General features: G+C 69.6%; 107 protein-coding genes and 1 riboswitch (1 of these 108 running past the window's edge). Of the genes, 42 read left to right on the forward strand and 65 right to left on the reverse strand.

What is annotated here, in order from left to right; translation table 11 throughout:
- Nucleotides 1–587 precede the first annotated feature (587 nt).
- The 3 genes from G9U51_RS12070 (at nt 588) to G9U51_RS12080 (ending at nt 4,252) form a co-directional block, all read left to right on the forward strand.
- Nucleotides 588–1,457: an AAA family ATPase gene (locus tag G9U51_RS12070; protein ID WP_171715611.1), complete on the forward strand. Its 870-nt coding sequence runs from the start codon at nt 588–590 to the stop codon at nt 1,455–1,457.
- Nucleotides 1,458–1,463: 6 nt separating this feature from the next.
- A complete protein-coding gene (locus G9U51_RS12075; RefSeq protein ID WP_166197192.1) occupies nt 1,464–2,879 on the forward strand; it encodes a VWA domain-containing protein in 1,416 nt (471 codons plus the stop codon).
- 80 nt (nt 2,880–2,959) lie between these two features.
- Nucleotides 2,960–4,252, forward strand: a complete 1,293-nt coding sequence (locus G9U51_RS12080) for a hypothetical protein (protein WP_166197193.1) — start codon at nt 2,960–2,962, stop codon at nt 4,250–4,252.
- A 1-nt stretch (nt 4,253) separates the two neighbouring features.
- Here the strand turns inward: G9U51_RS12080 and G9U51_RS12085 are convergent, their stop codons facing one another.
- The 3 genes from G9U51_RS12085 to G9U51_RS12095 all read right to left on the reverse strand — a co-directional run bounded on the left by G9U51_RS12085 (nt 4,254) and on the right by G9U51_RS12095 (nt 7,157).
- Complete coding sequence (locus tag G9U51_RS12085; protein ID WP_166197194.1) at nt 4,254–5,384, reverse strand: serine/threonine-protein kinase; 1,131 nt, start codon at nt 5,382–5,384, stop codon at nt 4,254–4,256.
- Nucleotides 5,385–5,461: 77 nt separating this feature from the next.
- Nucleotides 5,462–6,133: a hypothetical protein gene (locus tag G9U51_RS12090; RefSeq protein WP_166197195.1), complete on the reverse strand. Its 672-nt coding sequence runs from the start codon at nt 6,131–6,133 to the stop codon at nt 5,462–5,464.
- Nucleotides 6,134–6,293: 160 nt separating this feature from the next.
- The gene (locus G9U51_RS12095; protein WP_166197196.1) at nt 6,294–7,157 is read right to left on the reverse strand and encodes an aldo/keto reductase; all 864 of its coding nucleotides are present in this window, start codon (nt 7,155–7,157) and stop codon (nt 6,294–6,296) included.
- Between the two features lie 85 nt (nt 7,158–7,242).
- Here G9U51_RS12095 and G9U51_RS12100 point away from each other — a divergent pair, with 85 nt between their 5' ends.
- Nucleotides 7,243–9,012, forward strand: coding sequence for an acetyl/propionyl/methylcrotonyl-CoA carboxylase subunit alpha (locus tag G9U51_RS12100; RefSeq protein WP_166197197.1), 1,770 nt, complete (start codon nt 7,243–7,245; stop codon nt 9,010–9,012).
- A 36-nt stretch (nt 9,013–9,048) separates the two neighbouring features.
- On the opposite strand, the gene G9U51_RS12105 is transcribed toward G9U51_RS12100, so the two are convergent.
- Entirely contained in the window at nt 9,049–9,642 is a 594-nt protein-coding gene (locus G9U51_RS12105) for a TetR/AcrR family transcriptional regulator (protein WP_166197198.1), read from the reverse strand.
- Nucleotides 9,643–9,738: 96 nt separating this feature from the next.
- On the opposite strand from G9U51_RS12105, the gene G9U51_RS12110 reads away from it, so the two are divergent.
- Complete coding sequence (locus G9U51_RS12110) at nt 9,739–9,966, forward strand: hypothetical protein (protein ID WP_166197199.1); 228 nt, start codon at nt 9,739–9,741, stop codon at nt 9,964–9,966.
- Between the two features lie 78 nt (nt 9,967–10,044).
- On the opposite strand, the gene G9U51_RS12115 is transcribed toward G9U51_RS12110, so the two are convergent.
- Both G9U51_RS12115 and G9U51_RS12120 read right to left on the reverse strand, forming a co-directional pair.
- Nucleotides 10,045–10,233: a hypothetical protein gene (locus tag G9U51_RS12115; RefSeq protein WP_166197200.1), complete on the reverse strand. Its 189-nt coding sequence runs from the start codon at nt 10,231–10,233 to the stop codon at nt 10,045–10,047.
- Nucleotides 10,234–10,345: 112 nt separating this feature from the next.
- Entirely contained in the window at nt 10,346–11,755 is a 1,410-nt protein-coding gene (locus tag G9U51_RS12120; protein ID WP_166197201.1) for an NAD(P)H-quinone dehydrogenase, read from the reverse strand.
- Between the two features lie 32 nt (nt 11,756–11,787).
- On the opposite strand from G9U51_RS12120, the gene G9U51_RS12125 reads away from it, so the two are divergent.
- Both G9U51_RS12125 and G9U51_RS12130 read left to right on the forward strand, forming a co-directional pair.
- Entirely contained in the window at nt 11,788–12,609 is an 822-nt protein-coding gene (locus tag G9U51_RS12125) for a purine-nucleoside phosphorylase (protein WP_166197202.1), read from the forward strand.
- 2 nt (nt 12,610–12,611) lie between these two features.
- Nucleotides 12,612–14,228 carry a phospho-sugar mutase gene (locus G9U51_RS12130; protein ID WP_328823457.1) on the forward strand — a complete coding sequence of 539 codons (1,617 nt, stop codon included), beginning with the start codon at nt 12,612–12,614 and terminating at the stop codon, nt 14,226–14,228.
- A 99-nt stretch (nt 14,229–14,327) separates the two neighbouring features.
- Here G9U51_RS12130 and G9U51_RS17470 read toward each other — a convergent pair whose 3' ends face one another.
- The gene (locus tag G9U51_RS17470; protein WP_166197204.1) at nt 14,328–14,975 is read right to left on the reverse strand and encodes a PH domain-containing protein; all 648 of its coding nucleotides are present in this window, start codon (nt 14,973–14,975) and stop codon (nt 14,328–14,330) included.
- 18 nt (nt 14,976–14,993) lie between these two features.
- Here G9U51_RS17470 and deoC point away from each other — a divergent pair, with 18 nt between their 5' ends.
- The 9 genes from deoC to G9U51_RS12180 are packed head-to-tail and all read left to right on the forward strand — an operon-like array spanning nt 14,994 to nt 24,136.
- Nucleotides 14,994–15,992 (forward strand): deoxyribose-phosphate aldolase, encoded by a 999-nt coding sequence (deoC, locus tag G9U51_RS12140; RefSeq protein WP_328823458.1) that lies wholly within the window; start codon nt 14,994–14,996, stop codon nt 15,990–15,992.
- A gap of 8 nt (nt 15,993–16,000) precedes the next feature.
- The gene (locus tag G9U51_RS12145) at nt 16,001–17,452 is read left to right on the forward strand and encodes an aldehyde dehydrogenase family protein (RefSeq protein WP_166197205.1); all 1,452 of its coding nucleotides are present in this window, start codon (nt 16,001–16,003) and stop codon (nt 17,450–17,452) included.
- Entirely contained in the window at nt 17,452–18,324 is an 873-nt protein-coding gene (locus G9U51_RS12150; RefSeq protein ID WP_166197206.1) for an aldehyde dehydrogenase family protein, read from the forward strand. The genes G9U51_RS12145 and G9U51_RS12150 overlap by 1 nt, the downstream gene beginning before the upstream one ends.
- A complete protein-coding gene (locus tag G9U51_RS12155; protein ID WP_166197207.1) occupies nt 18,321–18,920 on the forward strand; it encodes a uridine kinase family protein in 600 nt (199 codons plus the stop codon). The genes G9U51_RS12150 and G9U51_RS12155 overlap by 4 nt, the downstream gene beginning before the upstream one ends.
- Nucleotides 18,917–20,110: a glycerophosphoryl diester phosphodiesterase membrane domain-containing protein gene (locus G9U51_RS12160; RefSeq protein WP_166197208.1), complete on the forward strand. Its 1,194-nt coding sequence runs from the start codon at nt 18,917–18,919 to the stop codon at nt 20,108–20,110. Before G9U51_RS12155 ends, G9U51_RS12160 begins: the two co-directional genes overlap by 4 nt.
- Nucleotides 20,110–20,745: a DUF4129 domain-containing protein gene (locus G9U51_RS12165; protein ID WP_166197209.1), complete on the forward strand. Its 636-nt coding sequence runs from the start codon at nt 20,110–20,112 to the stop codon at nt 20,743–20,745. The genes G9U51_RS12160 and G9U51_RS12165 overlap by 1 nt, the downstream gene beginning before the upstream one ends.
- Nucleotides 20,742–21,851: a DUF4350 domain-containing protein gene (locus G9U51_RS12170; protein ID WP_166197210.1), complete on the forward strand. Its 1,110-nt coding sequence runs from the start codon at nt 20,742–20,744 to the stop codon at nt 21,849–21,851. The genes G9U51_RS12165 and G9U51_RS12170 overlap by 4 nt, the downstream gene beginning before the upstream one ends.
- Nucleotides 21,848–22,837: an AAA family ATPase gene (locus G9U51_RS12175; protein WP_166197211.1), complete on the forward strand. Its 990-nt coding sequence runs from the start codon at nt 21,848–21,850 to the stop codon at nt 22,835–22,837. Before G9U51_RS12170 ends, G9U51_RS12175 begins: the two co-directional genes overlap by 4 nt.
- 3 nt (nt 22,838–22,840) lie before the next feature.
- Nucleotides 22,841–24,136, forward strand: a complete 1,296-nt coding sequence (locus tag G9U51_RS12180) for a DUF58 domain-containing protein (RefSeq protein ID WP_166197212.1) — start codon at nt 22,841–22,843, stop codon at nt 24,134–24,136.
- Between the two features lie 43 nt (nt 24,137–24,179).
- Here G9U51_RS12180 and G9U51_RS12185 read toward each other — a convergent pair whose 3' ends face one another.
- Nucleotides 24,180–25,175 (reverse strand): stage II sporulation protein M, encoded by a 996-nt coding sequence (locus tag G9U51_RS12185; RefSeq protein ID WP_166197213.1) that lies wholly within the window; start codon nt 25,173–25,175, stop codon nt 24,180–24,182.
- 23 nt (nt 25,176–25,198) lie between these two features.
- Between G9U51_RS12185 and G9U51_RS12190 the strand changes: the two genes are divergently transcribed.
- Entirely contained in the window at nt 25,199–26,023 is an 825-nt protein-coding gene (locus G9U51_RS12190) for an RDD family protein (protein WP_207948275.1), read from the forward strand.
- Between the two features lie 779 nt (nt 26,024–26,802).
- Here the strand turns inward: G9U51_RS12190 and G9U51_RS12195 are convergent.
- Genes G9U51_RS12195 through G9U51_RS12205 form a run of 3 tightly spaced genes read right to left on the reverse strand, consistent with a single transcriptional unit; the run spans nt 26,803 to nt 29,508 of the window.
- On the reverse strand, nt 26,803–27,858 hold the full coding sequence (locus G9U51_RS12195; protein WP_166197214.1) for an adenosine deaminase: 1,056 nt from the start codon (nt 27,856–27,858) through the stop codon (nt 26,803–26,805).
- Nucleotides 27,851–28,204: a cupin domain-containing protein gene (locus tag G9U51_RS12200; RefSeq protein WP_166197215.1), complete on the reverse strand. Its 354-nt coding sequence runs from the start codon at nt 28,202–28,204 to the stop codon at nt 27,851–27,853. Before G9U51_RS12200 ends, G9U51_RS12195 begins: the two co-directional genes overlap by 8 nt.
- Before the next feature lie 20 nt (nt 28,205–28,224).
- Nucleotides 28,225–29,508: a thymidine phosphorylase gene (locus G9U51_RS12205; protein ID WP_166197216.1), complete on the reverse strand. Its 1,284-nt coding sequence runs from the start codon at nt 29,506–29,508 to the stop codon at nt 28,225–28,227.
- Between the two features lie 111 nt (nt 29,509–29,619).
- Here G9U51_RS12205 and G9U51_RS12210 point away from each other — a divergent pair, with 111 nt between their 5' ends.
- Nucleotides 29,620–30,072: a hypothetical protein gene (locus G9U51_RS12210; protein WP_166197217.1), complete on the forward strand. Its 453-nt coding sequence runs from the start codon at nt 29,620–29,622 to the stop codon at nt 30,070–30,072.
- Nucleotides 30,073–30,192: 120 nt separating this feature from the next.
- Here G9U51_RS12210 and G9U51_RS12215 read toward each other — a convergent pair whose 3' ends face one another.
- The 12 genes from G9U51_RS12215 to G9U51_RS12270 all read right to left on the reverse strand — a co-directional run bounded on the left by G9U51_RS12215 (nt 30,193) and on the right by G9U51_RS12270 (nt 41,881).
- Entirely contained in the window at nt 30,193–30,534 is a 342-nt protein-coding gene (locus G9U51_RS12215) for a cytidine deaminase (protein WP_207948287.1), read from the reverse strand.
- Between the two features lie 51 nt (nt 30,535–30,585).
- The gene (locus tag G9U51_RS12220; RefSeq protein ID WP_166197219.1) at nt 30,586–31,929 is read right to left on the reverse strand and encodes an ABC transporter permease; all 1,344 of its coding nucleotides are present in this window, start codon (nt 31,927–31,929) and stop codon (nt 30,586–30,588) included.
- Nucleotides 31,926–33,236, reverse strand: a complete 1,311-nt coding sequence (locus G9U51_RS12225; protein WP_166197220.1) for an ABC transporter permease — start codon at nt 33,234–33,236, stop codon at nt 31,926–31,928. Before G9U51_RS12225 ends, G9U51_RS12220 begins: the two co-directional genes overlap by 4 nt.
- Nucleotides 33,233–34,750 (reverse strand): ABC transporter ATP-binding protein, encoded by a 1,518-nt coding sequence (locus tag G9U51_RS12230; RefSeq protein WP_166197221.1) that lies wholly within the window; start codon nt 34,748–34,750, stop codon nt 33,233–33,235. Before G9U51_RS12230 ends, G9U51_RS12225 begins: the two co-directional genes overlap by 4 nt.
- Nucleotides 34,751–34,845: 95 nt before the next feature.
- The gene (locus tag G9U51_RS12235; RefSeq protein WP_207948276.1) at nt 34,846–35,955 is read right to left on the reverse strand and encodes a BMP family lipoprotein; all 1,110 of its coding nucleotides are present in this window, start codon (nt 35,953–35,955) and stop codon (nt 34,846–34,848) included.
- Between the two features lie 121 nt (nt 35,956–36,076).
- Nucleotides 36,077–37,291 (reverse strand): amidohydrolase, encoded by a 1,215-nt coding sequence (locus G9U51_RS12240; RefSeq protein WP_328823459.1) that lies wholly within the window; start codon nt 37,289–37,291, stop codon nt 36,077–36,079.
- Nucleotides 37,292–37,346: 55 nt separating this feature from the next.
- Entirely contained in the window at nt 37,347–37,718 is a 372-nt protein-coding gene (locus tag G9U51_RS12245) for a barstar family protein (protein WP_166197222.1), read from the reverse strand.
- Nucleotides 37,715–38,227 (reverse strand): ribonuclease domain-containing protein, encoded by a 513-nt coding sequence (locus G9U51_RS12250; RefSeq protein WP_235946056.1) that lies wholly within the window; start codon nt 38,225–38,227, stop codon nt 37,715–37,717. The genes G9U51_RS12245 and G9U51_RS12250 overlap by 4 nt, the downstream gene beginning before the upstream one ends.
- 11 nt (nt 38,228–38,238) lie before the next feature.
- Entirely contained in the window at nt 38,239–39,816 is a 1,578-nt protein-coding gene (locus G9U51_RS12255; protein WP_171715612.1) for an acyl-CoA mutase large subunit family protein, read from the reverse strand.
- Between the two features lie 74 nt (nt 39,817–39,890).
- Complete coding sequence (locus tag G9U51_RS12260) at nt 39,891–40,298, reverse strand: antitoxin HicB (RefSeq protein WP_166197223.1); 408 nt, start codon at nt 40,296–40,298, stop codon at nt 39,891–39,893.
- A gap of 100 nt (nt 40,299–40,398) precedes the next feature.
- Nucleotides 40,399–40,617, reverse strand: a complete 219-nt coding sequence (locus G9U51_RS12265; protein WP_328823460.1) for a type II toxin-antitoxin system HicA family toxin — start codon at nt 40,615–40,617, stop codon at nt 40,399–40,401.
- 370 nt (nt 40,618–40,987) lie between these two features.
- On the reverse strand, nt 40,988–41,881 hold the full coding sequence (locus G9U51_RS12270; RefSeq protein WP_166197224.1) for a hypothetical protein: 894 nt from the start codon (nt 41,879–41,881) through the stop codon (nt 40,988–40,990).
- 478 nt (nt 41,882–42,359) lie between these two features.
- On the opposite strand from G9U51_RS12270, the gene G9U51_RS12275 reads away from it, so the two are divergent.
- Nucleotides 42,360–44,105 carry a hypothetical protein gene (locus G9U51_RS12275; RefSeq protein WP_166197225.1) on the forward strand — a complete coding sequence of 582 codons (1,746 nt, stop codon included), beginning with the start codon at nt 42,360–42,362 and terminating at the stop codon, nt 44,103–44,105.
- Nucleotides 44,106–44,115: 10 nt separating this feature from the next.
- On the opposite strand, the gene G9U51_RS12280 is transcribed toward G9U51_RS12275, so the two are convergent.
- Nucleotides 44,116–45,186, reverse strand: coding sequence for a quinone-dependent dihydroorotate dehydrogenase (locus G9U51_RS12280; protein WP_328823461.1), 1,071 nt, complete (start codon nt 45,184–45,186; stop codon nt 44,116–44,118).
- A gap of 62 nt (nt 45,187–45,248) precedes the next feature.
- On the opposite strand from G9U51_RS12280, the gene G9U51_RS12285 reads away from it, so the two are divergent.
- Nucleotides 45,249–46,424, forward strand: a complete 1,176-nt coding sequence (locus G9U51_RS12285; protein ID WP_235946058.1) for a glycosyltransferase family 4 protein — start codon at nt 45,249–45,251, stop codon at nt 46,422–46,424.
- Here the strand turns inward: G9U51_RS12285 and G9U51_RS12290 are convergent.
- The 7 genes from G9U51_RS12290 to G9U51_RS12320 form a co-directional block, all read right to left on the reverse strand.
- On the reverse strand, nt 46,379–47,263 hold the full coding sequence (locus G9U51_RS12290) for a polysaccharide pyruvyl transferase family protein (protein WP_166197227.1): 885 nt from the start codon (nt 47,261–47,263) through the stop codon (nt 46,379–46,381). The two genes, G9U51_RS12285 and G9U51_RS12290, sit on opposite strands and share 46 nt — an antisense overlap.
- 125 nt (nt 47,264–47,388) lie before the next feature.
- Nucleotides 47,389–48,132, reverse strand: coding sequence for a succinate dehydrogenase/fumarate reductase iron-sulfur subunit (locus G9U51_RS12295; protein ID WP_166197228.1), 744 nt, complete (start codon nt 48,130–48,132; stop codon nt 47,389–47,391).
- Between the two features lie 40 nt (nt 48,133–48,172).
- The gene (locus G9U51_RS12300; protein WP_166197229.1) at nt 48,173–50,146 is read right to left on the reverse strand and encodes a fumarate reductase/succinate dehydrogenase flavoprotein subunit; all 1,974 of its coding nucleotides are present in this window, start codon (nt 50,144–50,146) and stop codon (nt 48,173–48,175) included.
- A gap of 12 nt (nt 50,147–50,158) precedes the next feature.
- Complete coding sequence (locus G9U51_RS12305; RefSeq protein ID WP_166197230.1) at nt 50,159–50,872, reverse strand: succinate dehydrogenase cytochrome b subunit; 714 nt, start codon at nt 50,870–50,872, stop codon at nt 50,159–50,161.
- 58 nt (nt 50,873–50,930) lie between these two features.
- Complete coding sequence (locus G9U51_RS12310) at nt 50,931–51,455, reverse strand: 2'-5' RNA ligase family protein (protein ID WP_166197231.1); 525 nt, start codon at nt 51,453–51,455, stop codon at nt 50,931–50,933.
- A complete protein-coding gene (gene trpS / locus G9U51_RS12315; RefSeq protein ID WP_166197232.1) occupies nt 51,455–52,468 on the reverse strand; it encodes a tryptophan--tRNA ligase in 1,014 nt (337 codons plus the stop codon). The genes G9U51_RS12310 and trpS overlap by 1 nt, the downstream gene beginning before the upstream one ends.
- Nucleotides 52,469–52,506: 38 nt before the next feature.
- Nucleotides 52,507–53,304, reverse strand: a complete 798-nt coding sequence (locus G9U51_RS12320; RefSeq protein WP_166197233.1) for a hypothetical protein — start codon at nt 53,302–53,304, stop codon at nt 52,507–52,509.
- 103 nt (nt 53,305–53,407) lie between these two features.
- Here G9U51_RS12320 and G9U51_RS12325 point away from each other — a divergent pair, with 103 nt between their 5' ends.
- Nucleotides 53,408–54,184, forward strand: a complete 777-nt coding sequence (locus G9U51_RS12325) for a DeoR/GlpR family DNA-binding transcription regulator (protein WP_166197234.1) — start codon at nt 53,408–53,410, stop codon at nt 54,182–54,184.
- On the opposite strand, the gene G9U51_RS12330 is transcribed toward G9U51_RS12325, so the two are convergent.
- Entirely contained in the window at nt 54,181–54,990 is an 810-nt protein-coding gene (locus G9U51_RS12330) for an HAD-IIA family hydrolase (protein WP_166197235.1), read from the reverse strand. The genes G9U51_RS12325 and G9U51_RS12330 overlap by 4 nt on opposite strands.
- A gap of 132 nt (nt 54,991–55,122) precedes the next feature.
- On the opposite strand from G9U51_RS12330, the gene G9U51_RS17890 reads away from it, so the two are divergent.
- Nucleotides 55,123–56,640: a polysaccharide biosynthesis tyrosine autokinase gene (locus G9U51_RS17890; RefSeq protein ID WP_166197236.1), complete on the forward strand. Its 1,518-nt coding sequence runs from the start codon at nt 55,123–55,125 to the stop codon at nt 56,638–56,640.
- 188 nt (nt 56,641–56,828) lie between these two features.
- Here G9U51_RS17890 and G9U51_RS17110 read toward each other — a convergent pair whose 3' ends face one another.
- The 4 genes from G9U51_RS17110 to G9U51_RS12355 form a co-directional block, all read right to left on the reverse strand.
- Nucleotides 56,829–57,266, reverse strand: coding sequence for an NYN domain-containing protein (locus G9U51_RS17110; RefSeq protein WP_207948277.1), 438 nt, complete (start codon nt 57,264–57,266; stop codon nt 56,829–56,831).
- Between the two features lie 158 nt (nt 57,267–57,424).
- On the reverse strand, nt 57,425–58,546 hold the full coding sequence (locus G9U51_RS12345; RefSeq protein ID WP_166197237.1) for a glycosyltransferase: 1,122 nt from the start codon (nt 58,544–58,546) through the stop codon (nt 57,425–57,427).
- Nucleotides 58,543–59,559 carry a prephenate dehydrogenase gene (locus G9U51_RS12350; RefSeq protein WP_166197238.1) on the reverse strand — a complete coding sequence of 339 codons (1,017 nt, stop codon included), beginning with the start codon at nt 59,557–59,559 and terminating at the stop codon, nt 58,543–58,545. The genes G9U51_RS12345 and G9U51_RS12350 overlap by 4 nt, the downstream gene beginning before the upstream one ends.
- Entirely contained in the window at nt 59,556–60,488 is a 933-nt protein-coding gene (locus G9U51_RS12355; RefSeq protein ID WP_166197239.1) for a glycosyltransferase, read from the reverse strand. The genes G9U51_RS12350 and G9U51_RS12355 overlap by 4 nt, the downstream gene beginning before the upstream one ends.
- A gap of 69 nt (nt 60,489–60,557) precedes the next feature.
- On the opposite strand from G9U51_RS12355, the gene G9U51_RS12360 reads away from it, so the two are divergent.
- The 10 genes from G9U51_RS12360 (at nt 60,558) to G9U51_RS12405 (ending at nt 71,167) form a co-directional block, all read left to right on the forward strand.
- Nucleotides 60,558–61,472, forward strand: a complete 915-nt coding sequence (locus tag G9U51_RS12360; RefSeq protein WP_166197240.1) for a PIG-L family deacetylase — start codon at nt 60,558–60,560, stop codon at nt 61,470–61,472.
- Entirely contained in the window at nt 61,469–62,137 is a 669-nt protein-coding gene (locus G9U51_RS12365) for an acylneuraminate cytidylyltransferase family protein (protein WP_166197241.1), read from the forward strand. Before G9U51_RS12360 ends, G9U51_RS12365 begins: the two co-directional genes overlap by 4 nt.
- Entirely contained in the window at nt 62,134–64,401 is a 2,268-nt protein-coding gene (locus G9U51_RS12370; RefSeq protein ID WP_166197242.1) for an N-acetylneuraminate synthase family protein, read from the forward strand. The genes G9U51_RS12365 and G9U51_RS12370 overlap by 4 nt, the downstream gene beginning before the upstream one ends.
- Nucleotides 64,398–65,480: an acyltransferase family protein gene (locus tag G9U51_RS12375; protein WP_166197243.1), complete on the forward strand. Its 1,083-nt coding sequence runs from the start codon at nt 64,398–64,400 to the stop codon at nt 65,478–65,480. Before G9U51_RS12370 ends, G9U51_RS12375 begins: the two co-directional genes overlap by 4 nt.
- Nucleotides 65,473–67,587, forward strand: coding sequence for a glycosyltransferase family 4 protein (locus tag G9U51_RS12380; RefSeq protein WP_166197244.1), 2,115 nt, complete (start codon nt 65,473–65,475; stop codon nt 67,585–67,587). The genes G9U51_RS12375 and G9U51_RS12380 overlap by 8 nt, the downstream gene beginning before the upstream one ends.
- A complete protein-coding gene (locus tag G9U51_RS12385; RefSeq protein ID WP_166197245.1) occupies nt 67,584–68,519 on the forward strand; it encodes a glycosyltransferase family 2 protein in 936 nt (311 codons plus the stop codon). The genes G9U51_RS12380 and G9U51_RS12385 overlap by 4 nt, the downstream gene beginning before the upstream one ends.
- Nucleotides 68,520–68,917: 398 nt before the next feature.
- Nucleotides 68,918–69,709: a putative glycoside hydrolase gene (locus G9U51_RS12390; protein ID WP_166197246.1), complete on the forward strand. Its 792-nt coding sequence runs from the start codon at nt 68,918–68,920 to the stop codon at nt 69,707–69,709.
- 22 nt (nt 69,710–69,731) lie between these two features.
- On the forward strand, nt 69,732–70,424 hold the full coding sequence (locus tag G9U51_RS12395; protein WP_166197247.1) for an SGNH hydrolase domain-containing protein: 693 nt from the start codon (nt 69,732–69,734) through the stop codon (nt 70,422–70,424).
- Nucleotides 70,425–70,547: 123 nt separating this feature from the next.
- Nucleotides 70,548–70,793, forward strand: coding sequence for a type II toxin-antitoxin system Phd/YefM family antitoxin (locus tag G9U51_RS12400; protein ID WP_166197248.1), 246 nt, complete (start codon nt 70,548–70,550; stop codon nt 70,791–70,793).
- A complete protein-coding gene (locus G9U51_RS12405; RefSeq protein ID WP_166197249.1) occupies nt 70,790–71,167 on the forward strand; it encodes a PIN domain-containing protein in 378 nt (125 codons plus the stop codon). The genes G9U51_RS12400 and G9U51_RS12405 overlap by 4 nt, the downstream gene beginning before the upstream one ends.
- Nucleotides 71,168–71,307: 140 nt before the next feature.
- Here G9U51_RS12405 and G9U51_RS12410 read toward each other — a convergent pair whose 3' ends face one another.
- The 3 genes from G9U51_RS12410 to cysD all read right to left on the reverse strand — a co-directional run bounded on the left by G9U51_RS12410 (nt 71,308) and on the right by cysD (nt 75,831).
- Complete coding sequence (locus tag G9U51_RS12410; RefSeq protein ID WP_166197250.1) at nt 71,308–73,443, reverse strand: catalase; 2,136 nt, start codon at nt 73,441–73,443, stop codon at nt 71,308–71,310.
- Between the two features lie 186 nt (nt 73,444–73,629).
- Nucleotides 73,630–74,868 (reverse strand): sulfate adenylyltransferase subunit 1, encoded by a 1,239-nt coding sequence (locus tag G9U51_RS12415; protein WP_166197251.1) that lies wholly within the window; start codon nt 74,866–74,868, stop codon nt 73,630–73,632.
- Complete coding sequence (gene cysD / locus G9U51_RS12420; RefSeq protein WP_207948278.1) at nt 74,869–75,831, reverse strand: sulfate adenylyltransferase subunit CysD; 963 nt, start codon at nt 75,829–75,831, stop codon at nt 74,869–74,871.
- Between the two features lie 112 nt (nt 75,832–75,943).
- Here cysD and cysC point away from each other — a divergent pair, with 112 nt between their 5' ends.
- Nucleotides 75,944–77,119, forward strand: a complete 1,176-nt coding sequence (gene cysC, locus G9U51_RS12425; RefSeq protein WP_166197252.1) for an adenylyl-sulfate kinase — start codon at nt 75,944–75,946, stop codon at nt 77,117–77,119.
- A gap of 68 nt (nt 77,120–77,187) precedes the next feature.
- On the opposite strand, the gene G9U51_RS12430 is transcribed toward cysC, so the two are convergent.
- Nucleotides 77,188–77,766 (reverse strand): arsenate reductase/protein-tyrosine-phosphatase family protein, encoded by a 579-nt coding sequence (locus tag G9U51_RS12430; protein ID WP_166197253.1) that lies wholly within the window; start codon nt 77,764–77,766, stop codon nt 77,188–77,190.
- A gap of 332 nt (nt 77,767–78,098) precedes the next feature.
- On the opposite strand from G9U51_RS12430, the gene G9U51_RS12435 reads away from it, so the two are divergent.
- Nucleotides 78,099–79,469 carry an exopolysaccharide biosynthesis polyprenyl glycosylphosphotransferase gene (locus G9U51_RS12435; protein WP_235946060.1) on the forward strand — a complete coding sequence of 457 codons (1,371 nt, stop codon included), beginning with the start codon at nt 78,099–78,101 and terminating at the stop codon, nt 79,467–79,469.
- Nucleotides 79,470–79,591: 122 nt separating this feature from the next.
- On the opposite strand, the gene G9U51_RS12440 is transcribed toward G9U51_RS12435, so the two are convergent.
- The 7 genes from G9U51_RS12440 to G9U51_RS12470 form a co-directional block, all read right to left on the reverse strand.
- Nucleotides 79,592–81,985 carry a glycoside hydrolase family 2 protein gene (locus G9U51_RS12440; protein WP_166197254.1) on the reverse strand — a complete coding sequence of 798 codons (2,394 nt, stop codon included), beginning with the start codon at nt 81,983–81,985 and terminating at the stop codon, nt 79,592–79,594.
- Nucleotides 81,982–82,965 carry a DUF1839 family protein gene (locus G9U51_RS12445; RefSeq protein ID WP_166197255.1) on the reverse strand — a complete coding sequence of 328 codons (984 nt, stop codon included), beginning with the start codon at nt 82,963–82,965 and terminating at the stop codon, nt 81,982–81,984. Before G9U51_RS12445 ends, G9U51_RS12440 begins: the two co-directional genes overlap by 4 nt.
- Nucleotides 82,962–83,855: a class-II aminoacyl-tRNA synthetase family protein gene (locus tag G9U51_RS12450; protein ID WP_166197256.1), complete on the reverse strand. Its 894-nt coding sequence runs from the start codon at nt 83,853–83,855 to the stop codon at nt 82,962–82,964. The genes G9U51_RS12445 and G9U51_RS12450 overlap by 4 nt, the downstream gene beginning before the upstream one ends.
- A complete protein-coding gene (locus G9U51_RS12455; RefSeq protein ID WP_166197257.1) occupies nt 83,852–85,003 on the reverse strand; it encodes an acyl-CoA dehydrogenase family protein in 1,152 nt (383 codons plus the stop codon). The genes G9U51_RS12450 and G9U51_RS12455 overlap by 4 nt, the downstream gene beginning before the upstream one ends.
- Entirely contained in the window at nt 85,000–85,692 is a 693-nt protein-coding gene (locus G9U51_RS12460) for an acyl carrier protein (protein ID WP_166197258.1), read from the reverse strand. Before G9U51_RS12460 ends, G9U51_RS12455 begins: the two co-directional genes overlap by 4 nt.
- Before the next feature lie 73 nt (nt 85,693–85,765).
- Nucleotides 85,766–86,992: an NADP-dependent isocitrate dehydrogenase gene (locus tag G9U51_RS12465; protein WP_166197259.1), complete on the reverse strand. Its 1,227-nt coding sequence runs from the start codon at nt 86,990–86,992 to the stop codon at nt 85,766–85,768.
- 113 nt (nt 86,993–87,105) lie between these two features.
- Entirely contained in the window at nt 87,106–88,005 is a 900-nt protein-coding gene (locus G9U51_RS12470; protein ID WP_166197260.1) for a hypothetical protein, read from the reverse strand.
- Nucleotides 88,006–88,222: 217 nt separating this feature from the next.
- Between G9U51_RS12470 and G9U51_RS12475 the strand changes: the two genes are divergently transcribed.
- On the forward strand, nt 88,223–89,683 hold the full coding sequence (locus tag G9U51_RS12475) for a hypothetical protein (RefSeq protein WP_166197261.1): 1,461 nt from the start codon (nt 88,223–88,225) through the stop codon (nt 89,681–89,683).
- 113 nt (nt 89,684–89,796) lie between these two features.
- On the opposite strand, the gene G9U51_RS12480 is transcribed toward G9U51_RS12475, so the two are convergent.
- Complete coding sequence (locus G9U51_RS12480) at nt 89,797–90,312, reverse strand: hypothetical protein (RefSeq protein WP_166197262.1); 516 nt, start codon at nt 90,310–90,312, stop codon at nt 89,797–89,799.
- Nucleotides 90,313–90,409: 97 nt separating this feature from the next.
- Between G9U51_RS12480 and G9U51_RS12485 the strand changes: the two genes are divergently transcribed.
- The 3 genes from G9U51_RS12485 to G9U51_RS12495 all read left to right on the forward strand — a co-directional run bounded on the left by G9U51_RS12485 (nt 90,410) and on the right by G9U51_RS12495 (nt 93,093).
- Nucleotides 90,410–90,958 carry a dihydrofolate reductase family protein gene (locus G9U51_RS12485; protein WP_166197263.1) on the forward strand — a complete coding sequence of 183 codons (549 nt, stop codon included), beginning with the start codon at nt 90,410–90,412 and terminating at the stop codon, nt 90,956–90,958.
- Nucleotides 90,959–91,311: 353 nt separating this feature from the next.
- Nucleotides 91,312–92,292, forward strand: a complete 981-nt coding sequence (locus G9U51_RS12490; protein ID WP_166197264.1) for a malate dehydrogenase — start codon at nt 91,312–91,314, stop codon at nt 92,290–92,292.
- A 414-nt stretch (nt 92,293–92,706) separates the two neighbouring features.
- On the forward strand, nt 92,707–93,093 hold the full coding sequence (locus G9U51_RS12495) for an EVE domain-containing protein (RefSeq protein WP_166197265.1): 387 nt from the start codon (nt 92,707–92,709) through the stop codon (nt 93,091–93,093).
- Between the two features lie 273 nt (nt 93,094–93,366).
- On the opposite strand, the gene G9U51_RS12500 is transcribed toward G9U51_RS12495, so the two are convergent.
- The 10 genes from G9U51_RS12500 to G9U51_RS12545 all read right to left on the reverse strand — a co-directional run bounded on the left by G9U51_RS12500 (nt 93,367) and on the right by G9U51_RS12545 (nt 102,912).
- Nucleotides 93,367–93,627: a DUF3017 domain-containing protein gene (locus tag G9U51_RS12500; protein WP_166197266.1), complete on the reverse strand. Its 261-nt coding sequence runs from the start codon at nt 93,625–93,627 to the stop codon at nt 93,367–93,369.
- Nucleotides 93,624–93,845, reverse strand: coding sequence for a hypothetical protein (locus G9U51_RS12505; RefSeq protein WP_166197267.1), 222 nt, complete (start codon nt 93,843–93,845; stop codon nt 93,624–93,626). The genes G9U51_RS12500 and G9U51_RS12505 overlap by 4 nt, the downstream gene beginning before the upstream one ends.
- Entirely contained in the window at nt 93,845–94,696 is an 852-nt protein-coding gene (locus G9U51_RS12510; RefSeq protein WP_166197268.1) for a bifunctional methylenetetrahydrofolate dehydrogenase/methenyltetrahydrofolate cyclohydrolase, read from the reverse strand. The genes G9U51_RS12505 and G9U51_RS12510 overlap by 1 nt, the downstream gene beginning before the upstream one ends.
- 194 nt (nt 94,697–94,890) lie before the next feature.
- Nucleotides 94,891–95,712 (reverse strand): siderophore-interacting protein, encoded by an 822-nt coding sequence (locus tag G9U51_RS12515; protein ID WP_166197269.1) that lies wholly within the window; start codon nt 95,710–95,712, stop codon nt 94,891–94,893.
- Nucleotides 95,709–97,778: an iron ABC transporter permease gene (locus G9U51_RS12520; protein WP_166197270.1), complete on the reverse strand. Its 2,070-nt coding sequence runs from the start codon at nt 97,776–97,778 to the stop codon at nt 95,709–95,711. Before G9U51_RS12520 ends, G9U51_RS12515 begins: the two co-directional genes overlap by 4 nt.
- On the reverse strand, nt 97,775–98,749 hold the full coding sequence (locus tag G9U51_RS12525; RefSeq protein ID WP_166197271.1) for an ABC transporter substrate-binding protein: 975 nt from the start codon (nt 98,747–98,749) through the stop codon (nt 97,775–97,777). The genes G9U51_RS12520 and G9U51_RS12525 overlap by 4 nt, the downstream gene beginning before the upstream one ends.
- A gap of 59 nt (nt 98,750–98,808) precedes the next feature.
- A complete protein-coding gene (locus G9U51_RS12530) occupies nt 98,809–99,624 on the reverse strand; it encodes an ABC transporter ATP-binding protein (RefSeq protein ID WP_166197272.1) in 816 nt (271 codons plus the stop codon).
- A gap of 184 nt (nt 99,625–99,808) precedes the next feature.
- Nucleotides 99,809–100,726 carry a DMT family transporter gene (locus G9U51_RS12535; protein WP_166197273.1) on the reverse strand — a complete coding sequence of 306 codons (918 nt, stop codon included), beginning with the start codon at nt 100,724–100,726 and terminating at the stop codon, nt 99,809–99,811.
- Between the two features lie 49 nt (nt 100,727–100,775).
- On the reverse strand, nt 100,776–102,374 hold the full coding sequence (purH, locus tag G9U51_RS12540; protein WP_166197274.1) for a bifunctional phosphoribosylaminoimidazolecarboxamide formyltransferase/IMP cyclohydrolase: 1,599 nt from the start codon (nt 102,372–102,374) through the stop codon (nt 100,776–100,778).
- A 31-nt stretch (nt 102,375–102,405) separates the two neighbouring features.
- Nucleotides 102,406–102,487, reverse strand: a riboswitch (ZMP/ZTP riboswitch).
- A gap of 26 nt (nt 102,488–102,513) precedes the next feature.
- On the reverse strand, nt 102,514–102,912 hold the full coding sequence (locus G9U51_RS12545; protein WP_166197275.1) for a hypothetical protein: 399 nt from the start codon (nt 102,910–102,912) through the stop codon (nt 102,514–102,516).
- A 26-nt stretch (nt 102,913–102,938) separates the two neighbouring features.
- On the opposite strand from G9U51_RS12545, the gene purN reads away from it, so the two are divergent.
- Nucleotides 102,939–103,553 carry a phosphoribosylglycinamide formyltransferase gene (gene purN / locus G9U51_RS12550; protein WP_166197276.1) on the forward strand — a complete coding sequence of 205 codons (615 nt, stop codon included), beginning with the start codon at nt 102,939–102,941 and terminating at the stop codon, nt 103,551–103,553.
- A 163-nt stretch (nt 103,554–103,716) separates the two neighbouring features.
- Here purN and G9U51_RS12555 read toward each other — a convergent pair whose 3' ends face one another.
- The 6 genes from G9U51_RS12555 to G9U51_RS12580 all read right to left on the reverse strand — a co-directional run bounded on the left by G9U51_RS12555 (nt 103,717) and on the right by G9U51_RS12580 (nt 108,606).
- Nucleotides 103,717–104,103 carry a hypothetical protein gene (locus G9U51_RS12555; RefSeq protein WP_166197277.1) on the reverse strand — a complete coding sequence of 129 codons (387 nt, stop codon included), beginning with the start codon at nt 104,101–104,103 and terminating at the stop codon, nt 103,717–103,719.
- The gene (locus G9U51_RS12560; protein ID WP_166197278.1) at nt 104,100–104,357 is read right to left on the reverse strand and encodes a hypothetical protein; all 258 of its coding nucleotides are present in this window, start codon (nt 104,355–104,357) and stop codon (nt 104,100–104,102) included. The genes G9U51_RS12555 and G9U51_RS12560 overlap by 4 nt, the downstream gene beginning before the upstream one ends.
- A 156-nt stretch (nt 104,358–104,513) precedes the next feature.
- Nucleotides 104,514–105,749 carry a cell division protein PerM gene (locus G9U51_RS12565; protein ID WP_166197279.1) on the reverse strand — a complete coding sequence of 412 codons (1,236 nt, stop codon included), beginning with the start codon at nt 105,747–105,749 and terminating at the stop codon, nt 104,514–104,516.
- Nucleotides 105,750–105,866: 117 nt separating this feature from the next.
- Nucleotides 105,867–106,754 (reverse strand): succinate--CoA ligase subunit alpha, encoded by an 888-nt coding sequence (sucD, locus tag G9U51_RS12570; RefSeq protein WP_166197280.1) that lies wholly within the window; start codon nt 106,752–106,754, stop codon nt 105,867–105,869.
- A gap of 36 nt (nt 106,755–106,790) precedes the next feature.
- Nucleotides 106,791–107,960, reverse strand: coding sequence for an ADP-forming succinate--CoA ligase subunit beta (sucC, locus tag G9U51_RS12575; protein WP_166197281.1), 1,170 nt, complete (start codon nt 107,958–107,960; stop codon nt 106,791–106,793).
- Between the two features lie 229 nt (nt 107,961–108,189).
- Nucleotides 108,190–108,606: a cobalamin B12-binding domain-containing protein gene (locus G9U51_RS12580; RefSeq protein ID WP_166197282.1), complete on the reverse strand. Its 417-nt coding sequence runs from the start codon at nt 108,604–108,606 to the stop codon at nt 108,190–108,192.
- A gap of 296 nt (nt 108,607–108,902) precedes the next feature.
- On the opposite strand from G9U51_RS12580, the gene G9U51_RS12585 reads away from it, so the two are divergent.
- From G9U51_RS12585 to G9U51_RS17895, 3 genes are all read left to right on the forward strand, one after another.
- Entirely contained in the window at nt 108,903–109,766 is an 864-nt protein-coding gene (locus G9U51_RS12585; RefSeq protein ID WP_166197189.1) for a hypothetical protein, read from the forward strand.
- Between the two features lie 30 nt (nt 109,767–109,796).
- Nucleotides 109,797–111,350, forward strand: a complete 1,554-nt coding sequence (locus tag G9U51_RS12590; protein ID WP_166197283.1) for a MauE/DoxX family redox-associated membrane protein — start codon at nt 109,797–109,799, stop codon at nt 111,348–111,350.
- 111 nt (nt 111,351–111,461) lie between these two features.
- Complete coding sequence (locus tag G9U51_RS17895) at nt 111,462–112,340, forward strand: M23 family metallopeptidase (RefSeq protein WP_166197284.1); 879 nt, start codon at nt 111,462–111,464, stop codon at nt 112,338–112,340.
- Nucleotides 112,341–112,487: 147 nt separating this feature from the next.
- Here the strand turns inward: G9U51_RS17895 and pcrA are convergent, their stop codons facing one another.
- A protein-coding gene (gene pcrA, locus G9U51_RS12600) for a DNA helicase PcrA (RefSeq protein ID WP_166197285.1) crosses the window boundary here: on the reverse strand, nt 112,488–113,837 show its 3' portion. The gene runs 1,083 nt beyond the window's last position; the window shows 1,350 of its 2,433 coding nt (coding positions 1,084–2,433); its start codon lies off the right edge, out of view — the gene reads right to left on this strand; its stop codon occupies nt 112,488–112,490.

Consider the following 113,837-nt stretch of genomic DNA (forward strand, 5'->3'; position numbering starts at 1 on the left):
GGTCTACAACCAGCGCCGGCGACACAGCTCGCTCGGCCAAATCAGCCCGATAGCCTTCGAGAACACACTCATCACCGCGGCCGACCAAGCCGCTTAACGAGATGTCCACGAAACGGGGTCAACCCCATCAACCCACGAGGCAGGCGGGAGGTAGGCGGCCCGCTGGAGGGATGCTCCGGCGGGCGCTGAACGGCGGCGCCGCACGCGCCGAAGGCGCCGCTCCCGGTGGGGCGCATCCCGAAGCGGCGCCGCCGCCTCCCGCCACCCAGCGCCGGTGTGAGGCCTCGCAGGCGTGGAGTCGTCGGCGGCGGGGGCGGTTTCGATGCGCTCGCTCGTTCCTCGCTCGCTTACTCAACCGGCGTTGAGGTCAGGGCGGTTTCGATGCGCTCACTCGTTCCTCGCTCGCTTACTCAACCGGCGTTGAGGTTAGGGCGGTTTCGATGCGCTCGCTCGTTCCTCGCTCGCTTACTCAACCACCGAGAGTGCCGGCGCCCAACCATCGAGAATGGCGTTCCTCAAGCAGCAAGCTCTGGGATCTCAACGTGGTCGGGCAGCGGACGGCGATGTCGGCGGATAGCCTCGACGCCATGCCCGAACCGACGGCCTTCGCCGATGTCGAGGACGTGTCCCGCCAACTCGCCGAGGTCGATTACCTCGCCTCCCGCCAGATCGCGACCACGGTCCTGCTGGCCGAGCGGCTGGGTCGCCCGATCCTCGTCGAGGGCCCGGCCGGCGTTGGCAAGACCGCGCTCGCCAAGGCGATGGCGGCCGCCACCGACCGCGAACTCATCCGATTGCAGTGCTACGAGGGCGTCGACGAGGCTCGAGCGCTCTATGAGTGGAACCACGCCAAACAACTGCTGCGCATCACCGCCGAACGCGACGGCGGCTGGGACGAGGTCCGCAGCGATGTCTTCACCGAGGAGTTCCTGCTCCCCCGACCCCTGCTGCGCGCGGTCCGCAGCGAGCGCCCCGTCGTCCTGCTCGTCGACGAACTCGACAAGGCCGACGAAGAGCTCGAGGGTCTCCTGCTGGAGCTGTTGTCCGACTTCCAGGTGACCATCCCGGAGCTGGGAACCGTTGCGGCACAAAGCCGCCCGCTCGTCGTGGTGACCTCCAACGCCACCCGCGAGCTCGGTGAGGCGCTCCGCCGCCGCTGCCTCTTCCTGCACGTCGACTATCCCGACGCCGAGCTCGAGCAGCGCATCGTCCACCTGCATGCGCCCGACCTGCAGCAGGAGCTCGCGACTTCGATCGTGCGGGTCGTCCGCAGCCTGCGCGACGGCAGCCTGCGCAAGCCGCCGTCGGTGTCGGAGACGGTCGACTGGGCGCGCACCCTGCTCACCCTCGGCGCGACCGAACTCGACGAGCAAGTCGTCGGCAGCACCCTCGGCGTGCTGCTCAAACACCAGGACGACATCGAATCCGCCCGTGCCGCAATGAAACTCGACGCCTGATCCGGTATGCCGGACGCCGTCGCCGACCGTCTCGTCGCCCTGGTGGGCGCGATGCGCGAGCACGGGCTGAGCGTCGGCACCGCCGAGACGGTGACCGCCGCCGAAGCGATCAACGTCCTCGGCATGCACGACCGCGCACTGCTGCGCGATGGCCTCGCGGCGACCCTGGTGCGCTCCGGTGAGGGCCGCCCGGTCTTCGATCAGCTTTTCGACCTCTATTTCCCCACCGCGCCCCTGGCTCGCAGTGCCGCCGCATCGGCCGCGGCCGATGTCGAGCAGCTGCGTGCGCAGCTCACCGACGCCCTCGCCCGCAATGACGACGCCGCCCTCGACGCGCTCGCCGCGGCTGCCGTCGAACTGCTCGGCCGGGTGCCGGGCGAGGCGCAGGATCGCGGCTGGTCGTCCGCCCAGACCCTCGATCGACTTGCCCCGCAGCGCACCATCGCCGCGGCCGAGCAGCAGGTGCTGGCCGGAACACCAGCCCCCTCAAGCGCCAGTGAAGGGGCAGGTTCCGGGGACGGTCAGAGGCAAGGGCAAGGCGGCCACTCCTTCACCGACCGCCTCGTCCGCGACGAGCTGCGGGCCGGCGTCGATCGCTTCCGCCAGCGGGTCACCGCCGAGGCTCTGCGCCGCAATACCGCTGTGCGACAACGGGATCGGATCGCGCGCTATGGCGTGCGGGCGACAGCTGACCGGCGCGACTTCCTGCAGATGGGCACTGGAGATCTCGCCGCGCTACGCCGTGAGATCGACCCGCTCGCTCGCAAGCTCGCCACTCGCCTCGAGCAACGCCGCCGGTCCGGTCGCGGCGAACTCGACATCCGCCGCACCCTGCGTGCCTCGATGGCGACCGGCGGCGTGCCCATCGATCCGGCCTACAAACACCGCCGTCGTCATCGGCCCGATCTGGTCGTGCTCGCTGACCTCTCCGGCTCGGTCGGCGGGTTCAGCTCGTTCACCATGCTGCTCATGCAGGCGCTGCAGGGCGAATTCCGTCACCTGCGGCTCTTCGGCTTCGTCAGCAGCACCGCCGACATCACCGACGCGGTCCGCACCGCACCGACCGGCGTCTCCCTCACCTCCTGGGCGTTGCGCTCCGCCCCGCTCACGACGCTCGGCAGCTCCAGCAGTTATGGCGGCGCACTTACCTCGTTCGAGCGTGACTTCCCGGGCGCCGTCGGTCCACGCTCCACCCTGCTCGTGCTGGGAGACGCGCGCACCAACCATGGTGACCCGGCGCTCGGCATACTGTCCGATCTGGTGCACCGGGCGCGGCACGCGGCCTGGCTCAACCCCGAAGCCGAACGCTCCTGGGGCGCAGGCGATTCGGTCGCCCACCTCTATCGCCGGATCATCCGAATGCACGAATGCCGCAATGCGGCCCAGTTGCGCCGATTCGTCGCCGCGACCTTGCCGATCTGAGTTGTATGCCGACCGCTGGGCGCCTTGCCGATTCACGGCGTATGCCGACCGCTGGGCGCCTGTCGGTGATACTGGTGCTCGTGCGTCGTTTCCTCGTCACCGCTCTCGCCGTCGTCACCGCGCTCGCCCCCGCTGCGCCGGCGATGGCTGCGAACGATCCGGTGCTGGGACGCACCACGGCGACCCTCGGCAGCTCCGGCAATGGCCCGGAGCTGGGCCTGGACAGCTACCGGGTGTCCTTGCCCGACGATGGCAGCCCACGCACCTTTACCGTCTCGCGCAGCAAGCTGCCCAACCTGCGCGTCGCTGTCGTCACCGACGAGCGCGAAGGTGACGCCCTCTTCGCCACGGCCACCCACACGGTGAAAGTCGATATCGACCCGACGAGCGCGCCGGACAACAGTTGTGACAGCCAGACCTCGACGCTCAACACGGACCAACCCCTCGGGCTGATGCTCACGATGGCGGGATCGGCCACTGCGCCCAAGGACGACCGCGACGGCTTCGCCTACGGCGAGTGCCTCACCACCCCGTCGTGGAAGGTCACCATCACCCACAAGGGCGTCGGCTCGGGCACTACGCCAGCCGAGATCGACCTGTTCAGCGAGCCGCGAGCGGCAGGCAACACCGGCCCGAAGGTCACCGAGGCCCAGCGCAGCGCGATCAGCGCGCCGAAAGGCAAGGACAACGGCACCGTCACCGGAGGCACGGCCTTCCTCGACGCCACGACACTGACCCCGGGCAGCTACACCTTGTCGCAGAAGATCGGCACCGTGCAGACCTTCCGGGTCCGGTTGACCTGGGGTCAGCGGCTGGCGGTCACGGCCCAGGCTCCCCCACCGGGCTCCAATATCGGTCGGCCGATCGATATCGCAGCGGAGCTGTTCCTCCGCTCACCCCAACGGGTCGACATCACCTCGTCCGGCAGCGACACCTACGCCACCACGTCGCTCTCGGCCAACAACACCGAGAGCAAGACCTTCGGCAGCTTCACGGCACCGGTCGAATACACCAACCGTGCCAACACCGAGTTCAAGGGCGATGTGACCGGCAACGCTCTGCAATACACCTCGGAGGCGGGGTGGTACTACGTCCTCGTCTCTCTCATGCCGCAGTCCAAGGACGACAAGATCACCGGCGTCCCCGACCTGCCGATGACCCTCAATGTCGCGGTCACGGGCACCCCGCATGCCGGCCCGGACTACGTGACGACCACGGGCGCCAAGGTGGCTCAGCCTGCGGCCGGGCAGATGTCGCTCGGCCAGGGCACGGACACCGGCCCGAAGATCCCGTGGATTCGCTTGCTGCTCAGTGTGATCGCGATCGCGCTGGCCGCGGCGGCCTTCTGGTGGGCCCGCCGCCGGACGGCCTGAGCTAGTCGCTGGTCGCCGACCAGAGGTAGGTGCCCTCGCGCACTGCGCACACCCGCTCGACGCCGTTCTGGTCCGGCTCGGTCGTGCCGACATCCGACCAGCTGCAGTTGGCGCCGAGGCGGGCTTGACCCGGGGTGCCGGACGGCCCGCCGCCGGGCAGCCAGATCGCCAGGAGTGCGGCGACGGCCGCCAAGGGTGCGGCGACCATGGCGATCTTGCGCCGGTCGATCGTGCGTCGACGACCGCCACCCTGGATCAAGGTGCGGGTGCGCGCGTGCGCGACGAAATCACCGGCCGACTCACCCAGCGGAGGCAGGGCCGGACGGACGTCGACGTCCCGCTGGTCGCGCCAGGCCAGCGATGGATGGTTCAGCCGGTCCACCGCCGCGAGCGCTGTCGGCGGGCGGCCCGCCGGGTCGGGGTCGGCCAGGTCGACGAGCAACTCCCAGAGCGGCGCGGGCGTCCCCGGCGGCATCGGTGGCAGGTCGCCCCGGTCATCGCGCACTTGAGCGCGCGGCTTGTGCCCGGTCAGCAACTGCAGCCCGACCATGCCGGCGGCATACAGGTCCTGCCGCGGCTCGGGGTCATAACCGCGCATCTGCTCCGGCGGGATATAGCCCGGCGTGCCCATCACCAGCGTGCTGCTCGTCAGCCGGGGCGCGTCCATCGAGATCGCGATGCCGAAGTCGGTCAGCCACAGATGCGGCCGGCCGGTGCCGGTCGGGCTGAGCAGCAGGTTGGCCGGCTTGACGTCGCGGTGCACGACTCGCTGCTCATGCACGGCGGCGAGCCCTTCGAGCAACTGCCGCAACAACTCGGCGACATACAGCGGCGGCAGCGCACGATGCTGTTTGGTCAGGTCCGCGACCGAGCCGCCCTCGACGAGCTCCATGGTGAGCAGCACCCGGTCGTCCGCGCCGGCCCAGCCGAGCGGCGTGACGACATTCGGGTGGTGGATCCGCATGCCCTGCTCGCGCATGAACCGCAGCAATGAGCCGGCGTCGGACTGGCGCAGCACCTTCGCCGCGACGATGCGGGTGTCGCGCAAATCCGCGGCCCGCCATACGCCGCCCATGCCACCCTCACCGATCTGATCGATGAGCTCGTATCGGCCCGCGAAAATCTCGCCCATCCGTGCCGACCTCCCACGCGGTATGACGGGTGCTCGGCCCAGGTTGCCCGAGTCAGCGGCAGTCTAAGCGCGATCCGTCACGGATATTTCGCCGGCAGGGCGCAGTCGGGGTCGGTGCTCACCGCGCAGGTCGTCAGCGACACGCTGCTCGCCGAGAAGGAATAGTTGACCGTGCCGGTTCCCGCGGTGATCGCGCCGGTGCCGCTGGTGATGCCGGTGTTGAAGCAGGCGCGGTAGTAGCACTGGGTGTTGAAGCCGTTCAGGCCAACGAAGATCGCGGTGAAGGTGAAGCAAATCGCGGTCGGATATTTCGGCGTGTATGACGTGAAAGCGCCGCCGCCATTCGGCATTGGAATCGAGCCCACCACGGTGAAGGTGGAGGTGAAACCACTGAGCTGGCCGATGGTGCCGGTGCCGCTGGTCGCGCCGACCGTGTAGTCGTTGGTCGCGCCGGTGTTCCAGTAGATCCGCCCGCCGGTGCCGGCGATCGTGTACGCCGGATTGAACAGGTTGAGATATTGCGTGCACGCCCCGGTGTCGAGGTTGAACACCAAGCTGCCGGTGCCAGTGCCTACACCCCCGGTGGTCGCGACCTGCAGGCTGGAGGAGCCGATGCTGCCGACCTTGAGGCAGTTGCACATGGACGACCCAGAAGCCGCGGCCTGGGCGGCCGGCGCGCCGACCGCGAGCGCCGGCACGGTCCAGGCCAGCCCCTTGGCGAGCGTGCGGCGACTCGGCCGAGTGTCCATGCTCGAGGAATGACTCACGTGCCGGCCTCCGACCTTCGATAAGAAGTTTGCGTGTTCGCGCGAAGACGAGGTTATCGGCAAATCCACCCTTCTTTCTAGAGTCTGCCCGAACTGAAAAAGAAGACCGGAGCCCGAAGGCTCCGGTCTTCTCATTCCGCGATCAGCCGTCGAAGGACGCCGGGTCCGGCCCGAGGCGCTTGCCCTGATCGAGGCCGGCGATCGTGGCCAGGTCCTGCTCGGACAGCTCGAAGCCGAAGATGTCGAAGTTCTCCGCAATCCGCGAGGGCGTCACCGACTTGGGGATCACCACATTGCCGAGCTGGATGTGCCAGCGCAGGATCACCTGAGCCACGGACTTGCCGAGCCGGTCGGCAATCTCCACCAGCTTCGGGTCCTGCAGCACCTCGCCGCCCTGGCCGAGCGGGCTCCACGCCTCGGTGGCGATGCCGTGCTCGGCGTGGAAGGTGCGCAACTCCTGCTGCTGCAGCAGCGGGTGCAGCTCGATCTGGTTGATCGCGGGCCACTCCCCCAGCTCGTCGTGCAGTGCGGTCAAGTGGTCGGCGTTGAAATTGCAGACACCGACCGCACGGATGCGGCCCTCGTCGCGCAGCTTGAGCAGCGCGCGGAAGGTGTCGACATACTTCCCGCGCGCGGGAACCGGCCAGTGGATGAGGTAAAGGTCGAGCGGCCGGTCGCCGAGTTGCAGCCGCTGCGCCGACTTCTCGAAGGCGGCGATCGTCTCGTCATATCCCTGGTCGTCGTTCCACACCTTGGTGGTCAGGAAGATCTCGTCCCGCGGCACGGAGGTCGCCGCGAGCGCGCGGCCGACGCCGTCCTCGTTGCCGTAGATGCGGGCGGTGTCGATGCTGCGGTAGCCGGTCTTCAGGGCGGTGTCGATGGCCCCACCGACCTCGTCGTCCGGCACCTGCCAGACGCCGAAACCGAGCTGCGGGATCGTCACATTGCCGGTGCCGGCGGCGAGCGAGACGGTCGGGACAGTGTCAGGTGAGTTCTGGTCGGTCATACCGTCGGCAACTCGCCGCGCCGCCCGGTTGTTCCGCCTTCACCCCGGACTGTGGCCCGCACCACACGCCAGTAGAGTCTGCGCCATGCCTGAACTGCGCAAGGTCCTCATCGCCAACCGCGGGGAGATCGCGGTCCGCATCGCCCGGGCGTGCAAGGACGCCGGCATCGCATCGGTCGCGGTATATGCCGAGCCGGACCGGGACGCGCTGCATGTCGCCGTCGCGGACGAGGCCTACGCCTTGGGCGGATCGACCCCCGGTGACTCATATCTGGTGCAGGACAAGCTGATCGAGATCGCGCAGCAGGCGGGCGCCGACTCGGTGCACCCCGGCTATGGCTTCCTCGCCGAGAACGCCGACTTCGCCCAGAAGGTGCTCGACGCCGGCCTGATCTGGATCGGCCCCTCCCCAGCGGCGATCGACGCGCTCGGTGACAAGGTCAAGGCCCGGCATATCGCCACCAAGGCCGGCGCACCGCTGGTGCCCGGCACCAAGGACCCGGTGAGCGGCGCGGACGAGGTGGTCGCCTTCGCCGAGGAGCACGGGCTGCCCGTGGCGATCAAGGCGGCGTATGGCGGCGGCGGGCGTGGCCTGAAGGTCGCCCGCACGATCGAGGAGATCCCCGACCTCTACGAGTCGGCGGTGCGCGAGGCGGTCACCGCCTTCGGTCGTGGCGAGTGCTTCGTCGAACGCTTCCTGGACAAGCCCCGCCACGTCGAGACCCAGTGCCTCGCCGACGCCCACGGCAATGTCGTCGTGGTGTCCACCCGCGACTGCTCGTTGCAGCGCCGCAATCAAAAGCTGGTCGAGGAGGCGCCCGCGCCATACCTCACCGACGAGCAGCACGCCGAACTCGTGCGCGCCTCGAAAGCCATTCTGCGAGAAGCGAATTACACCGGGGCCGGCACCTGCGAGTTCCTCGTCGGCCAGGACGGCGCGATCTCCTTCCTCGAGGTCAACACCCGGCTGCAGGTCGAGCACCCGGTCTCCGAAGAGGTCACCGGCCGCGACCTGGTGCGCGAGCAGTTCCGCATCGCCGCCGGCGAACCGCTCGGCTACGACGACCCGCAGCCGCACGCCCACTCCTTCGAGTTCCGCATCAACGCCGAGGACGCCGGCCGCAACTTCTTCCCCGCGCCCGGCACCGTCACCACGCTGCAGCTGCCGAGCGGACCCGGTGTGCGCGTGGATTTCGGTGTGCGACAAGGCGATACGGTCGCTGGCGCGTTCGACTCGATGCTCGGCAAGATCATCGTTACGGGCGCGACCCGGCAGCAGGCGCTGGAGCGCTCGCGGCGCGCGCTCGCCGAGACGGTCGTCGACGGTATGCCGACCGTGCTCCCCTTCCATGCGGCCGTCGTCTCCGACCCCGCCTTCGCGCCGGAGGGCGACTCGCCGTTCACCGTGCACACCCGCTGGATCGAGACCGAATTCGACAACCAGATCCAGCCGTATGCCGGGGCCGCCGCCGAGGGTGAGCCTGCGCTACCTCGGCAGACGGTCGTCGTGGAGGTGGGTGGCCGCCGGCTGGAGGTCTCCCTGCCCGGCGACCTCGCCCTCGGTGGAGGCGGTGCAGCGGCCGGCCCGAAGAAGGCGCCGAAGCGTCAGCGCGGTGGCGGTGGTGCCGCCGCGGCCTCCGGCAACTCGGTCACCGCGCCCATGCAGGGCACGATCGTCAAGGTGACGGTCGAGGACGGCGCCACCGTCAAGAGCGGCGACACAATCGTCGTGCTCGAGGCGATGAAGATGGAGCAGCCGATCACCGCGCACAAGGACGGGACGGTCACCGGGCTGAAGGCCGAGATCGGTCAGACCGTGACGGCCGGGTCGGTCATCGCCGAGATCGCCGACTGAGCAGCCGCCCGGACGAGGCGGTCGACCTCCCGCGAGTCAGTCGTCCTGCGCCGCCAGTGAGTTCATCACCATCTCGACGGTGGTGCGGACGTACTCGCGGCGTTGCGAGGCGGGCTCGGCGAGGGCGGAGACGATGACACCCTCGAGGCTGGCGACGACCGTCTGCGCCCGCCGCTCGGCATGAGGCTTGTCGGACTCCTCCAGCGCCTGCTGCACGATCGCGGTCAGCTGGCGTCGCCCGCGCAGCGAGGACTCCCTGAGCGAGGAGGTGCGCACGCCCTCCAACTGCAGTTCGGTCATCGTGACGATCAGGTCGGGGCTGCGAATCCAGCGCACGAGCAACTCGGTCGTCGCCTCGATCGCGGCCTGGGTGTCCTCGCCCTTGCCGGCGAGCGACTCGGCCACCGCCTGCACGTCGCCGGTCACGACCGCGGCGACATGATCGGTGAGGGCGGTGAGCAACGCCAGCCGGGTGCGGAAGTAGACCGAACAGGTGCCCTCGGGCACATCGGCGGCGCGGTCCACCGCGCGGTGCGTCAGGCCACGCAGCCCGTGTTGGCCCACCACTGCGATCGCGCAGTCGAGGAGCAGTTGCTGGCGTTGCTGGGCGCTGGAAGTCGTCGTGGTCATCACCGCGAAGCGTGCCACACCTGGCGCCCCCGGGTGCAGCAGGCGCACCAGGTCGGCCTAGATTCGTGATTCCACCTCGACCATCGAAGGACGCCGATGCACTGGGCCAACCTGATCCCGCTGCTGATCTTCACCGCCGCCGTCGTGGGCTTCTTCCTGCTCGTGCGGCCCCGGCTGCGCGAGGCCCGACGGCGGCGGTGGGCCGACGCCGGCCTGCTGCCCGAGCAACTCGACCCCGAGGGCGAGCGGCTGCGCCGGGCCGAGGCCGAGCGCGCCCGGCGGGACGCCGACCACGGGCGGGACGCCGGCCACGGACCCGGCTGAGACCGGCATACGGCAGGGAGAGAACAAGAACGAGGCGGCACCCCGTGCGGGGGGTGCCGCCTCGTTGGCGTGCGGGGATCAGTTCGCGAAGGCGTGCTGTCCCAGGTCGCGGTAGTAGCTCACGAACGGACGCTGCTGCGCGAGGCGCTCGCGGCGGTTGCGGGCGAAGAACTGGTAGGTCCAGACGCCCACGGTCGCGGCGGTGATCGCCAGGGCGATCGCGACGATGATGGTGAAACCGACGAAGAACGTGGTGATCGAAGCCATGGGCTTCATCCCTTCTACATGTGTAGTGGTCTGATGGGTAAGACACTACGCCTGTAGTGGTGAGGGTGCAAATCGGGATGACGTGAACTGCGTCACGCGGTATGACGAGGCGTCAGATGTCGGTTTCGTGCAGCCGGCGAGCGGCCTCGGCGATCGATCCGGTCATCGACGGATAGACCGAGAAGGTCGAGGCGATCTGGTCCACGGTGAGGCGGTTTTGCACCGCCAGACCGATCGGATAGATCAGCTCGGAGGCCTGCGGGGCCACCACGACTCCCCCGACCAGGGTGTTGGAGCCCGGCCGGGTGATGAGCTTGACGAAGCCGTCCTTGATGTTGCGCATCTTGGCGCGCGGGTTGGTCGACAGCGGCAGGGTGACGATGCGCGCCTCGATGCGGCCCTCGTCGATGTCCTGCTGGCTGTAGCCGACGGTGGCGATCTCGGGGTCGGTGAAGATATTGGCGCAGACACCGCGCAGGTTGAGCGGTGACACCGCGTCGCCGAGCGAGTGCGCCATCGCGATGCGCCCCTGCATCGCGGCGACCGAGGCGAGCGGCATCACGCCGGTGCAGTCGCCGGCGGCATACACCCCGGGCACGGAGGTGCGCGAGACGCGGTCGACGACGATGTGACCGGAGTCGGACAGCTCGACGCCGATGTCGTCCAGGCCGATGTCCTTGGTCTGCGGGATCGAGCCGACCGCGAGCAGCGCGTGCGAACCCTCGACCTGGCGGCCGTCCTCAAGTGTGACGAGCACACTGTCACCGCGGCGCTCCACCGCGGTCATCCGGGAGCGGTTGAGGACCTTCATGCCGCGACGGCGGAAGACGTTCTCGATCACGGTGGCGGCGTCGGCGTCCGAGCCGGGCAGCACCCGGTCGCGCGAGGACACCAGGGTCACCTCGCTGCCGAGGCCGAGATAGGCGTGCGCGAGTTCGGCACCGGTGACGCCCGAGCCGACCACGATGAGCTTTTCGGGGAGTTCGGCGAGGTCGTAGATCTGCTGCCAGGTGAGGATGCGCTCGCCGTCCGGCTGCGCGGTCGCCATCACCCGCGGGCGCGTGCCCGTCGCAACGAGAATGACGTCGGCGCGCAGCTCCTCGTGCCCGGTCTCGGTGATCGCCTCGACCGTCGACGGGCCGAGGATCCGGCCGGTGCCGTGGATCACCCGGCCGCCGACACTTTCCACCTGGGCCTTGATGTCGTGGCTCTGCGCCTTGGCCAGGTCGAGGATGCGGGAGTTGACCTCGCGCATGTGCGCCTCGGCGTGCTGGTCCTCCTCGGTGCCCTCGAAACCCACGCCGAGCCGGCCCGCCGCCGCGAACCGGGACATGAAGTCCGAGGTCGCGATCAGCGTCTTGCTCGGGACACAGTCGGTGAGCACGGCGGCGCCGCCGAGGCCCTCCTTCTCGATGACCGTGACCTGCGCGCCGAGCTGCGCTCCCACGAGTGCCGCTTCATAGCCGCCCGGCCCTCCGCCGACCACGACTACCTGCTTCTTGCGTCCCGTCACGGCCTTCATCCAATCATGTCGCCGGCCGTTAGCCTGGCCCGGTGACGCAGAACCCAGCCACCTTCGAGGACCCCTTCGAACTCGCCGGCCGCGCGGCCGCCGCCATCCGGGAGCGTTCGGGCGTCGACCGGCACGATGTGGCGCTCGTCCTCGGCTCCGGGTGGGGCGAGACGGCGGACCGGATCGGTCAGACCGTCGCGACCATCGACAACACCGATGTGCCGGGCTTCACCGCCGCGGCCGTCGCGGGGCACACCGGGTCGATGCGCTCGATCCGCATCGACGGCTCCGGCAAGCACGCCCTCGTCTTCGGCACCCGCACGCACTTCTACGAGGGCCGCGGCGTGCGCGCGGTCGTGCACGGCGTGCGCACCGCGGCAGCGCTCGGCGTCCAGACGCTGGTGCTGACCAACGGCTGCGGCGGCCTGCGACCGGAGTGGGCGCCGGGCACGCCGGTGCTCATCAGTGACCACCTCAACCTCACCGCGGCCTCGCCGCTGGAGGGCGCGACCTTCGTCGACCTCACCGACCTGTACTCCACGCGCCTGCGCGAGCTGGCCCGGCGGATCGACCCGCAGCTGCCCGAGGGCGTCTACGCCCAGTTCCGTGGGCCGCAGTACGAAACGCCTGCCGAGGTGCGGATGGCCGGCATCCTCGGAGCCGACCTGGTCGGTATGTCGACCGCGCTGGAGGCGATCGCCGCGAGGCAGGCCGGCCTGGAGGTGCTCGGCATCTCGCTGGTCACGAATGCCGCTGCGGGTGTGAGCGACCAACCCCTCTCGCATGCCGAGGTGATCGACGCGGGCAAGGCCGCCGCCGACCGCTGCGCCACCTTGTTGTCGGCGATCGTGAAGGAACTGTGAGCGTGGACGCCGACCTGCGCTCGCGAGTCGAGGCCTGGATCGCCGACGACCCCGACCCGGTGACCCGGCAGGAACTGTCCACGCTGCTGCGCGAGGACGCCGCCGACGAGCTGGCCGACCGCTTCTCCGGCCTGCTCGAGTTCGGCACCGCCGGGTTGCGCGGCGCGCTGGGCGGTGGACCGCACCGGATGAACCGGGTGGTGGTGATTCGCGCGGCGGCCGGGCTCACGGCATACCTGCAGGAAAGCCTCGGTCGCGCGGACGTGACGGTCGTGATCGGGTATGACGCGCGGCACAACTCCGATGTCTTCGCGCGCGACACGGCCGCGGTCGTGACTGCGGCCGGCGGGCGAGCGCTCGTGCTGCCGCGCCCGCTGCCGACGCCGGTGCTCGCCTTCGCCATCCGTCACCTCGGCGCCGACGCGGGCGTGATGGTCACCGCCAGTCACAACCCGCCGCAGGACAATGGCTACAAGGTCTACCTCGGCGACGGGTCGCAGATCGTGCCGCCGGCCGATGCGCAGATCGCCGCGTCGATCGACCGCTTCCCGCTCGCCGCCGGCATCCCGCTGGCGCAGGACGGCTGGGAGACCGTCAGCGACGACCTGGTCGAGGACTATCTCGATGCCGTATGCCGGGTGGTCACCCCCGAGGGCCCGCGCGCGTTGCGCATCGTGCACACGGCGCTGCACGGCGTGGGTTCGTCGATCGCGCTGGATGCGTTGCGGCGCAGCGGTTTTGGTGAGGTGGTGAGCGTCGCGGAGCAGGCCGAGCCGGACCCCGACTTCCCGACCGTGGCCTTCCCGAATCCCGAAGAGCCGGGCGCCATCGACCGGGCGCTGGAGACGGCGCGCCGCCACGACGCCGACCTGGTGATCGCCAATGACCCGGATGCCGACCGGTGCGCCGCGGCGATCCGCGACGGTGCCGACTGGCGGATGTTGCGCGGCGACGAGGTGGGCGCGCTGCTCGGGCACCACCTGCTGAGGGGTGGCGTGCCGGATGATGCGGTCTTCGCCAACTCGATCGTGAGCTCGCGGCTGCTCGCGGCAATGTCGCTCGCCGCGGGTGTCGAGCACCACGAAACCCTGACCGGGTTCAAGTGGATCAGCCGGGTGCCGGGACTGACCTATGGCTACGAGGAGGCGCTCGGCTATTGCGTCGACCCGGCGTCGGTGCGCGACAAGGACGGGGTGAGCGCGGCGCTGCTGCTCGCCGAACTCGCTGCCACCCAGCGCGCGGCGGGCCGCTCGCTGACCGACGTCCTGGATGACCTGGCCGCGGCGCACGGCTGGCACCTGTCGGACAGCTTCTCGGTGCGGGTCGACGACCTGGCGGTGATCGGCACGATCATGAGCCGGCTGCGTTCTGACCCCCCGAAAACCCTTGGTGGACAACCGGTTTCGCGCTTCGATGACCTCGCTGAGGGATCGGCGGCATTGCCTCCGACCGACGGTCTGCGGTGGTTCACCGCCGACGACACCCGGGTGATCGTCCGGCCGTCCGGCACCGAACCCAAGCTCAAGGTCTATCTCGAGGCGATCGGTGCCGACCGGGCGGAGACCACCGCTCGGCTGGCCGCCACCCGGGCCGACCTGGAGTCACTCACCCGCCCCTGAAGGACGGCACCTCACCACCCGAGCGGGCACATTTCACCGCCCGAGCGGGCAGTTTTCGCCACCCGAGCGGGCAGTTGTCGCCACCCGATCGGGTAGTTGTCACCGCAGGAACCACACCGCGATCAGCACGACAGCGAGCGCGAGCACGACGAGCGGCGCGACTGCCGGGCGACGGACCGCGCGGGCCTCCTGCTCCGGTATGCCGCCGCTGCTCACCGCCCGCTCGTAATCCTCCTTGGCGGCCCGGATCGCGCTGGCGACCGCACCAGCCGAGGCGGCGCGATGCTCGGCGACGACCTCACCGGCTGCGCCGGGTGCCGACGTGGTCGGCAGCACCCGTGGGCCGAGACCGCCGGCCGCGCTGCCCGCCATACGTCCCTTGGGCCGTTGGGCGCTCACGGCCCATGACCCGAAGGCCCGGTCGTCGGGCGTGACCACCTTGAGATTCCACCGCTCCTCGAGCATCGAGACGGCCGGCCAGCTGATCAGCACGTCCCGCACCAGATTGCGCAGCAGCACTCCATCGGGCGCGAGCTCGACCGCGGGCCGCACCAGCACCACCCAGGCGATGCCGGCCCCGGCGATCAGCGGCAGCGCGGCACCGAGATTGTGATCGGCGAAGACCGACAGTCCGACGAAGAGCACCAGCACCGCGATGAGCAGCCAGCCGGTGATCAGGGCGCCGCGTTGCCGGAAGACCCGACGAGGCGTAGCGGGGCGGTCAGGTCGGCGGAGCGGGTTCGGCACGAACGCTAGGCTGCCCTGGTGAGCGCATCATCTGCAACGTCGCGTGCCCTGGTGAGCGCATCCGCCGCCCCGTCCCGCGCCCGCGAGCTGCTCGGAGTCTCGGCCCTCACCAACAAGGCGTTGACCAGTTGGCTGCACGGCTTGCCCGGCATCGACGCGGTCGGCTGCGAGGGACGAGCCGCGGCGCTCAGCACCCGGTCGATCAAGACCGACGCCAAGGCCTGGGCGATCGACACCGCGATCTCGATGATCGACCTGACCACCCTCGAGGGCGCCGACACCCCGGGCAAGGTCCGGGCGCTCTGCGCGAAAGCCGTGACGCCCGATCCGGTCGACCCAACGACGCCGCGTCCGGCCGCGATCTGCGTCTACAACGACCTGGTCGGCATCGCCCGAGAAGCCTTGGGCGACAGCGGGATTCACGTTGCCGCCGTCGCGACCGCCTTCCCTTCGGGCCGTGCGAGCCTCGAGGTCAAGCTGGCCGACACCCAGGACGCCGTCGACCTCGGGGCCGACGAGATCGACATGGTGATCGACCGCGGGGCCTTCCTCGCCGGCGACTACCGCACGGTCTTCGACCAGATCGTCGCGGTCAAGGAGGCCTGCGGCGAGGCCCATCTCAAGGTCATCCTCGAGACCGGCGAGCTTGCGACTTACGACAACGTGCGGCGCGCGAGCTGGCTGGCGATGCTCGCCGGCGCCGACTTCATCAAGACCTCGACCGGCAAGATCTCCCCCGCGGCCACCCTGCCGGTGACCCTGGTGATGCTCGAGGCCGTCCGCGACTGGCGTGACCTCACCGGCGTGCAGATCGGTGTCAAACCCGCGGGTGGCATCAAGACCACCAAGGACGCGCTGAAATATCTGGTCACCCTCAACGAGATCGCCGGCGAGGACTGGCTGACCCCGCAGTGGTTCCGGTTCGGCGCGTCCAGCCTGCTCGGCGATCTGCTGCAGCAGCGCCGCAAGCTCGCCACCGGTGTCTACACCGGCTCCCGCGACGTGACGATCGACTGAGAGGCCCCATGAGTCCCCGCTTCGACTATGCGCCGGCGCCCGAATCCACCGCGGTCGTCGACATCGCCCCGTCATACGACCTGTTCATCAACGGCGAGTTCACCGCGCCGCTGTCCGAGCGCACCTTCGCCACGATCAACCCGGCCACCGAGGAGAAACTGTCCCAGGTGGCAGCCGCCGGCGCCGACGACGTGGACCGTGCGGTCAAGGCCGCCCGGCGCGCCTATACCCGGGTCTGGGGTCCGATGCCGGGCGCCGAGCGCGCCAAATATCTCTACCGGATCGCGCGCATCCTCGCCGAGCGCTCGCGCGAGTTCGCGGTGCTGGAGACGCTCGACAACGGCAAACCGATCAAGGAGTCGCGCGATGTCGACGTGCCGACCGCCGCGGCGCATTTCTTCTACCACGCCGGCTGGGCGGACAAGCTGGAGTATGCCGGGCTCGGTGCCGCGCCGGCCCCGCTCGGAGTCGTCGGCCAGGTGATCCCCTGGAACTTCCCGCTGCTGATGCTCGCGTGGAAGATCGCGCCCGCGCTGGCCACCGGCAACACGGTCGTGCTCAAGCCCGCCGAGACGACTCCACTCACCGCGCTGCTCTTCGCCGACGTCTGCCGCCAGGCCGACCTGCCGCCCGGCGTGGTCAACATCGTCACCGGTGCCGGCGAGACCGGGCAGGCGCTCGTCGAGCATCCCGATATCGACAAGATCGCCTTCACCGGGTCGACCGAGGTCGGCAAGCAGATCGCCCGATCCGTCGCCGGCACCGACAAGCGGGTGACCCTCGAACTCGGTGGCAAGGCCGCCAATGTGGTCTTCGACGACGCGCCGATCGACCAGGCCGTCGAGGGGATCGTCAACGGGATCTTCTTCAACCAGGGGCATGTGTGCTGCGCCGGGTCCCGGCTGCTCGTGCAGGAGTCGGTGGCCGAGGAGGTCGTGCACCGGCTGCAACGCCGGCTGCAGACCCTGCGACTCGGTGACCCGCTGGACAAGAACACCGACATCGGCGCGATCAACTCCCAGGCCCAGCTCGACCGCATCACCGAGCTCACCGCGGCTGGCGAGGCCGAGGGCGCGACCCGCTGGTCGCCGCCGTGCGAACTGCCGGATCGCGGATTCTGGTTCGCCCCAACGGTTTTCACCGATGTGTCGCAGGCCCACCGGATCGCCCGCGAGGAGATCTTCGGCCCGGTGCTGTCGGTGCTGACCTTCCGCACCCCTGAGGAAGCCGTCGCCCGCGCCAACAACACCACCTACGGGCTGTCGGCCGGGGTGTGGACCGAGAAGGGCTCACGCATCCTGTGGATGGCCGACAAGCTGCGCGCCGGCGTGGTGTGGGCCAACACCTTCAACCGGTTCGACCCGACCTCGCCCTTCGGCGGGTATGCCGAGAGTGGGTACGGCCGCGAGGGCGGTCGCCACGGATTGGCCGCCTATGTCACCGCGGAAGGAACGCACTGATGGCCACCCGCCTGGAGGTCAAGAAGACCTACAAGCTGTATGTCGGCGGCAAGTTCCCGCGCAGCGAATCCGGTCGCACCTACGAGGTGACCAGCGCCCGCGGCGCCTTCCTCGCCAACGCGGCGTGGGGCTCCCGCAAGGACGTGCGCGACGCGGTCACCGCCGCCCGGTCCGCACAGCCCGGCTGGGCGGGCGCCACGGCATACAACAGGGGGCAGGTGCTCTATCGGGTCGCCGAGATCATGGAGGGCCGGCGCGAGCAGTTCGTCGCCGAGGTGGCCGCGAGCGAAGGGGTCACCAAGCCGCGCGCCACCACGATCGTCGACGCCGCGATTGACCGCTGGGTCTGGTGGGCCGGCTGGACCGACAAGATCGCCCAGGTGCTCGGCAACCTCAACCCGGTGGCCGGCCCTTACTTCAACGTCTCGGCCCCGGAGCCCACGGGCGTGATCGGAATCGTTGCGCCGCAACGCAGTTCGCTGCTCGGACTGGTGAGCGTGGTTGCCCCGGTGATCGCCGCGGGCAACAGTTGCGTGGTCCTGACCAGCGAGCAGCGGCCGCTGCCCGCGATCACCCTGAGCGAGGTGCTCGCGACCTCCGATGTGCCCGGCGGTGTCGTCAATGTCGTCACCGGTCCCACGGCCGAGCTGGCGCCCTGGCTGGCGGCGCACCGTGATGTCGACGGCATCGACCTGACCGGGTGCGCCGGCGCGGACGGTGTCGACGCGACCGCTCTGGAGGTGGCCGCTGCCGACAACCTCAAGCGCGTCCTGCGGCCGGCGGCCGACGAACCCGACTGGGGCACAACGGATCTCGAGCGCCTGCGGATCTTCACCGAGACCAAGACCGTCTGGCATCCCAAGGGGCTATGACTGCTGCCGCCAGGGTGCTGGTCCTGTGCGGGCCGAGCGGATCGGGCAAGAGCCGCCTCGCCGACCGGCTGTCCCGCACGCACGGCTGGCCGACGATCCGGCTCGACGATTTCTACAAGGCCGGTGACGACCCGAGTCTGCCGATGACCGACTTCGGCGTGCCCGACTGGGACAATGCCCGCTCCTGGAACCTGCAGTCGGCCCTCGATGCCCTGCGTGACCTGTGCCTCGATGGTCGCGCGGAGCTGCCGGTCTACGACATCGCCACCTCGTCGGTCACCGGCTGCCATGTGGTCGATCGCGGCGACGCACCGATCGTCATCGCCGAGGGCATCTTCGCCGCCGAGACGATCGCCGGGCTGCGCGCTCTCGACCTGCTTGCAGCCGCTTACTGCATCCGTCAGCAGCGACAGCTCACGATGGCCCGCCGGTTCGTGCGCGATGTGCGCGAACGCCGCAAGCCGGTGCCGGTGCTGCTGCGTCGCGGGTGGCACCTGATGCGCCTCGAACCCCGGATCGTCGCGGCCCACGAACGGCTCGGCGCGCGGCCAAGCACGCCCCGAGCAGTAGAACGGGCGGCTACCCTCTGGGCATGAGCGAATGGGCCAGCCCGGCGGGGGACGCGGGCGGAGCCGAGGGGCGCCGACCGGAGTATGACGGATCTGCCGGACCGGCGTATGGCGGGCCGCCACCGGCGCCGGGTTACGGCCAGCCGGGCGGACCGGCATACGGCAGCGCGCCGCAGGGCCCGGCATACGGCGGCCCACCGCAGGGCCCGGCATACGGCGGCCCACCGCAAGCACCGGCATACGGCACCCCTCCGCAGGGACCGGCATACGGCCGTCCTCCGCTCGGCTCGCCCTACCAACAGGCCTTCGCACCCAAGCCCGGCGTCATCCCCCTGCGGCCGCTGTCGCTCGGTGACCTGTTCGACGGCGCCTTCCGCACGGTGCGCGGCAACCCGGGCGCCACCCTCGGCCTGGCTGCGCTGGTGCTGCTCACCGTCGCGATCCCGACCACGCTGCTCACGGTGGCGGTCGGCGGCATCGCCGGGGATTCGACCTCGGGCGAAGCCCTGCTGGGCCTCGGGCAATATCCCGGCCAGGCCTTCGGCATGCTCGCCGGGGTCATCCTCGGCGGGCTGCTCATCGTCGTGCTGTCCGAAGCCGTGCTCGGTCACCGCATCTCGATCGGTCAGGCCTGGCAGCGCGGGAAGGGCCGACTGCTGCCGCTGCTCGGGCTGACCGTGCTGCTGGCGCTGGCCGCACTGCTCGTCCTCGGCGTGATCGTGGCCGTCGTCGCCGGCAGTTATGCCGCGGCGGGCGCCGCCACGGCCGTCGTCGTCGGGGGCCTGCTCGCCATTGCCTTCGTCGTCGCCGCGGTCTTCGTCGCGACCCGGATGCTCTTCGCCAGCGCGGTGATCGTCCTCGAGCGACAGGGCGTCGTCGCGGCGATGAAGCGCTCGTGGGCGCTCACTCGCGGACAGTTCTGGCGGATCTTCGGCATCTATCTGCTCGCCTCGCTGCTCGCGGGTCTGGTGTCCTCGATCGTCACGCTGCCCGCGATGATGATCGTGATGGCCACCATCGGGTCGACCGCGCCAGGCGGCTCGGTGTCGATGAGCAGCGCCACGATCGCGCTGGTGATCCTGCAACTCGCCTCGGCGATCGGTCAGATCATCACTGCGCCCTTCCTCGCCAGCGTCAGCGGCCTGCTCTATATCGACCAGCGGATCCGCCGGGAGGCTCTGGACGTGACCTTGATGGCCGCCGCCGCGAAGCGCTGATGCTGCGCCAGCCACCGCTCACGCCGGATGCGAAACAGGCGCAGGAGTGGCTCGCGCACGAACTGTCCAAGGGCAAATACGGCCGCCAGCCCGGGGTGATCGAGCGCCTGCTGAACTGGCTGTTCGGCGACGGGAGAAGCCCCAACCTCAAGGTCTTGAACCTGCCCCCGGTCATGCTGGTCATCGGGCTCATCGTGATCCTGGCGGCCATCGGCTTCGGCGCCACCCGAATGCGGCGCCGCGGCGGACGCAACCGGGCCGCGAGCGAGGAAGCGGGAGTGCTCGCCGAGGTCACCGCCTCGGCGACCGAACTGCGTCGCTCGGCCGAGCAGGCCGCTCGCCGCGGCGACTACGCGGCTGCCGTCCTCGACCGTTTCCGGGCCATCGCCCGGCGGTCCGAGGAGCGCGCGCTGCTGCCGCCCCGGCCGGGCACGACCGCCCGCGAGGTGGGTGACAGCCTCGCCGGCTTCTTCCCCGGGCACCGGGAGGATCTGCGCGGTGCGGCGCGCGTCTTCGACGATGTGCGGTATGGCGGTCGCGCGGCCTCCGCGGCCGACGCCGAACGGCTGGCAGCACTCGACCGGCAGCTCGACGCCGCCCGGCCGGTCCACGCCGTGCCCGAGGTGACGGGGTGAACCGGCGCCGCGCTGCCTTCTGGGCGGTGGTCGGCCTGCTGCTCGTCGGCTCCGCGCTGCTCGTGGTGCTGCTCCGCGGCTCCAGCGGCGTGCCGCTCGACCCGCGCAATCCCGAGCCGGACGGGGCCGAGGCGGTCGCCCGCGTGCTGTCCGAGCAGGGGGTCACGGTGATCTCCGCGTCCTCGCGCGATGCTGTGGCCGCCGCGCAGCCGGATGCGGCCAGCACCGTGCTGGTGAGTATGCCGTCCGCGGTCAGCAGCGAACGGCTGCGCCAAGTCCTGCGTGCCTCCTCAGGGGCCGCGCTCGTCGTGCTGATCCGACCCGGCGCGGCTCAGCTCAACACCGTGCTGGGCACCGACACCACCACGACCCCGTGGAGCGGCGTCAGCGGGTCGGCCTGCGAACTGCCGAGCCTGCAAGGGCTCAGCCCGCTCGGGGTCGGCAATGCGTATGTGGGTCTGCCCTCCGATGCCCAAACCTGCTTCGGTGACCCACTCAACGGAGCGCCGGTCTTCCAACTTCCCGCCGTCGAGGACCGGCCGGCGGTGCTGGTCATCGGCAGCGTCTCGATCCTGTCCAACGAGCTGATCGACAAGGGCGACAACGCCGCCATCGCGCTTCGCGCCCTCGGCAGCCAGCCCCGATTGGTCTGGTACTCAGGCGATTTCGACGCCAGCGCGCCGCCGCCACCGAGCCCGTGGCCGCTGTGGGTCAGCCCCGCGGTGTTGCTGCTGGTCGCCTGCATCCTGCTGACCATGGTGTGGCGCGGCCGCCGCCTGGGGCGACTCGTCACCGAGCCGCTGCCCGTGGTGGTCAAGGCCGACGAGACCGCCCGTGCCCGTGGCGAGCTCTACCGGCGGTCCCGCGACACTGTGCGGGCCGGACAGATTCTGCGGCAGGCGAGCAGCACGCGGCTGTCGGCATACCTCGGGCTGTCCCCCCACACCGATCCCACCCAACTGGTCGACGAGGTCGCCCGCGCGGCCGGCGAGCAGCCGCAACGCGTCGGTGAGCTGCTGCACGGCCCCGACACCACGACCGAGCCGGCACTGGCGAAGGTCGCCCAAGACCTGGAAACCCTCGAAAGGCAGGTTCGTCGCAGATGACCGATCTCTCCCAGCAGACGCCACCGGGTGGTGACGCGGCCCGCGCCCGCGAGGCACTGCGCCGGGTGCGCGCCGAGGTGGCCAAGGCCGTCGTCGGGCAGGACGCCGCGGTGTCCGCGCTCGTCATCGCGTTGCTCGTGCGCGGCCACGTGCTGCTCGAAGGTGTGCCGGGCGTGGCCAAGACCCTGCTGGTGCGCTCGCTGGCGCGCGCGCTGCAGGTCGAGAGCAAGCGGGTGCAGTTCACACCCGACCTGATGCCCGGCGATATCACCGGCTCCCTCGTCTACGACAACGACCGGACCGATTTCAGCTTCCGGCCGGGTCCGGTCTTCACCAACCTGCTGCTCGCCGACGAGATCAACCGCACGCCGCCCAAGACGCAGTCGGCGTTGCTGGAGGCGATGGAGGAACGCCAGGTCACGGTCGACGGTATGCCGCGCGCCCTGCCGAGCCCCTTCCTCGTCGCCGCCACCCAGAACCCGGTCGAATACGAGGGCACCTACCCGCTGCCGGAAGCACAGCTCGACCGGTTCCTGCTCAAGGTCACCGTGCCGCTGCCGCAGCGTGCCGACGAGATCCAGGTGCTGCAACGGCATGCGGCGGGTTTCGACCCGCGCGATCTCGCGGCTGCCGGGGTGCAGCCGGTGGCGAGCATCGCCGACCTCGATGCGGGCGCGGCGGCCATCCGGGAGGTTCAGGTCCGCTCCGATGTCGCGGCATACATCGTCGACATCGCCCGGGCAACCCGCCAATCCCCTTCTCTCGCACTGGGAGTCAGCCCCCGAGGCGCGACCGCCCTGCTGGCGACAGCGCGCGGCTGGGCCTGGCTCAACGGCCGCGACTATGTCACCCCGGACGATGTGAAGACGATGTCGGGATCGACGCTGGCGCACCGGCTGTCGCTCCGCCCAGAGGCCGAGCTCGAAGGCATCGGGGTCGCCTCCGTGCTCGAATCCGCCATCGCGTCGGTGCCGGTCCCCCGCTGAGGTATGGCGATCACCGGGCGCGCCGTCGCACTGGCCCTGCTGGGGCTGGTGCTCGTCGTGCTGCGTCCGGTGCCGTCCACGGTGTTGTGGTGGCTCGGTGCGGTGGCCGTGCTCATCGCGGTCGACGTGCTGGTCGCGGTGTCCCCGAAAACCCTTCAGTGGCAACGGGATCCAGTCGGTCAGGTGCGCCTCGGCGAGCAGACAACGACCTCCCTCGTCGGCCGCAATCCCGGCTCGCGGACCGTCCGGGCCCTGGTGCGCGACGCCTGGCAACCGTCGGCTGGGACGTCCGGCGAACGGCATACGGTGACCATGCCCGGCGGTGAGGCGGCGCGATTGACGACCCGCCTGTCGCCGACGCGACGCGGTGACCTGAAGGCGGATGCGGTGACCGTGCGGTCGTTCGGCCCGATGAGGCTCGCGGCCCGGCAACGGTCGGTGCCGGTCGGCGGGCAGCTGCGCTCGTTGCCGGCGTTCCCGTCACGGCGACACCTGCCGAGCCGGCTCGCCCAACTGCGACAGATCGACGGACGCTCGGCGGTGCGGATCAGGGGGCAGGGCACCGAATTCGACTCGCTGCGTGACTATGTCGAGGGCGACGACGTGCGCAGCATCGACTGGCGGGCGACGGCGCGTCGGCAAAAGCCGGTGGTGCGCACCTGGCAGCCGGAGCGCGACCGCCGGATCATCCTGGTGCTCGACACCTCCCGCACCAGTGCCGGACGGATCGACGACCTGCCGCGGCTGGACAGCGCGATGGATGCTGCGCTGCTGCTGACAGCGCTCGCCTCCCGCGCCGGCGACCGCATCGACCTGATCGCCGGCGACCGTCAGGTGCGGGCGCGGGTGAGCGGACGCACCGACCGCAACGAGCTGCTGCACGCCGTCGTCGAGGCGATGGCACCGCTGGAACCCGCTCTGGTGGAAGCGAATTGGACCGCACTCGCCGGGGCTGTCACCTCGCTGACCCGGCGCCGGGCACTGGTCGTGCTGTTAACGACCTTGGAGCCCGCCGCGATCTCCGAGGGGTTGCTGCCCGTCCTGCCGAGTCTGGTGCAGCACCACCGGGTGGTGATCGCCTCGGTCGCCGATCGGTCGGTGCTGGCGATGGCGCGGGACCGCACGTCGGTGCGGTCGAGCTATGACGCGGCCGCGGCCGAGCGGACCATCGCCCTGCGTCAGCAAGTGCGCGACGCCGTCGGACGGCTCGGGGTCACCGTGCTGGACGAACCGCCCGAGGTGCTGCCGGTGGCGCTCGTCGACCACTACCTGGCGCTCAAGCGGCAGGGCCTGCTGTGAGCCGGCCGGCACGGTCGGCGACCGAGTTCGGCATACGTCGGGGTTAGCCGGCGGTCGGCACGAGGGCTTCGCGGTCCCATTCCTCGACGTCACCCGTGTCGCCGGCGAGCACGGCTCGGCGGCCTGGGCCGAAGACATAGGCGAAGAAGAGCACCTCGGCAAGCACACCGATGCCGATGCGCGCCCAGGTCGGCAGACCCGACGGCGTCACGAAGGCCTCGATGATGCCGGTGACGAGCAGCACCACGATCAGGCCAAGCGCGATGGTGACCGAGGCTCGAGCTTCGTGGGCGAGATTGGCCAGGCGCGGGCGCGGGCCGGGCTCGACCCACGCCCAGAACATCCGCAAACCGACCCCGCCGGCGACGAAAACCGCTGTCAGCTCAAGCATTCCGTGCGGCAGGATCAACCCGAAGAACAGCGCGGCTCGCCCGTGCGCCGTCATCACTCCGCCGATGATGCCGAGGTTGAGGACGTTGCTCCACAGGCTCAGCAGCACCGGGAAGCCGAGCGCTCCCCCGGCCAGACAGATTGCCGCGACATAGACATTGTTGGTCCATACCCGGAAGGCGAAATCGGTCGCGGCATACTCGCTGTAGTAGCTCTCGAAGTCTTTGTTGACGAGTTGGTCGAGCTGATCCGGCGGGATGAACTGGGTCTGCACTCCCGGGTGCTGCACCACCCACCAGCCGATCGCGAAGGCCACGAGCAGGTTGACCGCCATCGTCGTCAGCCACCACCAGCGCGCGCGATAGAGCATGGCGGGGAAGGTGCGCACGAAGAACTCGGCGAAGCCCGCCCAGGCCGCGGTCCGGGTGCCGACGGCTCGGGATCGCGCCCGCGCCAGCACCGTCGAAAGGTATTGCAGCACAGTCGGATCCGGCGCTGCCGACCGGAGATAGGACAGGTGGGTAGCTGTGCGCTGATAAAGATCGAGCAGTTCGTCGGATTCCTGGCCCGACAGCCTGCGCCGTTTGGTGAGCTCCTGCAGGCGGCGCCACTCACCCTCGTGCGCCGCGACGTACGCATCCAGGTCCACGCCGACGACTGTACGGTGCCGGTATGACGATCGCGACCGATCGACGCGCCCTGCGCGGCAGCGAAGTCGACCACGCCGTGACCGGCGAGGGCGTGCTGATCGATTCTCCCGCAGCCTCGCTGGGCGTCCTGCTGGTGGCCGGTCTGATCGACGTCATCCTCACCATGCTCGTGTTGCTGTTGCTGGCGATAGTGCTCGCCACCAGCCTGATCCGCGTTAATGAGGCCGTGGGGGCGTCGGCCGTCGTCATCGTGATCGTGCTGGTCTACCTGGTGGTGCCGGTGACCATCGAGACGCTCAGCCGGGGCCGCAGCGTCGGCAAGCTGGTCATGAAGCTGCGCGTCGTGCGCGACGACGGCGGCCCGATCGTGTTCCGGCATGCCTTCGTGCGGGGGCTGATCGCGCTGGTCGAGATCCACATGTTCCAGGGCGTGCCCGCGGTGATCGCGGCGATGGTCAGCAAACGGTCGAAACGCTTGGGCGATATGGCCGCCGGCACCTACACGGTGCGGGAGGAGACCGCGATGCGGCTGCAGTACCCGCCGCACATGCCGCCCGCGTTGCAGCCCTGGGCGGCCGGCGCGGATATCGCCCCGCTGCCCGACGGACTCGCGCTGGCGATCCGGCAGTTCCTCCTGCGCTCCGAGCAGCTCAGTCCCTCAGCCCGTATGGCGGTGGGCTCGGACCTGCTCCACCGCACTCTTGCGCTGGTGTCGCCTCCCCCGCCCGCCCACGCACCGCCCGACTCAGTGCTGGCCGCCGTGCTCGCCGAGCGCCGTCGCCGGGACGCCGAGCGCCTACAGCGCGACGCCGTAACCCGCGCCCGGCTGCTGCCCCCGTCGGTGTAAAGGCCCGCGCCGGCGAAAGTCGCCATTGTGTCGAGTTCCTCGGGCGCCAACCCCCGAAATCGGCGCTCTCCCACCCAAAAGTCGCCATGATGGCGAGTTCGGTGACCCTGGGCGACGCGTCGCTTCCGCGATCGACGACATGTCCGCACGAACGCACCACCCCTGCCGCCAATCTGCGGACACCATGCCCCCGGCCCCCGCGACCGTCCGCACGAACGCACCACCCCTGCCGCCAATCTGCGGACACCATGCGCCACGCCGCCGCCGTCAGCACCACCGGCACACAACGGGCCGCAACCCCTGACGCACCTCCCTCGGCGCCTGCGGCGTCAGCACCACCGGCACACAACGGGCCGCAACCCCTGACACCCAGAGGTCACCGCCCGCGGCGTCAGCACCACCGGCCCCAAACTGGCCGCAACACCTGACACTTCACGCGCTACGCCGCCGCCGTCAGCACCACCGGCACACAACGGGCCGCAACCCCTGACGCACCTCCCTCGGCGCCTACGGCGTCAGCACCACCGGCACACAACGGGCCGCAACCCCTGACGCACCGTGCTCCCGGCCCGCGGCGTCAGCACTACCGGGCAAGCGCTCAGTGATTTCGACGCGCTCACTCCTTCGTCGCTCGCTTGCTCAATCAGCGAAGGGGCGCACACCCGCAGCGCTCAGTGATTTCGACGCGCTCACTCCTTCGTCGCTCGCTTGCGCAATCAACGGGGGTGGGCGCTCAATCAGCGGAGCGGCTCTCAACCGGCCAGGTGGCAGCTCTCGAACTATGCGTATGCCGGTTTGATCGTGTCCTCGATCAACGCGAGGCGTTCGTCGAAGGGCAGGAACGCCGACTTCATCGCATTGACCGTCACCCAGCGCAGGTCGTCCTTGGTCCAGCCCGCCTCGTCGACGAGCAACTGCATCTCCTTGCTCATCGAGGTATCGCTCATCAACCGGTTGTCGGTGTTGAGCGTGACCCGGAAGCGCAGATCCTTCAGCCGGGTGATCGGGTGCGAGGCGATATCGGTGGCGGCGCCGGTCTGGATGTTCGACGACGGGCACATCTCCAGCGGGATGCGCCGGTCGCGCACGAACCCCGCGAGCAGCCCCAACTCATCCGAGGCGGAGATGTCGTCGACGATCCGCACGCCATGACCGAGCCGCTCCGCGCCACACCACTGGATCGCCTCCCAGATGCTCGGCAGCCCGAAGGCCTCGCCGGCGTGGATGGTGAAGTGCGCATTTTCACGGCGCAGGTATTCGAAGGCGTCCAGGTGCCGGGTAGGCGGATAGCCCGCCTCGGCACCGGCGATGTCGAAACCACCGACCTCCTGGTCGCGATAGCGCACCACCAGTTCGGCGATCTCGCTGCTCTTGGCCGCATGCCGCATCGCGGTGAGCAGCGCGCGCACCCGGATGCGGTGCCCCGACCGCGCCTCACCGTCGCGGAAGCCGGCGTTGACCGCCTCGACGACCTGCTCCAGGGTGAGCCCTGCCTCCAGGTGCTGCTCGGGCGCGTAGCGGACCTCGGCATACACCACTCCGTCGGCGGCGAGATCCTGCGCGCACTCCGAGGCGACCCGGAACAGCGCCGACTCGGTCTGCAGCACCGCGACCGTCTGGGCGAAGGTCTCCAGATAGCGCACGAGCGAGCCGGAGTCCGAGCTCTCCCGGAACCACCGCGCGAGCCCGGCGGCGTCGCTTGCCGGCAACCCGTCATACCCGGTCTCCTCGGCGAGTTCCAGCACGGTCTGCGGGCGCACCCCGCCGTCGAGGTGGTCGTGCAGCAGCACCTTGGGCAGCGCGACGATCTCCGGTCGCAGCTCGAGTTCACTCATCGCGGTGCACCGTGTCCGGGCTGAAGGCCGGCAAACAGACCGCGACATATTCCGCACCCTCGGGCCCGACCGTGTAGCGAATCCGTTGTCCTGCAACAGTTTTCACCGACTGGCCAGCGTTGACCTCGAGACGCCCTGCGTCATACTCGATGACGACCTGGCCGCTCAGCACCACCGTCCACTCGTCGAACTCCGGGGTCTGCGCCGGCTCCTCCCAGCCCGCGGGCGCAACCATCCGGGCGATCGAGACGCGCCCCTCCCCGGTGCTCGCCAGGCCGGCGTATTCGTCGATGATCTTGCCGCCGGGCACGGGGATCCGGACCGGTGCGGTCTGCAGTTCGGGCATGCCTTCAGCGTATGCCGACGTCATCGCACCTCCTCCAGCACGATCCCCTTGCGCTCGGGAGCGTCGGTGCCGACCTCCCAGGCGCCGGCCAACGTCTCCTGCGCCCGAGCGAAACGCTCGGGCGTGTCGGTGTGCAAGGTCAGCAATGGCTGGCCGCGCTTCACCCGGTCACCCGGCTTGGCGTGCAGCTCGACGCCCGCACCGGCCTGCACCGTGTCCTCCTTGCGGGCGCGCCCGGCCCCGAGCCGCCAGGCCGCTACACCGACCGCGAGCGCGTCGAGCCGGGTGAGCACGCCGTCGGCGTCCGCCTCGATCACCTGCTGCTCGCGCGCCACCGGCAGCGCCGCCGACGGGTCACCGCCTTGCGCAGCGATCATCCGGCGCCAGACATCCATCGCCCGGCCGTCGCGCAGCGCGTCCGCCGGGTCGACGTCGGACACCCCGGCGGCCGCCACCATCTCCCGAGCGAGCGCGATCGTGAGGTCCACGACATCCGCTGGTCCGCCGCCGTCGAGCACCTCGACCGACTCGCGCACCTCGAGCGCGTTGCCGGCGGTCAGGCCGAGCGGGGTCGACATGTCGGTGAGCAGCGCGACCGTCGTCACGCCGGCGTCGGTGCCGAGGTCGACCATGGTGCGGGCCAGCTCGCGCGCCTGGTCCAGCGATTTCATGAACGCGCCACTGCCGACCTTCACGTCCAGCACGAGCGCGCCGGTGCCCTCGGCGACCTTCTTGGACATGATCGAGCTCGCGATCAGTGGGATCGCCTCGACCGTGCCGGTGACATCGCGCAGCGCGTAGAGCTTCTTGTCGGCTGGTGCCAGCCCCGACCCGGCCGCACAGATGACCGCGCCCACGTCGCGCAGCTGGGCCAGCATCGCCTCGGTGGACAGCGCCGCCTGCCAGCCGGGGATCGCCTCGAGCTTGTCGAGCGTGCCGCCGGTGTGGCCGAGGCCGCGACCGGACAGTTGCGGCACCGCGACACCGCAGGCGGCGACCAGCGGGGCGAGCGGGAGGGTGATCTTGTCACCGACGCCGCCGGTGGAGTGCTTGTCGGCGGTCGGGCGGCCGAGGCTGGAGAAGTCCAGTCGCTCGCCCGAAGCGATCATCGCCGCCGTCCAGCGCGAGATCTCCTCCCGGTCCATCCCGTTGAGCAGGATCGCCATCGCAAGCGCCGACATCTGCTCCTCGGCGACCTCACCTTGGGTGTAGGCGTCGATCACCCAGTCGATCTGCTCCGGGCTGAGCCGGCCTCTGTCACGCTTGGTGCGGATCACATCGACGGCATCGAAGGCTTGGCTCATGCCGCGAATCTTTCCACGCACCTCGTGGAACCAGACGACGACCACCCGCGTCGTACCCGCGGCAATGAGTGTCTCGCCCCGGGCCGGCCGGGCGACTCAGCAGGAGGATTCATGCACCGTTCGCGTACGTTCGCTCTCACGACCAGCGCTCTGTTGCTCGCGCTGCCGCTCGGCCTCACCGCCTGCGGTTCCTCGGACAAGGGCAGCGGCGCCCAGAGCAGCGCTGCAGCACCGACCTCGGGCGACCAGGGGGCGCCGTCCGGGAGCGGCAGCTCCGGTGGCGGTGACGCTGCGGGCAAGCCGAGCAAGGACGAGGTCAAGACCGGGCTGGTGAAGTTCTACGGCACCCAGGGCGTCACCGGCGACAAGGCCGACAAGCTCGCCGGCTGCATCGTCGATGACGGTTATGACCAGTTCTCCCCCAAGACGCTGATCGCCATGCGGGACGGCAAGCCGACCGACATGGACCCGGCCGACACCGCCAGTTTCACCAAGGTCTCCACCCAGTGCGCGGTCAAGACGGGCGCGGGTTCGTTGCCCACCAGCCTGCCGTCGGCTTCCTGACGCACGTCGGCTGCCTGCCGCACGTCGGCTGCCTGACGCACGTCGGCGTCCTCGACGAGCGCCGAGCGCTCCTGACGCGCACCGAGCGCTCCTGACGCGGGCTGATCGGGGCGCCCGACCTCACGCCAGGTCGTGCGCCCCGAACGCCTGCGGCAACACCTGACTCATCGACTGCACGCCCAGCGGCGTCATCACCTGGCAGTCCGGGCCACCGTGCTCCCACAGCAGCTGACGGCAGCGTCCGCACGGCATCAGCGGCTCGCCGTCGCGGTTCACGCACGACACCGCGACCAGCCGGCCTCCGCCGGTGCGCTGCAGTTCGCTCACCATTCCGCACTCGGCGCACAACGTCACGCCATACGCGGCGTTCTCGACATTGCACCCGCTCACCAGCCGGCCGTCGTCGACGAGCCCCGCGACCCCCACCGGGAAGTTGCTATAGGGCGCGTATGCCGTTCCCATCGCCTCGACGGCGAGGTTGCGCAGCGCGTTCCAGTCGACGGTGGCCACGACTCACCCCTTGACGTAGGGCTCGCCGTCGGCCGCGGGCGCCCGCACCCGGCCGACCAGGCCGGCCACCGCGAACAGCGTCGCCAGATAGGGCAGCATCGCGAGCAGATCGGAGTCGATCCGCACCGGCAGGGACTGGAAGAGCGACAGCGCGGTCTGCAGGGCGGTCGCGAAACCGAAGAACAACGCCGCACCCAGGGCGCCCCTGGGCGTCCAGCGGCCGAAGATCAGCGCGGCGAGCGCGATGAAGCCCTGGCCGGAGGTGATGCCCTTGTTGAACTGGCCCACCGACCCGATGGTGAGCGCGGCACCGGCGATGCCGGCGATGCAGCCGCCGATGATGACGTTCTGGTAGCGCAGCCGCAGCACGTTGATCCCGACGGTGTCGGCGGCCTTGGGGTGCTCGCCGACCGCGCGGGTGCGCAGGCCCCAGCGCGAGCGGATCAGCATGATGTCGATGACCGCGACGATGAGGTACATCAGGTAGACCATGATGTTCTGGTCGAACAGCAGCGGCCCGATCACCGGGATGTCGCCGAGCACCGGGATCTTGATCGGACTGAAGGTCGCGGGCGTGTTGGTGCCGGTGGGGTCCTTGGCCATGACCGCGCCATACAGATAACCGGTGAGGCCGATCGCGAAGGCGTTGAGGACGACGCCGAGGATGACCTGGTTGACCAGGAAGCGGATGGAGAAGACCGCGAGCAGCGCGCCCATCACACCGCCGATCACCGCGGCAGCCACCAGGCCCACCCAGGTGCCGGCGATGGTGCCGAAGAGCGCGCCGGCGAAGGCCCCGAAGAGCATCTGCCCCTCGATGGCGACATTGATGACACCGGTCTTCTCGCACATCACGCCGGCCATCGCGCCGAGGATCAGCGGGGTGGCGAGCAACAGCGTCTGCTGCAGCAGCGAGGCGATCTGCACCGACTGCTTGCCGGCCGAGCCGGCCCAGGTGAGGAAGGCGATGATGAACAGCAGCGCGACCGCGATCCCGGCCCAGCGCAGTGCCGCGCCCTGCAGGCCGCGGACCAACTGCCACACCCCGACGAGCACGATCAGGATCCCGAGGACGATCACGGTGACCGTGCCGGGCACGTTCACCTTCGGCAGCTGTATGCCGACGTCGCCCGCGTTGAGGTCGAAGCTGGTCGACCCGCTGCCCGCCGACAGGCCGAGGCCGAGCACGGTGACCAGGCCGATCAGCACGATCGCGACGCCGATCCCGACGCGGCGAGCGGTCGACATCCGCACATCGACGCTGCGCTGGGCGACGACCTCGCCCGGGGCCACCTCGACGGTCTCGGTGGTGACCTCGGGCTGGTCGGTCTTGACCGGGTCGCTCATCCGTTCCATCCCTTCGCGAGCACGGCGGAGCCGGAGGAATCGGACCGGCGCAACCGGAAGATCAACCGGATCAGGCCCGGCGCGGCGATGAACAGCACGACCAGGGCCTGCAACACCTGCACCAGGTCCGGCGGCGTCGTCGTGGCGACCTGCAGCTGACCGCTGCCGGCGGTGAGCGCGCCGAAGAGCAGTCCGGCCCAGAAGGTGCCCCACGCGGTGCCGCGGCCGAGCAGCGCGACGGTGATCGCGGTGAAGCCGACGCCGGCGTCGACACTGGCGGTGACCTGGTAGTTATTGGCCGAGCCGAGGATCTGGGCGACACCGGCGAGCCCGGAGAGCGCGCCGACGAGCACCATCACCCAGATATAGGTCGAGGACACGCTGATGCCGGCGGTGCGCGAGGCGTTCTGGTTGGCGCCGACCGCGCGGACGCGGAAGCCGAAGGTGCCGTATTTGAGCAGCCACCACACGAATGCCGTCGCGGCGATCGCCAGGATGAAACTGAAGTTGACGCGCAGGTCGGCCCCGAAGAGCGGCCAGAAGCGGGCGTTGCCCTCGACCGTGCGGGAGACGGCCTGGTTGTACGGCGGCGCCTGGAACCAGGTCACGCCGAGCAGGTAGTTGACGAAATTCACCGCGATGTAGTTGAGCATGATCGTGGTGATGACCTCGTGGGCACCGGTGCGAGCCTTGAGCGCACCGGCGATGGCCGCCCAGATCGCGCCGCCGATGACGCCGCCGAGGATCGCCACGATGATGTGCACCGCCCACGGCAGATGCCAGGCGAAGCCGATATAGCCCGCGAGCGCAGCCGACATCAGGATCTGGCCCTGCGCACCGATGTTGAACAGCCCGGCGCGGAAGGCGAGGGTGACCGACAGCCCGGCCAGGATCAGCGGGGTGGCATAGACCAACGTCTCGGACAGCGGGGCGAGTGCTTGACCACCGCCTGGGTTGTAGATCGAGCCTTCGAAGAGCGCCACATAGGCATCACGCACGGCCCAGCCGGCAGCATTGAAGGTGTCCAGCGGGGCCTGGAAGAAGTAGCCGATCGCCTGCCGGGTGGGGCCATCGGAGGCGATGATCAAGATCGCGCCGACGATCATCGCCGAGATCACCGCAAGCACCGTCACCACGAAGGGGTGGTCCGAGCGCAGCATCGTGCCGATGCCCGGCCGGTCGGCCGCCTGGTCGAGCGTCTGGTTGGCCGGCGCCATCGGCTGCGCCGTGTCCGCGTCGGGCCGATCCTTGTCGGCCTTTACCAGGTCGGGCCGGTCCTTGTCGGGTTTCCCGAGATCCGGGGTCATGCTGAGTCCTTCTCACCCTCGGTGTGCCCTGCCATCAGCAGGCCGAACTCCTCGGCCGTGGCGGTCGGCGGAAGTTCGCCGATGATGCGGCCGCCATACATCACGCCGATGCGGTCGGCGAGCCCGACGATCTCGTCCAGCTCGGTGCTGACCAGCAGCACCGCGGTGCCCCGGTCGCGCTCGGCGACGATCCGCTTGTGCACGAACTCCATCGAGCCGACGTCGACGCCGCGCGTCGGCTGGGAGACCACCAGCAGCCGCAGCGGCCGGGACATCTCCCGGGCCAGCACGACCTTCTGCTGGTTGCCGCCGGACAGCGACGACGCGGGCGCGTCGATCGACTGGGTGCGCACATCGAATTCCTCGACCCGGTGCTCGGCGTTCTGCTCGATCTCCTTGAGGTTCAACGACAGCTTCGAGCCGAAGGGCTCCTCGTCATACATGTCGAGCACGAGATTCTCGGCGATCGAGAAGCTGCCGATCAACCCGTCGTCGCTGCGGTCCTCGGGCACATAACCGACGCCGAGCGCGAGCACCTGGTCGGTGCTGGCATCGGTGATGTCCTTGCCGTCCAACGAGATTCGGCCCTGCTCGGGTTCGGCAAGCCCGACGATCGCCTCGGTGAGCTCGGACTGCCCGTTGCCCTGCACACCGGCGATGCCATAGATCTCACCGGCGCGCACCTGCAGGCTGACGTCGTCGACGAGGACGTGCCCGGTCGGGTCGATGATCCGCAGGTCCTGGATGTCGAGCACCGGCTCCCCCGGCTCGGCCGGCTGCTTGTCGACCTGCAGCTGCACCGTCCGCCCGACCATCAGTGCGGCCAGTTCGGCCGGCGTGGCGGTGGGCTCGGCGGTGCCGACGACCTTGCCGCGGCGGATCACGGTGATCCGGTCGGCGACCGCGCGAACCTCGCGCAGCTTGTGGCTGATGAAGACGATCGAGGTGCCGCCCTCCTTGAGCGAGCGCATGACCTCCATCAGGTTGTCGGTCTCCTGCGGCGTGAGCACGGCGGTCGGCTCGTCCAGGATGAGCACCTTCGCGTTGCGGGCGAGCGCCTTGAGGATCTCCACCCGTTGCTGCAGACCGACCGGCAGCTGCTCGACGAGCACGTCCGGGTTGACCTCGAGGTGGTGGCGGGCGGACATCTCGCGCACGACCTGGTGCGCCTTGGCGCGGTCGAGCACGCCCGCGCCCTTGGTGAACTCGTCGCCGAGCATGACGTTCTCGGCGACCGTGAGCACCGGCACGAGCATGAAGTGCTGGTGCACCATGCCGATGCCCGCGCGCATGGCGTCGCCGGGGCCACCGAAGGTGACGCTCTTGCCGTCCAGCAGAATCTCACCGGACGTCGGCCGATAGAGCCCGTAGAGCACATTCATCAGCGTCGACTTGCCGGCGCCGTTCTCACCCAGGAGGGCGTGGATCTCCCCCGGTTCGACCACCAGGTCGATGTGATCGTTGGCGACGAAGGTGCCGAACTTCTTGGTGATGCCCCGCAGTTCCAGCTTCACCCGGACTTCCTTTCTCCTCCGGCGATCGTGTCATCCGCCGGTCGACAACGGACAGGCCGGGTGCTCGCGCACCCGGCCCACCCGTCATACGGGGATCACTTCGGCTGGCTGGGCGAGGTGATCGTGATCTTGCCGGAGATGATGTCGGCCTTGACCTGGTCGACTTCCTTCTTCAAGGCGTCCGGGACCTTGCTGTCGAACTGGTTGTAGGGCGCGAGGCCGACACCGCCGTTCTTGAGGTCGCCGATGTAGTTGCCGGTCGGGAAGTTGCCCGAGCTGGCGGCCTTGAGGTAGGTCTCCACACCACCGGAGAGGTTCTTGGTGGCGCTGGAGATGAAGTACTTGCAGTACTGCGCCGCGCTCGTGCAGCCGTCGGTGTCGACCCAGATCAGGTTGAGCTTGCCGCCCGCGGCCGCAGCCGCTGCGCCAGCGCCGACGCCCGCGCCACCGGCGACCGGGAAGACGATGTCGGCGCCCTGGGACTGCATCGACTGGGTGATCGACTTGCCCTTGTTCTGGTCGGTGAAGGAGCTGGCGAAGGTGCCGCCCTTCTGGTTCTTCTCATCCCAGCCGAGGACCTTGACGTTCTTGCCCTTGGCCTTGTTGTAGTACTGCACGCCCTCCCAGAAGCCGTCCATGTAGATCGTCACCGGCGGGATCGGCAGGCCGCCCCAGGTGCCGACGGTGCCGGTCTTGGTCATGCCGGCCGCGAGATAACCGGCGAGGAAGCCGCCCTGCGCGGTGTTGTACTCGATGCCGTAGATGTTGGAGACACCCTGGTTGGAGTTGTCGATCTCGGCGAACTGGACCTTCGGGAACTTCGCCGCGACGCCCTTGACCGCATCGCCCATCAGGCCGCCGACGGCGATGACGGTGCTGCAGCCGCCCTGGGCGTATTTGGTGAGGTTGGGGGTGTAGTCGGTGCCGGAGTTGGACGGCACGTACTTGATCGTGATGTTCGGGTTGTCCTTGGCCGCCTTCTGCATGCCGGCCCACGAGTTCTCGTTGAAGGACTTGTCGTCGACACCACCGGTGTCGAGCACCATGCAGGCGCTGATCTTCTTGCCCGAGGCGGTGCCGGTGCCGCTGTCCGAGCCGGAGCCCGACCCCCCGGCCCCTCCGCCGGTGCCGGGCTTGCTGCCGCAGCCGGCGAGGACCATCGTGGCGGCTGCTGTGACGGCCGCAATCTTCATCACCGAACGCACGGTGTCTCCTTTTGTCCTGAGGAACACGCCCCACGCGCACGGGTCGGCGGCGGACGATCAGCCGCACTCTAGTGGTCCGGGTGAGACATCTCACCCCTCTGAGGTGGGACCGCGGTCTTCGTTATCCGATCGTCGCCGGTTGCCGCAGGGCGGCGCCGGCCAGGATGCGCGCGCCGATGCCGATCGCGCGCTCGTCGACCACCAGGTCGCCTTGATGCAGTTCGTATGTCGACCCGCCGGGCGTGCGCGTGCCCAGCCGGGCCATCGCGCCGGGGCAGTCGCGCAGCATCCAGGAGAAGTCCTCGCCGCCGAGCGACTGCTTGGTCGGCACCACGCTGCTGCGGCCCACGGTCGCGCGAGTCGCGAACCGGAAGGCCTCGATCGCGGCCGCGTCGTTGACCACGGGCGGCACGCCACGCACATGGCGCACCTCGGCGCGCACCCGATAGGGCGCCACGAGTTCGTGCACGGTCTTCTCCACCAGCCCGTCGAGGGTTTTCCACACCTCGGCATCCAGCACCCGCAGGGTGCCGTGTGCCTCCCCGGCGACCGGTATGACGTTGACCGCGTTGCCGGAGTGCACCTCGCCCCAGACCAGGGCCGCACCAGAGCGCGGGTCGAGGCGGCGCGAAAGGACGGCCGGCAGGTCGACCAAAACCTTGCCGAGCGCGAAGGTGATGTCCTGGCTCAGGTGCGGCCGAGAGGTGTGACCGCCCCGGCCGGACAGCATGACGTGCACGCTGTCGCAGGCTGCGGTGATCGGACCGCTGGCCAGCCCGACCGTGCCGACGTCGATGCTCGGGTCGCAGTGGACGGCGAAGATGCGGTCGACGCCGTCGAGCGCATGCTCCTCGATCGCCTGGTGCGCCCCGCCGGGGACGACCTCCTCGGCGGGCTGGAAGACCGCGCGCACGGCCAGGTCCTGCAGGGCGAGGGCGTCCTGGTGCTCGTGCAGGGCGAGCAGCGCGCCGAGCACGGCGGTGGTGTGGACATCGTGGCCGCAGGCGTGGGTGACATTGGGGACCTCGGAGGCGAAGTCCAGCCCGCTGCGCTCCGGGATCGGCAGCGCGTCGATATCTGCTCGCAGGCCGGTGCGGTAGCTCGGCTGCTCCGCACCGACCTCGGCGACCAGGCCGGTGCCCTCGAACCGGCGGAACCGGATGCCGGCCGCGGCGAGGGTCTCGCAGATCAGGTCGGTGGTGACATATTCGGTGAACGCGACCTCCGGGTGCCGGTGGATCCGGCGGCGCAACTGCACCAGGTCCGGGGTGAGCGATCGCACCTGCTTGGCGACCGCTCGCAGGAGTTCCTCGGAGGAGATCGCGGTGGTGCTCACAAATCAAGGATGGTACGCCGCCCCTGGCCCAACCCCCGACAGGCGTCCGGCAGCCTCAGTCGGCGACCACGACGAGGAAGGGCTTGGTGCCCTCCTCGACCCGCTCGGTGAAGATGTCGATCAGCGTCGCCCGGTCCTTGGCGCCGAGCTGCTCGATGCCTTCGAAGGACAGCAGCGTGCCCGGCTCGTCCTCGAAGTCGCGCAGGCAGTCGGCGAGCGAGTCCCAGGTGTGCCCGAAGTAGTCAGGCAGGTCCAGGTCCTTGGCCGCCCGCTTCAGGAAGGCCTTCTTGTCGGTCGGTTGGGTGAGGCGGACGGCATACGTCCGCCAGCCGTGATCGCGCGCGAGGTCGAGCACGCGCTGTGCGGGATCACCCGCCGAGAACACGCCCGACGTGCCGTCCGTCAGGGCGGTGGTGAGGCTGCTCATCGCAGAATCCTCCGGAACGTTGTGTAGTGGTCGTCGGTGTAATACAGCGTGCCGTCCTTGCCCTGGACGATCCGCCGCGCTCCGCGGGTCCGCTCCCCTGGCGTCCGCACGGTGAACTCGTGATAGTAGCCGCGCGGACGCTTCGGCAAGACCTGTTCGAAATTTCCGAAGACGGCGCCATCCTGCTTGTAGGGATAAGGGCCGCCGCGGTCGATGAGCGCGATCGTGTCGCGCGCCTCACGCGGCAGGTCGTCGAAGGCGACGGTTGCCAGGCCGTCGCTGGGGGTGTCACTCGCGGTGGAGGCGGTCGGCCCGGTCGAGGTGGTGTCCGAGGTGGTGTCCGTCGCGCCGGTCGTGCCGGTTCGGGCGGGGGTGGTGGGCGTGGCGGTGCCGCAGCCGGCGAGCAACACCAGGCACAGGATGAGCGCCAGCACGGCGACGCCGATCGCCATGAAGTGCCGCCAGAAGAACCGGTGCTTGTCTCGGAGCTGGTGCCAGAGGTCGGTCATCGTCAGGTCGTTCAGAACGCGTCGCGCGGGACGTAGACGCCCCAGACATCGCGCAGCGCATCGCTGACTTCGCCGACGGTCGCCCGGACCCGCAGGGCTTCGCGCAGCGGGTAGAGCACGTTGTCGGTGCCGCGGGCGGCCGTGCGCACATCTTCGAGTCGGCGTTGCACCTCGTCGTTGTCGCGGTCGGCACGCAGCGCTGCCAGCCGTTCGCTCTGGTTGGCCTCGATCCGCGGGTCCACCCGCAGCGGCTCGTAGGGGTCCTCGACGTCGAGCGCGAAGCGGTTCTGCCCCACCACGATCCGCTCGCCCGAGTCGATCTCGAGCGCCGTGGCGTATGCCGAGCGTTCGATCTCGTTCTTCTGGAATCCCTCCTCGATCGCGGCGACTGCACCGCCTTTGTCCTCGACCTGGCGCATCAGGTCGAGCGCTGCGGCCTCGATGTCGTCGGTGAGCGACTCCACGACATACGAGCCGGCGAAGGGGTCGACGGTTTTGGTGACATCGGTTTCGTAGGCGAGCACCTGCTGGGTGCGCAGCGCGAGCCGGGCGGCCTTCGCGGTCGGTAGGGCGATGGCCTCGTCGTAGGAATTGGTGTGCAGCGACTGCGTGCCGCCGAGGACGGCGCCGAGCCCCTGGAGTGCGACCCGGACCAGGTTGACCTCGGGCTGCTGGGCGGTGAGCTGCACGCCCGCGGTCTGGGTGTGGAAGCGCAGCATCATCGACTTGGGGTTCTGGGCGCCGAAGTCCTCCTTCATGACCCGCGCCCAGATGCGGCGGGCCGCGCGGAACTTGGCGACCTCCTCCAGCAGCGTGGTGCGCGCGACGAAGAAGAAGGACAGCCGCGGGGCAAAGTCGTCGACCGCGAGGCCGGCGGCCTGCGCCGCGCGGACGTATTCGATGGCGTTGGCGAGGGTGAAGGCGATCTCCTGCACGGGCGTCGCGCCCGCCTCGGCCATGTGATAGCCGCTGATGGAGATCGTGTTCCAGCGCGGGATCTCCTGGTGGCAGTAGGCGAAGATGTCCGAGATCAGCCGCAACGACTCGGCCGGCGGGTAGATGTAGGTGCCGCGGGCGATGTATTCCTTGAGCACGTCGTTCTGGATCGTGCCGGTGAGCTTGCTCGCCGCGATGCCCTGGCTCTCGGCGGTGAGCTGGTAGAGCAACAGCAGCGTGCTGGCCGGTGCGTTGATCGTCATGCTGGTGCTGACCTCGTCGAGCGGCAACCCGTCGAAGAGCACCTGCATGTCGTCCAGGGAGTCGATCGCCACCCCCACCTTGCCGACCTCGCCGTGCGCGACCGGCGCGTCCGAGTCGAAGCCCATCTGGGTCGGCAGGTCGAAGGCGACGCTCAGCCCACCGGTGCCGTGGGCCACGAGTTCGCGGTAACGCTCGTTGGACTCCTTGGCCGTGCCGAACCCGGCATACTGCCGCATCGTCCACGGCCGACCGGTGTACATGTTGGGGTAGACGCCGCGGGTGAACGGGTACTGGCCGGGCTCGCCGAGTCGCTGCTGCGGGTCGAATCCGTCCAGTGCTGATGCGTCGTAGACCGCCTCGAAGGGCAGCCCGGACTCCGTCGTCGCCATAGGGCGCAGCGTAATGCGCAGGCTGTGGGGCGCGGGCGGGCCCTGGGAAGGTTGTCCGCGACGTGGTGTGCCGGTCAGGGGTCACGCGACCACCTGCTCACCCGGGCCTTGCTGACGCAGAGCAGGTAGGCGGCGTCGGCGACCGAGACGCCTTCGTCCCGCAGGGCCCGCGCGGCCGCCCGAGCCTGCCGCTCGGCCTCGTCCTGCTGTCGCGCGGCCTCGGTCGCCGCGGCCAGGGCAGCTTTGACGAGGTCGGTCACGGATCCGAGGTCGGGATAGATCGACAGTTGCACCTCGCCCCCGCCGATCATCGCCTCGGCGGCGAGGAGTTCCACCGGGACGCGCTTGCCGGTGAAGCACCCGACATAATCCAGGATCTGCTGCGAGGCGGCTTCGAGGGTGCGGGATTGAGTCACACCGATGTCGTCGATATGCAGCTCCCAGCCGTTGCGCCATGGCTTCGCGCGCACCTTGTAGATCATCGCCACCACCTCTCGTCGGGCGCGCCGTTTAGCGTCACTTGTGGGTGAGCCACCGCGACCACCCCAGCGCCCGGCAGGCTGAGCGCGCAGTGCACGAGAGTCATCGCCACCACCCCAGCGGCAGACAGCTCAGCTTGCGCACCGTGTCGGCGATCACGCCGCGCGAGATCGTGCCGGCGTCCGGCACCACTGCACGATGCTCTTCGCACGGACAGGTCCACACCTCCAGATCTCCAAACCCGCGGCGCGAGGTGCAGCCGGCGCGGCGCAACAGCGTCGCGAACCTGCGCTGCTCGATGGGCAGGGTCAGCAACAGCACCGTCGAGCGATTCCTCGGTCGGAACCGTTCGGCTCGGAACGTCTCCCTGCGGGCGGCACCGTGCTGCGTCATACGGTCAGCCTCGCCCGGCGACGGCATACCCGGAAGACGCACGCACACTCGGTGGGGATAACCGCACCTTGGCCCGACGCCGCCCTGGGGATAACCGCGGGCCCCGCCCAGCGTCCGCAGATCCGCACCACCGCTCGCGCACAAACGCGGACACACGCCGCGGATCCCGCCCAGCGTCCGCAGATCCGCACCACCGCTCGTGCGCACCCGCGGACACACGCCGCGGGCCCCGCCCAGCGTCCGCAGATCCGCACCACCACTCGTGCACAAACGCGGACACACCAGCACGCCCCACGCGTCAACCGCGCCAGCCATTGCGGCGGAGAGCCTCGCGCAACTGCCCAAAGGTGCGAAGGTCACGGTCTCGAACCGCCGACGTCGTCGCCCGTAAATGCGTCCCGCCGGAAAGGGTGATCTCGTTGTGTTTCAACAGGTCTCGCTGTTGCCGGTCCGGAAGCAGATGCTGTATGCCGTCGACCTCGAGCGTTACCTTGTAATCCCGCCATTCGGCGTCGAGGTAATAGGTCCCGCTCGGCCTACGCAGTCGGCGCTGCCGAGTCGGCTCCGGCAATCCGAGCTCGCGGCAGGCCGCTCCGAGGTCGAGTTCGGCGATGGACTCCGCGCCGCCGCAGATCTCGGATACTGCGAAGCAGACCCGCGTCCGCCGAGGTAGCCGGGGCAGGCGATCCGCGGCCTCGGCCAAGTCGATCGGATCCACCACGTGCTGCTGAGCGGCCATCGCCAGGATGGTTTCGCCGGCGCGTACGGTGTCGGCCCACAGGGCTGCGCGCAAAGCGGCGACGGGCGGGGCGACATACCGCAGCCCATCGCGCAGTCGCACATCGTCCTCGGACCACCATCGCAACTCGTGGACGGCGACCGGCGGTCGACGGCGGTGCACCCGCGCGCCTTTGGGGATGCTCACGTGAACGCGCTCGTCGGTGAAGCCTTCAAGTCCCACGAATTCCAACGCGGTCATACCGTCGAGGGTTGCCATGGGCGCTGCATTGGCCAACGTCCTTCGCATGAGGGCGAGCCGACCGGGTGGCGAACCGATCGCGCGAACGGCTGCTCCGTCGATCGCGAGACGACCTTGCCTCACTTCGCGCACGAGCATGCCCCTCGTCAGGCCCACACTGCGTAACTCGGCGCGTGAAGCGGCCCCGCCCTGCGCTTCGAGGAGTGCGAGCATCGTGCGGCGAGTAGGCACATCGAGTTTCGGCATACGCCGAGCCTGCGCTCCCGCCATCTGCGCGAAAAGCGGGTGATCGATGAGCTGTGGACATCGCGACCCACACCGCCGACGAGCCTGGGGATAACCAGTGTCCGCAGATCCGCAGCACCGCTCGTGCGCACCCGCGGCCACACGCCGCGGGCCCCGCCCAGCGTCCGCAGATCCGCACCACCGCTCGTGCACAAACGCGGACACACGCCGCGGGCCCCGCCCAGTGTCCGCAGATCCGCACCACCGCTCGTGCACAAACGCGGACACCCGCGGCGGACCCCGCCCAGTGTCCGCAGATCCGCACCACCGCTCGTGCACAAACGCGGACACACGCCGCGGGCCCCGCCCAGCGTCCGCAGATCCGCACCACCGCTCGTGCGCACCCGCGGACACACCAGCCAAGCGGACCCGGGAACGACCGCCGCCGCCCACTACCCTCGGCGAAATGACCACGACCGACCGGCCGCGTGCACCCCGCCTCGCGCCCGACCGGCCGCGCGCGCCCCGACTTGCGACCGGCGCCCTCTTCGGGGTCACCTTCGTCTACCTGACCCTGCGGGCCTTCGTCGGCAACGACCTGCGCGACGGCACCTACGTCATCGCTCTGTCGCGCCGGATGGCCGCCGGCGATCTGCCATTCCGCGACGAACTGTCCTTCCACACCCTGGGGTCGGCGTTCGCGGTGCCGTTCACCTGGGTCTGGCTGCGGCTGTTCGACACGACCGGCCTGATCCTGGCCGAACGTCTGTTCACCGTCGCATGGATCTGTCCCCTGCTGTATGCCGCCTACCGCGCCCTCTCGTTCACCCTCCCCAAGGTGCCCTGCGCCGCGGCGATCTGCGCCGCCGGTATGGCGATCCCCTACGCGCTGATCGTCACGAGCTACAACACCGTGTCGATGTTCGGACTGCTGCTGGCGTTCTGCGCGGGCTTCCGGACGATCACGAGCTATCACCGCGGCTGGGCGGTCACGACTGCGATCGCCGCGACCCTCGCCACCATCGGCTTCCCCGCGGTCGGTCTCGGCACCGCGGCCCTGCTCTGCCTCGTCGGCTATGTCGCGCACCACCGCGGCACCCCCTGGCGCACCGTGCTGCGCGACATCGGCGCGCCCTGGCTGACGCTGGTCGTGCTCTTCACACTCGCGCTGGCGCTGCTCGGCTTCGAGTCGCTGCGCTCGGCCCTCGAACTGCAGTCGGCGATGCGCCCGGAGTCGAAGTCGACCCTCGCGATCGCCCGCCTGCTGCGCCACGAGCTCGGCTTCGTCTTCACCACCTGGCGGCCGGCGCTCGCCTTGGTGCTCAGCGTGATCGCGGCCCTCTCCCGGCGCCGGCTCGTCACCAGCGCAGCCGCGATCGTCGCCGGCCTGCTGATGCTCGACCCGGCCATCGAACCGCCCAGCGCCAACACGCTGCACCTCAACACGAACACCTATCCGGCGACCATGGGTCTGCACCTCACGGTGGTGTTGGCGCCCATCGCGGTCCGCGTGGCCCGCGACCACCGCGACTACCGCCGCCTGCTACGCCTGTCACTGGTGGGACTGCTGGCAGCAGCCGGCGTGCAGCAGTCCACCGCCTCGGGCTGGGACTTCGGCGCGGCCATGACCGGCGCCACGCCGCTGTTCACCGCGGTGGTGCTCGGCTACGCCCTGCACCTGCGCGATGCCTGCCTCCCCCGGCCGTTGCGCGCCGCGATGGTGCTGCCCGCGGCGGCCGTGCTCGCCTGCCTGACCGCCGTGGTCTTCTATGACGGCCCGGTGCTGCAGCACCGCGCCCCGGCCACCTCCGGCCCGGCCGCCGGCCTGTGGCTGTCGGACTATTCCAGCCGCGCCAACGCCCGGGTGACCCGGATGACCGGCCTCTGCCCGGCCAACGCACGCGCGCTCATCATCGACGTGCCGGGTGCCTACCTCTGGCTGCCCGCGCGCAGCGCCTCGGTCTCCACCTGGATCAGCCGCCGCGATCTGCACGCGGTGCCGATGGACCGGCAGCTGCAGCTCAAGCCCGATTGCGTCATCGCGGCCAGCCTCGCCGGCGTCGAGAAGGTCGTCCCTGCCGACAATGTCGCACAGAAGCGCCTGCTCACCGGGATGCGCCCCGCCGGCCCACCGATGACCGTCAACCAGTCCCCCGCCAGGGGTGAGGACAGCTTCCAGGTCTGGGTCCGCGCCGACAACCGGCCGCGCTGAGCGCCCGCCGCTAACCCAGCGCCTCCGCCACCTCGCGGACCAACGCCGGGCCGCGGTAGATGAACCCGGTGTAGATCTGCACCAGCGAAGCCCCGGCGTCGGCCAGGGCCCGCGCGTCCGCACCGGTCATCACCCCGCCGACCCCGATCACCGGCAGGGAGGTCGCGGCGGCGACGCGCTGCACGACATACCGCGATCGTCGGGTGAGGGGCGCACCCGACAAGCCGCCGGTTTCGCTCGCGAGCGGCAGATCGGCCGCGGCCAGTCCGTCGCGTGACAGCGTGGTGTTGGTCGCGATGATGCCGCTGGCGTCCGCCCGCTGGGCGACCTCGAGCACGTCGTCAATCGCGCCGTCGGTCAGATCGGGCGCGATCTTGACGAAGACCGGGGTCGGCGCGGCACCCCGAGCGCGCGCGAGTTCCGTTGCGGCAGTGACGATTTCGGCGAGCAGCAGGGCGAGCGGCTCCTTGTCCTGCAGCGAGCGCAGCCCGGGCGTATTGGGGCTGGAGACATTGACCGCCACATAGTCGGCCAGGCCGTCGAGCGCGCGCAACGAGGTCAGATAGTCCTCGGTCGCGTCTTCGACCGGCGTCACCTTGGTCTTGCCGATGCTCACTCCCACCGGTATGCCGACCGCGCCCGCCTCCCGCAGCGTCGTCGCCAAGGCGGGTGCGCCGTGGTTGTTGAAGCCCATCCGGTTGATGATCGCCCGGCTGTCCTGCAACCGGAACAGCCGCGGCCGCTCGTTGCCCGGCTGGGCCTGCGCGGTGACCGTGCCGAGCTCGACATGGCCGAAACCCATTGCGGGCCAAGCCCGCACGGCGACGCCGTCCTTGTCCACGCCGGCGGCCAGCCCGACCCGATTGGGGAACTCGATCCCGGCAACCGTGACCGCAGACCCCGGCATACGGCCGAGGGAGGCGCGCAGCGCCCGCAGCGCGCGGGGCCGGGACGACACCTGGGCGAGCCGGTGCAAGGTCGCGTGGTGTGCGGTCTCGGCATCACCCCCGCCCAGGCGGAACAACCCAGGTCGCACCGCGCGATACCCGAGACCGGTCAGGGAGGTTCGCGGGTCGATCACGGCACCGACTCTATCGACGGAGCTCCCCGCGACGTTCATGTGACGCTCACCGGAGCGTCCGCTTGGCATTCACCGCGATTCCACCCGGCGTGGTGACCCTGAAGATCGTGCGAATAGCAATCGTGTCGGAGTCCTTTCTGCCGAGCCTCAACGGTGTGACGACGAGCGTCTGCCGGGTGCTGGATCGCTTGGCCGACCTCGGCCACGAGGCCCTGGTCGTCTGCCCCGGCCCCGCGCCAGAGACCTACCGCGGATTCCGCGTGCACACCGTTCGCGGGGTGACCTTGCGGCAGTTCCGGGTCGGCCTGCCGAGCTGGGAGATCGAGTCGGCGCTGCGCGCGTTCCGCCCGGACGTGGTCCACGCCGCCTCGCCCTTCGGACTCGGCGCTCGCGGTCTGGCCGCCGCGCGCAACCTCGGCATCCCGACGGTGGCGATCTACCAGACCGACATGCCGTCCTATCTCGGCCAGCACGCCGGCCCGCTGCGCGGCCGCATCGAGAGCACCTCATGGCGCTGGATCCGTCACCTGCACTCGCTCGCGGACATCACCCTCGCGCCGAGCTCGGCAACGATGGATGAGCTTGCGGCACATGGCATTCCGCGGGTCGCGCTGTGGTCGCGCGGCGTCGACACCGAGCTCTACGACCCGGCGCGCCGCAGCGACCCGGATGTCGAGGCGCTGCGCGCCTGCGTCGCCCCGAACGGCGAAACGATCATCGGGTATGTCGGCCGCCTCGCCCCCGAGAAGGAAGTGCACCGACTGCAGGAGGTGCACGACCTCCCCGGCACCTGCCTCGTCATCGTCGGCGACGGCCCGACCCGCGACCGGCTCGAACGGCTGCTGCCCAAGGCGCACTTCCTCGGCTACCGCTCGGGTGTGCCCCTCGCGCAGGCGTATGCCGCCCTCGACGTCTTCATGCACACCGGCACTCGGGAGACCTTCGGGCAGACCCTGCAGGAGGCGATGGCGGCCGGGCTGCCGGTCGTCGCACCGGCAATGGGCGGCCCGCTCGACATCGTCAAGCCGGGTGTGACGGGGCTGCTCTTCGACCCGGCCCACCCCGGTGCGCTGCGCCAGGCGGTTGGCGGCCTGGTCAACGACGAGGCGATGCGCACCCGGATGGGCGTCAGCGCGCGCGGCAAGGTCGAGCAGCGCGGCTGGGCGCGGATGGTCGATCAGCTGCTGGAGTTCTACGCCGACGTGGTCACCCCGGCCCACCTGCGCCGGGTCGCCTGAGTCGGTCGCAGCGGCACCGCGGCGAGCAACTCTCGCCGGCGCTCCTGCCACCGCGGCAACGGCTCGGAGCGCAGCCGCCCGGCGCACGCACGGGCCAGGCCCTCATCCAGCGCGAGCGGCGCCACCTCGACGCCGAACGCCGAGTAGTAGTCGGCGTATTTGTAGCCACCGCCGGTCACCCGCCCCGAGATCGGCATCCAGTGACCCGGCACACCGAAGGCTTCGGCCGCGATCAGCCCGTGCAGGCTGGAGGACAGCACCAGACGGCTCGCCGCGATCTCGGCGGCGACCTGCCGGGCCGGCGCCATCACGTCGACGACATGCACCTGTGGGTGCCGTCGCAGCGCCGCCCGCAGGTCCGCATCGTCGAAGTCGACGAAATGCGGCACGACGCTCACGTCATACCGCTTGGGGATGCTCAGCAGATCGGGATAGACCAGATCCAGCAGTATGCCGGGGTCACCGAGTGCCACCTTCGCCGCGCGGCCGGCGGCCAGCCGTTCGCGGGAGAGCTGGCCGCGCACGGCGTGGACCCGGAGGGGCGCCCCGCTCCACGCCCCGCCGTCCTCGATGAAGCCGGTGCCCCAGACGTGCGGACGCAGCGGATTGCGTTCCTCCTGCAACCACTCCAGCAGGGAGCCCTGCGCCATCAGGTCGCAGTTGGCCAGCGAGGCCGCCTTGACCTGCACCCCGAAGATCGTGCTCACGACGATCGGTGCCAGCTGGTCACCGAAGTTGCCGCGTGCGGCGGGCACCGCCGCGGAGCCGAGGCGCACGGCCCCCGTCCGCCATACCCCCGTCGGCGGTCCCCACCGCCGCACCTGCGATTTCAGGCTCACGCTCGCAGTGTGGCAGCAGTCGGACGATGTGCGGGAGCTGTGCCAGGGAAATGGTGTGGTGGCCACAAGAATCCGCTGCCGCCCGCGCGATCGCGAGCGGCAGCGGAGTCGAGGAAAGGAGTGGCTCAGCCGGCGTACTTCTTGGCGGTGCGGAAGTCCTTGTTGAGCTGGCTGATGACGTCCAGCGGGATCTCCTTGGGGCACGCGGTGGCGCACTCACCGATGTTGGTGCAGCCGCCGAAGCCTTCGGCGTCGTGCTGGTTGAGCATGTTCACCACGCGGGGTGACCGCTCGGCTTGACCCTGCGGCAGCTCGCCGAGGTGGGTCACCTTCGCGCCGAGGAAGAGCATCGCCGAGGCGTTCGGGCAGGCCGCGGCGCACGCACCGCAGCCGATGCAGGTCGCGGTGTCGAAGGCCCGGTCGGCGGCGACCTTCGGCACCTGGATGTTGTTGGCCTCCGGGGCGGCACCGGTGTTGACCGAGATGTAACCGCCGGCCTGGATGATCCGGTCGAAGGCCGACCGGTCCACGACCAGGTCGCGGATGATCGGGAAGGCCGAGGCGCGCCACGGCTCGATGGTGATGGTCTCGCCGTCCTTGAACGAGCGCATGTGCAGCTGGCAGGTCGTGGTGACCTCGGGCCCGTGTGCCTCGCCGTTGATCATCAGCGAGCACATGCCGCAGATGCCTTCGCGACAGTCGCTGTCGAAGGCGACCGGCTCCTCGCCGCGCGCCTGCAGCTGCTCGTTGAGCACGTCGAGCATCTCCAGGAAGGACATGTCCTCGGTGATGCCCTCGACCGGGTAGTCGACGAGCCGGCCGGCATCCGCGGCGTCGTTCTGCCGCCAGATCTTCAGGGTGAGATTCACTGAATTCCTCGCATGGTCTTGGGGAGAAGCAGGTCGCTCGTCACTTGTAGCTGCGCTGCTTGAGTTCGATGAACTTGTAGACGAGGTCTTCCTTGTGCAGCACCGGGTTCAGGCGGTCCGCGCCCTCCCCGAACTGCCAGGCAGCGACATACGCGAAGTGCTCGTCGTCGCGCAGCGCCTCGCCGTCCTCGGTCTGGGACTCGGCGCGGAAGTGACCGCCGCAGGACTCCCGGCGGTGCAGCGCGTCGATGCACATGAGCTCGCCGAGCTCGAGGAAGTCGGCCACCCGGCCGGCCTTCTCCAGCGACTGGTTGAGCGAGTCGGCAGTGCCGAGCACCCGCACATTGCGCCAGAACTCCGCGCGCAGTGAGCGGATCAGGTCGATCGCCTTGCGCAGACCCTCCTCGGTGCGCTCCATGCCGCAGTACTCCCACATGATGTGGCCGAGTTCCTTGTGGAAGGAGTCGACGGTGCGCTCGCCGTTGATCGACAGCAGCTTCTCGATGCGGCCACGCACCGACTCCACCGCCTCGATCACCTCGGGCGCGTCCTGCGCGACCGGCTCGAACGGGCCGTCGGCGAGGTAGTTGCGGATGGTGTTGGGCAGCACGAAGTAGCCGTCACCGAGGCACTGCATCAGCGAGGAGGCACCCAGCCGGTTGGCGCCGTGGTCGGAGAAGTTGGCCTCACCGACGGCATACAGGCCGGTGATGGTGGTCTCCAGGTCGTAGTCGACCCACAGCCCGCCCATCGTGTAGTGCACGGCCGGGTAGATGCGCATCGGCACCTCGCGCGGATCCTCACCGGTGATCCGCTGGTACATGTCGAACAGGTTGCCGTATTTGGCGTCGATCGCCGCCCGGCTCATCCGCGAGAGCGCGTCGGAGAAGTCGAGGTAGACGCCGCGGCGGAAGTCGCCGACCAGCGGTCCGACCCCGCGGCCCTCGTCGCACATGTACTTCGCCTGACGGGAGGCGATATCGCGCGGCACGAGGTTGCCGAAGGAGGGATAGATCCGCTCCAGGTAGTAGTCGCGGTCCTCCTCGGGGATATCGCGCGGGTCCTTGTCGGCGTCCTCCTTGCGCTTGGGCACCCAGATGCGCCCGTCATTGCGCAGCGACTCCGACATCAGCGTCAGCTTGCTCTGGTGGTCACCCGAGACCGGGATGCAGGTCGGGTGGATCTGGGTGTAGCAGGGGTTGCCGAAGTAGGCGCCCTTGCGGTGCGCGCGCCAGGTGGCGGTGGTGTTGCAGCCCATCGCGTTGGTCGACAGGAAGAACACATTGCCGTAGCCGCCGGAGGCGAGCACGACCGCGTCGGCCAGATGCGACTCGATCTTGCCGGTGACCATGTCGCGGGTGACGATGCCGCGGGCGCGGCCGTCGACCACGATCAGCTCGAGCATCTCGTGCCGGGTGAACTGCTCGACGGTGCCGGCGGTGACCTGGCGCTCCATCGCCTGGTAGGCGCCGATCAGCAGCTGCTGGCCGGTCTGGCCGCGAGCGTAGAAGGTGCGGGCCACCTGCACGCCGCCGAAGGAGCGGTTGTCGAGCAGGCCGCCGTAGTCGCGCGCGAAGGGCACGCCCTGGGCGACGCACTGGTCGATGATGTTGGTGCTGACCTCGGCCAGGCGGTAGACATTCGTCTCGCGCGAGCGGTAGTCGCCACCCTTGACCGTGTCGTAGAACAACCGGTAGGTGGAGTCGCCGTCGTCGTTGTAGTTCTTCGCGGCGTTGATGCCACCCTGCGCGGCGATCGAGTGCGCGCGCCGCGGGCTGTCCTGGTAGCAGAAGGACTTCACGTGATAGCCCGCCTCGCCCAGCGTGGCGGCGGCCGAGGCTCCGGCCAGGCCGGTCCCGACGATGATCACCGACAGCTTGCGGCGGTTGGCCGGGTTGACCAGCTTGTTGGTGAACTTCGCGCGCGTCCAGATCTGCTCGATCGGCAGATCCTTGGGTGCCTTGGTGTCGGCGATGGGGTCACCGACGGTGTAGAGGTCGTCGACCTGCGTCATGGTGTGTGCCCCTTACTTGATGACGCCGAACAGAATGAACAGCGGCGGGAGGATGAAGCCGATCGCGACGACGAGCGCGATCACCAGGCCCGCCGTCTTAGCGATCCGGCGCGCCCGCGGAGTGGTGGTCCACCCCAGCGTCTGCGCGGCGCTCCACACGCCGTGGTGCAGGTGGAAGCCCAACGCGATCATCGCGAGGATGTAGAGCAGCGTCAGCCACCACACCTGGAAGGCGTGCACGGTCAGCTGGAAGGGGTTGTGCTGGAAGGCTCCCCCGCCGCTGCCGACGTTGAACTTCACGATGGTGAACTGCAGCAGGTGCCAGATCACGAACAGCAGCAGGAAGAGCCCGCCCCAGCGCATCGTCTTGCTCGAAAGCGACTGGGAGACAGCCTTTTTCACGGCGTACTTCTGCGGCCGCGCCTCGTTGGCGCGCCGCCAGAGGGCCACCGCGCTGTAGACATGCAGGATCAGGCTGAGCCCGAGCACGACCTCCAGGATCGTCAGCAGACCGCGCCGCGGGAGCATCGGCTCACCGATGGTCCGCAGGTGCTCGGCGTAGGTGTTGAACGACCGCTCGCCGGAGAACAACTTGAGGTTGCCGTACATGTGCGCGAGGACGAACAGGATGAAGATGATCCCGGTGACCGCCATCAGGGTCTTCAGGAAGATCGTGCTCCCTGCCTTGCCGGTCCGCCGCGTCGCGGGAAGGGTTTGGGTTGCCACAAAAGCTCAGGTTAGACCCTGCTCCCAGACGGGTTGGGGTGAGGCTCGCCTGAGTTAGCTAGCTCACATTCGCCGCCGCAAGGGTGAACCGTCGCACCGACTGCCAGACGCCGTCCTCGTGCTGGTGATAGAGGTCGAAGCCGTCCACCTCGAAGCTCGCGTCGAAGGTCGCCAGCTCATCGAAGGCCGCCTGCAAACGCTCCTCCGGCACATTCTGGGCGATCGTCACGTGCGGGTGATAGGGAAACTCCAGCGCCCGGTCGACCGGCCCGGAGCGCACCTGCGCCTGCAGCAGTTCGCACTGGCCGATGCCCTCGGCGACCGCGACGAACACCACCGGCGAGATGGGCCGGAAGCTGCCCGTCCCGCGCAGCGTCATCCGGAATGCCGTATGCCGGGCCGCCACCTCGCGCAAGTGGGTCTCGAAGTCCTCCAGTCCGATCTTGGCCACCTCGGTCGGCGGCAGCAGCGTCACATGCGGCGGCACCGCATGCGCGAGCGGATCTCCCGCCGCTTCACGCGCCGCGGCGAGGCGGGCGCCATACGGCGGCGGGATGGGGATCGAGACCCCGACGGTGCGCATCAGGCGCTGGGCACGAAGCCGACGGCGTCATACGCCCGGCGCAGCACGACCGCGGAGACCGCGCGGGCCCGCTCGGCGCCGCGGGCGAGGATGGCGTCGAGCTCGGCCGGGTCGGCGAGCAACTCCTCCACCCGCGCCTTGAACGGCACCTGCACCTGGGCGACGAGCTCGGCGACATCCTTCTTCAGCCTGCCGTACTGGTTCTCCCCCGCGTAGCGCTCGACGAGCACGCCGACCGGGTCGCCGGAGAGCGCGGAGTGGATGCGCAGCAGGTTGGCGATCCCCGGCTTGGCCTCCGGGTCGTAGCGCACGGCATTGTCCAGATCGGTGACGGCCGAGCGGATCTTCTTGGCGTTGACCTTCGGCTCGTCGAGCATCATCAGGTTGCCGTTCTGGTTGTCGGCCGATTTGCTCATCTTGGCGGTCGGCTCGACCAGCGACATGATCTTGGCGGTCTCGGCCGGGATGTGCGGCTCGGGCACCACGAAGGTCTCGCCGTAGCGCGCGTTGAACCGCTGGGCCAGATCGCGGGTGAGCTCCAGATGCTGGCGCTGGTCCTCACCGACCGGCACCGCGGCGGTGTCGTAGAGCAGGATGTCGGCGGCCATCAGCATCGGGTAGGTGAACAGCCCGACGGTGGTGCCCTCCGCGCCGCGCTTGCCGGCCTTGTCCTTGAACTGCGTCATCCGGGCGGCCTCGCCATACCCGGTGATGCAGTTGAGGATCCAGGCGAGCTGGCTGTGCTCGGGCACCTGCGACTGCACGAAGAGCGTGGACTGCTCGGGGTCGATGCCGCCGGCAATGTATTGGGCGGCGGTGATGAGGGTGCGCCGGCGCAGGTCCGCAGGATCGGGATTGACGGTCAGCGCGTGCTGGTCCACGACACAGAAGAATGCGTCGTAGTCGGCCTGCATGCGCACCCAATTCACCTGCGCCCCAAGGTAATTGCCGAGGTGGAGCGAGTCGTGGGTGGGCTGCATCCCGGACAGGATGCGCGGCTGCGCGGACGTCATGAGCCGTCATTCTTGCAAAGCGCCGACGGCACCTCGGGTCAGGCCGTGCAGCTGGGCGCCGACTTCAGCGCGGCGGCGGCCTTGTCGTAGGACGCCAGGCGGCCCGGCGCCCGGTTGACCAGCGACATCCAGGACTTCAGGTAGCTGCCGAACTCGGCATGCTCCTTGGTCTTCATCGCACCCAGGTGGCTGCTCCAGTCGGCGGCAATCGGCTGGCCCGCGGTGAGCACCCCGGCGACCTTGCTCGCCCGGTCGCGGCAGGCCTGCGGGATGTCCTGGGACGCGCAGCCGTTCGGTGTCTTGTCGTATGCCGTCTGCGCCGTGCGGTAGGCGGCGACCTCCTGGTCGCCGTTCTTCTTGCTGGCGGCCCAGGTCGCCTTGGCCTTGGCGACCGGCATGGTGCCGGCGTTGACGCCGCGCTGGGCCGAGGTGTGCTGGTTCCAGTGCGTGGTGATCGGCACCAGCGTGGCGGCCACGGCCTCGCCGGCCTTGATCCGGGCGACGCAGGCCGCGGTGCCGGTGGCTGCCGTGGTCGCGTTGGCGCTGTCGCTGCTGGCACCGTCACTGCTGGCGGTGCCGCTGCTGGTTGTGTCGGTGCTCGCGTTGCCGTCGGCCGACGACGAGTCACCGGCCGCTCCCCCACCGCCGTCGCCGGCCGTGCCCTGCACGGTGGTGCGGGTGGCATCGGTGCCACCGCCATCTCGCATCGTCGCCCAGGCGACCCCAGCGCCCGCGCCGACGACGACCACGGCGGCGGCGATCGCCATACCTGCGCGGTTGCGGCGCGCGGCCAGTGCTTGTTCGCGACGCTCGCGTCGCGCAGATCGTTCTCCCATAACGGTGCCCTTCTCCCAACCCCAGCGCTCACCGTAGACGGGCGGAGCCGATGGTGCACCCACTCGCGGCGCGCGAATTCGCCGCGGATGCGAGGATGCCCCCATGCTCGCCCGTCAACGGCAGGAACAGATCTTGCGGCAGGTGCAGGAGAGCGGTGGGGTGCGCGTCACCGATCTCGTGACGCAGTTCGGGGTCAGCGACATGACCGTCCGGCGCGATATCGAAGCCCTCGCCGCCAAGGGTCTGGTCGACCGCGTGCACGGCGGCGCGACCCGGGCCACAGAGCGGAGCGTGGACGAGCCCGGCTTCCAGGTGAAGTCGGAGATGAACACCCTGCTGAAGTCCGAAATCGCCCGCACCGCAGCGAGTTTGATCCAGCCCGGGTCCTCGGTCGCCGTCTCTGCTGGCACCACGGCGTATGCCGTCGCCGTCGCCCTGCAACCCCTCAAAAGGCTCACCGTGGTCACCAATTCGCCGCGCGTCGAGGAGGTGCTGCACGACCCCGAGCGGGACGACCGGTTGGTGGTGTTGACCGGCGGGGTGCGGACGCCCTCGGACGCTCTGGCCGGCCCGGTGGCCAATGCGATGCTGGCGACCACGCATGTGGACACCCTCATCCTCGGCGTGCACGGCATCGACCTGGAAGCCGGGCTCACCACGCCGAATCTGCAAGAGGCACAGACGAATCGGGCGCTGATCAAGTCCGCCAAGCGCGTCGTCGTGGTGGCCGACCACAGCAAGTGGGGCGTCATCGGCCTGTCGACGATCGCCACGCTCGACGACATCCACATCCTGGTCACCGACGCCAACCTCGATGAGGAAGCACGACGGGAGATCAGCGAGCACGGCGTGCAGCTGATCGTGGCCCAGGAGAACTAACCGGCCCGGCCGGGATTGAACTCCTCGACCAGCGGCACAACGTCGGCGATCGAGTCCACCACCCGGGTCGGCAGGAACGGGAAGCGCTCCACCTGGTCGCGGCGGGTCGACCCGCTCAGCACCAGGATCGACCGCAGCCCGGCCTCCAGCCCGCTGACGATGTCGGTGTCCATCCGGTCGCCGATCATCACCGTGGTCTCGGAGTGCGCCTCGATCTTGTTGAGCGCGCTGCGCATCATCAGCGGGTTGGGCTTGCCGACGTAGTAGGGCTCGACGCCGGTCGCCTTGGTGATCAGCGCGGCGATCGATCCGGTCGCGGGCAGCTTGCCCTCGGGCGACGGACCGCTCGGGTCGGGGTTGGTCGCGATGAAGCGAGATCCGTTGTCGATCAACCGGATTGCCCGGGTGATCGCCTCGAAGGAGTAGGTGCGCGTCTCCCCCAGCACGACATAATCGGGGTCGCGCGAGGACATCACATAACCCACGTCGTGGATCGCGGTCGTGAGGCCGGCCTCGCCGACGACATACGCGCTGCCGCCGCTGCGCTGGTCGGCGAGGAACTGCGCGGTGGCCAGCGCGGAGGTCCAGATCGCGTCCTCCGGCAGGTCGATGCCGCTGGCGTGCAGCCGGGCGCGCAGATCGCGCGGGGTGAAGATCGAGTTGTTGGTGAGCACGAGGAAGCGAAGACCGAGCCGCTGCAACACCTCCAGGAACTCCTTGGCGCCGGGAATGGCGTGCTCCTCGTGCACGAGCACACCATCCATGTCGGTGAGCCAGCAGTCCACGGGGCGGCGGTTGGTCGTCATACCGGCATTCTTCCGGCCGGATGCTCGACGCGCGAGTATGCCGGGCGCGCGGGGCCCACTCGGGCCGGGTCGCCGTATCATGAGCCCGTCTCAGACCCGAAAGGGTGTTCCGAGGGGGAAGAGCGGCCAGCAGTGACCATTATCGATTTCGTCCGCGTACTCCGGGCCAGCGCGCGGGTGCTGCTGCTCGGCCTGCTCCTCGGCGTCCTGCTGGGCTTCGGCTACAGCTTCACCAAGCCCAAGCTCTACCAGGCGACCGCGCAGGGAGCGGTGGTCGCGGGCAGCAGCGCGTCGACCGGGGATGCGTTCTCCAGCATGTCGCTCGCCACCTCCAAGGCCCAGCAGTATGCCGCGCTGGCGAGCAGCGGCCCGGTGGCGCAAGCGGCGGCCAAGACAGCGGGCGTGCCGGTCGGGGCGGGCAGCATCTCGGCGGCGCCGGGCACCGGGGGCACGATCATCAACTTCACCGTCACCTCCCGCGACCCGGAGGTGGCCCGCAAGCTGGCGGACGCGGCGGTGACCGCGACCCGTGACGAGGGCCGCAAGATGGACACGCTCACCGCGACCGGTGGGAATGCCGGCAACAGCGTGGTGTCGATCTTCCCGTTCGACAACGCGACGCAGCCGTCCAAGCCGTTCTCGCCGAATATCCCGCTCTATCTGACGCTCGGCGGCATCCTCGGCGCGCTCGCAGCCTTCGCCTATGTGCTGGTGCGGCGCAAGCTGGACCGCCGCGTCAACCACGTCGCCGAGATCGAGAAGATCGTGCACGCGAGCGTGCTCGGCGTGATCCCGAAGGTGAACGAACTATCGGGCAAGCGCCGTGGTGGTCTCGGCCGGCTCGGCCCGGCGTCCGAGGCGATGCGCATGTTGCGCACCAACCTGCGGTTCGTCGACGTCGACAACCCGCCGCGCAGCATCGTCATCACCAGCGCCAACCCGGGCGAGGGCAAGTCGACGGTGTCGGCCAACCTGGCCCGGGTGCTGGCCGAGGCCGGGCAGCCGGTCGTGCTCGTCGACGCCGACCTGCGCAAGCCGATGGCCGCCACCATCTTCGATGTCGACGCGAGCGTGGGGCTGACCCAGGTGCTGGCCGGTGACGTCGCCCCGGCCGATGTCATCGTGGCGAGCGAGCACGAGAATCTCCACGTCCTGCCCGCCGGCCGGGTGCCGCCGAACCCGAGCGAACTGCTCGGCTCGCAGCGGATGGCCCAGCTCGTGCAATATCTCGCCAAGGACTATCTCGTCCTGCTCGATGCCCCGCCCCTGCTGCCGGTCACCGATGCCGGGTTGCTGAGCGCGCACTGCGATGGCGCGATCCTCGTGCTGCAGGTCGGCAAATCGCGCGTCGAGCACGCGCAGCTGAGCGCCAAGATGATGGACCACGTCAAGGCGCGCCTCTACGGCGTCGTGCTCAATATGGCGCCGCGTCGCGGTCTCGGGTCGGTCATTTACGGTTACGGCTACGGCGGCAAGGCGTATGGCGGTTATGGCTACGGCTACGGCTCGAAGTCCAAGAAGGCACCGCAGGCTCCGGCGGTGATGCCCGACTCCGACCCGGCCACTCGTCCGGCGGCCGCAGCGGCGGAGGCCACGCCGGCTGAGGAGCCCAAGTCACGAGCTCACCGGCGGCGCCTCAGCCGCCGCTAGCTCGCCATACCTGCCCTCGGGCTCGTCTTGGTCACCCTTGGGCATAGTCGGTGTGGTCGCGCACGGATTCGAAGTCGGCCTCGCTGAGGTAATGGCACCACGGACGCTGGGTGTCGCTGAAGCGCAGCCGATGGCATTCAGACCAGGCTGCAACTTCGACGTGACACTGAGGCAGGTCGAAGACCGTTTCAACCGCCGGTAGCAGGTCCTTGTCGTGGGAGAAGATGAACGGCGGCGAGCCGCACTGCGTCCACCGCGAGAGCTACGTCGATGCCCTTCTCCGCGGGCGGGATCGCCGGCCACTCGTCCGGGTAGGACAGATTTCGCCGAATCACGGTGACGCCCTCGGCGGCCCAGTCTGCAGCTTGCCTATCGTTCGCTGCGGCCGAAAGCTCTTGCTTCCAAGGATTGGGGCGGCCGCGGTACACGCGCACTTCGTGCAACATGCTCGGCCGTCGGCGACGACCCACGATCAGGTCGGCCACCCGGCGCGGGTACACGTGCCCACTTGCGCCGCGGTCCGATCCGTAGCTCAGGAACCGCCGCTGCGCGGTTCTCTGGACGTTCTCATAGTCAAGGAGAACCGTCACGCGGTCCAGACCATTCACTGGCACGAGCGTCGCCACCTCCCCAGGACAAAAAAACCCCGCCATTCCCATGAGGGAGGCGGGGCGGAATGACTGAACCTTAGGCGACCGCGCGATATCGCGCAAGACCCAGCGTAAAAGACACGCAACCCGAAGCCCCCGGCTCAGCCGAAATCTTGAGCCTCACCGGCGGCGCCTCAGCCGCCGCTAGCTCGCCATACCTGCTCGACCTCCTCACGCAGGGCGGCAGCGAAGGCCTCCTCGCTGAACCGGTCGGCATGCCGGCGCACCCGGTCCCGGTCCCAGCGATGCTCCAGGTTGGTGACGACCGCGGCGCGGATGCCCTCGGCGTTGGGCTGCTCGAAGAAGCTGCCGTTGACCCCGTCGACCACCGTGTCGAGATAGCCGCCCGCGCGCAACGCGAGGGTCGGGACGCCAAAAGCGTTGCCCTCCAACGGAGTCAGCCCGAAATCCTCGAACGATGTCGCGATGACGGCGGCGGCTTCGGCATACGCCCAGCGCAGTTGCGCGTCACTGATGCCACTGAGGATGCGCACATTGCCGGGTAGGTCCGCCCGCAGGCGCGCTTCGAGCGGGCCGCGCCCGACCACGAGCAAGCGCTGGCCGGGCAGATCGCGGAAGGCGGCGATCGCTTCGGGGACGTTCTTGTAGGGCAGCAGCCGCGAGACCAGCAGGTGGTGACGTATGCCGGGATCGCCCCAGCCGTTGAGTTCGGCGATCGGGGCGCGCGGTGCGCTGGCGTCGATGCTGTGCGGCGGGTGGACGATCGTGGCGTCGCGACCGTATGCCGTCTTGATCCGGTCGCGCACGACCGTCGAGTTGGCGAGATAGCGGGCCGGCCGGCGCGCGGCTTGCTGGTCCCAGTGCAGCAGCGCGGGGTGCATGGCGCGCAGCGCGGGGCGCACCCAGCCGGGTTGTTCGCCGAGATATTGGTCGGCCAGATAGAGCCACCGGGCCGGTGAGTGGCAGTAGGCGATCAGCCGGCCGTTGGTGCGGAAGCCGTGCGCCCAGCCCGAGGTCGAAGCGAGCACGACATCGGCGTCGATGTGGACGGCCGAGGAAGCCGCCGGAAGCAGCGGCAACGCGAAGCGATGCCGCTGCCGCAGGGTGCGAATTCGGTTGAGCGGGCTGGGTTTCACCGGCAGGTCACGAAACTCGGGGAAGGTCAGCTCCGGCTCGTAGAGCGTGGTGTAGATCGGTGCTCCCGGGAAGGCCCGCGCCATCGACAGCACGACGCGTTCGGCACCGCCGAGCTGGGTGAGGTAGTCGTGAGCGATCGCGACCCGCGGCCCCGTCATACCGTCTCCAGGATGCGGGCGACGGTCGCGGCCGGCGCCTGCTCGGGCATCGGCCAGGCCGGCGTCGGGTCGCTCCCCCACCTGGACAGGCCATAGCGGTCCCAGAAGTCGCGCACCCAGCCCGGCGGATCGGGGTGGGTCACCCAGGCGGGCAGGCCGCGCTGCGCAGCCTCGACGGTGCCGGTCGAGAAGATCGACACGACCGGGCGGCCGAGCTCGGCCAGGTCGCGTCCCGACTGCTCGAAGGTGATGCCGCCGGCCCGCATCGCGCGATGCAGCGCTCGGGAGACGACATCGGCCTCGTTGGGATGGGGTCGATAGTCGGCGTCTTCGCGGCGGCAGAACTCCCAATAGGTCCGCAGCGTCTGCGATCGCGGCAGCTCTTCACCGTGCAGTTGGCCGAGCATGAGCAACCGATCCCCCTTCGCCGTCGCCGGTGGCAATTGCGTTGTCCGCCACAGCAGTTCAGAGCCGACCACCGTGGCGGTGACGGACGGACGACCGGCGGTCCAGTAGCCCGCGTCGGCTTCGGTCCAGGCGAGCACGAGGTCGCCATCGGCCGCGGGCGGCGACCACGGGGTGAGCAGACCGTGTTGCGCAACCACGAAGGGGATGTCGCGCGCGGTCGCCCAGGGCTTCACCGATCCACTGAGTGCGAGGAAGGAGCCCAGCGAGAGCACGCCGCGGATGCTCGTCGGGAGCTGCTGCGGCCCGGTCCACGTCTGCTCGGTCCAAGCCCCGTCGAGCTCCGGGTCATCGACTGTCAGCACCGCGGTGCGGGCCAGGTCGAGATGAGCGAGCGGGGCGTGCACCGCGGCCCGGTGGCTGGAGGTCAGCTTGTCCAGGACGACGAGGATCGTCGGATCACCTTGTGGCAGAAGCAGTTTCGCCACCTGCGGCACTCGCGGCTTCAGTCGGCCCCGTGCGGCGCGCAGCGCACGCTCGGCCCGCCGGTGGCCGCCCGTCCAGCGCTGCCAGTCCTCCACGCTGGTGAACCGCAATCCCCCGGTCATTCCTGCAACCCCTCCCCGATCGCCGGCTCGGACCGCCGGCGAGTCAACGCCCGGATGTCACCCTCCCAGAGCCCGAGGCCGACACCGAGCCGGACCGCCACCGCGTGCCAATCCCGTTGTGCCCCAGGGCGGCGCCACATCAGCGCCCCGGCGGCTGCGGCGCGCGGCAGGTCGAGTCGCCAGGCCTGGCCGCGCAAGTGCGGGGAGGTGTCGCGCAGGCCGTGCCGGTCGCAGAGTTCGATATGCCCGCGGCCGGCCAGCCGCGCCCGCCGGAAGCTGGATCGCAGGTCGGCACGCTGCCGGATGGCGATCCGCATCGCCGGTGCCCGGTGGATGAGGAAGCCGTGCTGCTGAGCGCGGACGGCGAAGTCGTTGTCCTCATTGCCCCGAACGAGGGAGGCGTCGAATCCGCCTATTGCACAATAGGTTTCGCGTCGGATCGCCAGGTTGCCCCCAAGCACAATCGGGTATGCCGTTGGCCCCGCCGCGCGCTGCAACCGCCCGCCCGGCAGGGAGTCGAGGCGGGTCCGCCATACCTGCTCGACGGTGGTGAACTCACGGTCGGCGAGGGTGACGTCCATCCCGCAGGCGAGCTCGACCTCGTCCAACGCGGCCGCACCGGCGGCGACCCAGTCCCGCGCAACGACGTCGTCGGCATCGCAGAAGAGCAGCCGCTCCCCCGACGACTTGGCTACTCCGACATTGCGGGCGTAGCCGGCGCCGGCGCGCGCGGTCGCTGCCACCACCTGCAAACCCGGCACCCTAGCCTGCCACTGGGCGGCCAGGCCGGTGAGCGCGTCGCGCGAACGGTTGTCGACGAGCACGACCTCGAAGTCCGGCGCACCCTCCTGACGAGCGAGCGCTTCGAGCTGCAGCGGCAGCGTGGCGGTCGCGTCGTGGCAGGGCACGATCACGCTCACCTGGTGCATCCTCGTCCTTTCTCCGCCACCGGCACCCTAGTATTCGAATCGCCCGCACACCGGCGGCTTGGAGGGGACATGGGGACGGTCGCGGATCTCGGCCTTGCCGACCGACCGGTGCTCGTGCTGTCACCCCACCTGGACGATGCCTGGCTGAGTGCCGCCGCGGTCCTGCAGTCGGTGCGGTGCGAGGTGTGGACGGTCTTCGCCGGCATCCCGCAGCCGCCGCGCCGCACCCGCTGGGACGAGGCGTCCGGTTTCGCCGACTCCTCCGAGACGATGGCGGCGCGACTGGAGGAGGACTCGCGTGCCTTCGCCGGCACCGGCCTGATTGTGCGCCGGTTGCCCTATCTCGACGGCGCGTATGCCGACCGGGCTCACCGCCGGCGCGATCTTGCGGCCTTCCGGACCGAGCTGGCGGAGTGGCTCGCCACCAATCCGACGGGCGTTGTCGTGGCGCCAGCGGGGGCGGGCGTGCACGTGCAGCGTGCGGCCTGGGAGATCCTGCGCGAACGGTTCCGACCCAGCACCCCGGCCACGGATCCGGACGAATCTGCCTCTCCCCCAACGGATTCGGGCTCCCCGTCCGGGCTGCGAGGGCGAACCGTCGGAGCGATCCGATGGGCGATGCACGCCGACTACCAACGCCGGCGGCGCAAGGCCCAGCGAGCCGGCATGGCCGCCAATCCCGACCATCTGGACGTGCGCGACGCCGTGCTCGAGCTATGCACCCCCGGGCGGACCGTCGTCTGTTTCGAGGACCTGCCCTATCTGTGGCACGCCCGCGGCGCGCGCGAGATCGCCCGGCTAGCCCGGTCGCGCGGACTCACCGCCGAGGCGGTCGAGCTGCCCGTCGATGTCGCCGACAAGTTTCGCCACGTGCAGGCCTATGCCTCCCAGCTGCCCGCCCTCGATGAGCGCAACCGCCTGTCCCGCCGGGACGAATTCGCGCCGACCGAGACCTACTGGCTGGTGACCGGGGGCACGCCATGATCACTCCAGCGATCATCCCGGCCCGCGGTGGCTCGAAGGGCGTCCCTCGCAAAAACCTCAAGCCGCTCGGTGGCAAACCGCTGATCAGCTGGACCATCGAGCAAGTGCTGGCGACCGAGGGGCTGGTCCCCTATGTCTCGACCGAGGACGACGAAATCGCCGAGATTGCCGCGCACGCCGGCGCCCAGGTCATCCGCCGCCCCGACGATCTCGCCCAGGACACCACGGCCTCCGAGCCGGTGATCGGGCACGCGATCGCACAACTGCCGCAGCGCCCCGAGCGAGTGATGTTCCTGCAGGTCACCTCGCCGATCCGGTTGGAGGGGACGCTCGCCCGCATGCTGCGGGAGTTCGACGAGAGCGGCGTGGACTCGATGGTCGGCGTCGTGCCCGCCGAGATCTTCCTCTGGCAGAAGGAGCCCGAGGTGAGGCCGCTTTATCCCTACACCGCCCGTCCGCGCCGCCAGGACATGGCGCCGGACCAACTGCGCTACCGCGAGACCGGATCGGCATACCTCACCCGCACCGACATCTACGAACGCGAGCACAACCGGCTCGGCGGGCGGATCGGGCTGTTCGTGATGGATCCGGTCGAGGGTCTCGACATCGACACGGTCGAGGATTTCGCCCTGGCTGAGTTCCTGGTGCACCGGGGGCAACGATGACCAGCATCGAGCGCCAGGTCCGCCCGTTCACCGTCCACGGCGAGGACTCGATCCTCACGGCACTCACCAAGATCAACGACAACAAGGCCGGCATCGTCTTCTGCGTCGACGGGCACGGCATCCTGCAGGGCTCCTTCTCCGACGGCGACTTCCGGCGCTGGGTGACCACGCAATCGCCGATCGACCTCGACACCGCCGTCCTGGCTGCCGCCAACCGCAACCCGGTGAAGGTGGCCTTCGGTTCGGACACCGCGACAGTGCGAGCCGCCTTCCGGCCCGGCGTCGAGGTGGTGCCGCTGGTCGACGAGCGTGGCCATCTGGAGGCCATCGCTCGTCCGTCGACGCAGGAGATCCGGATCGGGCGGCATACGGTCGGTGACGGCCATCGCGCGCTGGTCATCGCCGAGATCGGCAACAACCACCAGGGCGATGTGGCGCTGGCCAAGCAACTCGTCGATCTGGCCAAGCGCGCCGGGGCGGACGCGGTGAAATTCCAGCTGCGCGACCTGAGCTCGCTCTACCGTCAGGGCGATGTGAGCGCGAGCGCCGGGGAGGACCTCGGCCCGCAATACACGATGAACCTGCTGGCGAAATACTCCTTCTCCCCCGAGCAAATGGTCGAGGTGCTGGACCACTGCCGGGCAGTCGATATCGACGCGTTCTGCACGCCCTGGGACGAGCCGTCGCTGCGGGTGCTGGCCGACTACGGCGTGCCCGCGCTGAAGATCGCGAGCGCCGACCTGACCAACCACCAATTGCTGCGGGCCTGCGCGGCCGAGCACCTGCCGCTGCTGGTCTCGACCGGTATGTCGACCGAGGACGAGATCGCCGCCAGCATCGAGGTGCTGCAACGCGCGGGAGCGCAATTCGTGCTGCTGCAATGCCAGTCGACCTATCCGGCGCCCTACAAGGATGTCCACCTGCGCTATATGGACCGGCTCGCCGAGCTGGGCTCCTGCCCGGTCGGATATTCCGGGCACGAGCGCGGCTTCCACGTGCCGGTCGCTGCCGTCGCCCGCGGCGCGCACGTCATCGAAAAGCATTTCACCATCGACAAGTCACTCGAAGGCAACGACCACCAGGTGTCGCTGCTGCCCGAGGAGTTCGCCGAGATGGTGCTGCGCATCCGCGATGTCGAGAGCGCCCTCGGCAGCGGCGAGGCCCGCACCGTGTCGACCGGCGAGCTGATGAACCGCGCCAATCTCGCCAAATCGCTGGTGGCCACCCGCGCGCTCGCCGAGGGCGACACCATCACGCGGGACGCCGTGGCGGTCAAGTCACCCGGTCGTGGCCTGCAGCCCAACCATCTGGAGGAGCTGCTCGGGCGGACGCTGCGTCGGCCGATCGCGGCCGGTGACTTCTTCTATCCGACCGATCTCACCGACACCGTCTCGCGGGGCCGCGCCTATGCCTTCCGCCGCCCGTGGGGTCTGCCGGTCCGTTACCACGACGCGCGGCGGCTGCTGGCCAATGGCGAGGCCAACCCCAACTTCCTGGAGTTCCACCTGTCCTACAAGGACGTCGAGATGGACGCCGACACCATCGGCCGCCTGCTCGGCGGCCGGTTCGAGGGGATCTTCCACACCGTGCACTGCCCCGATCTGTATGCCGGGGATTTCATCATCGACCTCGCCAGCGCCGACGACGCCACCTGGGAGCGCTCGATCGCCGAGGTGCAGCGGGTCATCGGCATCACCCGCGACCTCGGCCGATGGTTCGACACTCCACAGCCCCCGGTGGTCATCTGCACGATGGGCGGATTCACCCGCGACGCGTTCATCGCCCCCGAGGACCGGCCGGCGCGCTACGCCCGGGTCGCGCAGGCGCTCGAACGGATCGACGAGTCCGGGGTGCGACTCACCGCGCAGACGCTGCCGCCTTATCCGTGGCTGATGGGCGGCCAGCAGCACCACAACCTGTTCATGGCGCTCGACGACACCGTGGACTTCTGCGAGCAGCACGGCCGTCGCCTCACGCTCGACCTGTCGCACTCCAAGCTCGCCGCGAATTTCACCAAGCGCCCGTTCAGCGAGTATGTCGAGCGCCTGGCTCCCCTGGCCGAGCACCTGCACGTCGTCGACGCGGAGGGCGTCGACGGTGAGGGACCGCAGATCGGCGAAGGCGAAATCGATTGGCCCGCAACGGCTTTGCAGCTCGACCGACTCGCGCCGGGCGTCCCGTTCATCCCGGAGATCTGGCAGGGGCATGTCAACGACGGGGAAGGTTTCTGGACCGCGCTCGACCGGCTCGAGGCCTGGTTGTGAGCGTCCCGGTGGAAGATCGCGCACGTGGGCGCTTCGGTGAGCTGGACGCGCTGCGTGGCATCGCGGCGTGCGCGGTGGTCGCCTTTCATTACACGACCTTGTTCGACGAGTTCTTCCCCGGGCATCGACGATTTCCGGTGACCTTCCGGGCTGGCGCTCTCGGGGTCCAGCTGTTCTTCATGATCAGCGGGTTCGTCATCCTCATGACCGCGCGCCAGAAGCGCTCCGCGCGCGCCTTCGGCCTGGCCCGGGCCGTTCGCCTCTACCCGACGTACTGGGCCTGCGTCACCGTGACGCTGCTCGTCACCTCTGCGACCGGTGTCAGCGTGCTGGGTCAACCGGCCGACGTGGTCGCCGTGAACTACACGATGCTGCAGAGCTTCCTTCGGGTGCGCGACCTGGACGGCGCGTACTGGTCGCTCGCCCGGGAGATCACGTTCTACCTGATCGTCGCGGCCGCACTCGTGGTCATGCGCGGACGCCTGACCTCGCGCGTCACGACCCGCATCGCCGTGGTCTGGACCCTCTTCGGACTTGCTTTGTGCACGCTGTCCTGGATGCGTCCCGGCAACGTGACTCACTTGCTGGTCAGCGCGACGGCCAGCCAGTATGCGCCGCTGTTCAGCTTCGGCATGGTGATGTATGAAATGCGACTGGGACAACGACGGGGCCTGCTGCTCCCGGCCTTCCTCGCGCTGGCGGCCACCGCGACCCAGGGGCTAATCGAGGGCTGGCGGCTTGCGCCTGTCGTGTTCCTGCTGACGCTCGCCTTCGCGGCCGTCACCCTGACCAACCGCTTCGCCTGGCTGAACACCCGGGTCCTGCTGTGGCTGGGGGCCGTGAGCTACCCGCTCTATCTGCTCCATCAGAACATCGGGTACGCGATCATCGTCCGCACCGATGAACGGCTCGGCCCCTATGGGTCCCGGTTGATCGCGTTCGCGGTGGTGCTCGCACTTGCCTGGGGAGTGCACGAAGTGATCGAGCGACGCCTGACCCGGGCCATCAGCGTCCGGCTCCGGGCTCGACCAGCTCCACCTCATGCCCCAAGCGCCGGCGGGGAGCCGACCAATGCCTGACCCGGTGGTGCTGTGGGTCGCGCCGGTCGCCAACCTCGCCAGGGTGGCGCGCCACATCCTCGACGTCGCCCGGGTCGGCCTGCCCGGCTGGCGGCTGGTGGTGACCGCTCCTGAGGGGCCGTTGCTCGACGAGTTGCGGGGTCTGGACTGCCCGGTGATCCCGCTCGATGTCGATGGCCAGTCGGTCCGGCATACCGTGGCCGACTTGCGACGGACGGTGACGACGCTGCGCCCGCAGGTGGTCCACTCCCATCTGGCCAAGGCGGACTTCCTCGCGGCGATGGCCACCACGGGGTTGCCGACGACGCTCGTCTCGACCGAGCACCACATCCCCGAAGACCCGCTGATCTTCCACGGCACCCGGGCCAAGGCGGTCACCCGGCAGGTCGCCCACCGGGTGCGCATCCGCCGGTTCGCCCACCTCATCGCGGTCAGCGAGTCGACCGCGCGCGATATGCGCCGGCACTGGCAGCCCAGCACGCCAATCTCGGTGGTGCGCAACGGAATCGACCGCCTCCCGCGCGCTCCGCGCGGGTCCGGATTGCGGATCTTGTCGCTCGCCCGGTTGTCGCCGGAGAAGAACATCGACCAGACCTTGGCGGTCTTCGCGCGGTTGGTGCAGGAGCACCCGGACGCGTCGCTGACCATCGCCGGTGACGGACCCGAGGGCCCTCGGTTGCACGCTCTGGCATCGGAGCTCGGGGTCACCGACCGGGTCTCCTTCCCGGGGCATGTCGACCCGGTCGAGGCGATGCAGTCACATGACGTGCTGCTGCAGCCCTCCCGCGCCGACAACCTGTCCTACACCTTGCTCGATGCGGTCAATCACGGCATGGGCGTGGTCGCGAGCGACATCGGCGGCAACGGCGAGATCCTGCCGCCGCACTGCCTTGCCCCGGTGACCGACACCGACCGGATGGTTGCGGCCACACTGGAGCAGGGCACCGACCCGAGCGCTCGGCCGGCCGTGCCCGAGGCGATCCCGACGGTCACGCAGATGACCGAAAAGATCGTCGCGGTCTACCGGATGAGCGGCGCGGGAGCGGCACCACCCACGGTGACCATCGCGGCCAACCAAGGCGAGATCGGTGGAGGTGAGGTGATGCTCCTGCGCATCGCACAGGCGCTCCGCGCACTCGGCCACCAGCCCGTGGTCGCGGCACCGGCCCAGCCCGCGGGCACGGCGCGGCTGCTGCGAGACGAGCACTTCGACGTTGTGGAGATTCCTGGCACCTCGGCCCGGTCCTATCTGGCCAACCTGCGCCGCTGGGACCGGCGCTGTCGCCGGGGCGCGTTGTGGTGCAACGGATTACGCCCCGCACTCGCCACAGCCGGACATCCCCGCAGGGTGGTCCACCTGCACCAGATCCCGACCGGCAAGCTCGTCGCGGCCGCGCGCACTGCCCGGGCCGGCACGATCGCGACCGTGGTGCCCTCGCATTTCGTCGCCGACCGGATATCCGGCAGCACCGCGCTGTGGAACTGGACGGCCGAGTTGCCATCAGCAGCCCCTCGGGAGGCACGAGCCGAGGGTGATCCGCACCGACCGATGGTGCTGGGTTATCTGGGGCGGCTGTCCACCGACAAGGGTGTCGCCGTGCTCGGTGAGGCGCTGCAGCAGCTGCACGCAGCCGAACCCGACGCCTACCGGCTGGTGCTCGCGGGAGAGTCACGGTTCGTGGACTCACGGGACGCCGCGAAGGTGCACGCATCGCTCGCGCCGGTGGCCCACCTGGTGGACCAGCGAGGCTGGATCGACCGGGAGGAGTTCTTCTCGGCCATTGATCTGGCCATCTTCCCCTCCACCTGGGACGAGCCCTTCGGACTCGTCGTCGCCGAGGCGATGGCGGCACGCTGCCCCTTCGTCATCAGTGACGCCGGCGCGCTGCCGGAAGTCGCGGGCCACACCTACCCGTGGATCGCGCGTGCCGGTGACCCTCGCTCGCTCGCCACGATGATCGCGCGCGCCTCGAGGGCGTCCTGGCCGCAGCGGGTCGAGGCGTCATACGGCCGCTGGCTCGCCGAGTTCTCCCCCGACGCCGGTCGGGACCGGTTCGCTCGACTGCTGCACGACCTCGGCATCAGCGACGCACAGGAGGGCCCATGAAGGCTTCGGTGGTGGTGCCGACCTATCGGGGCGCAGCACGACTTCCTCGGCTGATCGAGGCGCTGAGCCGCCAGGATCACGACGACTGGGAAGCCGTCATCGTCATCGACGGAGCGGTCGACGACAGTGCCGCCATCGTCCAGGGGTATGCCGGGCTGCCGCTGCGGACGGTGGTCTTCCCGGACAACCGGGGCCGAGTCGCTGCCCTCAACGCCGGCTTCGAGCGTGCGAGCGGACAGGTGTTGATCCGCTGCGATGACGACCTCGAGCCGGATCCGTCATACCTCAGCAGGCATGTCCGCCAGCACGCCAGCGCATCGGGGCCGATCGGGGTGGTCGGGCTGGTCCGCAACCAGCTGGCGGCCACGGCATACGCGCGGGTCTATGGCAACCACGCGGACGAGCTGCACCGGGCCGCCGCCTACCGCGCGGGCGCGCAGGACCGCTGGCGATTCTGGGCCGGCAACTGCTCCATCTCCCGGTCGACCTGGGAGCAGGTCGGACCGTATGACGTGCGCTATCGCGCCTACGGCTGGGAGGACATCGACTATGGCTACCGCCTGCACCAGCACGGCGTGCCGATCGTGCTCGATCCCTCGCTCGAGATCAGCCACCACGCGGCGGCCACCACGACCCTCAGCCGCGCGCGACGAGCCTTCCTGTCCGGGCAGGCGCGACATCTCTTCGACGACATTCACGGCCCCGGCACCTCGGGCCCGAGCGACCTGCGGGTGACGAGCGCGTGGACCGCGGTGGTCAGCGGGTTGTCCCGCGGCCTGGACTACCGGCGAACCGAAGCGCTGAGCCGACGAATCGATGCGGCGATCGAGCACCTGCCCACCCCGGTCGCGCGCAAGGCGGTCGCCGCGGTCGTCGAGGCCGCGGCCGTCGCCGGATACGCCCGCGGATCCGGGGTGACCGATGACCTCTGAGGCCGCGGCCCGGGACCTTCCGGCGTGGCCGGAGCGCTGTCGGCGGGTCCTGCTGATCGCTCCCCGTCATCCCGAGATCAGCGGCGGGTCGACCTTCGTGCGCAATTTCACGCTCGCGCTCCGCCGCGCCGGCGTCGAGGTGCAGATCGTCTCGATCTGGCCGGGCGATGCGGCGCTGGGTCACGCCGATCTCACCGTTTTCACCGACGAGGGCCTGCACCGGGGACCGGTCTTCCGCGGCACGACCGGGGTCGCTGCGCGCACGCGCGGGCTCGCCCGGCTGGTCCGCAAGCGAGGAGACCGGCGGCGCAGCCTGACGCGCCTGCGCCGCTTGGTGGAAGGACTCGACCAGTCGACGGCCGTGGTGTTCACCCATGTCTCATCCCGTATGACGCTCGATGCGTCCGGCTACCGCAGGAGCCCGGACGGCCCGTTGTTCATCGGTCAGCACCACTCGCAGTTCTCCAGTCCTGATCTCCACCTGCCGCGCGGCCGGCTTCGACGGGATCTTCCTGGACGATGTCGTCTGCGAGTGGTCGCACCCGAGCACCGGCTTCCCGGTGAATTTCACCGGCGGATCGGTGTGGAATGCCGAGATCGCGTGGGCCAAAGCCGTTGCGCCGCAACTGCAGGCGGCCGGTCTCACGGTCCTGGCCAACACCTCCTTCAACGGCAACTGGCCGAGCATCATCGACACCTGGACGACCTACTTCAACGGCCTGTCGATCGAGCACTACGCCAAGCCGGGCGACTACTCCTCCTCGCAGTGGCCGCTCTATGGCGGCGGCGACTGGGAGTGGCGCCGCCAGCAGGTCGCGCGCATCGAAGCCCGTGGTCGCCAGGCCGTCGGCATCACCTGGGGTGACCCGACCGACTACAAGACCCAGCGCTACCACCGCGCGACCTTCCTCATGCAAAGCGGCTGCAAGAGCGGCGGCGCGTCGATCTACATCCCCTCCAATGTCGCCGGCACCTCCAACCTGCCGGTCGCCTGCACCAACCTCGGCCGGCCGCTCACCGCGCCCAAGCTGCTGTCCAATGGCGTGTGGGTGCGTGAGTTCGACAACGGCTGGGTGGCGGTCAACCCGACGTCCAGCAGCCAGTCGACCGGCAACTCGGTCAACCAGACCGGCCGCACGGTCTCGCCTTGCACGGTCGGACCGTGCGACTCCATGATGACCATGTGGTGACCAGCGACCGACCAACGCGGCCATGTACGACCTGGCGGTGATCGGAGCCCTGCAAAAGACCCGCAGGGTTCAGGTCGCCACCTGGTCGTCGTGCCCGCTCATCGACATCGTGATCGAATCCGGCCGACGCGATCCCGCCGGATGCCGTCGCTATGTCACCGGCTCAACGTCATGGCTCACCAGCCACCGCGACGGGGCACCCGTCATCCTCGGCATGAGCGCAGCCGAACTGTCGAACCCGCGGACCGCCCTCATCGATCCGGCGACCGGCGAGCGAGCGACCAGCGCTGCAGAGAAGGCGAAGGTGTGGACAGCCGGCCTCCGACGGACAGTCCTGGCATTGTCCGCCGCCGGACACCCCGTCTACGTGGTGCAAATCGCTCCCCACTTCCCGGTCACCCCCTATGAGGACTGGTGGAACCCTGCTGACTGCCCAAACTGGAAGCTGCGCACCTCCCTCAGCACCTGCGCGCCGAGCATCAGCCGCGCACAGGCTGACCGGGACCAACGACTTCTTCTCGATGCCCAGGCCAACGCACTGCAAGGGACACCGGCGCGACTCATCGTGGTCAGGGACGCTCTCTGTCCCAACGCGCGCTGCGCCGTGAACCAGGACACGGAGTGGATCTACCGCGACGGCGTCCACATCACCCAGGCCGAGAGCTGGCGGCTGCGGACACTCTTCGCCCGAGCCCTCACGCAGCCGACCTCCTGAACAGGCCGCAAGAAGTCTGATGCAGTCTGGCCGAGGATGCGGGCGGTGACGCGGACGGTCTGCAGGCCCTGGCGGTGATGATCTCGCGATCGGCCCGCGGGTGCAGAACTGCTACCCTTGGGTATGGCCACCATCCCGCAGAAGCAGTTGCGCAACGATGTCAGCGATGTCCTGCGTCGCGTCGAGGCTGGAGAAACGTTGACGGTGACGGTTGCCGGCCGCCCGGTGGCGGAGTTGAGCCCGGCCCAACGGCGACGCTGGGTTGCCGGGCCGGCACTCGATGCCGTCTGGCACGGCCTGGCCCCGCGCACGTTGAGCGACGACCTGGCCAAGCTGCAGGCGGGTGTGGTCGACCCCTTCGAGCAGTGAAAGCCATCCTCGACACCTCGGTGCTCATCGGTGACGATGCGCCGACCGGCGTGGAGGCTGGGATCAGCGTCGTGTCGATCACGGAACTGCACTTCGGTGTGCTGGTGGCTCGAGATGACGACGAGCGCGCCCGCCGGGTGCAGCGGCTGGCAGCCGTGGAGGCGACCTTCGATCCGTTGCCCGTCAGCGCCGAAGTGGCCCGCATTTGGGGTCGCCTGGCCGCCGCGGTCACCCAGCGAGGTGGGAATCCACGCCGCCGTCAGCTGGACCTGGCCATCGCGGCGACCGCCATCGCCGAAGAAGCGCCGCTGCTCACCCATAACCTGGCCGACTTCGAGATCATCAACGACCTCGTCACCGCGCATCGCCCGTGAGCAACCTGCGGGAACTGTCGCTGGAGGGCCTCGCTCCTGCGTGACCGGTGTGCGAACGCGGGTTTCTGAGCGGTCTCGTGACGCGTTGAGGCCCCCGGCATATGAGCACCGGGGGCCTCAACGGCTGGAACGATTCAGCGTCAGCCGGTGAAGACCTCGCGGTCCCAGAACCGCAGCGCGGCGCAGGTCTCGAGGAAGGTCGTGACGTCCTTCGCCGCGCCCACCTTGACGAAGCCGTCGTCCGGCTCTACCCCGGTGGCGTCGAAGAGCGGCTGGGCGCTCTCGGCATACGCGACGAACTTGAAGTGGTTGAAGGCGTCGTTGACGAAGTCCTTGGCGGCCGGGTGCTTGGCCAGCTGCGCGACGGACTCCTCCCCCGGCACCAGCGCGACAGCGTCGAAGAGCACCGACGGGCCACCGGCGATGGCGTCCTCGGCCTCCAGCAGCGTGCCGTCGGACAGCTTCGCCCCACCGGCCTTCGGCGCGACGACGCTCACCAGCACGCCCGCCTTGTTGGCGGTCGTCTGGATCGCCTTGACCAGCTTGGCGTCCGCGCCGTCGCTGATCAGCAGGCCGATCTTGCGGCCCGCGAAGGACTCCGGCAGGTATGCCGTCATCGACAGCTTCGGCGACGGGTCGAGGTCGGTGCGGACCTTCGCGGCCGGCTTCGACGCCTTGGGCAGGTCCAGGCCGAGCCCGTCGGCGATCGTCGCGGCGAGCTGCTCGTCGACATTGCGCAGGTTGGCGAGCACGCGGCTGCGGATGTCGGGCGAGACGACCTTGCCCAGCTCGAAGGTGTAGCCGTCGATGATGTGCTGCTGCTCCACCTCGCTCTGGCTGATCCAGAACTGCCGCGCCTGGCTGTAGTGGTCGGCGAAGGACTCCGCCCGCACGCGACGCGTCGGGCCGGCTTCCTCCCGCGCCACCGTGCGGTAGCCCTGCTCGGCATCGGCACGCGGGCCGCGGTTGGCCCCGGCATACGAATTGGGCTCGTAGTTGGCGGTGCCGGAGTGCTGCGCCATCTGCATGTGACCGTCGCGCTGGAAGTGCGCGACCGGGCAGCGGGGTGCGTTCACCGGGATCTGGGTGAAATTGGTGCTGCCGAGCCGCTTCAGCTGGGTGTCCAGATAGGAGAAGTTGCGGCCCTGCAGCAGCGGGTCGTTGGTGAAGTCGATGCCCGGCACGACGTTGCCGGTGCAGAACGCCACCTGCTCGGTCTCGTCGAAGACATTGTCGACGACCCGGTTGAGCGTCATCCGCCCGATCGTGCGGATCGGCACCAGCTCCTCCGGCACGACCTTGGTCGGGTCGAGGATGTCGAAGTCGAAGGAGTCGGCGAACTCGTCGTCGAACAACTGCACGCCGAGGTCCCACTGCGGGAAGTCACCGGACTGGATCGCATCCCACAGGTCCCGGCGGTGGAAGTCGGGGTCGGCACCGTTGATCTTGACCGCTTCGTTCCACACCACCGACTGCACGCCCTGCACCGGCGTCCAGTGGAACTTCACGTAGGTCGAGCCACCCTCGGCGTTGACGAACCGGAAGGTGTGCACGCCGAAGCCCTGCATGAACCGCAGCGACCGCGGGATCGCCCGGTCCGACATCTGCCACAACGTCATGTGCGTGGCCTCGGGCATGAGCGACACGAAATCCCAGAAGGTGTCGTGCGCCGACTGCGCCTGCGGCCAGCCCTTGTCCTGCTCCTCCTTCACCGAGTGAACGAGGTCGGGGAACTTGATCGCGTCCTGGATGAAGAAGACCGGGATGTTGTTGCCGACCAGGTCCCAGTTGCCCTCGTCGGTGTAGAACTTCACCGCGAAACCGCGCACATCGCGGGCGAGGTCCGGCGAACCCAGGTTGCCCGCCACGGTCGAGAACCGCACGAAGGTCTCGGTCTGCTTGCCCTTCTCGGCGAACAGGCCGGCCTGGGTGATCTCCGGGATCGGGTCGGTGCACTCGAAGACGCCGTGCGCGCCGTAACCGCGGGCGTGCACCACCCGCTCCGGGATGCGCTCGTGGTCGAAGTGGAAGATCTTCTCGCGCATCGCGAAGTCTTCCAGCAGGGTCGGGCCGCGGTCGCCCACCTTGAGGCTGTTCTGGTCGTCCGACATGGGGACGCCCTGCGCGGTGGTCATCACCTGGCCTTCGCTCGGGCTCTGGTGCAGTTCACCGCCGTTGCCGTAGCTGACGTCGCCGACCTCGGTGGGTTCGGGCGTCTTGGACGGGGCGCGCTCTGGAGCCTTGGCCGACTTTTTCGGAGTGGTTTCAGAGGTCATGGGCACACCGTATGGCAGCGGCCCCGCTCGCCCCACCACCCACAGGTGCGAAATTCTTTCGCCGCCACCGGGCACCATTGGGTATGCCGAGTGCCGCGCCTCCCAGCCCGGCCAACCGTCAGATGAGCCTGGCCTTCGCACGGGCTACTCTAAACTTCTACTCTCACATTTCGTTCGAGTAGCTGCTCACGCGATGAGCCCGGCGCCGACCGTCACCCCGGTGGCCTCGTCGATCAGGATGAACGAGCCGGTGGTGCGATTGTCGGCATACGAGTCGGTGACGATCGGCTGCGACAAGCGCAAGGTGACCTGACCGATTTCGTTGAGCCCCAACGATTCTGGCGAGCCGAGCGGTTCGAGGGTGTTGACGTCGAGCTGGGTGGCGAGCGCTCCGACCACGGCCCGGCCGGTGCGCGTCGTGTGCTTGAACGCGAGCTTCTGCCCGGTGCGCAGCGGGGCGGACGCCATCCAGCACACCGTGGCCTCGACCGCGCGCGTCACCTCCGGCGCGGCCTCGACCGCGCAGATCACGTCGCCGCGGGAGATGTCGATGTCGTCCTCGAGCCGCAGGGTCACCGAGAGCCCGTCGGGCGCCGTCTCCAGCGTGCGGTCGAACAGGTCGATGCCGGCGATGCGCGAGCGCTGGCCGCTCGGCAGGACGACCACCTCGTCGCCCGGCGCGAAGGCACCTCCGGTAACGCGGCCGGCATACCCGCGATAGTCGTGATGCTCCTGCGACTTGGGCCGGATGACGTACTGCACAGGCAGCCGCGCGGCGACCCGGGAGCGGCGGCGCACCTCGACCGTCTCGAGATAGTCCAGCAGCGCCGGCCCCTCGTACCACGGCATGTGCTGCGAGCGCTCGACGACGTTGTCGCCGCGCAGTGCGGACACCGGGATCACGCTGATGCCCGGCACGTCGAGCTTGGCCGCGAACGCGGTGAACTCCTCGTCGATCCGGTCGAAGACGGCCTGGTCGTAATCGACGAGGTCCATCTTGTTGACCGCCAGCACGATGTGCGGCACACCGAGCAGCGACAGCAACACCGCGTGCCGCCGGGACTGCTCGGACAGCCCGCGCCGCGCGTCGACGAGCACCAGCCCGAGGTCGGCGGTCGAGGCGCCGGTGACCATGTTGCGGGTGTACTCCACGTGCCCCGGGGTGTCGGCGATGATGAACTTGCGCCGCGGCGTCGCGAAATAGCGATAGGCCACGTCGATCGTGATGCCCTGCTCCCGCTCCGAGCGCAACCCGTCAGTCAGCAGCGCCAAGTCGGTGTAGTCGTATCCCTTTGAGCGAGAAGTGGATTCGACCGCTTCGAGCTGGTCTTCGAAGATCGCCTTGGAGTCCAGCAGCAGCCGCCCGATGAGCGTCGACTTGCCGTCGTCGACCGAGCCGGCGGTGGCGAAACGCAACAGGTCCATTTAGAAGTAACCCTCCTTCTTGCGGTCCTCCATGGCGGCCTCGGAGAACCGGTCATCGCCGCGGGTCGCGCCGCGCTCGGTCACCCGCGCCACCGCCACCTCCTGCACGATCTGGTCGTATGACGAGGCCGTGCTCTCGAGGCATCCGGTGAGGGTCAGATCGCCCACGGTGCGGAAGCGGACCTCACGCTCGGTGACGACCTCCCCGTCGCGCAGCGGGTTGTGCGGCGACTCCGACAGCAACATCCCGTCGCGCTCGAAAACCCTTCTGCGGTGGGCGAAATAGATCGACGGGATCTCCACCTGCTCGCGCGCGAGGTAGTGCCAGATGTCCAGCTCGGTCCAGTTGGACAGCGGGAAGACGCGCATGTGCTCGCCGGGGTGGATGCGGCCGTTGTAGAGCGACCACAGCTCGGGCCGTTGGTTCTTGGGGTCCCACTGGCCGAAGTCGTCGCGGTGGGAGTAGATGCGCTCCTTGGCCCGGGCCTTCTCCTCGTCGCGGCGGCCGCCACCGAAGGCCGCGGTGAACCCGTGCTCCTCGATGGCGTGCAGCAGCGTGCCGATCTGCAGCCGGTTGCGGCTGGTGCGCCCGTCGTCGACCACGACGCCATCGGCGATGGCCTGCTCGACCGACGCGACAATGAGGCGCGCACCGAGCCGCTCGACCCAGTTGTCGCGCGTCTGCAGCACCTCCGGGAAGTCGTAACCCGTGTCGACCTGCAGCAGCGGGAACGGGATGCGCGCCGGGTGAAAAGCCTTCTGCGCCAAGCGAAGCATCGTGATGGAGTCCTTGCCGCCGGAGAAGAGCAGCACCGGCCGCTCGAACTCGGCCGCGACCTCACGCAGGATGTGAATCGACTCAGCCTCCAGCAGATCAAGCTCGCTGAGCCGCTGCTGGTCGAGCTGGTCCGGCTGGTCCTGCGCGTCGTTGACGGCGTCGGCGGCGCGTGCCTCGATGCTCAACGTCTCACTCCTTGGTGCCCGGTGGCATTGCTAAAACTCGTCGTTATGTTATCGGTAAGGATGCCTGCGGCGACTGACGTCCATATGGCAGACCCCGAACGACGAAAGAGGTATGCCGGTGACCCTCGCGACCACCACCGTGCGGCTCGACGCCGACGCGCTGGACGAGCTGATGCTCGTGCGCGACGGACTGCTGCCGGTGACCGAGGTGGAATTGCCGCAGCTGGTGGAGGGTGCGCAGTTCGTCGACCTCGAAGGGGTGGTCGTCGCGACCGTCGAGGCTGGCGAATTGCGTTGGGGCACAGACGATTCCCGCGCGTTCGCAGGGCTGTATGGCTCGTCGCTGGTTGAGGAAGGGCGCGAGGAACGAGCGACCGCCTCGAAACCCGACGAGCCCAGTGGTTTCGACGCGGGGCTCGCAAGCTCGCCCCTTGCTCAACCACCGAAATCTTCCGCAAGCTCGCCCCTTGCTCAACCACCGAGATCTTCCGCGTCGAAACCTGGGGTCTGGGTCGAGCACGCCGCGGACCACCTCGCCGAGCACGCACCCCGCGACGCCGTGCTGCTGGTGCCCACCTCCCCCAGCCACGACCTGTCGCACCGCGCAGCCGCGGCCCTGCGATCCGCGCTCACCGCCGCAGCGACCCGCCCCGACCTCACCGTCGCCGCCGTGCCGGTCAACCTCGAGACCCATCCGCAGCGCCGCCGAGCCATCGAAGCGGCATACGGCATCGGCGAGACGATCACGCTTGACGGAAAGCCAAGCAGCACAGGCACTTTCGTGCTGTTCACCGGTCTGTCGGGTTCGGGCAAGTCGACCCTCGCCCGCGGCGTGCGCGAGGCCCTCACCGCGCGCGGCGAAACCGTCACCCTGCTCGACGGTGACGTGGTGCGGCGCGAACTGTCCGCCGGCCTCGGCTTCTCCCCGCAGGACCGCGACACCAATGTCCGGCGGATCGGCTGGGTCGGCGCGCAGATCGCGGCCCACGGCGGCTTCGTGCTCGCCTGCCCGATTGCGCCGTATGACGCGACGCGACGGGATGTGCGCCGCACGGTGGAGCGCGCCGGGGCCCGGCTGGTGCTGGTGCACGTGGCCACCCCGCTCACCGAATGCGAGCGCCGCGACCGCAAGGGGCTCTACGCTCGTGCCCGCCGCGGCGAGATCCCCGACTTCACCGGCATCTCCGCCCCCTACGAGGCGCCGCTGGATGCCGATCTCGTCATCGACACCACCGGGCTGGCCGACGAGGACGCGGTCGCGACGGTGCTGCGCGCGCTGCCCGACTGAGGGTTATCCACAAGCGCCACAGCGGGATTCGGTCCGGTCCCGCAATCCTGGGGCGTATGACGAAGAGCTCAGCTGCGCAGCGCGCGGATGACCGGGCCGATCACCGCGTCGATCTCGTCCGCCATCCGCTCGAAGGCCGCGTCGCCACGACGGAATGGGTCAGGTATGTCGGCCGACTCCTCGCTGCGCGGATGCACGAGCGAGCGCCGCCGGGCAGCGCCACTGACGACGAGCGCGACCTCCGACATACCGGGCTCGTCGAGGAAGGACGGGGCCGGCACGCCCGGCGCCATCTCCCGCACCAGGTCGCTGAAGTCGGTCAGGGCGAAGGTCCGGCGCAGACCGGCCGGCTCGATCCGCACGACCTCGGCCCGATGGTCGCGAGTCGCGCACAACACCAGATCGGCCGCGGCGATCATCGCCGGCGTCAACTGCCGAGCCCGGAAGCCCGAGCCGTCGATGCCGTGGCGATCGCGCAGCCGCACCAGCGACCCCTCCTCCATCGGGCGGTCGACGAGCGCGGTGGTGCCGGCGCTGGCCACCTGCACCCCGCTGCCGCGCAGCGCGTCCTGCAACAGCAGGTCGATATAGGGGGACCGGCAGACATTGCCGCTGCACACGATGAGGATCGTTCCGGTCGTCGCCACGCCCGCACGATAGCCGCCCGCACCGGTGAGTTCGGTCACCCCCTCCCCCGGGGTGAGCCGTCATCCTGACCGAATCTTGACCATGTGAGCAGCGCCATAGCCCACCTTGGCTTGGAACGTTCAAATTACCGTTGATACTGATCACGCCCCGGTTTTGCAGGGAACTGCAGACCTGGGTGGCAAGCTCCCGGTGGGCGAACGGCATACCGCACGGCGCGCTCAGCTTGCAGGGACCTTTACCGTTCCTTTACAGTAACCAAAACGTAAGTTAGGTCGCAGCCGCGGGGACAGACGACCATCCGACACCCACACACCCAGGGGAGCTCAGCACGATGGTCACCATTCAGACGACCGCGACGCGACTTCGGTCTCGGCGCGGCGCCCGTCAGATGCGCGCGCAGCTGACCATCACCACCCTCGTCATCGACGCCCTCGTCGGTCTCCTCGTCGCCGGCGCCGTCAGCCAGTTCGAGAGCGACCGGTTCGGCCTGAGCCACGACTGGCGCCCGATCTCCTGGTTCGTCGTCTGGTTCGCCGCCGCCGCCACGATCGGCATCGGCCGCTCGCTGCGCGGCATGCACGGCACCGGCACGCTGATCAGCGCAGCCATCGCGCTCATCGGCTGCACGCTGGTCGACGCGATCGACCGCCGGCCGCACGGTGAGCTCGGCGCGCTGATGCTCGTCGCCACCCTGAGCGTCGTGCACTACGCGACATTCATCCTCGCCTCGCGACGCTTCCCTGAGCGCACCCTGCGCATCGTCGCCGAGCCGACCCCCGGCCAGCCGTGCGAGACGCCGATGGACCCCAGCGTCGTGTCCCTGGTCACCACCGCGCCGTCGCTGGACTCCTCGGCCACCACCGAGCTGGTCGAGCAGGTGCGTCGTGAGGTGGACCGCTCGCTCGCCACCGCGGTCGAGGTGGAGCCCGACGTGCGGCTCAGCTCCGACGCCGTCCAGCACCTGGCCTGGGCGCTGCGCGACGAGCGCATCCCGCTGCGGTTCCTGGTTGCCACCGGCCAGCTGCGCTCGACCCGCACCCGTGCGCTCACCCATGGCGGCACCGCCGCCCTCGAGGTCGCCGAGCCGACCCCGGGCCTGCGCAGCAATGTCGCCAAGCGCGTCTTCGATGTGCTCGGCTCGATCTGGCTGATCATCGCCTTCGCGCCGCTGCTGGCCGTCGTCGCCATCCTGGTCAAGACCACCTCGCGCGGCCCGGTCATCTACCGCCAGACCCGCGTCGGCCGCAACGGCGAGGACTTCGAGATCTTCAAGTTCCGCTCGATGAAGGAGGACGCCGACAGCGAGCTGCAGGCGCTCCTCGCCGCCCAGGGCACCGACGGCACTCCCCTGTTCAAGCCCGAGGACGACCCGCGGATCACCCCGCTCGGCCGCTTCATCCGCCGCTACTCGATCGACGAGCTGCCCCAGCTGTTCAACGCGCTCGGTGGTTCGATGAGCCTGGTCGGCCCGCGCCCGCAGCGGCGCGCCGAGGTCGCGCTCTACGACTCGACCGACTACCACCGGCTCGGGGTGCGCCCCGGCCTGACCGGCCTGTGGCAGGTCTCCGGCCGTTCGCGCCTCAGCTGGGAGCAGGCCGTCGCCCTCGACGTCGACTACGCCCACAACTGGACGGTCTGGCTGGACATCAAGATCATCGCGCGCACGATCAAGGCCGTCCTGATGGGCGACGGCGCGCGCTGAACCCCCTCGCGTATGCCGCCCTCGCGGCGGATGCCGCCCCGAAGCCCGTTGACGCCGAGCGTCAGCGGGCTTCGGCTTTTGCGGCCAGGTCGGGCCGGGTTCCGGCCAGGTCCAGCCAGGCCCTAGCGGCCGCGACGATCGGGCTCGGCGTCAGGGGCTTCGGCGATCACCACCGGCCGCACCCGCTGCGCGTTGAGCGCCGCGGCCCGCGCCTGCCCGGACACCGGGGCCGGCTTGGTGGTGACGCGCAGCGGAATGCCCGGCAGCAGGTGGACGAACGCTCGGTCGAGTTCACGGCCGGGCACGGTGACATCGGCATACGCGAGGGCGGTGTCGGTCTCCAGCTCGACCGCGTCGCGCAACACCCGGATGGTGAGCCGGGCGATCTCGACCGGCGGCAACGGCTGCAACAGGTGGATCACCTCATCGACCCCGGCGACTTCGGCACGCACCGCGGCATAGGGGCTGTCGCCGCCGAAACCGGCCCGCCACGCCCCGTTGAGATCGCGGAAGGCACCCAGCTCGGCCTCGATGTTGACCACGAGCGACCCGCGCGGTGCCACCTCGACCGCGCGCTGCGCGCTCTCCAACTCCGTGCCGTCGGCGCGCAGCACGCTCAGGGTCAGCACGCCGGCGAGCGGCCTCGGCCCGTCGTGGTGCACGTGCAGGTCGAGGCCGTCCAAGCCCTCGTCGACGATCTGCAGGGAGGTCGAGCCCAGCGCCCGCGCCATGGCATACCAGCCGGCCTTGCGGGCGCCGTCGACGGTGAGCACGCCATATCCCGGACCGGGGACGACATCGCGCGCCGAGAGCACGATCGCACCCTTGGTGACCGAGGCGGTCCGACGCCATTCGGCGAGAGTGCGACGAATCACCTCGAAGGCCGTCACCCGCAGCCGGTGCAGCCGGCCACATTGGTAGCTCGGGAAGAGCTCGTTCGCGTAGTGCTCGGTGACCTCGAGGAAGGTCCAGTCCGCGCCCGTGTCGCGCGCGTCGCCGGCCGTCCACACCGGGTCACCGAAGGGATCGGGACCCCAGGATTCGCGCACGACGTATGCCGGAGGTGGGCACCCGAGCGCCAGGCATTCGGCCGCGAAGCGCACGCCGGAGGTGCGTGCCTCGGACAGCGGACGCCGGTATCCCCCGACGCCGAACCAGTGGCTGAGGCCGCGCCGGGCACTGGTGGCGAGCGCACCTCCCCGTGAACCAGCTACTTGGGGCACACCGCTGCACGGCGAGGACGGCACGACCACGCAGCCCGGTGCCAGGGCGGTCACCCGTCCCACCAACTCATACAGCCCCGGCAGCTCGCGCCGCTCGGCCGAGAGTCCGGACAGCACCGGCTGCTGCAGCGTCTCGGTGCCGCCACTGATCACCGCCAGGCTGGGATGGGCGGCTCCGCGGGAGATATTGGCCTCGACCTCCTCGTGCAGCGTCTGGGTCCACCGTTCGTCGGCGAAGGGGGGATCGAAGGTGGCGAGCATGAGGTCCTGCCAGACCAGCAGGCCGAGGTCGTCGCAGGCGGTGAGGAACTCGTCGTCGGCATACCAGGAAGTCCCCGGCACCCGCACCACATTGGCCCCGGCGTCGCGCAAGGCGACCAGCGCCTCGCGACGCAGCACCGGCACCTCGGGGTCGCCCACCGGCTCGACCGGTGTCCACACCGCACCCCGAGCGAAGATCTCAATTCCGTTGACCTGCAACGCAAATCCGCCATCGGTGTGATCCGCGGCGATATGCCGGAAGCCCACCTGACGCTCGTGCACGAGCACACCGTCGACTTCGAGCCGCAGCGGATAGGTCACCGGTTCGCCGTGGGTGTGCGGCCACCACGGCCGCACCGCGCCCACGTCGAGCTCGATGGTGGCCGGGCCGTCGACCGGCAACGAGGTTGCCGCCCCGGCGCAGGTGAGGTGCACCTCCCCCGGTCGCTCGCAGACAAGCTCCAGGGTCAGCAGACCCGACCCGCTGGCCCATTCGGTGCACAAGGACGCGATCCGCACCGGCGGGGTCGGTTGCAAGGTCACCGGTCGCCAGAGGCCGACGATCGGGCTGCTGCCCTGACCCGGCATGTGACCCTGCAGGCTGGTGCGATGCCAGCGCAGCGCGTTGTCCGGCACGAGGGAGCTGCGCCAGCGAGCACGCGGTCGGCTCGGCACCGGCTCGGCCCGCAACGACCGGATGTGCACCACCAGCGACACGGTCCGTCCCCCGGTGAGCACGACGCGCAGCGGGGTGAACGCCGACCGGCCGGAGGCCACGAGTTCGCCATCGGCATAGACCTCGGCGTAGGTCGCGGCGCCGGCCAGCTCGAGCGTCCACGAGCCCTCGGCAAGGGTCGTCCTGGTGCGATACCACCAGTCCACCTCGTCCGCGTCACCCTCGAATCCCGCTGCGTCACAAAGGCTTTGCGGCACCGGGACGGCATTCCATCCCTTGTCGGGCAAGGTGCCCAGCTCGTAGTCGCCGGGTTGGCACCAGATGACCTGCCACGCCAGCCGGATCGGTGAGGTCACCGCAGAGCCGCTCCGAGCCGGTCGATTCCCGTCGACCACGCGGTGTCGTATGCCGTCGCCAGCGCCTCCACGTCGACGCTCCGTCCGCGGGCCACCCGGGTGAGTTTCAGCTGCGCCTGCTGGGCCCGGCCACTGGCCTCCTCGAAGGCGCTGGCCGCCTCCCTGCTGGCCACCGGGTCAGCGCCGCGCTCCCCGAACCACGAGGCGAGCGCGCCGGCCAGGTGGGCCGCGAAACCGGCCGGCCGGGTGGTCGCGAACGCGAAGCGGTGGAAGAAGGGCATCCCCTCCCGCGCCATCCGCTCACCATGCCGATCGACCCACTGGGGCAGCGATCCCAAGGGAGCGGCAGTGCTGTCGGCGAGCTGCCGTACGGCAACCGCACGCGCCGCCTCGGCGAGCTCATCACTCGAAAGTCGTTGCAGCCCAGACAGATCCACGCGTTCAACATAGGGCAGCGGCACCCAGGTGGACGCCTCCCCCGTCAGCGCGTCGGACCGGAAGATCGCGGCGAAGTCGTCATCGCACAACTGACCCTGCACGTTGTTGTGCAGATAGGTCATCACCTGCGCGTCGGGGTCCAGCTCGACCGGCACGATGGAGGACTTCAGATGCTCGGTGCGATAGGACGTGCCGGCGGTGTCGGGCAGGTAGAACGAATCGGCCTCGACCACCAGCAGGTGGCCCGCCTCGGCCTGGGTCACCACGTGCTCCAGCAACGACACCCACAACGGGTGCTCGCCATACCGGATGCCGTAGAGCTCGCGCAGATCCCGCTCGTCGGTCTTGACGAAGGTCAGCTGGTCGTCGTCGGCGGACAACGCCAGCACCGGCGCCAGCGCCGGCACCGGGTCCAGACCCAGCCCGTGCAGCACGCTGATCCACACATCCAGATAGCAGTCGGTCTGCGGCCAGGGCCCCGACGGATCGTGCAACGGGTGCCGGCGGAAGTCCCCTGCGAGCGGGGTGCGGACGCGCGTCATGACAACCGCAAAGCCACCCGCACCTCGTCGGGCCATCGACCCGGATCGAAGCCGTGCGTCGCAGCCAGCGCGAGCGCGGTGCGCTCCAGGCCCATGCCGTAACACGCGCTGTGCGCGGGCTGACCGTCCGGTGTGGTCATCGCGAAGTCCACGCCGAAATGGTCCTCGTGATAGTTCGCCGAGCCGATCGCGACCTCATGCCCCGGCACCGGCTCGACCACGAACTCGAACTTCAGCTGTTCGTCGCGCTGGTTGTTGGCGAGCATCGCGCCCTGCCGCCCGAAGAAGGGATCGTTGGCCGCCGCGTCGTGCACCTGCAGCCCGAGCGAGCGATAGAGCGCAAGGCCGGCGGACCGCCATACCCGCTGGTGCTCGCGCGCCTGCGCGGGCGTGCCGAGCACGACGACTTCGCGCATGCGGAAGGACACCCGGCGGAAGGGATCCTCGGACGGCTCGTTGCGGAAGCAGTCGCCGGTCAGGGTGTATGCCGTCCCGGTCACCTGGGTGCCCCGCAGCCAGGCGTAAAGCGGGTGGCAGGCCGAGGGCACCAGCCCGAAGCCGGAGCGACCGAAGTCGTGGTCCCAGGCCTCGCCCTCGGGCACCCGGCGACGCGCCGAAGCATCGCGCGGCAGGCCGTGCACCACGCCGATCAGCTGGGGGAAGGAGGTGTGATAGCCGGTCTGTTCGAGCAGCTGCTGACCGGTGACCGGCGCGAAGCGCACCCGCTGCACCGGCCGGCCGGCCTGCGCGCTCACGTCGTCGATCGCCGCCACCAGACCGGCGACGACCCGCTCCAGCGGATCGCCGGTGCCGGCGACCAGCCCGTCGCGGTCGACCAGCAGCCAGCCGCGCTCGACCAGCTCGGCGCGGAAGTCGGCCAGCGCGCTCATGCCTGGCCCCGCATCAGCAGTTCGAGCCCGGCATTGGTCGACAGGATGCGGTCGTTGTTGACCATCACCAGCGGCGCCATCGCGTCGCGGTAGGGCCGCCCGATGCTGAACGGCGTGCCGTTGACATAGCCGGCGATCCCGACGATCACCATCGCCTTGCTGACGCAATCGAGCAGGTGTTGGGAGGCTCCGACCTTGAGGGTGTTCATCGCAACGGTGAAGCCGACCGAGCGGTCGGCGGCCTCGCTGGTCTCGGTCTCGTAGCGGCGCAGCGCGCCGTCGATCAGCCCGCCCATCGACTGCAGCGCGACCTCGAGTTCGGCCAGGCGCAGCGCACCCGGGGGGGTCGAGCCGGGCGAGCGGCGGGCGGCCTTCTGCACGAAGGAGCGGGCCTTGGCGGCCGCACCGCGCGCGATCCCGTGCCACGCGCTCGCCCACAGGATGTGCGCGCCGGGCACCATCGTGACGGTGTGGATGTCGCCATAGGGGGTCGGGAAGACCGCGTCGGCGGGCACCTCGGCCTGCAGCTGGAAACCGTGCGAGCAGGTGCCGCGCATGCCCAGGGCGTTCCAGGTGGTGGTGCGCTCCAGGGTGGTCTCGTCCTTGCGTGACGCGACCAACGACTGGTCGTTGGCCTCGGCGTCGGGGCTGCGGCGGGCGGTCGAGAAGATCACGTCCGCTTCCTCGCCATACGAGATGACCGGCGCGGTCTTGGTGAGCGTCGCGCGGTCACCGGACACCTCCACCGCACACGACGAACTCGCATGTGCCCCACCGAGATTGATCTCGGTCGTGCACGAGGCGATGAGCAGTCCGCGCTCGGCGACATCGCGGCGCAGCGCGCGCAGGGTGTCGGTGTCACCGTGCTTGACCAGGATCTCCAGCTGGCTGTGGTGCATCGCGAGCACCATCGCGGTCGACGAGCAGGACGCGCCGACCGCGCGCACCACCTCCGCGACCTCCCGCAGGCTGAGGCCGAGCCCACCCTCCTCGACCGGGATCAGCGCGGCCAGGAAGCCGGAGTCGCGCGCGACGGCGATCGCCTCGGCGGGGAACCGGTTGTCGGCATCGACCGCGTCGGCGTGCTCGGCGGCCACCGTGGCGATCTGGCCAACCTGCGCGGTGCGCTCCGCCGCGTCCACACTCATAACGTTGCCTCGTCGCCCTGGATCTGTTGCACCGCGTCGGCGATCGAGGCGATCGAGGTGAAGGTCTTCTTGGTGAGCAGCGCATCGGGGAACTCGATGTCGAAGGCATCCTCGACGCCGAGCATCACATTCACGCTCGCATGCGAGGTCATGCCCGCCTCGAACAGATTGGCGTCGCGCGCCAAATCGCCTGCCGGCCCGACCAGTCGAGCCTGCTCGTCGAGCACCTCGATGATCGTCGCGTCGACCGTGTCCTGCGCCATCCCCAATCCTTCCCCGTGCCCGACAGTGTCGACCGCATTCGCCGGGTCGCGGCGGCCGCCGAGCGCCACGGCATACGCCGCCTGCTCGGTGACCGAGAGGCTGACCCGCACGGGCGCCGCACCGAGGTGCGGGGCGGTGACGATCAACCCGGACCGGGTCTGCTCGACCACCACCCGCGACCACGCGACCGGCGTCGCGGCGGTGACACCCCAGGCCTTGATCGCCGCCTCCTTGGCCGCGAACCGCCCTGCGATGTACCGCACCTGACGCGACCGGTCCCGCAGGTCACGACGTTCGTGCGGAGCGAGCACCCGGTCGACATACCTCTGTCCGAATCGCGCGTATGCCCGCGCGACATCGTCCAGCGCCTCTATGTCGATGCCGAGTTCCACGCTGCCTACATCCGACTCCGCCCTACCGATCATCGGTGAGGCGAACCCTTCCCCGACGAATGTGTCGGGCTGATGCTACTTCAGGCAGCGTTCAGGCTGGGCAGGTTCAGCCGTGCGCACCCATCGCCTTCTGCAGATTGGCGTCGATCGCGCTCAGGAATTCCTCGGTGGTGAGGTAGGGCTGGTCCGGGCCGATGAGCAGCGCGAGGTCCTTGGTCATCTGCCCCTCCTCGACGGTCTTGATGCAGACCTGCTCGAGGGTCTCGGCGAATTTGGTCACCTCGGGCGTCTCGTCGAGCTCGCCGCGCTTGGCCAGGCCACGCGTCCACGCGAAGATCGAGGCGATCGGGTTGGTCGACGTCGCCTTGCCCTGCTGGTGCTGGCGGTAGTGGCGGGTGACGGTGCCGTGCGCCGCCTCCGCCTCCACGGTCTTGCCGTCCGGGGTCATCAGCACGCTGGTCATCAGGCCGAGCGAGCCGAAACCCTGCGCGACGATGTCGGACTGGACGTCGCCGTCGTAGTTCTTGCAGGCCCAGACATAACCGCCCTCCCACTTCAGCGCCGCCGCGACCATGTCGTCGATCAGGCGGTGTTCGTAGGTGATGCCGAGCGCGTCGAACTTGTCCTTGAACTCGGTGTCGAAGATGCGCTGGAAGATGTCCTTGAACTGGCCGTCGTAGGCCTTGAGGATGGTGTTCTTGGTGGACAGATAGACCGGCACCTCGCGCTGCAGGCCGTAGTTGAAGGACGCCCGCGCGAAGTCCTCGATGGACTTGTTGAAGTTGTACATGCCCATCGCGACACCACCGTCGTCGCCGAATTCGGCGACCTCCAGCTCCAGCGGCTGCGAGCCGTCGGCCGGGGTGTAGCTGATCGTGACCTTGCCCGCACCGGGCACCTTGAAGTTCTGCGCCTTGTACTGGTCGCCGTGCGCGTGCCGGCCGATGATGATCGGCTTGGTCCAGCCCGGCACCAGCCGCGGGATGTTGCTGATGATGATCGGCTCGCGGAAGATCACGCCACCCAGGATGTTGCGGATCGTGCCGTTGGGGCTGCGCCACATCTCCTTGAGCCCGAACTCCTCGACCCGCGCCTCATCCGGGGTGATGGTCGCGCACTTGACGCCGACGCCGTGCTCCTTGATGGCGTTGGCCGCATCGACGGTGACCTGGTCGTCGGTCGCGTCGCGGTTTTCGATCCCGAGGTCGTAGTACTTCAGGTCGACGTCGAGATAAGGATGGATCAGCCGGTCCTTGATGAACTGCCAGATGATGCGCGTCATCTCGTCCCCGTCGAGTTCGACGACGGGGTTCTTGACCTTGATCTTCTCCATGGGGTGTCTGGCTCCTGATCCGGTGCGGGTGGTCCGCGGATCAGGCTATTCCAGCGGTGCCGGTGAGCGAGATGGGGGCTCAGCCCTTGGGTGCTCGGCGGCTGGCGCTCGGCTCAGCCCTTGGCGACATGCCAGCTGGTCAGGTCGCCCGTGCGGGCGGTCCAGGTCGCGTCCGCGGTCACCAGCACGAGCAGGTTGCCGTATGACGTGACGTCGGCCGGGCCGTTCACCGTGCCGGTGCCCGGGATGCACCCATTGGCGCTCTGCCCCACGCGCGCCACCTGCACTCCGCAGTCGGCCTTGGCCGCGGCGTAGACCGCGCCACCGCTGCTGGCGATGGCGAGGGCGCCGTCGACGGTGCCCTGGTCGCTCCATTGCTGGCCGCCGTTGGTGGTGCGTTTCACCGCGCCGCCCTCGCAGAGCACCGACCCGGTGAGGTCGCTGTCGGAGGCGATGTCGGTCACCCGCTTCGCGCCGCACGGCGCCGAAGTGCGTTGTCCCACAACGACTTTGCTGGTGTCCTTGGTGTCCACCGACCACTGCGGAGCGGTGCCTGCGGAGACCGCGCCATCGTTGTTCACCGACCACGCCTTGGGTGCGCACGAGGCGTCGCCGCCGGCGAGCGTCACGCGATTGTCGGCCGAGCTGAGCGCCGCGATCGACGCCGCCGGCACGGTGACCGGGGTCCACTTCGCGCCGGCGTCCGTCGAGTGCTCCAGGCGCACCGAGCCACCCTGAGCACACCCGCTCGGGCCGGACGCCCGCCAGAACGAGGTCTGGCTCGTGGCCGAGACGGCGAGTCGCGCGGGCCCCGGCATACCTGCGCTGGCGGACGCGGTGGGTGAGCTGGACGGCGACCCGGTGCTGGCACCTGGGGCGGAGTTACCGGTCGGTCCGCCGGCGACGGCGGCATCCGACGGGGCGGCACTTTGCTGGTGCAGGGCGAACCCGACCAGGCCGATGTCGAGGACGACGAGGGCGATCAGTCCCCCGTTCGCGAGTTTCCCGGCCAACCCCAGACTCCCTGCCTCGAACGGTCCGCAACGCCCGTCAGAGTAGCGGCCAGCCGGGAAAACGCTGGGAAGGCACGACGCGGAGGGGAGACAGAACGGCCTTCCCTCGGGAATACTCCGTCCTGCTGGGCTCCCTCCCCGTAGGTGGGGTTGGTGAAAGGGGGTGAGCTCTGCGATGAATTGGGTCACGGGTCGTGGGCGGCGACGGACGCTGCCCGTGGACCGCACACCGTTGCGGGGGCGACATGTCGATGTCGACGCGCGCACTGCCTGGTTGCTGCGAGTCAGCCGGATGGGCTCGCCGCTGGGTGGCACCGGCGACAGCTTCACCGCGCGCTTGGCGGCGGCGGGGTTTTCGACGAGCGGCAGTGTGATCAGCCGCCGGGAGAGCGCGCTCGACGACATCCCCCGGCCGATGATCGGCGCCTACGAGCAGGCGCTCGAGCTGCCGGCCGGGACGCTGCTCGGGCCGATCGCGGCGATGCGGCGCTCGCTCGGAGACGAGCCGCTGCTCGCCCGACCGCCCCATCCGCGCGATCAGGCCTACGCAGTGCTCAGCCGCACCGACGAGCTGATCGCGGCCGGGACGATGACCGGTGCAGACTGGCTCACCTTCGCCGAGGCGGTGATTGCCGCCGACACCGTCTTTTTGCCGCCGTCGGTGATGTCAGGGTGGGTGCGACTGCTCGTCAGCGAACTGATGCGGTCGGTGCGGGTCGGCTATGCCACCCGCCTGGAAACGCTGTCGGTGATGATCAGCAACCCGCATACGCATCGCACGGTGGTCGCGGAGATCACCCGCGCGGCTGGAGCGGAGGGTGCCCAAGGCGTCGCCGACATCATCGCGGTGCTGGGCGATGCGCTGACCGCCACGTCACTCACCCAGATCCTCGACTTCTTCCTGACCGGGACCGCCGCGCAGCGTTGGGGTGCGACCTACGCCCTGCTGCAGCCGATCAGCACCGGCTCGCTCAAGGGCGATCACGTCGACCGGGTGCGGGAGGCGGCGATGCAGTTGGCGAGCACCGACGCACCCGACGCGGTGGCCGCGGCATACAAGGTCGCGCAGCGGATGTCACCGGAGTTGAGCGCGCGGGTGCTTCGGCTGTCCGAGACCGACCCTCCGGCCGAGCCCGCCGGTGCGCGGCTGGAGTCACCGGCTGGGCTGGAGGCTTTCGTGCAGGCCGGCGCCGAGTTGAGCGGCCTCGATGACCAGATGTTCGAGCGGTTGCTGCGGGAGGCGCTGTCGACCGATTTCGTCGAGCGGCGCACTCATTCCTCGATGCTGCTCGCGGTCAGCCCCTATCGGCAGGTCGTCGCCGACGTTGCCGTGGAGCAGCTCGGCAGCGCCGACGCGACGCGCCGCTCGGCGGCCGGTCACCTGTTGAGCTTCGTCGTGACCGCGCAGCAGGCGACGGCCTTGCTGCCGCTGCTCAACTCGCCGGCGCCGGACGTTCGGGCGCACGCCCTGCGCGCCCTCGCCCACGCCGGAGGCGTGCCGGAATCAGTCGACCTGCGCGCTCAGGTCGCCGATCCCGCCACCACCGACGCGGCGATGTATGCCGCGGGCATGAGCGGCTCGGCGCTGCTGGAGGAGCTCGCCGACGACCAGAGCGACGGGATCCGGGCGGCGCGCGCTCGGTGGTGGCAGGCCGCCGGGTCGGCGGTGCACCTATGACCGGCCGGGCACGGATGGCCAGCCGTGTGGTGGCCGGCCGGGCACTGATGGCCAGCCGTGTGGCGGCCGGCCGGGCACGGATGGCCAGCCGTGTGGCGGCCGGCCGCGCGCAGCTATGACCCGAACGGTCGGTCCAGCAGACCGGCCAGCCCGCGCTGCTGCTCGCCGAGATCGGCGTCGAGCACGAGCAGCGCGCCGGTCAGGGCCGGCGTGACCCACTGCAGCGCCCGCATCCGGTCGTGCAGTGTGCGCGCGGTCCGGTCGTCACCGGCCGAGCGCGCCGCGCCCAGCCTGCTGCCCTGTTGGTATGCCGCCGCCGAGCTGCCGACGGCCAGGGCGGTGAGCACGGTCTTGGCGACCACGTCGCCACGGGTGCGCCGATGCCCGAACGCCCGGCGGCGGTTGTCGGCCACGATCGCCAGGCCGCTCGCCAGGTGCGCCGCGATCGCGCTGCCCTGCACCGGACCCCAGCGCTTCCAGCCGGCGGAGGTGACTCGATTGGCCGTTTGCTCGTCACCGGCCGCATGGGCCGCGGGGTTGAGGGCGACCGCTCCCATCAACGACCCGCCGAACCAGGCGGCATTGGTCACCAGATGAGTAGCGCGCACTGTGGTGCTCCAGAACGTCATCCTGCGACGCTACGTTCACCTAGTCGTTCGTCGCGACCGCCTCAAGGGTGGAAACGATGAGTGTGCCGTCCGTCTCCACCATCGAAAGGTCCGCCACATGAGCCGCAAGGTCGTCGCCCACCTGTTCAACTCCGTCAACGGCGTCGTCGAGAGCCCCAACGAATGGCAGTTCGACGCCTTCGGCCCCGAGGAAGGCGAGGCGATGGGCGCGGCGATTGCGCCCGTCACCGATGTCGTCATCGGGCGCAAGCTGTGGCAGGAGTGGAAGGAGTACTGGCCCGGCAACGACGACCCCTTCGCCCAGTGGATCAACCCGGTGCGCAAGCACGTCATCTCCACCACGCTGTCGGGAGACCTGCCGTGGAACAGCACGCTCGTCGAGGGCGACCCGATCGCGTATGTCGCTCGCCTGCGCGAGCAGGAGGGCGGCGACATCAGCGTCGCGGGCGGCATCGAGACAGTGCGGTCGCTGTTCGTCGGCGGCGCCATCGACGAGCTGACGCTGACCACGCATCCCGTCGCGCCCGCACAGGGTCGGCGGCTGTTCGACGAGTCGGTGCCGCTCACTCGGTTGCAGCTGGTGAACTCGCAACCGACCAGCGCCGGCAACGTCATGCTCACCTACGCGCTGCGCCCCACCGAGTGATCGCCCTACACCCGTAGTAGAGGTTTCCGGCTGTTATAGCGCTCCCTTCTGGGCACGAACCCCCGCTACACCCGTAGTAGAGGTTTCCGGCTGCTATAGCGCTCCCTCCGGGGCCGACCCTGCTACACCCGTAGTAGAGGTTTCCGGCTGCTATTGCGCCCGCCGGCGGCGGCCTCGTCCGACCTGGTGGCACCCGTGGCGCGGCGCGCCTTGGGGTGGCGTTGCCGGGCGGCACGGCTCGCACCCGGGAAGGTGAGCTACGGCACCGGATTCCGACGCGGCGGCCGCCCGGCATACCGGCGCTGCTAGCGTCAGAAGGGACATCGTCCGCACGCCTCCCTAGGGGTTTGAACGTGAGCACCACGCCAGTCAAGGTCGCCGTCACCGGCGCCGCCGGTCAGATCGGTTACAGCCTTCTCTTCCGCATCGCGAGCGGTGCCCTGCTCGGTCCGGACACTCCGGTCGAGTTGCGGCTGCTCGAAGTCACCCCCGCGCTGCCCGCGCTTGAGGGTGTCGTGATGGAGCTCGACGACTGCGCGTTCCCGCTGCTGTCGTCGGTCGTCACCGGTGACAACCCCGAGCAGATCTTCGACGGCGCGAATGTCGCCCTCCTCGTCGGCGCCATGCCGCGCAAGGACGGCATGGACCGCGCGGACCTGTTGTCGGCCAACGGCAAGATCTTCACCGGTCAGGGCGCGGCGCTCAACAAGGTCGCCGCCGACGACATCAAGGTGCTCGTCACCGGCAACCCCGCCAACACCAACGCGCTCATCGCGCTCTCCAACGCGCCCGACATCCCCAAGGAGCGCTTCAACGCGCTCACCCGCCTGGACCACAACCGGGCCAAGGGTCAGCTCGCCAAGAAGCTCGAGGTCTCGGTCGATGCGATCAAGGACCTGGCGATCTGGGGCAACCACGACGACTCGATGTACCCCGACCTCTACAACACCAAGGTCGACGGCAAGGTTGCGGCCGATCTGGTCGACGAGGCGTGGATCAAGGACGAGTTCATCCCGACCGTGGCCAAGCGCGGCGGCGCCATCATCAAGGCGCGCGGTGCGTCGTCGGCCGCGTCCGCTGCGGCGGCGACGATCGACCACATGCACGACTGGTATGTCGGCACCGACGAGATCGTCTCGATGTCGGTCCCCTCCGATGGTTCGTATGGCGTGCCCGAGGGCATCGTGTCCTCCTTCCCCTGCCGGGTGAAGAACGGCCAGTGGGAGATCGTGCAGGGTCTGGAGCTGAACGACTTCTCCAAGGAGCGGATCATGGCCTCGGCCAAGCGCCTGGAGGACGAGCGCGACCAGGTCAAGCAGCTCGGCCTCATCTGACCCTCGCGAAACGTCCCTTAAGTTCCGCGAAACGTCACTAGATCCTCACGAAACGTCACTTAAGTTCCGCGAAACGTCACCAGTTCCTCGCGAGACGTCGCTTAAGTTCCGCGAAACGTCACCAGTTCCTCGCGAGACGTCACTCCCGCAGAGCGGCACGTGAGCGGCGAAGGCCCGGCGCAGCACCCGCTGCGCCGGGCCTTCGTCATGCACGCCCCGAAACGTCACTAGATCCTCGCGAAACGTCACTTATCCCCGAGCGGGCAGTATTCGTCGCGCGAGCGGGCACCATTCGTCGCCGCGGAGCGCCGGGGAAACGGTCGCTATAACCGCCCGATTCCTCGACTACGGATGTCGTCCGTGTGAGCGCGTTCCGGCAGCAGCCTGTCGAGTGTCTTCCGTACGCTGACGGGCATGAGCGAACCACGCACCTGGGTGATCGTGGCCTCCCGCGACCACGCGCGCCGCGGTGTCGAAGGCGGCTTCATCATGGCCAACCACGGCAAGCGAGCGCCGGTCGCCAGGATGAGCCTCGGCGATCGAGTCCTCGTCTACTCCCCCACGACCACGTATCCGGAGGGTAAGCCGCTCCGAGCAATCACCATCGTCGGTGAAGTGACTGGCGCGGACGTTGAGCCGAGCACCGTCATCGAAGGTGGCTATCGGCGAGCGGCCATGCTGCGCGAGATTACCCCGATTACGCTTGCGGAGATCCGACACCTGCTGCCGACCTCACGCATCCGCTACGGCTTCTTCGAGCTGCCCACTGACGCAGCCGAAGAGATCTGGTCCATGAGGTGAGTGGCAGCAATTCTGGGGAGCAGTCGACCCGAAGTCCTGACCGACACGCAAAGTGCTAGCCGTTCACGCGGTGATAACTGCCCGCTCGCTCGACGGTGTGGGGGCTGGACTCAGTGACGTCTCGCGACGCATTACTGACGCTTCGTGGGGATTTATTGACGTCTCGCGAGGTATTAGTGACGCTTCGAGAGATATAGTGACGTCTCGCGAGGTATTACTGACGCTTCGGGGGGATTTAGTGACGTTTCGGGGGGATTTAGTGACGTTTCGGGGTTAGAGCTTGACTTCGGAGACCGCGACGAAGACGGCCACGGCCAGCCCTAGGTAGATCACCAGGTCAAGCATTCGCGACCGCAGCGCAACAGCCCCAGCCGATCGACGCGGTATGGCGAGCCGTAACAAGCCCCCCAGCGCGAGGCCGGCGGCGACGACATACCCGCCGAGGCGCACCTGGCCGACCCCGATCAGTGCGACCCCCACCACGGCCGCGCTCGCGATCAGCCACCAGAAGTGGCCGAGTTCTGCCGACTTCACGGATCAACAGTGCGGGCCGTTGCAAGCACGGCCAGCTTCCGCGACGCACCGGTCATTGCCAAACCACCCTCGGTCGCAAGCACGGCCAGCTTCCGCGACGCACCGGCCATTGCCAAACCACCCTCGGTCGCAAGCACGGCCAGCTTCCGCGACGCACCGGCCATTGCCAAACCACCCTCGGTCGCAAGCGCGGCCGGCTGACGCAATCCATGGCTCATCACCGCGACGCCGCCTGCTGCTCGGCGAGGGTGACCAGGTTGGCCATCAGCATCGCGCGGGTCATCGGCCCGACCCCGCCGGGGTTAGGCGTCAGATAACCAGCAACCTCGGCGACTGCCGGATCGACGTCACCGGCGATCTTGCCGTCCACCCGAGACACACCCACATCGAGCACGGCAGCGCCCGGCTTGACCATGTCGCGGGTGATCAGCCCCGGTCGTCCAGCCGCGGAAATCACCACGTCTGCGCCTCGCACATGTGCCGCGAGGTCACGAGTTCCGGTGTGGCACAACGTGGTTGTCGCGTTCTCCGACCGACGCGTCAGCAGCAGCCCGAGCGGACGGCCGACGGTGAGGCCGCGGCCGACGACGACCACCTCAGCCCCGTCGAGCGGGACGTCATACCGCCGCAGCAGCTCGATGCAGCCGATCGGCGTGCACGGCAGCGGGCCGTCTTCGCCGAGGACCAGCTTGCCGAGGTTCATCGGGTGCAGGCCGTCAATGTCCTTGGTGGGCAAAACCCTTGACAGCAAAGCGAATTCGTCGAGCCCCGTCGGCTGCTGCACCAGGAAACCGGTCACCGCAGGGTCGGCGTTGAGCTGGTCGATCACGGCCTCGACCTCGGCCTGAGTCGCGGACGCCGGGAGGTCGTGACGGAACGAATTGATGCCCAGCTCGGCCGTGTCGCGGTGCTTGGCTCCGACATACCACTTGCTCGCCGGGTCGTCACCGACGAGGACGGTCCCGAGCCCGGGCACGACGCCCTGCTCGGCCAGCCGGGCGACGCGCGCCCGCAGCTCGTCCTTGATGGTCGCGAAGACCGCCTTGCCGTCCAGAACCGTCGCCGTCACGCCCCGTATCCTGCCACGGCGGCACTCGAGGTCCGGCTCACAGCCGGCGGATGGGGCGGCTGCTGGCGGGGTCCACTCGAGGGCATACCCGCCAGCCCGAGGCGACCGCACTTTACGAAGATCGCGGCTACCGGCCGACCGAACCCTTCGTCACTACGCCGACGACGCCGAATCCCGTTGCTATGCAAAGGAACTCAGCTGATGGTTCCTCCCCGGCGCCAGTAGCCCATGAAGGACGAGCCCTGCCGATCGATGCCCGCCGCGCGCGCGGAACGACGGATGGTCGCAACCCAGCTCATCTCCCCCGCGACCCACAGGTAGCGCCCCTCACCACTCGTTTCGTCCCACAGCGCTTCCTCGGCGGTGAAGGCCTGCACCGGCCCGCACGGGAACGGCAGGTGATCGAGTGCGCTCTCGCCACGGTCGCGCGCACACCAGCGGACCGTCGTGCCCGAAGGGGCATCCAGAGGCCGTATGTCGTCCGCGCGCGGCACCTCCAGCACGAGCGTCGCAGCGTGGCCGGGTGTGAGCGCAGTCGCGATATTGGCAGCCGCGGGCACCGCAGTCTCGTCGGCGACCACCCACACCTCGCGCGCCGCACCGGGACGCCACGCGACGCCGATCTCGTCGGCCCCCTCGGCTCCGCGCACTGGCGCTACCAGTCCCGCGCGCGTGCCGATCGGCTCGGTCGCGGCGAACGAAGCCGCCGGCCCCTCGCACGGCTCGTGCAGCACGACGTCGATGTCGACCTCGCCCACCTCGCGCCGCACCGCCGCCAGCGTGAAGGTGCGCAGGCTCGGCTGCTGCTGCGCTGGCAGCGCCCGCAGCGCCGCGAACCACTCGTCCTGGCCCAGCACCGCATCCAGGTCACCCCCGAGCAGCAGCTTCACCCGCTGGTCGAGGACCACATCACCGCACTCGCGTAAGTCGTTGCCGGACAACGTGATTCGCAGGTATGACGGACTCCTCACCTCCCGCCGGGCGAGCCGGACATCGAACGGTCGGTAGGCGCTCATCGGTCACCTCGGGTGGCGATCAGGAGCCGGGCGAAGACCGGGGTGCCGATCAAGGCGCACACCAATCCCATCGGCAGTTGGACAGGAGCGAGAACGGCACGACCGACGGTGTCGGCGACCAAGGCCAATAGCCCGCCGAGCAGCGCCGCCAGCACGAGCAGCCCCCGGTGCCGCGCCCCGAGGAGCACGCGGGCAAGGTGCGGTGCGACGAGGCCGACGAAGCCCACCACCCCGACCACGCTGGTCGCGGCCGCGACCAGCACCACCGAGACGACGATCGCGCCGGCGCGCACGCGCATGGTCGAGACACCGAGCAGCGCCGGGGTGTCAGCGTCCAGCTGGATCAGATCCAGTCGGTGGTGCGCCCACACCCCCGCCGCCAACCCGGCGACCGCGATGACGCCGACGACAAGCGCACCGGCCAGGCTCGCGCCATACGTCGAGCCGCCGAGCCAGGTGAGCGCGCGACTCTGATCGGAAGGGTCGGTCCGCGCGATCAGGAAGGTCGTCAGCGCAGTGGTCCCCGCCTGCACGCCGAGACCCACGAGCACGACTCGAGTCGGGTCGAATCCGCTTCTCGCACAAGCGAAAACGATGACAACGGCGCTCGCAGCCGCACCGGTCAAGGCACCCAGCAAGACTGCCCCCGATCCGGCGGTGAACCCCACCAGAGGTCCGCCAACCAGTGCCAGGATGGCGCCCAGACCGGCTCCCGAGCTGACCCCGAGCAGGCCGGGATCAGCCAGCGGATTGCGACTGACCGCCTGCACCAGCGTGCCCGCAACCGCCAGGGCGACGCCTGCGGTCACGGCCGCGACCACGCGCGGCAGCCGAGACTCCACCACGAAGGACACCGACCCCGGCGCGACACCGCGCACCCAGTTGACGAGATCGCCGCCGAGCAGCAGCCCATCGCCGAGGAGCAAGGCACCGGGGATCGCGGCAGCCAGGGCGGCCGCAGTGACGGCGACCACCAGCCGCGGGTGGCGTGCGGTGCGCTCGAGCGTGCGGCCCATGCCCGTCGCGCCGACGTCCGACCGGCCCGAACGCATCCCCCGGGACAGCCCGATCAGCACCACCGCGCCGACGATCGTGGTCACGACGCCCGTCGGTATGTCGACCGCGGCCTGCGCTCCCAGCGTCGCCCGGACCACGAGGTCGGCGACGATGACCACGGCGGCACCGGCGAGCCCACTGGCGGGCACGCGCACCCGGTGCGGGCGCAAGCCGGGATACCGCCGCGCGAGCCCAGTCACCGCCACCGGAGCGCACAACCCGACGAAACCGAGCGGGCCGCACAAGGTCACCGCGACCGCTGACAGCAGCACCGCAACGACCACGAGTGCGCCCTTGGTCCGACCCACCGGCACCCCGAGCGAGGCCGCGGCGTCATCGCCGAGACCGAGCAGATCCAGACGGGGTGCGAGCGCCAGCAGCAGCACCACACCGACGAGGACGAGAGGGACCGGCTGCAGCACGCCCGCCATACCGGATTGGTCCAAACTGCCTGCGCCCCAAGCGAATAGCCCCTGAGTGCGTTGGCTGTCGAGCAGGATCAGCATGCCGGTCACCGATGACAACCCAAGGGTGAGCACCGACCCGGCCAGCACCAATCGCACGGGCGACCGGTCCCCCGCCGCGAGCAGCGCGATCGCCGCCGCGGCAAGGCCGCCGACGAAGGCCAGGCCCATCCCCGCGAAGCCCGCGACCGGCCAGCCGACGATGGCACCGACCGCGAGGGTCAGCGCTGCACCAGCGTTGACCGCCAGCGTGTCCGGGGAGGCGAGCGGGTTGCGGGTGATCGACTGCAACACGCAACCGGCCATCCCGAGACAGATCCCGACCACCAGGGCGGCGGCCAGCCGCGGCAGCCGCCCGTCGAGCACCAGCGCTCGAGCGGACGGGTCACCGGCGAGCGCGTCCCACAGGACGTGGGCACCCGTCGTGCCCTGGGCCAGATGCGCGATGCCGAGCGCCGCGACGATCCCGAGCCCCAGCAGCGCGCCGAGGAGCCGGTGGCGCGCCCGGCTGGGCTGCACCACCGGCACCGCGTGCGTGAGGGTCACGCCGTCGCGAGGTCGGCGACCAATCGGTCGGCCCACTGGCGCACGGAGGCGGGACCGCCATACAGCCAGACGCCGTCGGCGGTGCGCACCACCTGCCCCGACTTGACGAACGGCAGGCCGGTCCACGCGGCGCTCTTGGGCAGCACGGTCTTGACCGGGTCCGATTCGCTGCTGCCCCAGTAGAGGAAGGTCGTGTTGGCCGGCAGGGTGGACAGGCCCTCGAGGTCGCTCGAACCGACGCCCCAGACCGGGTCACCCTTGCCCTTCCACGCGTTGACCAGCCCGAGCCGCTGCGCGACGGCCCCCGGCAGCGACCCGGTCGCGTGCATCCGGAAGTCAACGGTGTTGCCCTGGGCGTTGGGATAGGCGAGCACATAGGGCCGCTTGCCCGCCGGCGTCGCCTGCACCTTGGTGCGCAGCGTGCCGAGATAGGAATTCATGCTCGCCAGCACAGTGTTCGCCTTGTCCTGCTTGCCGAGCAGCGTGGCCACCGCACGGAAGTTCGACTCCATCTTGCCCATCGGATTGCTCGCATCGGCGCCCTTCAGCAGCACGACCGGAGCGATCTGCTTCAGCCGCCCGAGCACATTGGCGGGCACCGACTCCTCGACACCGACGATCACGTCCGGCTTGGCCTTGGCGATCGCCTCCAGGCTCGGCGTCGCACGCAGACCGACATCGATCGGCTGCCCGCTGATCTTGGCCGCGCTGTCCCATCTGCCGAAGCCCTTGACATCGGCCACCCCGACCGGCTGCACGCCGAGGGTGATCGCGTCCTCGGTCTGCGCCCATTCCAGCGTGACGATCCGCTTGGCCGGGGCGTTCAGCGTGACACGCTGCCCTTTGCCATCGGTGACGGTGACCTGGCCGCCCGCACTTTTGCCTCCTTGGTTGACGGCAGTGGCGGTGCTCCCGCATCCGGCGAGCAACGAGGCGACGGCGAGCATGGGCAGAGCGGACTTCAGGGACATAATGACTTCCGTTGTGAGAGAACGAGATTCGGTATGACGTGTGCTTGGCTTGGCGTGAATCAGGCGGTGGCCGTGAGCGCGCGCAGGTGCCCGAAGGCATCCACCCGCAAACGTCCGTCGGCGGTGTGTCCGGTGGACACCGGCACGCCGAAGGCATCGCTCAGCCGGCCGGCGGTCAGCACCTGCGCGGGCGTGCCGTCGGCGACGACCTCGCCGTCGACCAGCAGCACGACCCGGTCGGCGATGGCCGCGGCGTGGTTGAGGTCGTGCAGGACGACACCGACCGCCGCGCCATCGGTGGCGAGGGCGCGCAGGAGTTCCAGCACGGCGACTTGGTGACGCAGATCGAGGTGGTTGGTGGGTTCGTCGAGCAGCAGCACCGGGGTGTCCTGGGCGAGGCAGGCGGCGAGCCAGACGCGCTGGACCTGGCCGCCGGACAGCGCGTCCACCGCACGGTCGGCGAGCTCGGTCAGCCCGCAGGTCGCCAGGGCCCGATCCACCGCCGCGGCGCCATCGTCGTCCCGCCCGGTGAACCGCTGCCGATGCGGGTAGCGGCCGAAACCGACCGCATCGCGCACCGTGACGCCGGCCGGCACCGGTCGCTGCTGGCACAGCATGGCGATGCGGCGGGCCACCTCGCGCGAGGACAAGTCGGCCGCGTCGGTCGAGCCGTCGTCGGCGACGAACTGCACCGTGCCCCCCGAGAGCGGGTGCAGCCGAGCAATGCCGCGCAGCAAGGTGGACTTGCCGCTGCCGTTCGGCCCGACCAGCGCCGTGACCTCGCCGGGCCGCAGGTCCAGGCCGGCGCCGCGCACGACATCGGTGCGACCGTGGGCGAGCTGCAGGTCGCTGGCAGTGACGGAGGTCGGGCTCATGCGACCAACGTTAGGCAAGCCTTACCTAATCGTGCAACCCGGGTCCGACATCGGCGTGTCCGCAGCAACGCGCCACGGCACGTGCGCAGACGCGGACACCCACGCACCCGCCATACCGAGTGTCCGCAGATCCGCCCCACCGCTCGTGCGCACACGCGGACACCCGCGCGCCCGCCTCTTCGACTCAGCGCCGGCGCGCCGCCACACCCGCACCCATCGCCGCCAGCAGCGTGATGCCCAACCCGAGCACCAACTGCGCGCTCACGTCACCGCGGGTCACCGGGTCGAGCAGATCGAGGCACAGAGCCGCCAGCAACTGCCCCGCCACCGACAGCAGCCCGAAGAGCAGCACTCCGGTGTGCCGCACCGCCCACGCCGTGATCGCGATGAAGACGATGCCGACGAGACCACCCCACCAGGCCCACCACGGCACGCCGGTCGGCGGGCCCCACCCGGCCGTTCCCGTCCGCGCCAGGATCACCGCGCTCATCACCAGCAGCGCGATCGTGCCGACGAAGAAGTTTTGCCAGGTGGTCGCCATCGGGCTGCCGTTGGCGACCGAGACCCGCGCGTTGGTCGCCTGCTGGCCGGCCATCAGCGCACCGGCCGCGAACGCCGCGAGCGCCGGCCAGACCGCGAACGACCCACCACTGCGATGCGCCGTCGCCGACACGACCACACCGACGACCGCCACCACCGCCGCGACCACCCGGGACACCGTCACCGCCTGTATGCCGGCCGGGCCGAGTCCCAGCCGATCGACCAGCAGCGCGTTGAGCGTCTGCCCACCGACCACGCCGACGCTGAAGATTGCCACCCCGACGATCGGCACCGACCAGGACTGCACCGCGACCAGGATCGCCCCGGCGATGCCGCCGATGCACTGCCACCAGCGCAACCGGCCCTCGCGCAGCGCATCGCGGATGCCGAACCATCCGGCCCGCATCGAGCGCGAGACCAGCAAGCCGAGGGTGAGCACGATCAGGCCCGAGCCGAAGCTCCACAGCGCCGCCACGATCCACTGCCCCGAATGCGCGGCCACCGCGCCGTTCATGCGTGACTGCAGCGACAAGCCGACGCCGGCGGCGAAGGCGCCCACCATTGCGAGCAGGTGATGCCGCGAGTCGCCGACCGTGGCCGGCGGCGAAGCCTCAGTGGGCAAAATGCCGGGTTCCGGTGAAGTACATCGTCACGCCCGCCTCTTGCGCCGCGGCGATGACCTCCTCGTCCCGCTTGGACCCGCCCGGCGCCACGACCGCCTTCACCCCGGCGTCGATCAGCACCTGCAACCCGTCGGCGAAGGGGAAGAACGCGTCCGACGCCGCGACCGCACCGCGCGCCCGCTCCTCGCCCGCACGCTGCACCGCGAGCCGGCTGGAGTCGACCCGGTTCACCTGGCCCATGCCGACACCGACCGACGCGCCACCGCGCGCGAGCAGGATCGCGTTGGACTTCACCGCACGCACCGCCCGCCAGGCGAACTGCAGGTCGGCCAGCGTCGGCTCGTCGGCCGGGTCGCCACTCACCAGCCGCCAGTTGGCCGCGTCGTCGCCACCGACGATCTCGCCCGCCTCGCCGCGCACCACCGCGTCGAGTGCGTCGCCTTCCTGCATCAACAGGCCGCCGGAGATCTGCCGCCGCTCCATCGCCGGTTGGCGGTCGCCGACCTTGAGCAGCCGGATGTTCTTGCGCTGGGTGAGCACGTCGAGCGCGTCGGCCTCGAAGTCGGGCGCCACGATCACCTCGGTCAGGATCCCCTTGAGGCCTTCGGCGAGCTCGCGGGTCACCGGCCGGTTGGCGGCGATCACCCCGCCGTATGCCGACACCGGGTCGCACTCGTGCGCCTTGCGGTGGGCCTCGGCGATGTCGGCGCCGACGGCGATGCCGCACGGGTTGGCGTGCTTGATGATCGCCACCGTCGGCTGGTCGCCGTGGTCGTATGCCGCCCGGTGGGCCGCGTCCGCGTCGACATAGTTGTTGAAGCTCATCGCCTTGCCGTGCAACAGCTCGCCCTGCGCCAGACCGTCGCCGTCGGGGCGAAAACCGTTGTCGTACAACGCAGCCGACTGATGCGGGTTCTCGCCATAGCGCAGCGTCTCCCGCTTGGTCCAGGTGGCACCCATCCACGCCGGGTAGCCCTGACCATCGGAGGTGTCGACCAGCACGTTGCCCATCCAGGAGGCGACGTGGACGTCATATGTCGCGGTGTGAACGAACGCCTCGGCGGCCAGCCGCTGCCGCTGCTCGAGGGTGAACCCGCCGGCGCGCACGGCGGCGAGCACGTCGTCATACGTCGAGGGATCGGTGACGATCGCGACGGTGGGGTGATTCTTCGCGGCCGCCCGCACCATCGAGGGACCGCCGATGTCGATCTGCTCGACGCACTCGTCGGCGGACGCGCCGGACAGCACCGTCTCGGTGAAGGGATAGAGGTTGGACACGACCAGGTCGAACGGCTCGACGCCGAGGTCGGCGAGCTGCTGCACGTGCGTGTCTTTGCGCGAGTCGGCCAGGATGCCGGCGTGCACCCGCGGGTGCAGCGTTTTGACCCGCCCGTCGAGGCATTCGGGGAAGCCGGTGAGGTCCTCGACCTTGGTGACCGGCAGGCCGAGCGACTCGATGAGCGCGGCCGAGCCACCGGTGGAGACCAACTCGACGCCGGCGTCGTGCAGCCCGCGCGCCAACTCCTCCAGGCCGGTCTTGTCGTAGACCGAGATGAGTGCGCGCTTGATCGGACGCTGCTGGGACATGAATGCTCCCTCGTGGGTCGTAGCGAAGTCCGAGGCGCACCCAGGCGGGCGATGCGCGTCGATGCGGTTCACTTCCCGGTGGTGGTCCACCTGCGCCAGTCGTGTGCCGCCGAGCTTATCGGCGCGCGGGTCGGCGGCTCTAACCGGACAGGTCGGCCAGGAAGGAATGCTGCCCATCGTCGAACCGGTTGTCGCACGCGGTGACCGCAGCCTTGGTGTTCGCGCCCTCGAGGCAGTCGCGATAGGGCGCCGCCGCACCCCAGAAGATGTACGGCAGCGCGAGGCTGACGCCGAGCATCGCGGTGATCGCCATTCCGCTGATCGTCCACCAGCGCGCGTTGCGCGGGGCGCTCGCCTCTCGCAGCGCGCCATAGCACCGGGCCGATGCGACGAGCGAGGCGGTGAGCGGCAGGAAGGCCACCGCATTGAACGGCACCGGCATGAACGACGCGAGGAACGCGAGCAGCAAATACCCGGTCGCGCGGCGGGACTGGCGGAAGGCGTCCTGCGCCTGCTCCGGGGGCATCGGGGTGTCCATCGTGGCTCACGCTAGCGTGAGCCACCGTGAGCTCCCCCGCCCCCGTCGTCGTGCTGCTGTCCGGAGCCGGTTCGCTGTGCCAGGCCCTTATCGACGCCAGCGCGGATCCGGCGTATGGCGTCCGCGTGGTCGCCGTGGGAGCCGACCGCGCGGGGGTCGAAGGGCTCGCGCGAGCCGAGCGGGCCGGCATACCGACCTTCGTATGCCGGGTGCGCGACTTCCCCGACCGGGCCGCCTGGGATGCCGCCCTCACCGAGCAGGTCGCGTCCTTCCAGCCGGAGCTGGTGGTGTCGGCGGGGTTCTTGAAGCTGGTGGGCGAGACCTTCCTGGACCGGTTCGGCGGGCGCTATCTCAACAGCCACAACGCCCTGCTGCCGAGTTTTCCGGGGATCCATGGCCCGGCCGACGCGCTCGCGTATGGCGTGAAGATCACCGGCGCGACGCTCTTCGTGGTGGACCGCGGCGTCGACACCGGCGCGATCATCGCCCAGGCCGCGGTGCCCGTGCTCGATGACGACACCGTCGACTCGCTGACCGAGCGGATCAAGTCGGTCGAGCGGCCGCAGCTCGTGGAGTATGTCGGCCGACTGGCTCGCGAGGGCTATCGCCTCGAGGGCCGGCGGGTGCTCATCGGCCCCTGACCGCCACACCGCGGCGGGAGCGACACCCGTAGTAAGGGGATCCGGTCGCTATAACCGCCACATTCCCCTACTACCGCTGTAGAGAGAGCCGACACCCGTGGTAAGGGGATGCGGTCGCTATAACCGCCAGATTCCCCTACTACCGCTGTAGCAGAGGGTGTCGTCAGTCGCCGCGCGGAAGCTCGATGACCGACCCGCGCACCGCGCGCGGCGCCCCGTCGTGCGGCGCGCGCTGCGGAGTGGCGTAATCACCGTCCATGGCCATCAGGAAGTCGTCACGGTCGGCGTCGCTGGGGTCGGGATCCCCGGCATACCGCGTGAGCACGTCGGCGACCTGCCGCACCGAGTCGGTGAGGGTGGCCAGGCCGAGGTCGAGCCCGGCCGCGACCCGCGCGGCCTGGTCGACGTGGTCGGCCGGCAGGTGGGTGATCGTCGCGGCGGCGACGCCGGAGACGGTGGCGCGGCAGCGTTCGAGGGGTCGGACCTGGGCCGAGAGTGACTCGGCGATTCCGCGCAGAACTGACGCCGGATCGGGTCCGGCGTCCGTCACGTGCTCTCCTCCTCGGTCATCCCGGCGAGCCTACGCACCTGAACGACCAGTCCCTCGGCTTCGGCGGACAGAGCTTCGAGCGCCTTGGCCGTCGCTGCTGCGACCGACGGATCATCGATGGTGGCGGCACGCTCGCGCTGATCGCGCAGGTCGCGACTCAACTGCTCCAGCGAGCCCGCGGCTCGTGAGGCCAAGTGCGATTGCGCTGCCAGTTCGGCACTGTCACCGACGTGATCGTCGTCCGACCGCGTCATCCGGACCGCCTCCTTGCGTCGAGGTCCGACCCACTCAACGACGATAGGTCACCGAGGCGACCAGATCGGCCAACCGACCCGACGTTGTGCAATGCGATCCGTCCACGCGCACGATGGTGCCCGCCGGGCCAGGCCGGTCAGGCCCGGCCTACCGCCTTAGTCGCGGCGGACGAGCCCTCCACGGCGGGCAGTCGCCCAGTGGGCGCCAGCGATCGCGACGAGCACGCCGGCGCCAAACTCCAGCGCTAGCAACGGAATCGACCACCAGGACGCACCAACCGCGGCCAGTCGCCCGGGGGCGACACCCATCCGCGACAGCCACAGCGTGAGCACCGCGCCGGCCACCAGGACGCCGATGGCCGCCGCTCCGGATTGCAGCTTGGACCGCAGCGGGCTGAGGGCTGCGAAGCGGGCGGCGACGCGATGTCCGACGAAGCCCCCGACGATGAGTGGCAGCAGCGGCATCAGGGCGGCCCAGCCGGGCAGGGCGCCGGCTTCGGGGAGGGCACCGAGCAGCGGAATGGTCGGCAGCGCTCCCGGCTCCACGCTGCTGGTCGAGATGGCCGCACTGCCCACGTGGACCGGCGCGCCGGTGGCCCAGAGGGCGGAGTGGACGATCAGGTTGGGCACCGCGCTGAGCTGACCGAGCCACAGCAGGGCTGTGCCCGAACCGGAGGTGTCCAACAGCCGCGATACCGCGCTGATGCGGTCGAGATGCATCAGGACCGAGCCGAGCAGGACCAGCAGCCCGAGTCCGGCGAGCGCGGCCGCGCCTTCGGCGGCCGGGCGCAGCGCGCGTCGCAAGGGCACCCCACCCCGGTCGATCAGCCGGTCGATGATCGCCCGCAGCGGGTGCTCGCCGTCGCGAGCCAGCGCCCAGCCCGCTCCGAGGGCCACCACGAGCAGCGGCCCGGCCAGCACCGACCACCCGGCGAGCGGGGCCGGACCGGCCTGCGAGAGCGCGGCGAGCGCGAAGCCGGCCACGACATACCCACCGGCGAAGACCGCCCACGGCCGCCACCAGGTGCGCTCGTCGGGTGTGTCGTCGAGCTGGGCCAGCACGCCACGGGCCGCGACCCGCACCAGCACGACCGCGAGCGCGGTCATCAGCAGCGGCGAGAAGGTCACCGCTGAGATCGCGTTGGTCGGCACGCTCACCCGGCCGTGATGCACCAGCCCCCAGAGGCTGGCCGCCAGTGCCAGGCAGTCGGTCCACGAGGTCGAGCTGCGCGGGTCGAGCGTCCAGGCGGCGAGCACGGGGACCAGCAGGACCAAATAGCCCGCTGCGGCGGCCATCACGCCATACCCCGCCGCGGTCAGCAAGACCGCGCGATCGGGGCCGGACGAGGGGCCGGAAGCGGACGTCGGTGTGATGCGCTCGAGCAGACTCATGAGGGCTCCATGGTCACCCGCGCCCCAGCGATCACTCGCGCACCACGCCGGAGGTATGACGAAAGCGCGACGGGTGGTCACCTCGTGAGGCGACCACCCGTCATACGACTGCTGGGGTTACTGCGGGAGGGAGGAGATGATCTCGCGCATCAGCGCGGCGGTCTCGGACGGCGTCTTGCCGACCTTGACCCCGGCCGCCTCGAGGGCTTCCTTCTTGGCCGCGGCCGTGCCGGACGAGCCGGAGACGATCGCACCCGCGTGGCCCATCGTCTTGCCCTCCGGAGCGGTGAACCCGGCGACATAGCCGACGACCGGCTTGGTCACGTGCTCCTTGATGTATGCCGCGGCCCGCTCCTCGGCGTCCCCGCCGATCTCACCGATCATGACGATCGCCTTGGTGTCCGGGTCCGCCTCGAACGCCTCAAGAGCGTCGATGTGCGTGGTGCCGATCACCGGGTCGCCGCCGATGCCGATCGCGGTGGTGAAACCGAAGTCACGCAGTTCATACATCATCTGGTAGGTCAGCGTGCCCGACTTGGAGACCAGCCCGATCGGGCCCTTGCCGGCGATCGTGTGCGGGGTGATGCCCGCGAGCGACTCCTCCGGGGTGATGATGCCGGGGCAGTTCGGACCGATGATCCGCGTCTGCTTGCCGATCGAGTAGTTGTAGAACTCGGCGGTGTCCTTCACCGGGATGCCCTCGGTGATGACGACCAGCAGCGGGATCTGCGCGTCGATCGCCTCGACCGCGGCGTCCTTGGCGAACTGCGGCGGCACGAAGGCCACCGACACATTCGCGCCGGTCGCCTCCATCGCCTCCTTGACCGTGCCGAAGACCGGCAACTCCTTGCCACCGATCTCGGCCGTGGTGCCGGCCTTGCGAGCGTTGACGCCGCCGACGATATTCGACCCCGCCTCGAGCATCAGCGCGGTGTGCTTGGAGCCCATCCCGCCGGTCATGCCCTGGACGATGATCTTGCTGTCAGCGTTCAAAAAGATTGACATTATTGATGATTCCCTCGTTCGTCAGCTGTCAGCGGGTCACTTCGTGCGGGCAAGTTCAGCAGCCTTGGCCGCCGCCCCGTCCATCGTGTCGACCTGGGTCACGAGCGGGTGGTTCAGCTCGTTGAGGATGGCCCGGCCCTCGTTGACGTTGTTGCCGTCGAGGCGCACGACCAGCGGCTTGGTGGCGTTGTCGCCGAGGATCTCCAGCGCGCCCTTGATGCCGTTGGCGACCTCGTCGCACGCGGTGATGCCACCGAAGACGTTGACGAACACCGCACGCACCTGATCGTCACCGAGGATGACGTCCAGACCGTCAGCCATCACCTGGGCGTTGGCGCCGCCGCCGATGTCGAGGAAGTTGGCGGGCTTGACGCCATACTGCTCGCCCGCGTAGGCGACCACATCGAGGGTGGACATGACCAGGCCCGCCCCGTTGCCGATGATGCCGACCTCGCCGTCGAGCTTGACGTAGTTGAGGTGCTTCTCCTTGGCCTTGGCCTCCAGCGGGTCGGCGGCGGCCTTGTCCTCCAGCGCTGCGTGGTCGGGGTGGCGGAAGTCGGCATTGCCGTCCAGCGTCACCTTGCCGTCGAGGGCGATGATCTGCCCGTCGCCGGTCTTGACCAGCGGGTTGACCTCGACCAGCGTGGCGTCCTCGTCGCGGTAGACCTCCCACAACTTCTGCAGCACCGGCACGATCTTGGCGCCGGTCTCGGCGTCGAAGCCGGCCTGCTCGACGATCTGCTTCGCCTTGGCCTCATCGACACCGACATTCGGGTCGACCTCGACGCGCGCGAGCGCCTCGGGCCGCTCGACCGCGAGCTGCTCGATCTCGACGCCGCCCTCCTTGCTGCACATCGCGAGGTAGCGGCGGTTGGTGCGGTCGAGCAGGATCGAGAAGTAGTACTCCTCGGCGATGTCGGCGCCCTGGGCGATCATCACGGTGCCGACGGTGTGGCCCTTGATGTCCATGCCGAGGATCTGCTCGGCATACTGCTGCGCCTCGTCGGGGGTTTTGGCGACCTTCACGCCGCCGGCCTTGCCGCGGCCGCCGGTCTTGACCTGGGCCTTCACGACGGTGACTCCGCCGCCCCCGATCTCCTCAGCTGCGGCCCGGGCGTCCTGCGGCGTCGTGGCGGTCTTGCCAGCCAGCACCGGGACGCCGTGCGCCTCGAACATGTCGCGCGCCTGGTATTCGAAAAGATCCACGCGGAATCCATCCTCGTCCTCGAAGGGATTGTCCGCACCGAAGACTAGACCCGCGCCGTTCCGCGCCGAGTGGCGGGCAGGCCGCCTACCGTGACGAGCTGCGCGGTATGCCGATCAGCTCGCCTCCCAGCGAAGCTCGCACTCGCCGCGCGCTCGCCAAGCGCCGCGCCGCGCCGCGCTCGCCGCCGAGCGCCGCGCCGCGCCGACGGCGGGCGAACTCGCGTCAGCCTCAGGCGTCGGCGTGTTCTCCGACGTTGTCACGCACCCAGTCGCTGATCGCGGTCGTGGGCGCGCCTGGGGTGAAGACCTTGGCCACCCCCATCGCCTCCAGTTGCGGGATGTCCTCCTCGGGGATGATCCCGCCGCCGAAGACGACGATGTCGTCGGCGTCCTTGGCCTTGAGCAACTCGATGACCTTGGCGAAGAGCGTCATGTGCGCGCCGGACAGCACGGACAGCCCGACCGCGTCGGCGTCCTCCTGGATGGCGGCCTCGACGATCTGCTCCGGTGTCTGGTGCAGCCCGGTGTAGATGACCTCCATGCCCGCGTCCCGCAGTGCGCGAGCAACCACCTTGGCGCCGCGGTCATGGCCGTCGAGCCCGGGTTTGGCGACGACGATCCGCAGCGGAGCAGCCTGTTGACTCATGACCGGCAGCTTAGACCGCGCCCGTGACGGGGCTCACAGGGCAGCCGCTCTCACCGAAACCCCGCAGCGCCAGGCCAGCCGGCGACACCCGCACCGCGACACGCGAGGCAGCCGACGACCACGGCAACCCCTGCCCCTCGACCGGTAAAAATTTCGGGCCCAGAAATCCTGTCAATAATTCGCGACGCTGTTTACCGGCCCACGATGCCCGGTGGACTATTGGATCGTTCTGCACCGCGCACCTGATCGGTGATTGCGGGGGTGATGACAGATTCTCGGGGTTCATTGTCATGGTCATGCTCGATACCGATCTCATTGCTGAAGCCATCGCGGCGCCACCGGATCCGCAGGCTCCTGCGGCCGAGCCGTCTCGCGTCAGCCGCCGCACCGTCGCCAAGGGTCTGGCGTGGAGCCTGCCGACGATCTCCACCGCCATCGCGGCTCCGGCATACGCCGCCTCGCCGCCGATCTGCGACCGCTGCGCGGGCGGCACCAATCCCACCGACTGCTTCATCGCCTTCCCCGGCGGTGGCAACAACGGTGGCCACTGCACCTGCGCGCCCGGACTGGTCTGCGTCGGCACCGGGCCACTCGGTCTGCTCAACGTCTGTGTGGGCACCGACCTCGCGCTCAGCACGTGCGGCGGCGCGCAATGCGCGGGCGTGTGCCTGGCCCCGGGCGGGGCGATCGTGACCGCGATCAACACCTTCCTCGCCGCCCTGACCGCCTTCGCCAGCGCCGTCGGCACCCTCGACCTGCTCGGCCTGCGCAGCTGCGTCAACCAGCCGGGGCTGCCCACCAATATCTGCGTCGCGCCGTTCAACGACGGGCGGCTCGGGGCGCTGTGCTCGTATTCCGCATCCTGCGGGAGCAACGCCGTCGTCGACGGGCTGATCCGGACGGTGACCGGCGCCTACAACACGATGATCTCCACCCTGAGCAACCTCGGCGTCCTCGTCTCACCGAAGTGCGCGGACGGCCTGGTGTGCAACGACATCGGCAGCGCGGCGTTCAGCTACGCCGGCGTCCTTGGGACCGGCGGCTTCGGCGTCCAGATCGGCATCGGTTTTTGCCAGTGCCCGCCGCAGACCAAGACCTGCGGCCCGGGCGACCCGACACCCTTCGCCTCCAACCAAGGGTTCGCGGCCTGCACGCCCTGATCACCACCGCTGTTGGGGGATAGCGATTCGATGATCACTACCATCCAGTTGCTCGCCTGCCTGGGCATCGCCGGCGTGCTCGTCACCAGCGGCGTGCTCAAACTGCGCGACCGCGAGGGCGCCACCGCCGCGGTCGGCGAGTTCGCCGTCATACCGGATCGACTGGCCGGGCCGATCGGCCGACTGCTGCCGTATGCCGAGATCGGCATCGGCGTGCTGCTCGTCGTCACCTGGCAGGCCGGCTATCGGGCTGCCGGCGTCCTCGCCACGGTGTTGCTGCTCGGGTTCACCCTGGTGGTCGGCATCAGCCTCGCCCGCGGCGAGGCACCGTCGTGTCACTGCTTCGGTGAGGCCACAGCGGAGCCGATCTCGCGATGGACGCTGGTGCGCAATATCGCCCTCGTGGTGATCGCGTTGCTCACCCTCTCCCGGTCCTTCCCCGGGGTTCCTCGCACCATCGCCGACCAGACCGGCGCCGAGCGCATCCTGCTGATCACCACCGTCGCCGCGGCGGCAGCCGCCAGCTGGTCGCTGCTGCACGCGGCCTCCCTGCACCGCGATCTGGCGACCGCGCGCGAGGCGGCGAGCCGGGCCGGCATACCGGCGGGCACCTTCGTCGCCTCGCCGATCCCGCAGTCGTCGGTGCTGCGCGCCGATGGCGAGCCGGTCTCGCTCGCAGAGTTGTCGCGGGAGCGGGCCCAACTGCTGATCGGTGTCGCGCCGGCGTGCGGCAACTGCAAGGAGCTCGCGCCGGCCTTCGCCGGCTGGCGGGAGGCCTTGCGGGCCGAGGTGGGCGTGACGATCGTGTCGTGGGGCGGGCTGCCCGAAGCGCTCGACCACTACGGTGACCAGAGCGAATTCCTGTATGCCGACCCGGCCGGCTTCGCACTCACCTCACTCGGCATCTCGGGCACGCCGGGTGCCGTGCTGCTCGGCACCAACGGCAAGGTCGCAGCAGGACCGGCGCTCGGTGGTGAGGCGATCATGGAGCTGATCACCGCGATCGTGCAGGCCATCGGGGTCAACGTGATGACCGGCACCGCCCACCAGACCCGGCAGGCGCGTCCGCTCGGCGGAGAAGACCAGGGCACCGAACATCTGCCGGCGGCCGGGAGCCTGCTCGCGCCGTTCGAGGTGGTGGACGAGTCCGGCCGCCGGCAGGCCTTCCGGGACGCGATCCGCGAGGTGAGCGAGGACGGCATACCGGTGGTGGCCTGGCGGGACTCCTGCCCCTACTGCGGTGAGATCGCCGCCGAACTGCGGCAGTTCTCCGAGCGCGGCGAGGTCGTGTTGCTGATCAACGAGCCGATCGCCTCGGTGCGCGCCCAGGGCTTGACCGGGCCGGTGCTGCAGACCGTCGACATCGATGCCTCCGCCGCGCTCGGGGTGCCCGGCACACCAGCGGGTATGCCGGTGCTCGACGGCGTGGTGCAGCCCGGTGGCGGGGTCGGTGGCGGATCGGTGTTGCGGATGCTGGTCGAGCGCGCCGAGGCCGCCGGAAGCTATGTCGAGACACCCGCGCTGGCTGAAGCGCGGCGACTGCAGGCGCACCAGCAGGGTGAGCACGCCGACGCGTCGGCGTGATGCGTGGCCGCACTGTGGCCTTTTCCACAGCGGCATCGGTCGATGTGCGGATTACGAATTGATCACGTTAGGGTGCTGGAGTCCACCCAGGCCTTGCGAGAAAGATGTGACGTGGCTCGTTATCGAGGTCGGCACCGCCCGGTCCGCACTCCGCTGATCAAGCGCCCGTCGGTGGTGCTGCCCACCTCGGGGATCGCCGTGGCGACCGCCGCCGTTGCCGTGACCTACCACGCCGACATCGCCAGCGGATCGACCGGACAACTCGGCAGCGACCTGCGCGTCGCGGCCGCCCCGGTGCCCGTTGCGGCGCCCTCTCCCGACGCCAGCCTCGCCGGTTCGGTCGCCAAGGCTCGGGCGGCCCGCGCAGCGGCCCAGCGCGCCGCCGGTCAGCGGATCGCCATCTCGCGCGCCGCCGCGGCCCGCGCCGCCCTCGCGGCCAAGATGACCGTCGGCACCGACGCGCTGCCCGCCAAGGCCGACGAGCAGGCGCCGCCCCCAGCCGCCGCTCCCTCTACCCCCTCGGCCCTCGCGGCTCGGGCCGCGACGCCGTCCACCTCACGTTCCGGCGCCACCCGCAGCGCCACCGGCTGGGTGTGCCCGATGGCCAGCTGCGGTGCGACCTTCGCCTCCGGTTTCGGCGGCCGGGTCTCCCCCGGCGGCATCGGCTCGACCGACCACAAGGGCAACGACTTCCCCACCCCAACAGGCACTCCGCTGCGCGCCATGAACGCCGGCACGATCGTCGCCGCGGGCTGGTATGGCGGCCAGGGCAAGCGGGTCGTCATCGACTTCGGCGGCGGGGTCAGCGCGGTCTACGCGCACATGTCCGCCCTCAACGTCTCCGCCGGCCAGCGCGTCGCCGCCGGCGAGGTCGTGGGCCTGTCCGGCAACACCGGCAATTCCACCGGGCCGCACCTGCACATCGAGATCCACATCGGTGGCGTGCCGGTCAACCCGCAGCCGTGGCTGCAGGCCCGCGGTCTCTGGTAGCCCGCGTCACTCGCATGCGGATAACCCACTCGCGTGCGCACAACTGACTCGCATGCCGTGATCACCGTCTGCGAGTGAGGTCACCGCATGCGGGTGAACTCAGCGCATGCAAGTGAGGTCACCGCATGCGGCTGAGGACGCTGCGGATCAGAGCTTTTCGACGGGCGCGTACCGCAGCAGCAGGCGCTTGACCCCGGCATCGCCGCCGAAGTCGACATGCGCCATCGCTCGCTCGCCCTGACCCTCGATCCGGATCACCGTGCCGAGGCCGAACGTGTCATGCGTGACGCGGTCGCCCGCCTCGAGGGAGATCACCGGCCGGTTGCCCGGGCTGCGCACGCCCGGCTTCTGCGCCAGCCGCGCCACGGCAGGAGTCGAGGACCGCGGCGAGGAGGTCGCACCAGTGATCCGGTCCCAGCGCACCAGGTCGTCGGGGATCTCACCGAGAAAACGCGACGGCGGGTTGTACTGCGGAGCGCCCCACGCCGAGCGCACCTCCGCACGCGACAGGTGCAGGCGCTCGCGGGCGCGCGTGATCCCGACATACGCCAGACGACGCTCCTCCTCGAGCTCCTTGGGGTCACCGAGCGCGCGCAGGTGCGGGAAGGTGCCGTCCTCCAGCCCGGTGAGGAAGACGACCGGGAACTCCAGGCCCTTGGCGGTGTGCAGCGTCATCAGCGTGACCACCCCGAGGTCCTGGGTGTCGTCACCGTCGGGGATCTCGTCGGCGTCGGCGACGAGCGACACCTGCTCCAGGAAGTCCTCCAGCGGCTGCCCGGGATAGTTGTCGTCGAATTCGCGCGCGACTGCGACGAGTTCGGCGAGGTTCTCGATGCGGGTCTCGTCCTGCGGGTCGTGGCTGGCGCGCAGCTCGGCGATATAGCCGCTGAGGTCGAGGATCTGCTCGAGCAGGTCACCTACTCCGGCGCCAGATTCCCTTGTCTGCCTGAGCTTTTCGAGCAGGGAGGTGAAACCCTCGATGGCTGCAACCGACCGGGTCGCGATGCCCGGCGCATCGGCTGCCCGGCCGAGCGCGGCGATGAACGGGATGCGCTCGCGGTCGGCCAGGGCCGAGACGCACGCCTCCGCGCGGTCGCCGATGCCTCGCTTGGGCACATTGAGGATGCGGCGCAGGTTGACCGTGTCGGCCGGATTGGAGACCACCCGCAGATAGGCGAGCGCGTCCTTGACCTCCTTGCGCTCGTAGAAGCGGGTGCCGCCGACCACCTTGTAGGGCAGCCCGACCCGCACGAACACTTCTTCCAGCGCACGCGACTGGGCGTTGGTGCGATAGAAGACCGCCACATCGCGTGGCTTGACCCCGTGCTCGTCGCCCAGCTGGTCGATCGCTCGGGCGACGAAGGCCGCCTCGTCGTGCTCGGAGTCGGCGACATAGCCAACGATCTTCTCCCCGTCCCCGGAGGAGGTCCACAGGTTCTTGGGCCGGCGGTCGGGGTTCTTGGCGATGACCGCATTGGCGGCCTGCAGGATCGTCTG

Source organism: Metallococcus carri, assembly GCF_011440275.1.
Lineage (GTDB): Bacteria > Actinomycetota > Actinomycetes > Actinomycetales > Dermatophilaceae > Metallococcus > Metallococcus carri.

Excerpts from the sequence above, each read along its gene's own strand:
- G9U51_RS12435 (WP_235946060.1), top strand. The coding sequence starts at position 78,099 with ATGGTCACCATTCAGACGACCGCGACGCGACTTCGGTCTCGGCGCGGC.
- G9U51_RS12205 (WP_166197216.1), bottom strand. The coding sequence starts at position 29,508 with ATGAGCCAAGCCTTCGATGCCGTCGATGTGATCCGCACCAAGCGTGAC.
- G9U51_RS12120 (WP_166197201.1), bottom strand. The coding sequence starts at position 11,755 with ATGAAGGCCGTGACGGGACGCAAGAAGCAGGTAGTCGTGGTCGGCGGA.
- G9U51_RS12210 (WP_166197217.1), top strand. The coding sequence starts at position 29,620 with ATGCACCGTTCGCGTACGTTCGCTCTCACGACCAGCGCTCTGTTGCTC.
- G9U51_RS12250 (WP_235946056.1), bottom strand. The coding sequence starts at position 38,227 with ATGACCGACCTCTGGCACCAGCTCCGAGACAAGCACCGGTTCTTCTGG.
- G9U51_RS12215 (WP_207948287.1), bottom strand. The coding sequence starts at position 30,534 with ATGGGAACGGCATACGCGCCCTATAGCAACTTCCCGGTGGGGGTCGCG.
- G9U51_RS12415 (WP_166197251.1), bottom strand. The coding sequence starts at position 74,868 with ATGGACCTGTTGCGTTTCGCCACCGCCGGCTCGGTCGACGACGGCAAG.
- G9U51_RS12480 (WP_166197262.1), bottom strand. The coding sequence starts at position 90,312 with ATGACGTTCTGGAGCACCACAGTGCGCGCTACTCATCTGGTGACCAAT.
- G9U51_RS12270 (WP_166197224.1), bottom strand. The coding sequence starts at position 41,881 with ATGCTCGCACTCCTCGAAGCGCAGGGCGGGGCCGCTTCACGCGCCGAG.
- G9U51_RS12090 (WP_166197195.1), bottom strand. The coding sequence starts at position 6,133 with ATGGACACTCGGCCGAGTCGCCGCACGCTCGCCAAGGGGCTGGCCTGG.
- G9U51_RS12200 (WP_166197215.1), bottom strand. The coding sequence starts at position 28,204 with ATGCCCGAACTGCAGACCGCACCGGTCCGGATCCCCGTGCCCGGCGGC.
- G9U51_RS12590 (WP_166197283.1), top strand. The coding sequence starts at position 109,797 with ATGATCACTACCATCCAGTTGCTCGCCTGCCTGGGCATCGCCGGCGTG.
- G9U51_RS12175 (WP_166197211.1), top strand. The coding sequence starts at position 21,848 with ATGACCGATCTCTCCCAGCAGACGCCACCGGGTGGTGACGCGGCCCGC.
- G9U51_RS12530 (WP_166197272.1), bottom strand. The coding sequence starts at position 99,624 with ATGAGCCCGACCTCCGTCACTGCCAGCGACCTGCAGCTCGCCCACGGT.
- G9U51_RS12145 (WP_166197205.1), top strand. The coding sequence starts at position 16,001 with ATGAGTCCCCGCTTCGACTATGCGCCGGCGCCCGAATCCACCGCGGTC.
- G9U51_RS12350 (WP_166197238.1), bottom strand. The coding sequence starts at position 59,559 with ATGACCGGGGGATTGCGGTTCACCAGCGTGGAGGACTGGCAGCGCTGG.
- G9U51_RS12385 (WP_166197245.1), top strand. The coding sequence starts at position 67,584 with ATGAAGGCTTCGGTGGTGGTGCCGACCTATCGGGGCGCAGCACGACTT.
- G9U51_RS12275 (WP_166197225.1), top strand. The coding sequence starts at position 42,360 with ATGACCACGACCGACCGGCCGCGTGCACCCCGCCTCGCGCCCGACCGG.
- G9U51_RS12380 (WP_166197244.1), top strand. The coding sequence starts at position 65,473 with ATGCCTGACCCGGTGGTGCTGTGGGTCGCGCCGGTCGCCAACCTCGCC.
- G9U51_RS12580 (WP_166197282.1), bottom strand. The coding sequence starts at position 108,606 with ATGAGTCAACAGGCTGCTCCGCTGCGGATCGTCGTCGCCAAACCCGGG.
- G9U51_RS12485 (WP_166197263.1), top strand. The coding sequence starts at position 90,410 with ATGAGCCGCAAGGTCGTCGCCCACCTGTTCAACTCCGTCAACGGCGTC.
- G9U51_RS12450 (WP_166197256.1), bottom strand. The coding sequence starts at position 83,855 with ATGAGCGCGCTGGCCGACTTCCGCGCCGAGCTGGTCGAGCGCGGCTGG.
- G9U51_RS12345 (WP_166197237.1), bottom strand. The coding sequence starts at position 58,546 with ATGACGGGGCCGCGGGTCGCGATCGCTCACGACTACCTCACCCAGCTC.
- G9U51_RS12165 (WP_166197209.1), top strand. The coding sequence starts at position 20,110 with ATGCTGCGCCAGCCACCGCTCACGCCGGATGCGAAACAGGCGCAGGAG.
- G9U51_RS12220 (WP_166197219.1), bottom strand. The coding sequence starts at position 31,929 with ATGAGCGACCCGGTCAAGACCGACCAGCCCGAGGTCACCACCGAGACC.
- G9U51_RS12545 (WP_166197275.1), bottom strand. The coding sequence starts at position 102,912 with ATGGACACCCCGATGCCCCCGGAGCAGGCGCAGGACGCCTTCCGCCAG.
- G9U51_RS12495 (WP_166197265.1), top strand. The coding sequence starts at position 92,707 with ATGAGCGAACCACGCACCTGGGTGATCGTGGCCTCCCGCGACCACGCG.
- G9U51_RS12195 (WP_166197214.1), bottom strand. The coding sequence starts at position 27,858 with ATGAGTGAACTCGAGCTGCGACCGGAGATCGTCGCGCTGCCCAAGGTG.
- G9U51_RS12445 (WP_166197255.1), bottom strand. The coding sequence starts at position 82,965 with ATGACGCGCGTCCGCACCCCGCTCGCAGGGGACTTCCGCCGGCACCCG.
- G9U51_RS12395 (WP_166197247.1), top strand. The coding sequence starts at position 69,732 with ATGTACGACCTGGCGGTGATCGGAGCCCTGCAAAAGACCCGCAGGGTT.
- G9U51_RS12365 (WP_166197241.1), top strand. The coding sequence starts at position 61,469 with ATGATCACTCCAGCGATCATCCCGGCCCGCGGTGGCTCGAAGGGCGTC.
- G9U51_RS12160 (WP_166197208.1), top strand. The coding sequence starts at position 18,917 with ATGAGCGAATGGGCCAGCCCGGCGGGGGACGCGGGCGGAGCCGAGGGG.
- G9U51_RS12245 (WP_166197222.1), bottom strand. The coding sequence starts at position 37,718 with ATGAGCAGCCTCACCACCGCCCTGACGGACGGCACGTCGGGCGTGTTC.
- G9U51_RS12180 (WP_166197212.1), top strand. The coding sequence starts at position 22,841 with ATGGCGATCACCGGGCGCGCCGTCGCACTGGCCCTGCTGGGGCTGGTG.
- G9U51_RS12075 (WP_166197192.1), top strand. The coding sequence starts at position 1,464 with ATGCCGGACGCCGTCGCCGACCGTCTCGTCGCCCTGGTGGGCGCGATG.
- G9U51_RS12585 (WP_166197189.1), top strand. The coding sequence starts at position 108,903 with ATGCTCGATACCGATCTCATTGCTGAAGCCATCGCGGCGCCACCGGAT.
- G9U51_RS12535 (WP_166197273.1), bottom strand. The coding sequence starts at position 100,726 with ATGGTGGGCGCCTTCGCCGCCGGCGTCGGCTTGTCGCTGCAGTCACGC.
- G9U51_RS12560 (WP_166197278.1), bottom strand. The coding sequence starts at position 104,357 with ATGACGCGGTCGGACGACGATCACGTCGGTGACAGTGCCGAACTGGCA.
- G9U51_RS12325 (WP_166197234.1), top strand. The coding sequence starts at position 53,408 with ATGCTCGCCCGTCAACGGCAGGAACAGATCTTGCGGCAGGTGCAGGAG.
- G9U51_RS12070 (WP_171715611.1), top strand. The coding sequence starts at position 588 with ATGCCCGAACCGACGGCCTTCGCCGATGTCGAGGACGTGTCCCGCCAA.
- G9U51_RS12110 (WP_166197199.1), top strand. The coding sequence starts at position 9,739 with ATGCACTGGGCCAACCTGATCCCGCTGCTGATCTTCACCGCCGCCGTC.
- G9U51_RS12310 (WP_166197231.1), bottom strand. The coding sequence starts at position 51,455 with ATGCGCACCGTCGGGGTCTCGATCCCCATCCCGCCGCCGTATGGCGCC.
- G9U51_RS12190 (WP_207948275.1), top strand. The coding sequence starts at position 25,199 with ATGACGATCGCGACCGATCGACGCGCCCTGCGCGGCAGCGAAGTCGAC.
- G9U51_RS12225 (WP_166197220.1), bottom strand. The coding sequence starts at position 33,236 with ATGACCCCGGATCTCGGGAAACCCGACAAGGACCGGCCCGACCTGGTA.
- G9U51_RS12525 (WP_166197271.1), bottom strand. The coding sequence starts at position 98,749 with ATGTCCCTGAAGTCCGCTCTGCCCATGCTCGCCGTCGCCTCGTTGCTC.
- G9U51_RS12320 (WP_166197233.1), bottom strand. The coding sequence starts at position 53,304 with ATGGGAGAACGATCTGCGCGACGCGAGCGTCGCGAACAAGCACTGGCC.
- trpS (WP_166197232.1), bottom strand. The coding sequence starts at position 52,468 with ATGACGTCCGCGCAGCCGCGCATCCTGTCCGGGATGCAGCCCACCCAC.
- G9U51_RS12255 (WP_171715612.1), bottom strand. The coding sequence starts at position 39,816 with ATGGCGACGACGGAGTCCGGGCTGCCCTTCGAGGCGGTCTACGACGCA.
- G9U51_RS12115 (WP_166197200.1), bottom strand. The coding sequence starts at position 10,233 with ATGGCTTCGATCACCACGTTCTTCGTCGGTTTCACCATCATCGTCGCG.
- G9U51_RS12460 (WP_166197258.1), bottom strand. The coding sequence starts at position 85,692 with ATGATCGGTAGGGCGGAGTCGGATGTAGGCAGCGTGGAACTCGGCATC.
- G9U51_RS12260 (WP_166197223.1), bottom strand. The coding sequence starts at position 40,298 with ATGATCTACAAGGTGCGCGCGAAGCCATGGCGCAACGGCTGGGAGCTG.
- G9U51_RS12565 (WP_166197279.1), bottom strand. The coding sequence starts at position 105,749 with ATGAGTCTGCTCGAGCGCATCACACCGACGTCCGCTTCCGGCCCCTCG.
- G9U51_RS12150 (WP_166197206.1), top strand. The coding sequence starts at position 17,452 with ATGGCCACCCGCCTGGAGGTCAAGAAGACCTACAAGCTGTATGTCGGC.
- G9U51_RS12105 (WP_166197198.1), bottom strand. The coding sequence starts at position 9,642 with ATGACCACGACGACTTCCAGCGCCCAGCAACGCCAGCAACTGCTCCTC.
- G9U51_RS12390 (WP_166197246.1), top strand. The coding sequence starts at position 68,918 with ATGCGTCCGGCTACCGCAGGAGCCCGGACGGCCCGTTGTTCATCGGTC.
- purH (WP_166197274.1), bottom strand. The coding sequence starts at position 102,374 with ATGTCCCAGCAGCGTCCGATCAAGCGCGCACTCATCTCGGTCTACGAC.
- G9U51_RS12300 (WP_166197229.1), bottom strand. The coding sequence starts at position 50,146 with ATGACGCAGGTCGACGACCTCTACACCGTCGGTGACCCCATCGCCGAC.
- G9U51_RS12360 (WP_166197240.1), top strand. The coding sequence starts at position 60,558 with ATGGGGACGGTCGCGGATCTCGGCCTTGCCGACCGACCGGTGCTCGTG.
- G9U51_RS12095 (WP_166197196.1), bottom strand. The coding sequence starts at position 7,157 with ATGACCGACCAGAACTCACCTGACACTGTCCCGACCGTCTCGCTCGCC.
- G9U51_RS12355 (WP_166197239.1), bottom strand. The coding sequence starts at position 60,488 with ATGCACCAGGTGAGCGTGATCGTGCCCTGCCACGACGCGACCGCCACG.
- G9U51_RS12100 (WP_166197197.1), top strand. The coding sequence starts at position 7,243 with ATGCCTGAACTGCGCAAGGTCCTCATCGCCAACCGCGGGGAGATCGCG.
- G9U51_RS12465 (WP_166197259.1), bottom strand. The coding sequence starts at position 86,992 with ATGGAGAAGATCAAGGTCAAGAACCCCGTCGTCGAACTCGACGGGGAC.
- G9U51_RS12515 (WP_166197269.1), bottom strand. The coding sequence starts at position 95,712 with ATGAGCGCCTACCGACCGTTCGATGTCCGGCTCGCCCGGCGGGAGGTG.
- cysC (WP_166197252.1), top strand. The coding sequence starts at position 75,944 with ATGCCGGTGACCCTCGCGACCACCACCGTGCGGCTCGACGCCGACGCG.
- G9U51_RS12410 (WP_166197250.1), bottom strand. The coding sequence starts at position 73,443 with ATGACCTCTGAAACCACTCCGAAAAAGTCGGCCAAGGCTCCAGAGCGC.
- G9U51_RS12400 (WP_166197248.1), top strand. The coding sequence starts at position 70,548 with ATGGCCACCATCCCGCAGAAGCAGTTGCGCAACGATGTCAGCGATGTC.
- G9U51_RS12370 (WP_166197242.1), top strand. The coding sequence starts at position 62,134 with ATGACCAGCATCGAGCGCCAGGTCCGCCCGTTCACCGTCCACGGCGAG.
- G9U51_RS12085 (WP_166197194.1), bottom strand. The coding sequence starts at position 5,384 with ATGGGCGAGATTTTCGCGGGCCGATACGAGCTCATCGATCAGATCGGT.
- sucD (WP_166197280.1), bottom strand. The coding sequence starts at position 106,754 with ATGTCAATCTTTTTGAACGCTGACAGCAAGATCATCGTCCAGGGCATG.
- G9U51_RS12505 (WP_166197267.1), bottom strand. The coding sequence starts at position 93,845 with ATGAGCCATGGATTGCGTCAGCCGGCCGCGCTTGCGACCGAGGGTGGT.
- G9U51_RS12330 (WP_166197235.1), bottom strand. The coding sequence starts at position 54,990 with ATGACGACCAACCGCCGCCCCGTGGACTGCTGGCTCACCGACATGGAT.
- G9U51_RS12455 (WP_166197257.1), bottom strand. The coding sequence starts at position 85,003 with ATGAGTGTGGACGCGGCGGAGCGCACCGCGCAGGTTGGCCAGATCGCC.
- G9U51_RS12155 (WP_166197207.1), top strand. The coding sequence starts at position 18,321 with ATGACTGCTGCCGCCAGGGTGCTGGTCCTGTGCGGGCCGAGCGGATCG.